This window comes from Flavobacterium defluvii, from assembly GCF_900129555.1.
Taxonomy (GTDB): Bacteria; Bacteroidota; Bacteroidia; order Flavobacteriales; family Flavobacteriaceae; genus Flavobacterium; species Flavobacterium defluvii.
In genome coordinates this window covers 519,044-634,386 of sequence record NZ_FQWC01000002.1, presented here as the reverse complement: position 1 = coordinate 634,386, position 115,343 = coordinate 519,044, and the positions used below count along the sequence as shown (strand labels likewise).

Genomic DNA, 115,343 nt, shown 5'->3' with positions numbered 1-115,343 from the left:
TTAGCCAAAATGCCTTCTTCTAATTTACAAAGATTATTAACTGACCCGAATGTTAGAAAAACAATTGGACTCGATATTAAAAGTGGAAAAATTGTTACATCGTATTCTGCTGACGAAATAAGAAAACCATTAACTAGGATTGTAAGAGATTTAACAAATCCAGAATTTACCGTAAAGCAAATCTATTACAAAGAAGACAGAGATAAATACATTGAAACTTTTGATAATCTGGATATTCCCATTAAAGATAATAGTATTGGAGAATGGGAAATAGACGGTAAAAATTATAAAAAATCTATTAGTTCTAGTAGCACAACAATTGAAGAAGCCCCTGCAACAAAAAAAGTAACAAATGTTCCTTTATCTACTAATAGAAAAACGTTAATACCAACAAGTTGTATAATTAAAATTAAAATACAGAGAGTAAATAAAATATACAGAGAACTTAAATCTATTAATGTAGATGAATACGAAAATGCTGTATCAGTTCTATTTAGAGTTTTTATTGAATTAAGTGTAGATTCTTTTGTAGAAAGCAAAAGTCTAGATTGTACTTCCAATGATAAATTAGCTTTAAAAGTTGGAAAAGTAGTTGAGTATTTAACCAACAATACTAATATAACAAGCCAACAATTATCGCCTGTAAATACATCTCTATCTAATAAAAACTCCTATCTTTCGATGGTAACCTTTAATCAGTATGTCCATAATAAACATGCTATACCAAGTCCTAAAGAATTAAAAATATCTTGGGATGGTCTTGAACCATTTTTAGTTAAATTATGGGAAACAATATAATATGAAATTTTTTTCACCATTACGGTATCCTGGAGGGAAACTTAAAGTTTCGCAATACATAAAATTATTAATTGATACCAATAATCTTAATGATGGGCATTATGTTGAACCTTATGCGGGTGGAGCCTCTGTAGCCCTTGATCTTCTAATTAACGAATACGTTTCTAATATACATATCAACGATATTGATTTAGCAATATATTCGTTTTGGCATTCTACTTTGTACGATACCGAGAATTTTTGTAAATTAATAAATGATACGGTTGTTAGTGTAGAAGAATGGAAAAAACAAAAATTTATTATAAAAAATAAGGATCAGTTTTCTGCTTTAGAAATTGGATTCTCTACTTTCTTCTTAAATCGCACAAATAGGTCGGGAATATTAAATGCTGGAATGATCGGTGGAAATGAACAAACTGGTAATTGGAAAATTGATGCCCGATACAATAAAACAGACTTAATAAAGAGAATCGAGTTAATTAATAGATTTGAAGATAGAATAAGCTTAAATAATATGGACGCTGTTGAATATGTCCAAATGATTGATAATACTTTACCAAATAATACATTAATTTATCTAGACCCTCCATATTACAAAAAAGGAAAAGAACTATATATTAATTATTATAATCACGAAGACCATAAAGAAATTGCTGATGTTGTAAAAAAATTAACTAATAGATATTGGTTGGTTTCCTACGATAATGAAACGGCTATTAAAGAGTTATATTCTGGATTTAGACAAAAAATATATTCTTTAAATTATAGTGTTGGAAAAGCTTCTAAAGGTTCTGAAGTTATAATTTACAATGATAAGTTATTCGTTCCTGAAATTGAAAACCCTACTGATAAGAAAGAAATTTCGAATTTTATAAAATCTGAAATTTATCTTTGATATTCCCCCTATAATTCCCCCTTTACAAAATTAGCTTTTGTAATGCCTTGTAAATATTGGGAAGAAAGACTTAAGTTACGACCCTGTCGAGGTCACTACTAAGGGACAAAAGATTATTTTATCTTTTGTCCCTTTTTTTTTGGAAGTTATATTTTTTTAGCTTTTGAGTACACCTTTCGTTAGTGGTTTCAATGAAGTTCTTTTATCAGGATATTACGATACCAAACATTGTTTCCGTGATCTTGCAGCGCTATTTTTCCTTTTTTGAATGTCCCAAATCCAGACCAGTCGGCAAATTTACTTTCGGCTATTAACTTTTTAAAGTTTTCGTCCCAAAGTGCTGTTTGTACTACGACAACTCCATTTAAAATTAGGGTTAATTTTCCTTTATTACTGATAACTTCGGCTTTATTCCATTCTCCAACTGGTTTTACTGGTTCTGATTTACTTTTAATTAAATCGTATAAATCTCCTGCACGATGTTTCGTGATTTTTCCGTCGGGATGACCGCCGTTATCCAGGACCTGCATTTCGAGGCCTGTACTAAATGTATTGGGATATTTTTGAGGATCTTCATTCACATAAAAAATTATACCGCTGTTGCCGTTTGGTGATATTTTCCATTCTAGTTTTAGGTGGAAATTCTCAAATTCTGCATTGGTTACTAAATCTCCTCCCTGCCCGTCTTTTGCAGCATCGGGATTAAAATGCAATAATCCTTCTTCAACATTCCAAGTAGCGCCGGCTGAATTTTTGCCATAAGTGTGCCAGCCATTGGTTGTTTTCCCATCAAAAAGAGGTTTAAATCCTTTTTGTGCGTGAATTATTTGTGTGAAAGATAAAATCAAAACTGCAGCTATAACTTTTTTCATGTGGTTAATTTTTTATAGATAAACTGATTTTTTTATTTTCAGTCTTTCCGATTAGTAAAATTTATTAATATTTTATTGAAAGCAAGTGTTTTAGATTTGCGTACTTAGTAAAAATAATAAAAAAGGATGAGCAAAATGTTCATCCTTTTTATGTTGGTACATTCTTCTATTTCAAAAAAACATAGATTTAAATAGACGGAAATATACTTGTTTTAGCAATTTTATCTGATGAAAAATCAACAGAAAGCCCTGCTCCATAGCTTTCCTGAAAATATTCTAATCGAATTGGCACAAGTCCTTTTTTTAAGATTATTTCAGATTTTTTTTCATCGAAACCATGCAATCCGTCATTATCAATAAGCAATTGGTTATTGATGTAAAATTTACTTCCGTCATCAGAAGAAACATAAAAAGTATATTTTCCATCTTCCGGAACATTGATATAACCATTGTAAACTAAACCATAATTATTGTCGTCATGATTAATTTTGTTTAAATCAAAATCTGGTGCATATCCTTTTTCAACCGGAGTGAGTTTAGTAAAGTCAGGCATTTTACTCCATTTTCCTTTGTACAAACTATAGTTTAAACCTGTTTTTTTATTGTAAAATATTTTAGAAATAACAGAACTCGCTGAACCTTCAGCCGGAACTGCAATCGCATTTATACGTGCCGGAACTGTTACTTCAAATGCTTTTGTATAAAGCTGTGAATTATGTGTTGGCACAGATCCGTCTGTTGTATAATATATTTTCTCAGTTCCTTTTTGAATAAATTCAACTTTTGCTTTTGTATCAGACTCTAATTCACTTTCTGTGATTTTGAATTCCGGTCTTTCGGCAATTTTTCCGTAAATTTTTAACAATTCGTAATATGGTTTATAGACTTTATTGGTTTCACTAATTGATTGAATGGTCAATAAGGCACTGTTCCAGCGATCTGAAAATCCATCAATTTGTTTTTTAATATCTGTGATATTATATTCGATATTTTGACCAAACTGAGAAAGTGACATAATTTCAAATGGACTGTATAATCCATCATTCCAATTGTTTAACAAACGAAATGCTTCAAAATTTTTCATGTATTTAATCTGTCCTTTTTTTCCTGAAAGTAATTGCTGATCGTAATCCGGAAATTGTACCTCAACAGAAACTGTTTTATTTGTTGGAGATTCAGGCAAATAAACACGTGTTTCAAAATCGTTTCCGGCATATGACCATGTTCCTATTTTAGCTTCTTCGCTGTATGGAATATTTTGTCCGTTTACAATTACCTTTTTTGGAGGAAATGAACATGGAAAACGAAGTTCATAGCCTCTTGAAGTCAGCATTCCCGGAAATGATCCTTCTACCGGTGCAATTACAATATTGGTTTTATTTGCTGTTTGTTCTGAAGTTACAGACGTATATGTAAAAGCATTTTTCTTGAAATTATTGTTATTTCCTTCATCTTCATAAAGCTTCAATGTTCCTTTTTTTCCCGGATAAAAAGCAAGAATTAAAGGATTTAGAGGTTTTTCATCTGTTCTTTCGACTTTTGACTGCATCGGGATAATAGCTCCTTCTTTTACAAAAACCGGAATATCTCCCAAAGTAAAAGGCATTGTAACTTTTTTGCCGCCTTTTATAATGTTTCCTGTACTCAATTCGTACCACTTACCTTCTGGCAGCCATGTTTCATGTGTCAGGAAAACATTTCCTTTTTCTATAGGTTTTGTAATTGGATGCACGATCATATCGCGCCCAAACATATACTGATTAGGGATTGAATATGAATTTTCTTCTTTTGGATAATCATAATACATTGGATGAACGGTAGAAACTCCGGTTTCATATGTATTTCGTGCTTCATTATATAAATATGGAACCAAGGAATATCTCATTTGATAAGCTTCTCTCATGATAAGAAAATTATCTAACGGATAAGCCCAAATGCGTCTTTCGTGCTGTGGAGCTGCAGTTGCATGGGTTCTAAATATCGGACTGAAAACACCCCACTGAATCCATCTCGTATATAGTTCTGCAGTTCCTGCATCACCTTGATGTCCGCCAATATCATGACTCCAATAACCAAATCCAACATTGGCAGCAGTAGCTGTAAAATAGGGCTGATAATTTAAAGACTCCCAGGAAACATGCGTATCGCCTGAAAATCCAATTTGATATCTGTGATTTCCAAGTCCGCCCCAGCGATGAAATATAAGCGGACGCACTTTGTTCTGACGTTCCATGTCGCTGTAATGTACATAGTTTAAGTAAATCGTAGGGTTAACGCCGGGAATATTGGTATTTCCCCATTGCTGCCAGTCGAGCCACCAAAAATCTACACCTGCTTTTTCGATGGGATGCAATACCAGATTCATATAATTGGTTGCAAATTTTTTATCAGTAATATCAAAAGGCACATATTTTTTGGTCGCAGGATCGATTCCCATTGCTTTTGCCATTTCAGGATAAACTTCTTCAAAAGGCTGAATTCCTGAAGCCGGATGCAAATTTAAACATGTTTTAAGATGCTGTTCATTCGTCCATTTTAAGAATTTTTCAGGAGAAGGAAATAAGTTTTTATTCCATGTAAAACCTGTCCAGCCCGAATCTTCTCCGGCCTGATCTCTTTGTCTTTGTCCGTTTTTGAAAAACTCAGGAAGTGATTTTACATGCCAGTCCATATCGATTACAAATACATCAAGCGGAACATCATGCATCTTGAACTCTCCTACTAAATCACGAAATTCAGTATCCGAATATTCTCGGTATCGTGACCACCAGGCACCAAAAGCAAATCGTGGCGGCATGGCTATTTTACCAGCAATATCAGTGAAATCTTTTAAGGCCGCTTTATAATCTGAATCATAAGCAAAAAGGTATAAATCCTGTGGTTTATCTCCCGGACGCGCCATAACCCACGGCCACTCTGAATTGTCAAAAAGCGGGCGTTCGCTGTCGTCTATTAAATACCATCCATCACGAGAAATTATACCTTTTTCCAATTCTTTTGCAGGACCGTCTACTCCATCTAATGTTCGGGTTGTTCCTAACAAGTTTTTAGTATTGGCCAAACCTGGTTTCCATATTACCGATTTTCCATTTACTGTAAAATCTACGCTCAGGTTTTTTTCATTAAAATTACCTGAACCTGTTTTGTATTTAAGTTTTACGACATCGGTTACAATTTGTAGTACACCATTACTTTCTTTTTTAGTAAAAGATGGTACAGGAAGGTTTCGGTTTACAAAGGTCAGCGAAGCATTGTCTGTAAACTTTCCGTCTGAACTCCATTCCATACGAATTACACGCGGAGAAAGTACTGTAAATCTGGCATTGCCTGATACCACAACTGCCTTTGGGTTGGCTTCGGGCTTATATTCCTGAGCTGATAAGGCTGCGGAAGCAAGACAAATAATTGTAACTAAAAATTGTTTTGTTTTCATATTTTATTTTAAAAATTAATCTTAAATAAATACTTCAAATCTTTTCGTTAAAATAATGATTTTAATGATCTTATTTGAAGTATTTACTTTTCATTCTGCGTTTATTTTTTAATAAATCGTTTTGTAATTTTTGTTCCGTCTTTTTCAAAAACAGCAAAGTAAATTCCTGTTGTTAAGCCAGAAACATCGATACTATTTTCTTTTGCCGTTTGCTGCAAAACCTTACTTCCGGTTTCAGAAAAAACCTGAACCTGAATTCCTGTCATTTCAGAAGTAAAAAAGAGTGTATTCTTTACCGGATTTGGATATATATTTAAAATTTCTACAGCAGGTTTTTCATTTGATGAAGTATTCGGAAACTTTGCTGTTCCTAATGTTGGAGTAAATTTTAACAATTCCAGCTTCCAGCGCTGGGCATCGTTGTTGTTGTCCGTCCATTGATGAACATTGGTTCCCGGCTCGGCAAGGTTATTTACTACGTCAAGACATAAATTTGTGTTTTTATGGGTTAATTTAAAATAGCCATCGCTCATTAATTCTATTTTCCAGCGTTGTGCATCGGTACCAAGATCTGACCATTGCTGTACGTTTGCTCCGGGCTGACTGCTATTATTGTCAACATCCAAAACCTGAGTTGTTCCCCGATGCGTTAATTTATAAAAACCATCAGATTCTTTTGTAATAACCCATCTTTGGGCATCGGTTTCATTACTTGTGTATTGCTGTACGTTTGCGCCTTGCTGTGTACTGCCTCCGCTTACATCGAGACTTTGATTAGTTCCTTTATGAACCAGCCTGTAAACACCGCCTGAAATGATGGGAACTTCGATTAAATCTAATTTCCATCTTTGCGCATCATTATTAGCATTCAGGTTATCTGTCCATTGCTGTACATTGGCACCAGACTGACTGCTGTTGTTGTCTACATCCAGACATTGATTTGTTCCTTTGTGAGTTAATTTAGCATAACCATCAGACATTATTTCGATTTTCCAGCGCTGTGCATTATTATTGCTGTCCAGCCATTGCTGTACGTTTGCTCCCTGCGCACTACTGTTATTGTCAACATCAAGACATTGATTTGTTCCTTTATGGGTTAATTTATAAAATCCGTCTGCTTCGAGCGTAACAATCCAACGTTGTGCATCATTACCATTATCTGTGCTTTGCTGCACGTTTGCTCCCGACTGACTGCTGTTATTAATAACGTCTAAACATTGATTTGTCCCTTTGTGCGTTAACTTATAAATTCCTCCCGAAACAATACTTTGCGTTGGACAGGATTGATCTGGTGTTCTTGGAGCAACGCCATAATTGGTCATATTTACAGGTTCAATCAAATCATTAGAATTGAAATACATTCTGTCAATAGCTATTTTTCTATCTCCCGATGTGCCATTTTCGTATCGATGATAAACGATGTAATATTCATCACAATTTCCTATTTTGATTACACCATGATGCCCCGGACCTTTATCTTCTACATTAGAACTCAATACTTTTCCTCTATACGTCCAGGGTCCCATTGGTGAATTTGAAGTGGAATACTGCACATTATAAGTATCATTGTACCACGCTCCATTGGAATACATCATATAATAAATCCCTTTTCTCTTTACCATATAAGGCCCTTCAGTATAATTTTGAGGTGTAATATCTGTTGGACCTGTGGCTAAGGAAACCATATCTGGATTTAATTTACGAACGACCATTCTGCTTTTTCCTGATCCTCCGTAATAAATATAAGCTTGCCCGTCATCATCAATAAAAACATTGGCATCAATAATATCATCGGTGTAAGGATCTGTTGCGATAAGCGGTGCGCCTATATCTGTAAAAGGACCAATGGGTGTATTACCAACTGCAAGACCTATTTTGGTTTCGGCTGTATAATAGAAATAGTATTTATTATTGCGAAAAACTACCGCCGGAGCCCAGCCGTTGTATTGTGCCCATGGGCTATCAGGAAAAAGATCGAAAATAAGACCTTCGTCATGCCAATTGGTTAAATCTGTAGATGAATAGGCATGAAATTGTGTTCCGTAAATGGCTGTGGTATAGATGTAATATTTATTATTAAAATAATGAATTTCGGGATCGGCTCCTGTAAAAAGAGGATTACCACTCGTTTGTGCCTGAGTGGTATTGGCTAAACTTATAAACATTAAAAATAATGTAAAACGCAGTCTTATTGTACCAATAAGACAGAAACTATTTATTTTAAATTGTATCATAATTTGTTTTTTTATAAGAATTACTAATAACTTTTTTAGTTTTCTGAAAGCAGAAATCTATAAAGCATGCCTCATTTAGTTCTTGAAAAAGGTTAAAAAAAGAATTCAAAACTCTTCAGCTTTTTAAACTGAAAAGTTTTGTCTTCTTCTACTTAACTACTTGTTTATTATGAGATCGTATTACAGTTTTTTCAATAGAATCGTCATTTTTGCCGGATTTATAGTAAGTTCATATTGTCCAGCGGTTTCAATTATCCATTTATTATCAGGTTGTCCATTTGGCATTAAAAGTACTGTTGGATTATCAGATGCTTCTCCTTTTATCACAGTTCCATTTGCAGGCGGCATTAAAAATCTTCCGCCCCAGTTGCCTAAATCTAAAGCAAGTTTAAATTCTCCGGCATCGAATTGTCCTTTATAAGTAAATACTTCAGGATTTTGAGGGTCCCAGGTCATTGGTTTTGCTCTTCCAATATCCCAGCCTATACCAGTAATGGCGTTTCCAACCATATAGACATTTTCATAAGGTACATATCCAAATGCATACGTTCCCTGATCGATATCCAGATAGAATGAATGACGTCCTGCTTGTGTTACCTTAAAGACGTTATCATTGTTTCTTGGTTCAGTTACATTATAAAAAATTTTATTTCCTGCTATTGGATCGTAAGATGGTAATTCGCTGCCTGCTTTTTCGATAACTTTAAATGCACCTGCAGAAAAATCTCCTATGAAGTTGTAAATTGTTCTTTCTGTTTTTTCAGGTAAGTTTTTGCCTGCACTATAATCCCAGCCGCCACTTATAGCATCTCCAACCATAAACAATGGTAATGGTCCCGGACTGTAACTTGTTACGGCAAAACTGGATGTTGAAACCTCCGGAAGCTGATATTGTGCAGAATTGTCTACTCTTGCTATTATCTGTACTTCGAGATTGGTAACAACCCCGCCAGGACGTTTAAAGTTTTTGAGTAATAAAGCATTTAACTGTCCTACGGTATAAGATTTAGTAAAAATACCTGCCGGAATTTCTTCTGTAATTGTCGTGCTTGTTCCGGGTGCAGCGCCTTCTCCAAAATTATTTCCCACAATGTCCATACGAAAAAAATATGTAAGGCTTGTTCCCGCTCCTCTGTCGTTTCCTTGTGTCCACGTAAAAGTTATTGCATTTTCGGCTTCATGATCTTTAGTCAGTACAATTTCTTTATTCGAAAGTGTTATAGTTAAAGGATTGGCAAAATTAGGCTGCTTTAACCAATCTTCGTTTTCAAGTCCGCTGTCTGCACAGGAGACAAAAACCAAACTCATTATTATAAATGAGATAATATTTTTTATATTTTTCATTTGCTCTGATTTTTAGTTATTTGTCCCAGAAAGGTGCCTGGATTAAATTAGGATTCTTTTCGATTTCTGCTAAATATATCGGGAACCAATAAAAAGATTTTCTGTATACTCTTGTTTGATAAGCCGTTCTTTTATAGAATTCATCAGCGTTTTTACCGTTGAAATTCATTCCGTAAAATGGACCGTTCAAAACTGTTTCTGCCAGTTTCCATCTTCTTAAATCATCGTAACGGATTCCTTCTGTACAAAGCTCTACTCTGCGCTCCATTCTAATAATTTTTCTAATACTTTCCTGATCGTCATTAACATGTATATTGTCAACGTCGGTTGCGCCTGTTGTGTAGGTTCTTACTCCGGCTCTTGTTCTAATTTTATTAAGGTAAAATAAGATTTCCGGATTTCCGGGATCAGACTCATTAAGTGCTTCTGCATAATTTAAATATGCTTCACCTAATCGATATAAAATTCCGTGACGCGGGGCAAAATAACCAATAGTAGGATTTCTTGTTGGGTCGGTTCTTTTTCTTGCTAAATATCCATTTTGCGGGGCATCGTGGGTATTGTTGTTATCTTTTGCACCGTTAAAAAATTCTAATTTTCTTCCTCTGTCCTTACCTGCATTGTCACCATCTGTATACCATGCTCCATTAAAATTAACTGCCAGATAAAATCTTGGTTCACGATTGCAATACATATTATAAGTGCCTGCAAGCGTTACAAGGCCCGGGCTTTTTACCTCATTAAATTTTGTTACTCCATTTGGCCAGTATCCATCCTGAGAAGAGAAACCTGTTTCAACATATCCGGAATTAGGATCAGTTATTGGTAAACCATTTGCTGTAAAGAAAGCATCGACCAACGATTGTGTTACTCCATAACCTCCGGCTCCTCCGGCTCCACCTGGTGCAGTGTGTCTGTCATACTCTTTAGAATCAACATTTACTCTGGCAAAAAGAACTTCTGTGTTACCTTTACTGGCTTCAATAAGATGCAAATTTTGGCAGGATAAAAACGGATCAATTTTTCCTGCTGTGTTCATTTCTGTATACAGTTTATGCCCTGCTGCTTCTGCACTTAAAATTAAATCTTTACTGGCATCTGCTGCAATTTTCCATTTGTTGGCATCGTAAGTATTGTTGAATAATGGTGTCCCTTCTTTTGTAACATGGTTCGCATAATCTGAATTTCCATTTACAAGCGGACTTGCGGCAAATAAAAGCATTCTGGCTCTAACAGCCTTACACATTATAGAAGTAGCACGGCCAAATTTTCTTCCGTCTGAATAAGAAGCTGGCAAAATAAGTTCTACTTCTTTGAGTTCTTTATTAATCCAGGTTACAATATCATCATAAGGGGTCTGACCTACCTGCAGGTCTGATAAATTATAATTTACAGGTGTAATCTGGTCGGGACTAAAAGGAATAGGTCCGTATGTATTTATAAGTAATGAATAATAATAGGCTTTTAAAAAACGACATTCTGCAATCATTAAGCGAACTTCTTCTTCATTCAAATTTTGTTCCGGCAGCGGCTTAATATTTTGTATAAGCAAATTACACTCTCTAATTCTTTGAGGCAGGTTATTCCAATAACCCGGAGTCCATTGTGAACCTACAGACCAGTCGCCTAAAATAAATGGTATTACCTGCCAGTCATACTGACGCCATCTTTCTGACGGTGTCATATCGTCTCCTAAAATTTCCCATCCCAGGCTGCGCGCATATCCCCATGTAGGGTCTGGAATTCTGGAATAGCAGGAAGCCAGCCAGTTTTCTGTTTTGGTTTTACTTTCAAAAACACCGTCCAAAGTAAGTTCGGTATCACTCTCTTTATCTAAATAATCAGAACAAGATGAAGATAATAATAGCCCTAAAAAAAGGAATATTGCTCTAATGTATATATTTTTCATTTTAATAGTTTTTAAAAATTATAATGCTACTGATAATCCAAAAAGAATTGATTTTGTCGATGGATATTTCAAACCATTTCCTGTATCTAATTCCGGATCCCATAGTTTAAAATTAGAGATGTACCATAAATTATTACCGCTGATGTAAACTCTTAATCCTTGCAGATAAAATTTTTGTGTTAGTTTTTTATCTAGTGTGTATCCTACTTCCATCGTTTTTAAACGGCCAAAACTCATGTCTTTTTTCCACCATGTAGAAGCTACAGAATTGTTGGCATTAGGACCATAACTTAATCTTGGCCAAAACACATCCTGACTTGGGTTTTCTTCGGTCCAGCGGTCATTATAATTTGAATAGATATTTCCTAAAGTTCCGGTACCGCTTCCCGGTATAAAATTGGCTCCGCCAATAATTCTTTCTGATTTGGCTATTCCCTGAAAGAAAAAACTAAAATCAAATTGTTTGTATTTTAAATTGTTACCAAAACCGTATACAATCTGCGGATCTGTTGTACCGCCTATAAAGCCCTCGTCTAAACCACTAATGATTCCATCGCCATTTCGGTCTTCGTATTTAATATCTCCTGGTCTTAACGATGTTCCAAATGTTGGTACTGGCAATCCCGGAGCGAGTACTCCAGGCGAAGAAAAATCTTCTTCTGTATAAAGTCCCTTGGCTACATAACCCCATAAAGTGTTGTTTTGAATACCTGTTCCGGAACGGTAAGTTCCTTTAACTGCTTCGGCTTCATCTCTTTCGGTTACTTTGTTTTCAACAAAAGTGAAATTGGCACGCCAGCTCATAAAGAAATCGGGAGTAATTTGTTTATTAAAATTGAATCCGACCTCGATACCTTTGTTTTCCATTTTCCCAAAATTGGCCCAAGGTGCATTAATAAATCCAGCTTGTGTTGGAACTGTGTTTCTTTCTACAAAAATGTCTTTTCTTTTCTCCTGAAATACATCTACAGTCAAATCCATCATGTTAAGTATTCCAAGTTCGATACCAATATCGGCTTTTGCTACTTTTTCCCATGTCAAATCGGTTACTCCAATCTGTCCTTCTTCAATACCTTCAAATTTTACTCCCTGCCCTGTTCCAAACCAATAATCAGAATTATTATTATCGCTGATGGTTGTTAGATAAGCGAACCTTCTATTAGCCCCTATATTATCATTTCCTACTAAGCCGTATGAACCACGCAGCTTGATTTTGTTGAAAATATCTTTAACAGGTTCCATAAATTTTTCTTCGGATGCTATCCATCCTGCTGCTACAGAAGGAAAAAATCCGTATCGGTTTCCTTTGGCAAAATTTTCTGATCCGTTATATCCAAAATTAAATTCTCCAATATATTTTCGATCAAAAGTATACGAAGCTCTTCCCGCTAATCCCTGATGTTTAAATGCCTGTGGTGCCGTTCCGTCATTATAACTATCCTGATTATATAATAACAGTCCGCTTAAGTCATGTTTTCCAAATGAACGGTTGTACGTTGTATTGGCTTCCAGATAAACACGTCTGTTACCAAACTCTGCAGATCTGTCGTATCCTAAATATTCTTGCCCGTAGGCCTGAACTGTACCGTGAATTAAACTTCCGTCTAAATCTCTTTGAGTAGCTACATTATAATAATCCGGCGATTTTCCGCGTGTAATTCTATTCTCAGAATAAGAATCAAACGAATAGGTAAATTTTGCTTTTAAACCCGGCGTAATAATATCTTTAAAATCTTGTTCTAACGATACTAAACTTTCTATTTTACTGCCGCCCTGACGATAATATCCCTGCTGTGTACTCATAGCCCACGGGTTTTCTCTTGCAAATACACGTGGAATAGTCCCATCAGAATAAATAGCCGGATGCACAAACGGAGTGGTTTCAAAGGCAGTATTAAATAATACATCGGTGCTGCTGTTTCCTTTTTGAAGATTTTGTAAAAAACCTCCAATATTTACTCTTAATAAAGTTGTTTTAGATAAATTAACATCAACATTCGTACGAACATTTGCCCTGTTTAATCTGGTTTCAGAATCGTATGTCTGTTTAGGATCTGCGGCAAGTATTCCGTTTTCACTATAATAAGAAGCTGTCAATGCATATCTTAAAATTTCAGATCCACCGGCAACATTCAAATTAGATCTTGAAGTAAAAGCATAATCCTTTGTTATGGCATCTACCCAGTTTACATCAGGATATAAATCCGGATCATATTGACTAGCGGTTTTTGAAATACGGTCGTCCGAAAATAACTTAGGTCTGCCCTGCTCGACAGCCAATTCATTTAGCAGGGTCATATAAGGTGCTGCTTTAATAAATTCAGGCAGTTTTGTAGGTTCCTGAATAGAATATTCTGTTCTAACCTGAATTGTAGGAGCACCGACAAATCCTCTTTTGGTATTAATTAAAATAACGCCATTTGCTCCTCTTACACCATATACAGCACTGGCAGCGGCATCTTTTAATACAGAGAATGATTCAATTTCTGAAGGATCAAGATCGTTTAAGTTTCTTTCGATTCCATCTACTAATACCAGCGGATTTGTTCCTCCTTTAAAAGTAGAAATTCCTCGAATCTTTATATCCGACTGATCGTATCCCGGTTCACCAGAACGTTGTACGGCCATTATACCCGTAATTTGACCTGCCAGATTGTTTCCTAATGTACGTGCTGTTCCTACTTGCAATAACGAAGGTTTGATAGTACCAATTGCTCCTACAACCGAAGCCTTTTTCTGAGTCCCAAAACCGACAACAACAACGGCCTGAAGATCATTACTTTCTTCTACCATAGTTACTGTTATTTTTTTATCGTTGTTTAAAGGCCTCTCGATTTCTTTCATTCCAATAAACTTAAATACAAGCGTTGCCTGCGAAGATGAAACCGTAATAGTAAAAGTACCATCGAAGTCTGTGGTTACGGCATTTTTTGTGCCCTTCTCCAATACAGTTGCACTGGGTAATGACAATCCTTTTGAATCTACTACTGTTCCTGTTATTTTTACGGAATTCTGCAAATTGCCATTCTGTGCATAAATGTTTGCCGCAAAGAGCGATAGGAACAATAAAAATGTAAATCCGGTACTGCTAAACTTTAATTTACACGAGGTAAAAAGGTTTAAAAGATTGGATAACATTTTCCAAGTCGTTTTAATTTCCATTTGGTTAATTTTTGGTTGGTTAAAAGTTAGTTTTATCAATCAAAATGGATTCTTAAGTTTTTGGGTGAAATACAAAAAATAAGATTTATACTATAAATAAAAACACTAGATAAATTCTTGGTCTTTTTTAATAGATGATAAAATATCATATCATTTTTTATTGATATCTCAATTTATATCTTAAAAATTTCATTTTAATTTTTGACCAAATTAGGATATTGGTAACGTTTTATTAATCCCATTTCGTGTCAAAATTGTGTTCAAATGATTCATCAGGCCTTGAAAACACTGAAAATTAAGTTTTTGAGAAGTTAGAAGTTTTAAATTACGAATGATGAGGTATATATTGTGAATTATAAGTTGAGAATTAGGGTCAAAAATGATAATTTCTTAATTATGAATATGTAATAGTACCAGCAAACAAAATTCATAATCAAAACTTATAGTAAAAAAAATAACGCATGGCTGCGTTATTTACGTTCTACGACTATATGTTGTATTATTTAATCACATTGGCTTGTACGCCTTCTTTGGTTATAACAACGGGTTTAATAAAACCATTTTCATCAAAATACATTTCTTCTATACAGGTTTCCCTCGAATTTCCATCAGTTTCTGTAAGTGGTCTTCGGTGATAAACAATAAAATACTGATCAGAATCGGGCTTTTTAATAATTGAATTATGTCCGGCGCCGTTGGCAATTTTAAAATCCTGCTCTAAGATTTTTCCAATTCTTTTAAAAGGTCCCATTGGCGAATCTGCGATGGCGTAGGCAACACAATAATCAGGACCTGTCCAGCCGCCTTCAGACCACATAAAGTAGTATTTGTTATTTCTGATAAACATAAACGGGCCTTCAACATAGTTCTCGGGTGTAATTTCTTTAAAAACCGTTTTATCTTCAAAAGGAATAAAACCAGTAAAATCAGGTTTTAGTTTAGCAATATTACAATGCCTCCACCCACCGTAAATTAAATAATGCTGTCCGTCTTTATCTCTAAATACAAACTGATCTATCGGCTGTGCACCATTATAAAATTTATCAACCAGGGGTTTTCCCAAATAATCTCTATATGGACCTTCTGGTTTTGAGGCAACGGCAACACCAATTCCGCCAAGTTCATTGTCGCTCTGAATATCATTTGCACCAAAAAACAAAAAATATTTATTTTTATTTTTAATGATAGATGGTGCCCACATTGCTTTTTTTGCCCATTTTACAGCCGAAGTATCTATAATCCTCGAATATTTTGTCCAGTGTGTTAAGTCTTTAGAGGAAAATGCGTCCAGAAAAACCTGATCTTCATAACGGGCAGAAAAAGTGGGATAAACCCAATATGTTTTATCAAAAACAATTCCTTCAGGATCTGCATACCAGCCTTTAAATATGGGATTGTTGTTTTTTGTATTATTCGAAACTTTTTCTTGTGCAATTGTTTTTGAACACAAAATAAAAAGAAGAAAATATAAAACTTGTTTCATACAAAATCATTTAAGTTTGATAATTTGCTTTTTTTAGTAATTACTTTAAAGCAATCTTGATTCCATCTTTAAGAGTACCGGTTCCTGTATACGTTTTTCCCTCAAATATTAAATTTACAACTATTTCTTTTATATCCTGGCTGCTATTTCTTTTACCTATTTGATCTGAAAGTTTAACTACAACCGTATTATCTTTTTTAACGGCTGTAAAAATTAGTAAAGCATAATCTTGTTTTTCGAATCCAAAACCATCTCCTTCATCCAGATACAAATTTCCTTTTGCTTTTCCATCTTTATCAAGACATACCAATAAACTTAACGGGTCGAACGAATTCTCACCTGCATTCTGGATAATTTTTCCGGCTGGAATAATGCTTCCGCCTTTTATGCTCAGTTTTGCCTGATATTTATCCTGTTTATCTCCGTCAACCAGACTTAGTTCTTCCCAAATGCCCGAAGGAAGTATTGGATTTTTGGCAAATGCCGGAACTACCAAAAGATTTTCTCCTAATAAAAAAGCCTGTTCTTCTGCTCTAAGTTGTGAATCTTTGGCATCAGCAAAAAATACGGGAGCCATAACCGGCATTCCAGTATTAGAAGATTCATAAAAAAGCGTGTATAAATACGGTAATAAACGATAGCGTCTTTCGAGAGCTATTCTTGAAGTTTTCTCTATTTCTGCACCATAAGCCCAAGGTTCTTTATCATTTGTTCCTGCGCAGGCATGCCCGCGTGCAAAAGGCATAAACGCACCGAAACCAAGCCAGTTTGCCCACAAATCTCCATCTGTATTTCCTAGAAAGCCTCCTATATCCGGACCGTTAAACGGCTGTCCGGATAGCCCTAATGTCAGCGACATCGGAACAGATAATTTTAAATGATCCCAGCCCGCATAATTATCTCCTGTCCAGGTTGCTGCATAACGCTGTCCTCCAAGTAAATTAGAGCGTGTAAGAAGAAATGGACGTTTATCAGGATTTGTTTTCAAAATTCCGTTATAAGATGCTTCCACCATTAATCGGCCGTAAGCGTTGTGATACAGTAAGTGAGATCCTTGCGGCAAATTCCCTCCGCCTTTATGCGGTGTATCATAAGGCATTGTTCCTAAACGTTTATCTTCCGGAAAATCATTATCGTTTACAGCAGGCTCGTTCATATCATTCCAAACGCCGTCAATACCTGTATTTAAAAAATCCTTATAAAGTCCGCCCCACCAATTTCTTGTTTTCGGACTTGTAAAATCAGGAAAGGCACAATCTCCCGGCCATACTTTACCGTGATATTCTTCTCCGTTATTTTGTTTCACCCAAACATCATTTTGTGTTCCCGAATTGTAAACCGCATAATCTTTATCTACTTTTACTCCCGGATCGATCATGTAAACAGCACGAAAACCTTTTTTATGCAAATTATCATTTAAGATTTTAGGATTACGAAATCGAATACTATCAAAAGTAAAAACTCTGTAACCCCGCATGTAATCAATATCCATCCAGATTACGTCGCAGGGAATTTTCTTTTCTCTAAATTTATCTGCGATTTCCATAACACGTTTTTCGCTGTCATAAGAAAACCTGCATTGGTGATATCCTAACGCCCAACGAGGCGGTAATTTGATCGTTCCTGTTAATTCCGAAAGTCCTTTTATTACTTCCTGAGGCGATTTTCTATCAATGATATAAACTCTGAATAATGCGCCTTCAGAATTATAAATAATCTGGTTTGAGTTTGTGATTAATTCCGCTTTCCAGGTACTGTCAAAGATAATTCCGAAAGCTGAACCGTCTTCACGAACTCCCATAACCCACGGATGCGTTTGATATAATCTTTTTCCATTTTCAACACTATAAGCTCCGGTATCTGTATTCCATAGTTTTATCGATTGCCCGTTGCGCAATAAAGGACCGGTAACTTCACCTCCGCCATACAGGCTTATATTTCCCGACAGCTTTAAAACCGCGCTTGCTTTTTGATTTTTTAATGTAAATTCAGGAACCAGCGGCCAGTCTGACGGAAGTTTGCTTTTGGATTTTGGTTCAGAAGCCAGTATTAACGATGGCGTTTTGTTTTTATCAAAACCTTTAGGAATAAATTCTGCAATTCTGTTTCCTACTAATGAAGATCTTAATATTGAAATTTCCTGAGCGCTGGTGGTTATTCCCAGTGAAATTAAAAATAAAGAAATGATAGTTTTTAAATTCATGTTAGAAAGTTAAATGTTATAAACTGTTATGAATCAGGTTAAGCTAATATACTAAAACGTTTTAGTATATTTGTAAAAATATTGACTTAATTTGTGTGTTTTCATTTTATAAACTATACACTGCCTTTCGTCTTGTCAATATACAACAAGTTAAAAGACAGTGCCATTTGTATTACATTGATTGCTTTTACATAGCAGGAATAGTCAGTACAGCTTCTTCCGACATTGGGTCTCCTATTACAGGATTTCCGCTTTTATCCCATTTTATCTGCTGCATTCTTGGTGATCTTTTTTCGCCGCAGCCTTCTCCCGGATTAGAATTGGCATGGTATAAAATCCAGTCTTCTTTGCCGTTTGGCGATTTAAAAAACGAATTATGCCCCGGTGCATACACTTTATTTTTATTAGATTGTTCCAAAATTGGCTTATCTGATTTAACCCAGGCCGAAGCATCCAGCAAATTATCTTTTCCTGTAAAAGTCAAAAGTCCTAAACTATAATTATCAGTCCAGCAGCCGCTTGCAGAGAAAACAATAAAAACTTTGTCTTTATGAGATAAAAATTGAGGACCTTCATTTACGTTTACCTGCGGAGGATTTACATCATCATGCAATGCTCCATACAGTTCCCAAGGATTTGACGGACTAGAAATTCGCACTCTGTCTCCGTCAATTTGTGTCGGACTTTTCATTTTGGCAATATAAATATTCTGCTGTCCGTTGGTATCTCCTTCCCAGCCTGACCAAATCATGTACAATTGTTTTTTATAGGTAAAAACATTTCCGTCAATCGCCCATTTATCTGTTTCTGCGGCAATTTTTCCTTTAAAAACCCATTCGCCTTCCATCGGATTTTTTGAATCATTTTCTAAAACATACATCCTGTGTGTATTGTTGGAGCCGTTGTCTGCAGCAAAATATACGTACCATTTTCCTTTGATATAATGAAATTCCGGAGCCCATATTTCGGCAGAATAGTCGGTATTTTTAGGCGCAACCCAAATAGTTTTCTTTTCTGCATTTTTTAAATCTGCCAGATTTTTAGATTTTAAAAGTACCAGCCGGTCCTGCATCGTATGGGTGTAGTAATAATAACCATCATGGTAAGTACTGTACGGATCTGGCCCATAATCCAGAATAGGATTCGAAAAGGTTTGCTGCGCCGATGCAAAATTAGATGCGATCCCCAACAGCACTATTAACAGTGTTTGTTTTAGTATGGATTTTTTTCTTTTCATAAATAACTTTTGGTGTTTTTTTGATCCATTTCCGGACGTTTTTGTTTTTGGTTTTTAGGTTAGGGTATTCGATATTTTTTTAAATAACTTTTAAGAATTTCATTTGTTTTATTAAAAATATAAGTAATATTGCAATTGCTCTATCGCGCTTTATTTTGAGTCCTTTCAAAATATTTTACTCATTTTTCAACAATTCCATAATTAATATATTAAAAAAATATCATTTTAATTTTTGACCAAAGTAGCATATTGCTCACTTTATTTTTATCTCATTTTGTTTCACAATTGTGTTCAAATGATTCAAATGTCCTTTTAAAGCAAGGCCAATGAGCGATAAAAATCAAAATGAATGCTTATGACACAAAAGGAGAAATTATTTTTATAAAAATTAAAAAAGACACATACATGCAGCGTTTTTTAAAACTAGGGACATTAGCTTACTTTTTCTTTTTGTCAACTACAATTTTTAGTCAGGAATATTATTTTAAACATTATAAGGTCGAAAACGGAATGTCTAACAATACCGTTTTGGCTTCTATTCAGGATACAGACGGATTTTTGTGGTTTGGTACAAAAGATGGTCTAAACCGTTTTGATGGTTATCATTTTAAAACCTTCCGCAGCGGCGCCGATCCTAAAACTTCTTTAGGAATAAATTATATTCAGTCATTACATGAATTCAAAAATTATATTTGGGTTGGAACCGATAAAGGGTTGTATTCGTATGACAAAAAGCTGGAAAAATTTACTTTTATAAACGAGGCAATTAATAATCGTATTAATGATATCGACAATGATTTAAAAAATAATTTATGGTTTATTTCTATCGGGACATTAATTAAATATAATGTTGATACCAAAGAAACCAGAATGTTTGACGGCAGAAATTCCTTTTATGCCACTTCTATAACCTGCGATAAAAATGGCACAATCTGGGTATCTTCTTACGATGATTTATACCGCTATTCTGAAGCTACGCAGAGTTTTGACAAGATTAAAGTACAGATGCCCAACAGTACTTTTTCAATTTCTGTAATTTATGCTTTGGATGCTAATTCTATTTTAATTGGAACACGTGATCACGGTATTTACAAGTATGATGTCGCAACCGGAAAAACAGCACCATTTATTAACGATGTCGAAAAACCGGTTTTTGTACGCCAGTTTAAAAGAAACAAAAATGAATTGTGGATTACCAGTGAATCTGGTGTTTATATTTATAATTTAAAAGATAAAACGACCAGAAATTTACGCAAAAGTGCGAGTGATCCTTATGCCATTTCAGACAATGCGGCGTATTGTATTACGATTGATAAAGAAAACGGTGTCTGGATTGGGACTTACTTTGGCGGTGTCAATTATCATCAAAAACAATACGATCAGTTTAAGAAATATTTTCCGCGAAAAAGTGAAAATGCCATTGTTGGAAGTGCCGTTAGAGAAATTCACAAAGACGATCAGGGAAATCTTTGGATTGGTACTGAAGATGCCGGAATCAACAAGTTTAATTTACAGACTAAGAAATTTATAAATTATAAACCCGACGGTACAAAATCGGGGCTCTCGTTTTATAATATACACGGCGTTCTGCCAAGAGGAAATAAAATCTGGATTGGAACCTTCGAGCACGGACTCGACGTTATGGATGCTGCAACCGGAAGAGTTGTAAAACATTACGACCATACAACGAGCAGTTTTAAAAGTGATTTTATTGTTACATTTTATGAAACTCCCGATAAGAAATTGTATGTAGTAACATCAGTAGGAATTTATTTGTATGACGAGAAAAATGACAGCTTTAAAATCTGTGATTATTTTTCAGAAAGTACCCATTTTACCTGTATGTTTAAGGACAAAGACGGGAATTTATGGGCTGGTTCTTATCGCGACGGACTGTTTTATTATAACGCTAAAACGAAGGAAAAAGCAGTTTACAGGCATGATTTTAAAGATGATAAAAGTATCAGTAATGATTTTATCACTTCGATTTTTCAGGACAAGCAAAACAACCTTTGGATCGCAACCGAAAATGGCTTGAATTTATTTGATTTAAAAAAGAAGGAATTCAAAAAATTCACCACCAAAGATGGCTTTTCGAGCAATGTAATTTATTCCATTTTGCAGGATGATAATCAGAATTTATGTATTACCACTTCAAAAGGGTTAGTCAAATTTAATTATAAAACAAAAGCAGTTAAAATTTTTACGACAGCAAACGGTTTACTGAGCGATCAGTTTAATTATAGTTCGGCTTTTAAAGATTCTAACGGCGATATGTACTTTGGAAACCTGAACGGGATGATTAGTTTTAATCCTAAAAATTTCAGCACTTACAAATACAATCCACCTATTTTTATTACCGGACTTCAAATTAATAATCAGGATGTAATTGTAAATGATAAAGATTCCCCACTCGATGAATCTGTTTCGTATATCAGGAAAATTACTTTAAAAAGCGACCAGTCTAATTTTAATATCGATTTTGCTTCGCTAAGTTATACCGCTCCGGAACTTACGCAATATTGGTATAAGCTTGACGGTATTAGCGATGACTGGGTTTATTTAAATAAAAACAATAAGGTGTTTTTTACAGAACTTCCTTCGGGTAATTATAAATTTAGGGTAAAATCGTTAAGCGCCGGCGGAATCTGGAGCAAAGAGGCAGTTGTAGAAATCACCATTTTGCCGCCTTTTTGGGCAAGCGGTTATGCTTTTTTCTTGTATTTTTTAATTATTGCGGGATGTCTTTACTGGCTTTTACGTCGTTATCATCACATGAATATCAAGGAAAATAATCAAAAAATTGCAAATCTTAATAACGAAAAAGAGAAAGAAATTTATCATGCCAAGATTGAATTTTTTACTAATGTGGCTCATGAAATACGTACACCTTTAACGCTGATTAAAAGTCCTTTAGAAAGTTTATTAAAACGAACGTATGAGTCTCCTGAAATTATTCCGAATTTATCTATAATGGAGAAGAATACTTCTCGTTTACTGAATTTAGTGAATGAACTACTTGACTTTAGAAAAACTGAAATGGAAGGTTTGGGACTAACATTTGTAGAAACCAATATTTCATTATTAGTCAAACAATTACATTCGCAGTTTACACCTTTAATTGAAGAAAGAAATATTCATTTGGAATTAGAATTGGGAGAAAAAAACATCTACGCTTTTGTTGATGAAGAAGCGATTCGCAAAATCCTGACCAATTTAATTAGTAATGCCATTAAATATGCTAAAAGTGAAGTCATTATTACATTATTCAGGGATGAAGATTCGCTGGAATTTATCGTTAAGAATGATGGAAATTTAATTCCAAAAAGCCTTAAAAGTAAAATTTTCGAGCCTTTCTTTAGAATTTTAGGTTCTGAAACTCAAACCGGAACCGGAATTGGTTTATCGCTCGCCCACTCTTTAACTGAATTACATAACGGAACTTTAAAACTGCAGTTTTTAGATGATTTGATGAATACATTTGTTTTGCGATTACCGCTGCGCCAGCAAAGCGAATTTCATCTTTATAAAGATTCGACTGATACTGTAAAAGATAATGATGAAGAATTTGAAAATGAGATTACTGCTAAAAATGTAAAAACGCAAATCCTGATTGTTGAAGATAATGTGGAACTGCTCAATTTTATGAGCAAAGAACTTAGTAAAGAATATAAAATCTTTAAAGCTTCTAACGGCGAAGAAGCTTTAAAGATCATTCACAATCAAACGATACATATTGTGATAAGTGATATTACGATGCCGATTATGGATGGAATTGAATTGTGCAGCCGCATTAAATCTAATATTGAAACCAGTCATATTCCGGTAATTTTATTGACTGCTTTGAGTGCCATTCAAACTCGTATTAAAGGATTGGAATCAGGAGCTGATGCATATATTCCGAAACCATTTTCGATGGATTTTATATTGGCACAGATTGATAATTTATTAGCCAACAGACGCCACGTTATGGAGTATTATGCGAGTTCTCCATTGTCGCATTTAAAATCAATTGCCCATAATACGATCGACGAAGAATTTATTAAAAAACTGGATGATATTATCGATCAAAATATGGCCGACACTAATTTAAGTGTTGAATCTCTTGCCGATATTCTGCACATGAGCCGTTCGACTTTATACCGAAAAATTAAAGACATTTCGAATCTAAGTCCAAACGAACTTATCAATAATGCCCGCTTGAAAAAAGCTGCCGAATTACTTCTTTCGGGTAAATACAAAGTCTATGAAATTGCAGAAATAGTGGGCTACAATTCACAGTCGAGTTTCAGCAGAAATTTCCAAAAAAGCTTTTCGATGTCGCCATCGGAGTTTATTAACGCAAACGAAAAATAATTGTGAATGGTTAATTGTGAATGGTTAATTGTGAATGGTTAATTGTTGATGGTTAATGGTTAATGGTTTTCCATAATGCATAACTCATAATTAATAATTAACCATTAACAATTAATAATTATTTCATAATTGTTTCCTGAAGTTCTTCTAACGTTTTTCCTTTGGTTTCCGGCATCATAAAAATGACAAAAAACAGCTGCAAAACCATCATAAGAGCAAAGATTAAAAACACGGCTGCTGCGCCAATTGTTGAGAACAAAAACGGAATCATCGATGGAATAATAGCAGCCAAAACCCAATGTGTAGAAGATCCAAATGCCTGACCACTGGCTCTTAAATGGTTTGGGAAAATTTCTGAAATAAAAACCCAAATCACGGCGCCTTGCCCAATTGCGTGAGAAGCTATAAACAGAAACAGAAAAATAGGAACCTGCATGCCCTGCCATTTAAAGAAAAATGCGGCAGCCACTAATGCTAAGGAAATAATATAGCCTATCGATCCTATATACATCAATATTTTTCTTCCTAAAACATCAATTAAAAAAACGCCAAAAAGGGTGAATACCAAATTCGTTATTCCGATACCGACGCTGCTCATTAAAGCAGCACTTTCACCTAAACCAGCTTCGGCAAAGATTCTTGGAGCATAATATAAAAAGGCATTAATTCCTGAAAATTGATTGAATACAGCAATTAGAAAAGCTAGTAAAAGCGGAAATCGGTATTTTTTTAAAAATATAGTCTCACCTTTTTTATCATTGCCGTTGTTTCCCAAATGCATTTCTTGCAGTAAATCTTCAATTTTAGCGTCAGGATTTATTTTTTCTAAAACTGTTTTTGCTTCGTTAATTTTAGATTTTGAAAGCAGCCATCGTGGACTTTCGGGAATTGTAAATACAACGATCGTATAAAAAAAAGCAGGAAAAGCCATTATTCCAATCATCCATCTCCAGGCATTTTCTCCAGCGTCGCGAAGCAAATAATTTGATAGAAAAGCCATTAAAATCCCTAGAACAATATTAAACTGATAGAGCGAAACCAAACGTCCTCTGCCTTTCGCAGGAGCAATTTCAGACACATATGCCGGAGCTGCAATGGTTGAAGCACCAATTCCGAGTCCGCCTAAAAATCTAAAGAAAGCAAAAGTCCACGGATCATTTGCAAAAGAAGAACCAATTGCCGAAACAAGAAATAAAATTCCAATCCAGACAAGTGTTTTTTTACGACCCAATTGATTAGTAGGAATAGCTCCAAATATAGCGCCTATTACAGTTCCCCAAAGTGCCATTGCCATTACTACTGATCCATGAAAAACATCTGATGTATGCCATAATTCCTGCAGTTTAGTATCGGCTCCGGATATTACAACGGTGTCAAAACCAAATAAAAAACCTGCCAGTGCAGCGGTAACAGACCATAATAATATTTTATTCATAATGTGATTGTTTTGTTTTTAAATCTCTTCTAAAACTGCAGTCCAGCCTCCATTTCTAACCATTTTGATTTTCAGAATATCATTTTTACTTACTTCACTATTTTTCTTTCTGTAATCCATTGCCTGATATCCGGCATTAATTCCATCTTCAAATGAGGTTAGTTTGTATTTTTTTGAAGCTAGAAAATCTAGTTTTATTTCAAAAGAACGCTCTTTTTCGGCATTGTTTGTAATACCGCCAATAAACCATTTTGTTCCTTTTCTTTTGGCTACAATGGCGTATTGTCCGGTTTTGGCTTCTAATGCTTTAGTTTCATCCCATGTTGTTGGTACAGAAGTGATAAATTCTGTGCAGTCTTTTTCGCGATAATAATTTGTTGGATTATCTGCCAGCATTTGCAGACCGCTTTCAAAAACAACAAACAGTGCCATTTGATAAGCTCTGGTTCCAATACTTGCTGAATTTGGTCTTTCTGAGCGATAAACTTCCGGCTGCATACTTATCATGGCTCCCGGCGTATAATCCATTGGCCCGACGGCATTTCGCATAAAAGGAAAATACAAACTATTGTCTGGTTTGCAGCCATCCATTTGCTCCATTCCTCTTACGCCTTCGTAGGAGATTAAATTTGGATATTTGTATTCTAATCCTGAAGGTTTAAATGCGCCGTGGAAATCTACAAATATTTGATATTTAGCGGCTTCTTTAATGACTTTTTCATAATAATTAACCATCACCTGATCGCTGCGATCCATAAAGTCAATTTTTACGCCTGCAATTCCCCAATCTTTAAAGGTTTTAAAGAGCTGCATGTTTTTATCAACAGTAAGCCACGTGAGCCATAATACTATGTTTACATTCTTTTGTTTGCCATAACGAATAAGTTCATGAACATCTACATTTGGATTTGGTGTATACGGATCTTCTGTGCTTCTGGCCCAGCCTTCATCCATAATGATATATTTTATACCAAATTTTGATGCAAAATCAATATAATATTTATAAGTTTCCAGATTGTAACCTGAAACAAAATTTACGTCCGGACCGTATGGCGTCGCACCATTCCACCATTCCCAGCTGGCTTGTCCGGGTTTTATCCAGGAAACATCTTTTAGTTCGCTTTTTGGAGCGAGTTTCAGCGTCATTGTGTTTTCAATCAGGCGTTTGTCATTTTTTGTAATAACAAAGTAGCGCCAAGGCAAATTTCTTGTTCCAGAAGTTTTTGCGATATAAGCTGCTTCTTTTAAAATCTTTACGCTTCTATCTCCATCCGAACCAAATTCTAAAGGTGTTTTAGGAAAAGTCGATACAACACCGTTTCCGGTTCCTTTTAAAAACATTCCGGGATAATCTAAAAGATCAGATTCGCTTATCAGTATTTTATATTGTTTTTTGGTATCGATTAAAATAGGAAGTGTAGACATTTTTGCAGATGAAGTCCAATCACTGGAATTTATATGTGTATATTCTTCTTCGCTAGAAGTTTTAAAATTTCCTGTCTGTTGTAAATGAACTAGATAATCTGTTGGAAAATTCACTGAAAAATCTTCGTTTAATACTTCAATTTCTCCTTTTTTAGAAGTTATAAATCGATATGCTATTCCTTCATCAAAAGCTCTGAATTCAACGGAATAATTCCCTTTAAAATTTAAAAGCAAATAGTTATAAGAATTGGAAACGGTTGAAAATTTAACTGGAACCGCAGGTTTTATAACTTCATTTACTTTTCCTTTTTTATTGTTTGACAATTTCGGATTTAAACCTAAGGTTTCATTTTTAAGCACTAATGCCAAATGATTTTTTGGAGTTAAAATTTCATTTCCTGCTGTAATTGAATAATAAATTTTATCCTCTAAATTAATGGATACTTTTAGTTCTCCATCTGGAGAAATAACTTCAAAATTTGTTTGCTGCGAATACGCATTTGAAATACCCAAAAGCAATAATAAATACGCAAATAATTTTATGTTTTTCATACAAAACGAGTTTATACAAATAACGTCCGCTAGAATGGGACGTTATTCTTTATTTATAAAATACAGTTATTTGGTAGTAACTTGTATGTCACCGCCATTTTTAAACAAATCATGAGAGATGAAATAGCTGTTAATTTTAGAACCGTTTACCTGTATCGTTTCCAGATTTCTTTTTCCATTTGGATTTTTGATGTTTACTTTTTTGCCTGCAGGAGTTGTCCACGATACTTCTTTAAAAATAGGAACGGTTACAATATATTCAGGATCGGCAGGAGATAACGGGTAAAGTCCCAATGCTCCAAAAACATACCAAGAGGACATTTCGCCTGCATCATCCATTCCGCTCATGGCTAGTTTTTCAGGACCAATTCCGTACATTGTTTCTAAAATTTCGTCGATTACTTTTTGTGATTTTTCGGGTTTATTTACAAAATAATACGAAAAAGGTGCTTCATGATCCGGCTGATTTCCATGACAATACTGTCCTATAAAACCGGAAATATTCCATGCGATATAACTTGGATTCCATGGTTTTGTAAAAAATTCATCCAGTTTTGCTTCAAAAGGTTTACTGCCTCTGTAAAGTTTTACTAAACCCGGCATATCATGCGGTACAAAAAAAGAAAGCTGCCAGGCATTTGCTTCTCTGTACATGTATTCGTAATACGGAAATTCAGGATTAAAAGGTGTAATCCATTTACCATCTTCAAGCCTTCCTCTCATAAAAGTAGATTCTTTATCAAAAACATTTGCATAATTTTTAGAACGCTTTGCCAAATCATTGTAATGCTCTGTATCGTTTAGTTCTTTGGCTAATAACGAAAGTGCGTGATCGTCATATGCATATTCTAATGTTTTTGTAACGCCTGCATTGGCTTTGGTTTCAATTACAGGATTTTTAATATCTTGTTCCGGCACATATCCTTTTGCTATATATTCTGCAATGTGAGGTCTTGTTCCGCCTTCTTTATAAGCGTTATTTAATAACAATTCGTAGGCTTTTTTGACATCGTAATTTCTAATTCCACGCATGTATGAACCTGCAATAAAGGATGCAGCGTGATCTCCGTGAAAGAATGTTGGAATAAAACCTTTTATTTCTCCTTCATTGATAATTGAACTGATTACATCGCTGGTAACATCTGGCGAAAAGATACTTAACAACACCAATTTGTTTCTGTAATCATCCCATAATGAAGGAAGTGTGTAATAACGGTAATTTTCTTTTCGCACTTTTCCGGCTTCATCTGTAAATTGTCCGTTTACATCGCTTCGCAAAGCCGGCCATAAAAAGGATCTGTACAACATGCTGTAGAACATTACATTTTGCTGCTCTGTACCGCCTTTTACCTGAATTTTAGAAAGCAGGTTTTCCCATTTTGTACTTCCTTCTTCAAAAACTTTTGTTAGGGTTTTATCACCAACTTCGGCTTTTAGATTTTCTTTTGCATTTTCGACACTTACAAACGATAAAGCTATTTTAACCGTTACGGGTTTGCTATCTCCGTCTTTGATACTTACTAATGCGTAACCTTCGCTTTTAGCAATATTTTTAATATCTAATTTGTCAACTGGACTACTTAAAGCGGCATAGTAATATATTTTTTCTCCGCCTGTTCTTTGAAAACCGCTTACAGCATTTGAACCTTCCTGCTTAATCTGCCAGTCGTCTACATGATTGTTGGCTCTTCCTAAATCAAAAAGGACTTTTCTTCCTTTATTGTTTTTAAAAGTATATTCATGTACACCGCAGCGTAACGTAGAAGTTAATTTTACCTGAACATCATAATCTTTTAAATATACTTCATAATAGGCCGGACTTGCTTTTTCCTGATCGTGGCTAAAAGATGATTTGTACGGAAATGACGCTCCTTCTGAAACAGGCAAAAGCGGGATATGACATAAATTCCAATGTCCTTTGTTGGTATGGGTAAACCCTAAAATTTCAGTGTCTTCGTATTCATATCCTGCGCCAGATCTGTATTTTGTCATTGGACTCAACTGTACCATTGCGTTGGGAACTGATGAACCCGGAAATACTAATCCTGCCCATACGCGCATATCTGCCGGAGGAGTATAACCTATTATTTTGGTATCTAATAAAGGGGCAGTTCCGATAAATGGATTTACTAAAGCAGTATATTTTCCTTTTGTAAGTCCTCCTCCTGGTTTTTGAGCTGTCGCATTATAGCCAAAAAAGGACATGAAAAGGACTGCAAGAACGATATTCTTGTTGAATTTTATCATTTTATATAAAATTAAAATGTTTTACAAATAATTTAAAGCTCCAGCAATTTTGGATTGGTTTTATAGGTATCCCACAATAACTCTCCAAATAATGTATTGGTCCATGCAAACCACGATCTTGTGAAATTTTTCGCGTCGTCTTTGTGAAAAGATTCGTGCATAAAACCAGTTTCACCGTGTGATGCTTTTAGCATTCTGATACAATCTTTAATTTCATTAGCGTCCGAAGTTGTGTAAGCTCTCATAACCAGTGACATCGGCCATATCATATTCATTCCTACGTGAGGACCTCCAATTCCTTCGGCTACTTTTCCTTTAAAGAAAAAAGGATTGTCTTCTGAAAGGACAAATTTTCTTGTATTTTGATAAACTGGATCGTTTACATCAATGGCATCTAAATACGGAAGGCTTAATAAACTCGGTACATTTGAATCATCCATAAGTAAATGACCGCCAAATCCGTCTACTTCAAAAGCAAAAATGTCTCCGTATTTTGGATGTTTTACTACTCCGTATTCTCTAATGGCCTGAGCAACTTCTTTGGCTAAATCTCTTAATTCTTTTGCTGCTGCATTGTCTTTTTTGATTGTTTCCAACATTTCTGCGGCCTGATTCATGCTGGCTACAATGAAAAAGTTTGAAGGAATCAAAAAAGAAAAAACCGTTGCATCATCACTCGGTCTAAAAGCAGAACAAACTAAACCTACTGGTTTTACCGGATATCCGTAACCTTTTAAGGGTCTGGTATCTGTGGCAAATTGTGTTGTTCTTTGAAAAGTATATGGATTTGTACCGTCTTTTTGCTGCTGATCTTTAAATACTTTTAACGTTGTTTTAATGGCTTTTACCCAATTCTCATCAAATGGTGATGTGTCTCCGGTATTTTTCCAGTAATTATAAGCCAGTCTTATTGGGTAGCAAAGTGAATCTATTTCATATTTTCTTTCGTGAACTCCCGGTTTCATATCGGTGTGATCGGTTGTCCATTCTCCTTTTTTGTTTGGATCATTATAAAATGCATTTGCATACGGATCTTTCAGTATATATTCAGTTTGTCTGTTTATAACGCCGTCAATCAGGTTTTTTAATTTTACATCTTTTCCTGCAAAAGCCATATAAGGCCATACCTGTGCAGAACTATCTCTTAACCACATTGCATCAATATCTCCGGTAATAACATACGTATCCGGTCTTCCGTTTTTTTGTGAAAAGGTTACAGTGGTGTCCAGCGTATTTGGAAAACAGTTATTAAATAACCATCCCAGCTCTTTGTCTTTTACATTTTTTTGAAACTCAACTATTGTTTTTTCTATGAAATCGCTTTGAAAATTTCTTTTTTCTTTGGAAACCCTAACGATCGGAAAATCTTTTTCGATTTTAGTTCCTGCTATAATCTCCAGTGGGTTGATTAAGGCAAGACTTCCAAATAAAGCGGTGTTTTGTATAAATTTTCTTCTTTGCATTACTGTAATATTTTATATTGAGACCAAAGTGCCTCTTATTATTTAATGGAATTAATTACTTCCTGATTTATCTGCTTAACCTCAGAAAAATTCATTTTGTCGACTTTACGATCGTAGGTCATAAAACCGTTTACTTCGCCTTCTACATCTGTTGTCTGGGTATAAACTGCTGCTGAAAAACCAACTTTGGCAAGTGTTTTTAACTGCTCTGCATATTCTCTGTATTTGGCTGTGGTTTCGTCGTTGTTTTTAAATTGTGTGTAGCCCCAGTTTTTATCAGTCTGCCATAAATGTCCGGTAACCGGAAGTCCAATTCCTCCATATTCTCCTAAAACTGTGATTCTTCTTGCATCATACAATTTTAAATTTGGCTCGGGATAATGGTGAATGTCTAACATATCTCCGGTTTGAAAGTGATTCCCTCCGCTTGATGAATTTACTAATCGGCTTGGATCGTGATTTTTAGTCCATTCTGTAATTTCAACAGTTTTAAATTGTCCCCATGCTTCGTTAAACGGAACCCACACTACAATACTTGGGTATGAATACAAATGATCCATTATTTCTTTCCATTCTTTTTTGTATGTTTCTTCCGATTGTGCAGTTCTTTTTAGTTCAGTACCTTCAAAATATTTGTGCATCTGCCAAATTGGACCGTCATCACCGTTTGGCATATCCTGCCATACTAAAAAGCCCATTTTATCGCAATGTGTATACCATCTTGCCGGTTCTACTTTTACGTGTTTTCTAATCATATTAAAGCCTAACTCTTTTGTTCTGAGAAGGTCATATTTTAAGGCTTCATCGGTTGGTGCAGTATATAATCCGTCTGGCCACCACCCCTGATCAAGCGGACCAAACTGAAAACAATCTTTGTTATTTAACTGAATTCTGACTATGCCTTTATCGTCTCTTTTTGAAGAAATTTTACGCATAGCGAAATAGCTTTTCACTTCGTCGGTTACTTTGTTTCCGCTGATTAATTTTACTTTAATATCATATAAAAATGGTGAATCCGGTGACCATAATTTTGGAGTATTCAAAACAATATCTAAAGACTGGCCTGCTGCTGCTTTTTCCAGCGCAATTGTTTTTGCGCCATCAAATACGGTAATTTCAACAATATCGTTCGCAGCTGTTCCTTCAACTTCTGCATTTATATTAATAGTATTGTGGTCAATATCGGGTGTTGTTCTTAAATTGGTAATGTGTTTTTTGCTTACGGGCTCAAGCCAAACTGTCTGCCAGATCCCTGTTACTGGTGTGTACCAAATACTTTCGGGATTTTTAACTTGTTTTCCTCTTGGCTGTGTTCCGTCGCTAGTTGGGTCCCAAACTTTTACAACCAGTTTTTGGGATTTCCCATTTAGAAAAGGCGTTATATTGAAACTAAAAGGTACATATCCTCCTGTATGTGTACCAATTTTTATATCATTTATCCATACTTCTGCTTTCCAGTCTACTGCTCCAAAATGCAATAAAATATCTTTATTTTTCCAGTTATTATCGACTGTAAAATGGGTTTCGTACCATAATTCGTTTTCTGAACCTACTTTTTTCATTACACCCGAAAGACTCGATTCAACAGCAAAAGGAACAAGTATTTTTCCCTCGTAATCTTTTGGCGCTGTTTGTCCTGCGGGTTGTATGGTGTAGTTCCATAGACCATTAAGGTTTTTCCATTGTTTCCTTTCCATTATTGGTCTTGGATATTCGGGCAGTGTATTATTGGGATCTACCTGTTCTGCCCATTTTGTTTTTATTTTATCTCCCTGCGGTTTCCATTGCGCAAATGACGCAAGTCCTGCAAAAAGAAAAATTATAATTGTGATTTTATTCTTCATTGTATTTTTTCTAATTCTGGAAATTGTTTTTTGATAGCATTGTTTACCTGCAGTTAAAATAATTGCAGATTGTAGATATATAAAACCTGAAGGATTTTGATTTCCTTCAGGCATTACAAAAATTACTAAACAAACTACTTAAACTTATTAATCAAAAAATCCGTCTTTATCCAGCTTTGCCGCTGCTTCTATTAGCATAACTCCGCTTAACTGTGTTGTAAGATCTACATTTGCACCAGCAGAAGGTGCTGTTTTCCAGTTATTGCCAGAAAGCATAGTTGGTCTTAATATTCCTTTTTTATAAAATGTCTCTGCATTAAATTTCAGGAAAGCAGCAAATTTTTCAGCATCAGTAGAATTGATGGTTGGCTGCTCTGTCAATTCTGTAAAATAGCGTACTAAAATACCTTTAAACAAACCGCCGTCACCCTGACCTTCATCTCTAAGAAGTCCTTCTGAAACTAATTTCGGACTGGTTAAAACTGTTCTTCCGGATTTGACAGCATCATCAAGATAAGTTTGGTCGTTTGTAACTTTGTACAATCTTAAACCAGCGCCAATCCATGTTCCCATATTATAGGTAAAAACCCAGTCTTTATTGGTTGTAACTACTCCATTTGTTTCTGAAATGTTATCCCAAACAGCTCCAGAAACCGGATCTACAAGATTATTTTTCTGCCAGGCATAAATTTTCTTTGCCCAGGCTAAATCATCCGGATCGTTGTCTATTGCATAAAGTCTCATCGCAAGAATTACAGCAGGCGCGTTTGATACAGCATTTTTTTGTCTTGGTGTATCTTGTTTCCATGTTATACCGCCGCCAAAAACATTATCACTCCAGCTCAATTTAATTCTTTCCCATAAAAAGTCGGCAACATCTTTATATTCCTGATCTTTTGTTGCATCATAAGCACGAAGGCACGCATTAGCAAGCCAAAGCATATCATCATTAAAAACGTTATTATAAGTATTTCCGTTTTTAACTTTGATTCCCTGAACCAGTGCTTTCATTTTAGTTTTGTAGTTATCATTTCCGGTTCTCAAAAATCCGTCGACTAAAACATCTAAAACGTGAGCATTTGGCCAATAATTAAATGTACTTTTTCCGGTATTGTTCTCTACAAATGTGCCATTTGAACCTAAATAATTATTATATGTTGAAAGCTGTAAAGAGTCGGCAGTCTGCGCCCATGTGTATTTAAATTCTGGTGCGGTTCCTGTATTTGGGTCACGCAGCGGAATGGCTTCGTCATCGCAGGAGATGTTAAACAATCCTAATCCTGCCACGCACAACAATGTGACATAATATCGTGTTGAAAATAATTTTTTCATAATATTTTATTTAATAAACGTCTCTTAAAGAACATCTCCAAGAGACGTTATAGATTATTTATAAAACTGTAAAACTGTGAGTGTAGGCTGGTGAAGCGGCGCTAAAATTGATTTCTGCATTTACATTTTTGTTATCTACTGCAGAAGCAAATTTGAAACAGTTGTTCCAGAAATCACTCGTAACAGGAACCATGTACCAATAAGATGCTGCAACGTTTGCTCCATCTGGCCTGCTGTTGTCTCCGTTGATGCTTCCGTACCATTCTTCGCTTGTACTAGCTCCGTTTACTACTGTAAATTTGAATTTGTAACGCTCATCTCTACCCCATGATTCTTGTTTAAAACTTATCGCTTTGTTAGCCGCTTTCCAGATTCCTCCGCCTGAATAGGTATATTCAAAAAGGTATGAACTTAAAGGCGGGAACCACAATTCTATTTTTTTGATTTCTGTCATTGTTGTTGAACCATCGCTGAAATCAACTTTAATTCTGTACACTTTAGCATCACCTGCAAAAGTTGCTGCCCCATCTTGTTTCAATTTATTATCGGCAATATAGAAAACCTCAGGCGTACCATTTTTTCTGGTGATAAACTTGTAATTACCTGCACTTAGTTTTGTATAAATTTCAAATGTTGTAGCACCAATTTTTTTGAAAGCCTGTGCTGCAGAAACTGTTTCTCCATTTTCTGATCCGGTTCCTGTAATAAATAACTGGTCCGGAGTTGGGAATCCGCCTGGTCTTTGTACTTCAATGATATTTGAAACTGTCGACTTTTGCACATTTATACCTTTTGAAGAATAAACAGTCCACTTTAATTTTCCAATTGTTTCTGCTTCTATTCCTGCTAAAGCGGCAATTTTGTTTAATTCTGTAAAAGAAAGATTTAATGTTTTCTGAAATCCGTTTCCATCAGAAGGAACTACATAAATAGGTTTAGAAAAATCTCCGTTTTCTCGGTCAAAAACCACATCATAAAGCACTGCTCCATTATCTTCTGCTTTTGCACCTTCCCATTCGAAAACTGCAGAACTTTGAGCTCCAAGATCATAAAATTTGTTGTTTGCCGGAGCATAAAGTGCATTTACAGCACTCACATTGGTATGACTCATTTCGTCATTGTCGCAGCTTACAATACATACTGCACATAGTATTAATATTATTGTTGAATATAAACTTTTCATGTTTTTTATTTTTAGGTTAGTTAGTTTTACCAGTTTGGATTTTGAGATAAATTGGTGTTAATCAAACGTTCATCTCTTGGTATTGGCCATAAGTAATGTTTATCCGGATCAAAAGTTCTTAAGTTTACTCTCAGGTAACCATTATCTACAGATGAGATACCAAATTTTGCTCCGTGTGCATAACCATTCAGGACATTTTCGGCTATTTTCCATCTTCTAATATCAAATATTCTTAAGCCTTCCATACCAAATTCTGTACGGCGCTCATTTCGTATTACTTCTTTAAGTCCGGCTTGTCCTAAAGTATTGTCAAAAGCCAGCGCTGAAGCATCTGTAAAACCTGCCCGAACTCTTATTGGTCTTATCGTCTGGTCCCAAACTGCACTGGTCATTTGGTTAAGTTCGTTTTTGGCTTCTGCATACATTAATAATACATCTGCATATCGAATCAGCATTAAATTTAAACCTGACTGTAAAGAGGTTAAATGCTGAGTATCATAATATTTTCTGGTATAGTAACCTGTAGGTGTTGCAGAAGATCCTTGTACATATTCATCTGCCGCACTTCCTGTTGAAGATCCCGGTTTTATTGAAATAATACGTGTGCTTCCGTCTGCTTCTTTCCAGTTGTACTGATCATAAACTACTGTGGCCGTAAGTCTTGGATCTCTGTTAACGTAAGGATTGTTTTCATTGTATCCAGATCCAGATTCGTTAATTCTTTTTCCGTTTAACATTAAATAACTGTCTACTAATTCCTGTGTAGGAGCCAGTGCGTTTAATCTTGCTCCTGCAGAAAGCGGTGCCATGTCAAAAAATTCGCCCCACATTCTAAATTGTGGTACATATTGAAGGCTTAGGATGTCTTCACTGCTATATTCGTTTTGTGTTTGAAAAAGTCCTTCATAAGATGGAAATAAGCTGTATGATCCATAAGCTGAGGCCATCAGCTGCTCTGTAACCTGTACCACTTCTGCCCATCTTCCTTCATATAATAAAACTCTTGCTTTTAATGCAGCAGCTGCGCCCGAGGTTACTTTACCTCTATCTGCAGCAGCGTACTGGGTATTTTTTAGAAGAACCGGAATTACAGCATCCAATTCATTCAATATAAACTGAACTACATCTGCATGAGAAGTTCTGCTGATACTTGTAGCTTCCTGCAAAGAAGGATCTTTTTCTAAAAGCGGAATATCTCCAAACCAGGTTGTTAACTGAAAATGCTGAAATGCTCGTAAAAAGCGGGCTTCTGCTTTCATTCTTGCAATTACTGCAGGATCTGCATTTGGCACACGGTCAATATTTTCTAAAATAAGGTTACAGGTTTTTATTCCTGCATATCGATCGTTCCATTCTTCTTTGATTCGGCCTAAAGAAGGGTCGTAAATTCCTGCTGCAATTGATGCAGCACCGGCATTATCTCCTCTTCCGTTATATGCATTATCAGACAATGCTTCGTTGTAAAAGAAATACTGACTTTTCTGCATTTGCGAATAGGCTGTATTTAGAAAAGTCTGTGCTTTATCTGTGCTTGTCCAGTAGGTAGAATCTGTAAACTGATTCTCCGGAGCCTGATCCAGGTCTTCGCAGCTTGCCAGCAGCAAAAACAAAACTGGTATAAATTTTATATGTTTAAATATATTTTTCATTTTGATTTTTTTTAGAAGCTAATATCAAGTCCCATTCCATAATAAACCTGCGTAGGGTATGCTCTTCCGCTGTTTGCCCCCGATGTTGACATACTGTTGTTAAATTCCGAAAGCTCCGGATCAACAAATTTTACTTTTGATAATGTAAAAAGGTTTTGACCTGAAACATAAATTCGGAAATTGCTCATTCCTAATTTTTCGGCCGTATCATCTGGTAATGTATACCCTAATTGTACATTTTTAAGTCTAGCGTAAGCACCATCATACAAATACATATCTGATCCTCTTCTAAAATTATTTGTATTAGATTGTGTTCCGTTGTTTGCCAGTCTAGGATATCTTGCATCTGGATTTTGCGGAGTCCAGTAATCCAGCTGATGTGTGTACATTGTCATACCATAATTGTAGTGAAATGGTTCTACAAGTTCACCTCTAATCATCATGGTTCTTTTTCCTACGCCTTGCAAAAAGATGCTTAAATCGAAATTTTTATAATCTACATTGTAAGTAAGTCCGAAAGTGTATCTTGGAAATGGATTTCCGAAAATGAATTTATCATTATCATCAATTTTTCCATCTTTGTTAACGTCTACATATCTATTATCACCAGGCTGTACTGTAATTCCCGCAGGAACTGCTGCACCTTGAATTTCTTCTACATTCTGAAAATATCCGTCTCTTTTTAAACCAACATAAGAATTAAACGGAAGTCCTTCTCTAAGAATAACCTGAAGTTCTTCAACACCTGTAAGTCTTTCTTGTCCGTTGAAATCAAGTACTTTATTTTTAGAATCACCAAAATTAACTGTAACACTTTGGTTAAGCGATTTTCCTTTATGTCTGTATGTAGCGCTAATTTCCCATCCTCTGTTTCCAACTTTACCCGCGTTAAAGTCCGGAAGATCTGTTCCGTAAACACCCGGAACCTGTGGCGGCACCAAAATATCTGATGTTACTTTGTCAAAAAAGTCGAATGAAAAAGATAATGCCCCTTTAAAGAAATCGGCATCAAGTCCTGCATTAAAAGTTGCTGCTCTTTCCCACTGAATATCAGGATTTGCAAAATTATAACCTGTACCGCTTACTCCTGAATTATTAAATCCATACGCATTCTGGAAAGTAAAATATGTTGTCTGATACTGGTAATTACCAACATTTTGATTTCCTAAAATTCCGTATGAAGAACGTAGTTTAATGTTTCCGACATTGTTGCTGTAGCTTTCCATAAACTTTTCTTTAGTTAAAGCATAACCAACTGTTGCCGATGGAAAAAATCCCCATCTTACTTCATCTCTAAATTTTGATGAACCATCGTATCTAAAACTGAATTCTGCAAAATATTTATCATTATAATCGTAAGATAAACGTCCGAAAAGTGAATTAAGACTGTTTTTGAAAGAAGCAGGATTTCCATTAGGATCTGTTCCGTTTGAATTATAAGAATCCTCACCAATTACAGTTTCGCTTGTTGGCGTTCCCAAATCGGGATCTGTATATTTTTTATAAATACCCGTGCGGCGTTCTGAATGATTTTCATTTGAAACCCCAACTAAAGCACCAACATTATGATTCCCAAAAGCTTTAGTGTATTCCAGCATAAACTGAGTATTTAAATCAAGGCTTTTTTGGGCTTCATCTCTGGCATCTCGGTCTGCGCCATAAACACCTTGCGGAAAAAAGTTCACCATTTTAACACGGCTGTACAAGTTACCTGCCCATAAACGTCCTCCAAATACACCTTTAACTTTTAAAGCATTGGTTATTTTGTACTCTGCGTTAAAAGACCCGAAAATATCGTCATTATCATATTTTCTAAAGCCTCCCTGCTCTAATATACCTAATGAATTAAATTGCTGTAAAACATCATTTGTCAGGTAATTTCCGTTTTCATCTTTTTGTCTGTAATATAACGGAACCCTGAAAGCATCTACCATTAAAGTACTTGTGCTTGACGAATGATCGTTGATTAGCTGTTTTGAATACGCAATGTTTGATGTTAATTTGAATTTACCATATTCGTTTGTAAGGTTAATTCTGAAATTGTAACGCTCCATTCCCTTTTTAGGTCCAACAAAATTACTTTCGTGATCTAAATATCCAAAAGACACTAAATAAGTTGAATTTTCGCTTCCGCCAGAAATAGAAAGGTTTTGGTTCAGTTGCAACGCTGGTTTTACAATTTCTTTTGCAAACCATTCTGTATCGCCATTCGCTTTTAATTCAGCAATTTTTGCGGCTGTAAATACAGCTGTTGTTTCGCCAGAATTAAATGCTGCCTCATTTCTAAGCATGGCATTTTCATAACCATGCACAGGCTGAGTAAAGAATTTTGGAGTATTAAATCCTGTAAGACTGCTGTACTGAATAGACATAGGCTTACTTTTACTTCCTTTTTTAGTGGTAATAAGAACTACTCCGTTACTGGCTCTCGAACCGTATATTGCGGCACTACCTGCATCTTTTAATACCGTTACACTATCGATATCTGCCGGATTTAATGCATTAATGTCGCCGCCTACTATACCGTCTATCACTATAAGCGGACTATTATTTCCTAAGGTACTAATACCTCTAATATTAAGGTTTACTCCTGCTCCAGGCTCAGAATTGGTCTGCTGAATAGTTAAGCTGGGAGCTTTTCCTTGTAATGCCAGTGTCGTATTAACACTTGGTCTTCCTTTAAAAGCTTCGTTATTAACCTGATCGACGGCACCTACAACTTTTCTTTTCTTTTGAGTTCCGTACCCTACTACAACTACTTCATCCAGTGCCGAAACATCCAGATCCATAGCTACATTAATAATACTTCTATTGTTTACTTTTACTTCGACTGGTTTGTAGCCCATCATAATAAACTTCAAAGAACCAGTACCATTTTTTAATTTGATTGTATAACGTCCGTCAAAATCTGCATTTACCGCATTTCTGGGATCGCTCGTGTCTACTATCGAAGCACCAGGAAGAGATAAATTGTCGGATATTGAAGTGACAACTCCAGTAACCTGGGTCGTTTGGTTTTGGGCGGCGGCATACTCATACCCGCCGCAAACTAGAAGAATTGTGAGAAAGAAATGCAAACCGCGCATTCTTTTCTTCCTGCAGTTTAATAATTTCATGTTGAAAAATTTGGTTAGTTAGTTACACTACATTGATAACAATAACTCAGAAATCAGTTTAAAAAAGTTTTCCGGTGGTTGGCAGTATTTAATTTTTGAATCAAAAGGTCCGGCATCTTTCAATTATGAAAAATCTAAATACTATGTTAAAGTTATCAACTAAACAAACATACTAAAACGTTTTAGTATAAAAAAACTTTTTTTACTAAATATAATTTTATTGTTAATTTTATAAACTTTGAATTTATTTTAGAGGAAAAAATAAATAATCTTCAATAAAAAATAACGAAAACATTATAATAACTGTTAAAGGAAATTATAGAAAAACTAACATTAGATCATAATAACTAAAATTATAACTGCAATTCATTAAGCAAAAGGCACAAAAAAATCTGAGAATCAACGAATCGGTTGAAACTCAGATTATTTATGCTTTAAATTTTATGACTGCTAATGAAGAAAGGGCAGAAATATTATTTCATTATAGAAGACTCACGTATCAATAATTCAGTTTTTAATACCACTTTTTGAGGAATTTCACTTCCCTCCTTTTTCTTTAAAAGCGGCAGCATAAGTTCCATTAATTTAATACTAATTTCAACCAGTGGCTGAGATACAGATGTTATAGCAGGATCGTATATTTTAAACATATCATTGTCATCAAAAGCTATTATTCCTAAATCTCGTATCAATTTTGAATCTTTTTCTTTGAGAACTTCCAATCCGCTTTGTGCCAGATAATTGGTAGCAAAGAATAGGGCATCTAGTTCAGGATGATTGTTTAAAAAATTATGTATATAAGCTTTACCTCTTCCTTTTATAATTTCATTAAACGGAATTTGAAGTGTATGAGGTTTTAACCCATTTGTTTTTACAGCATCTTCATAACCTGACAATCGTCCTCCCATCTGACTCTGATTTACAGCCGTTGTAATAAAACCTATGTTTTTAAATTTATTATCTATTAAATGCTGTGTTGCATCAAAAGAAGCCTGAGCATTATCAATAACTACACTGCAGCAGTCCAGTTCTTCAAAAAATCTATCGAGAAGAACAACAGGAACACCATCTTTTAATAATTCTTCGATTGTATCTTTAATCCCTGGTGATGGTACAATAATAAAGCCGTCTACCTGTCTAAAATTAAATAAGGTAATAAGTTCGTTTGATTTTTCGTCGTTATTTTCATTACTGCAAAAAATTACCTTATATCCTTTATCATATGCAATGTCTTCGAAAATGCGGGCAAGTTTTGAGAAGAAACTATTTGAGATATCTTCGACCATAAAAACCAATAATTTTGATTTGCCGGTACGAAGACTTTGTGCGACTTGGTTGGGTCTGTAATTCATTAATTTTGCATAATCTAAAACTTTTTTAGTAAGCTCTTTAGAAATATGCTTTTCTTTTGCTTTACCGTTTAAAACAAATGATACTGTAGTTACAGAAATATTAAGCTCACTTGCAATATGTTTTATAGAAACAGGTTTTTTTTTCATTTCAAATTATTTTAACCAAATCGTCATTTGAATTCAAATATAGTAAAAGTTATAATTGTCTTTTAATCGGTTTAACATAACAGTTTATATATTAATTCTAAACCCGTTAAATAATTAAAATTGTGGAAGATCATTCTTTATTTTCTCCCAGAATATTTCATTGAAAAGATACGAAGCACCAATAATTCCTGTTTCCTCTGTATTTTCAACTATTTGTATATATAGATTTATTCCTTTTTGCTTAAAATTCTTGTTTAAATCAGACAGGAACAAATGATTACATTTGGCTATATTTCCTCCAATTATCAACATATCAGCTTTAAAATCATGTATATAAGGAGCTAGAAATTCGCTTAAATTAAAAGCAAAATCCTCAAAAACTTTACCAGCTTCGTGACTATTTAGACCAGCCAGCTGCTTTACTCCATCTTTTAATTTCTCTCCTGTTCTTTTTTCATATTGATTGACAAACCATCTTGTCGAAAAATAATTATCAGCAATATCGTTCCTGAATTTCTTGTCCCATAAGCATCCATTTTCGGGAATGTTTTCTCCGTTTGTAACCGGGAGATTATTTTCCAAAAAAGCCGCACCAAAACCTGTTCCTAATGTAATGGCAATAACTTTTGCTGAAACAGATTCATTTGTAAACTTAAGCGCTCCGCCAATACCAAAACAAGACGCATCATTTAAAAACCGAAATTCTACATTCTTAACAATTAAATATTCTGTAAGCTCATCTCCTATTGATACATTATATAAGGATTCGTATTTTTCATTTCCTTCAAACATAGCAACTCCTGTACTGTATATAAATGGACCAGGCATTGAAAATGCTATTTCAACTGTATCGGTTTTACTGGCTTCATTTGTATTATGCGCCGCGAGAATGGATTGATTGATAATATCTGCCCATTTTTTTAAAACAATTTCTTTGGAAGCCTGACTATCAATAGATCCGCTGCAATAGGTGTTTTTAATTATTCTGTATCCATCATTATGAATTGCCGCACTGCTAATATGGCTGCCGCCTATATCGACACCTATCGTTATTGACATCTGTTTTTGTTTTTGGTTATTAAATTCGTTTGAAATTGTTTTTATTTATTTCAAATTACTTTGGTAAAACACATTTAGAATGAGCCAAACCTAAATAAAACGATTCAAAAACTGCGATACTTTATTATCAAAAGAATGTACTATTTACTTCATAAAAGTACAGATCCGGCAGTTTAACTGACAGATTTTAAAAAACCACAGTACTGATTTTAATTCAATATTTTAACTATTTAAAAATGATATTATCTATGTAATAGTCCTTTAATAATTAAAAAATAAATTTGAATCTTAAAACAAATATACTAAAACGTTTTAGCAAACAAAATTTAATTTACCTTTTTTAAAATTTTAACAATATGCATATTTATTTACTGAGCAGTTGAGTATTAATGCCCAGATGACATTAAATTTATAGGTTGAAGTATTTAGTTTTAAAATCACCCTTAAGGCAGGCTCAAGAATTCGGGCATCTTATTTTAATAGTATTCTTTCGGTAATGGTTTTGTTTGAAGTATCAATTCCTGTGACTTCGACATACTTTACGTTGGGCAGCCAAAAAGAGCCTCCTTCAATACGCACAAATATTTTTTCTACTTGTATTCTTTTCTGGTTTATATTTACAAAAACATGATATTTTTGATCTGAATCTATTTTTTTGAGGGTTAATTGTAACTTTTTATAGGATACAAACTGAAATTCAAATTCTTCATTGTTTAAGATTTTACTTTCTATACCATATGCAAATTTGCGTTGTATATAATTAAAATCTTTTTTTTCTCCTTTTTCGGCATATCGAATCCAATATGCTTTTATAGGATCGCTCTTGTTTATTTTTCCATTTTCCTGATAATTTAGGGCATAAATAGCCGTGTTTATATTGGGGTCCCGCTGAACGTAAAACAGCATATTATCTATGTTTTTAGGTGTCGGAAAATTTAAGGGTGATGGATTTTTGGATTGCGCCAATAAATTTTGAGAAATCATATTTACTAAAATCGTTATAACGATTAGTAATTTTCTAAGATATTTAAATGATAATTTGTACATAACCGAAATTATTCTAATTGGATTCAATTATATTCTGCTTTTCATTTATCCTAAAAACCCAATATTTAATTAGTGGATAATTAAAGCCATAAGAAACAAAACTATCCGTGATTAACCTTCCGATTTTATAATCGATTTGAAATACTTTTTGCAAAACAAGTGTACCAAATGATTTTAAAGAAATGCTCCCTAATACAACCAAAGCAAATTTAAAAAGCTGGCTATTAATAGGATTTCTGTAACCAGCCTGGTTTTTAAATACCCAAAACCGATTGATGCTGAAATTGATAATTGCACCAACAGTTCCGGAGATTAGAATAGAAAAAGTAAAATGAAATTTGAATACTTCTGTTAATAAAATCATTAAGCCATAATCCGTAATACCGCCTATAAATGCCGCAACTTGTGCCTGTAGAAAAGTAAAAATAGATTTTTTCCTGAACATATCAGTATTGATTTTTATCTTTTAAATCACCTAATTTTAAAAGCTTTATGCTGTCTATAGTATTAATTATAAATAAAACAACGGTGATTAAGCCAGCCAAATATGTTATTGATCCGTGAAATAAAACTTCTGCAATTAAAATTAACGCAATAATAAATCTTAGTTCTGTTGGGCCAACAAAGCCAGAATCTATAGTGTATTCATTTGTAATTTTGTATTGTAACTGACTTATAATGATAGACCATCCATACAATGCGACAAAAGCAAAAGCTACTATTTGTGTGCCGTTTTGAGCATAAATATAGTAGCCAAAACCTATAAGCACAATACCAATCCAATCGGCAATAATATCGAGTGCAAACCCATACCAGCGGCGCGGAGTATTTCTATAATACGCTAATCTTCCGTCTAAAGAATCACCTAACCAATTTACAGCCAAACCAATAATACCCAAAAGCAAATACCAATTTGTTGCATAAGTCCCTAAAACAAAAGCTAAAAAAACTACTCCCGAGCCAAGTGTACCAATTAAAGTAAGTACGTTTGGCGAAATGAATTTAGGAACTTTTGGAAGTAAAAATACAATCGTTAACTGTTCTGCTCTTTTTAAGATATTGGTTCGCTTACGGTCAGAAAATGTTCTCTGCACAATTGTACTATAAACTTCTTCTTGTGTTTCTGTTCTCATTAATACCCTAATTTTAGCAGGCCTAATAGTATAGCCAATTCTATTTTTTTGATCTTAAAATTTATTTTTCCGTGCGTATTTCTAAAAAAATCGGTCGTTCTTTTTAGTTTACCTGATCTAACCAGATAACTAAATGCAATAATAAACAGCATAATTATTTAACAATACCGGCAAAACGTTGATAGAAAACTGTTGGGCTGTTCTCATTTTTAGGAGCGTATTTTCCTGCTATAATTGGAATATAAATAACTCTCCTTCTGCTTTCTTCGCCACGGATAGATGATTCTGCAACTCTGTGCCACAAACGGCCATCGTGTATGGTTAAATCTCCCGCCTCCGGATTGATGGAAACTTCCTCCGAATCGGCTTTATGATCCAGAAAGTATTTTTTTCTAAAAAGCATTTGGTAAATACTCTGCTTGTGAGTACCCGGAATAATTTTAAGGCCGCCGTTTTCGGGTTTTAATGTACTTAAATGTATACCAACATTTAGCATTGGGTTTAATTTTGTACCATAAAAAATATCCCTCAAACCATCGGTATGCCAGCCCATTTTAGTAAACTTACTTTCAGGCCCATTGATATAATGATTAAAAACCATTCCATCTTTTTCTTCAGTACCTAGCCTTGCGCCATCGCCTGCCAATTGCAATAAACTATTCAGTCTTGGGTCAAGTAAAAGACCACTTAAAGTTTGATGATGTTGGTTGATAAAAGCAAAACGCTGTACAATAGGAGAACCATCCAAATCTTTTCCATATTTAATTGGAACACCATTTATTTTTTTAACGTCATTGTCAATCCATTTTTGCTCGACTTGTTTTGAGGCATCGATTATTGATGAAACAGTTTCCGGATTTATGAATTTTTTGAAATGGATGAAACCATATTCGTTAAAAAAGTTGATTTGCTCATCAGTTAACTGATTAGTAAGTGTAAAGGTTTTATAAGATACCATGATAAATAGATTTAATAAATGAAAAATAGAGTTTAAATTTTACCTAAAAGTTTAGCAGCAGCAACAACAGCAACAACAATACATTCGCATACTTGCGTGTATTCTGTTTTCAGGGAAATCAAACATATTTCTTTTATTAGACATATTCTATCGAATTAGTAGATATTGTAAATGTAATATAATTTCTTATTTACAAGCAACATTTTTCATTTTTTTTTGAAAAGATTTAAATTTTATAAATTCCGGCAGCTGTTTTTTCTATAAATGCCTTTGGCAGTATACGATTAGCATAAACAGAAATGAAGTTTATAAACCCCGGAATAACTTCAGATTTTTTATTGAACATAGCTTTTACGGCCATTTTTGCAACTTCATCTGGCTGCATATTAAACTTTTCTGCCATTTTTCCAAGGGCATCTAAACCAGCTCTAGAAGCAAAACCAGTATCAACCGGGCCAGGACTAAAACAGGTTACCGAAATTGAAGTTTGGGCAAGTTCGTAGCGTAAAGCACGGGTAAACGATAAAACGAAAGCCTTTGTAGCTGAATAAACAGCGAGCGTAGGAACAGCCTGATAGGCTGCTGTACTGGATATATTTAAAATATAAGCTTGTTTTTGTTGTGAAAGTATGGGTACTAATAAATGTGAAAGTTCTACCACTACATTCATGTTAAGCTGCATCATGCCAAGCTGATCGCTTAGAGAAGATTTACTAAAATCACCCCACACACCATAACCGGCATTATTAACTAAAAAACCAACCGGATAGTTATTCATTTTTATCCAATTGGTTACTTTTAAAGATGCCTCTTTTTCCGAAAGATCAATTGATAAAAAAGGAGCATTTATGCTGTAATTTAATTGAAGATCCTGAGATAATGCTTTTAATTCCTCGCCGCTTCTTGCAATTAGCAATAGCGGATAACCCTTTTTGGCAAATTCAAAAGCAATAGATTTTCCAATTCCTTTGCTGGCTCCAGTTATTAAGGCATACGATTTAGCTTGGCTCATTTTATAAATTTAATCCTCAAATATAAAGATTAATTGTAAACCGCCGGAGTAATTAAATTGTTTGATTTTTTAATTTGCTTATTGGTCTGGAAAAATCATAGGTTCTATTTCAATTGAATTCGGGAAATTAAAAAGCTTGCCTTAGATGTTTTATGAAAGATTGATTTTGTACTTTTCTTCTACTGAAGACTTATTTGGTGCAAGCTCCCCTATTTGAAATACTTTTTCTATAAATTCAATACTTTGATCCAGTGAAGTATTTTCATTTTTTAAATGACTTGCAAAATGATTTGTTATTTTTTGAATAATTCTCGAACTGATTAAATCAATCTGAACTTCATCTAAATTGATTGCTTTCTTTTTTTGAACAGCAAATTCAGCTGATACAATATCATTTAATTTCGCTTTTAGAGCATGAATAGTTGGAGCACATTTTCGGCCATTAACCCAGGTATTCAGTTCTAGTTTCATATCATCAATAATAGCTTCTGCAGCAGGAATGTGCTGTTTCCTTCTTTCCAGTGTATCATCTGTAATTTGAGATAAATAATCTAAATGAATTAAAGTTACACCGGATATTTCTTCTACATTAGTATTTACATTCCTTGGAATAGATAAATCCAGAATCAATAATGGCTTCTTTATATTCAGTGAGGTTTTGTCAATAGTTGGATTTTGTGCTCCTGTTGCTACGATTAGCACATCGGCCTGTTGTAATTCTTCTTGCAAATTGGTATAATCTTTTACAATAACATTGAGTTTTCCGGCCAATACTTCGGCTTTGTTTTTTGTTCTGTTAATAAGAGTAATATGGGAGTTTTTAGTATGTTTTACTAAATTTTCACAAGTATTTCGGCCAATTTTTCCTGTTCCGAATAACAAAATATTTTTGTTTCCAATGTCTTCTACATTCCGAATAATATATTGCACTGATGCAAAGGAAACGGATGTTGCTCCAGAAGAAATTTTAGTTTCTGTTTTGACTTTTTTACTCGCCTGAATAACAGTGTTTACTAAACGATCCAGAAAGGTATTTACCAAACCTTCTTGTTTGCTGTGATTAAATGCATTTTTAATTTGACTAATGATTTCAAAATCGCCCAGAATCTGACTGTCTAAGCCTGTTCCTACACGAAACATATGATTAACAGCTTCTTCATTCTTATATATATAAGCAACTTGTTGAAACTCTTCGACAGAACCATTGCTGTTTTCGCAAAGTAATTTGATCAACTCATAAGGGTGACGGGCAAAACCATAAATTTCAGTTCTATTGCAAGTAGAAGTAACAATTAAGGATTCTATACCTTCCGCTTTGGCTTGCATTAATAAATCAGATTGTGCTTTAGTATCCAAACTAAATTTTCCTCTAATAGCTGCATCTGCTTTTTTATAACTTAAACCTAATGCATAAAAAGTTGTGGATCTGGACATGTTAAAATTTTCCATATTATACTTCCCTTAAAAATTCAAAAAATTACTTACTGATGTGGCATTCCAAATAGTTTAAAATTAAAACGCTACCATTTTCAGATAGCGTTTTATGATAATTATTTTTGAACTATAGGAGCTCTTAATGATTCTAAAACAGCAACTATATCAGTATAAAGTTCTGTATTTGAAGCAACACCATTTGCATTGGCAGCAGCACCAACATATCCTTCAAATTTTGTATAATCTGCATTGCTTGATTTTGTCCCCATACGAGGATTTTTTGCAGGATCGTGTGCTGCAGACATACTCAAACCGGAATATATATTTACAGAATTTGTTCCTCCAGTATTATACGAGAAGAAATCAGTTAAATTATCTGATAATTTAGCAATATTGGTAGACTGAGTAGTTCCAGTTTCTGCTAATAAAGGAGCAAAATGGGCTTGCAAATTACCTGAAGCATTCGATTGAATATCAGCAACGATTAAGCCAATAGTTGAATTTACCACTTTACGGAAACTCAAACGTCCCTGTTCGATCATTTGACCAGAGTTATCAGGATCTGAAACCATTTTAGTTCCGCCTAATCTTTCGTAAATTGAAGGTTTTGCAGCTGGTTCCGGTGTTTCATCATCATTATTACTACATGAAATAAGAGATGCGGCAAGTAATACACTAAGTGTAATTTTAGAATAAATTTTCATAAATTAAGGATTTAAAGGGTTAATTAAAAACGGTTTATTATAAAAATTCCTTTTTGGTTTTTTTATCAATTTTTAATATGTTTTTAACACTATCTACGATTACTTTATCTGTACGGTTTTAAAAATAGTTGCAAATACATCAATTTAGAATTATTTTAAATACAGAAATAACCTAATAATTTGATTATAAAGAAAATCCTAGAATACTCTGGATAGATTAAATCCAAAGAATATATCACCTTTTGTCCAGTCACCAGTTGTTCTGCCTAGATATCCGGCTTCATCAATTGCCTGAGAACTGGTAAAATGCATTTGAAAAACGTGTCCGCCGGTTTCTAAATCAAAACCTATAGATAGTGGATTTTTATAAAGAGAATTTGGTGCCCTGTTTAAATGCGCTGCATAGTCCATATTTAAAGACCAGCGCTTAGCAAATTTATATCTGCCTCCAAACCCCACGGCATATTGAGAATTGCTTTGATCAATATCTTCAACAAAATTTTGATGAAAAAATGACGGGACAATTTCTAAAGATAATCTTTCAGAAAATTTTCTTGAAATTAACAGCTGTGCCACATAAGTCAGCCTGTCTTTAAATTGAAGTTTGGGATACAAACTTTCTTTCAACGTGTTGTTAATTGACAAACTATTAAATCCGGCGATAGTGACAGGAAAACCATCTTTTATTTGAGGAAACAACATATATTTTGTTGCAAAGTCATAAGCAAATTCGCTTCTGGCTGCACTTACGTTAAATCCATTTGTTATACCATAAATAAATTTTATTTGCGTATTGGCATTATCCAATCCGTAGAAACCTTCAAAACCATCTTTAATAGAACCAAATCGGTGTGCAACAACAAAATACAAATCGCCTTTTGCAGCCAGTTTTGTAGATTCCAGATTAACAATCTTTAGCGCTTTAAATGCAGATGTCACTTTTTCTTTTGTAGCAGGCGTTTCTACACCAGACAACAAATCGGTCTGCGAAAAGGTTAACAGCGGAAATAATAAAAGTAATAAAATGAAATTTTTCATGAGGTTAGTTTTTAAATTGTTAATGGTATTAGTGTACAACTGAAGATTGGTCTATTTTAAATTCCTGAAGCAATTCGTCATATCCTAAAAAACGTCCCTTAATTTTTAGGCTTTTTCCGGATATAATATTTTGCGGCAAACCATTTTTGAATGTCACAAATATTTTTTCGCTCATAACAATCCCATTACCTGCTTTGTCAATACTTGTTACAGGTGCGGTTAATTCAATTGTTTTGTCCTGATATTTAATGTTAGCCAGACTGTCGTTTGAAGCAAACTCTTTTTCTAGTTCGTTAACGGTTACAACATAATCGGCAGTTTCTGATTCTATATCCCTATGCCCTTTGTAGATGTAAAGGCAAGCTGAAATTCCGATTAATATAAAAAGTGAAATGGCAATTAGTATTTTTTTTCTCATAACTGGTTTTTAGTATTTGGAATTATCTACGTTAAAAAACACCTATTGGATTTCAAGTATTAAATATCCATTCCTGGTAAATCTGTATTACCTTTTTCAACGTATATAATTTCGAAATGCTTTATAATTCTTAAAAGCATCTCATTTTTTATAACTAAAAAACCAATATCATGAATGTAAAAACCCTTTTCGTCATCTCTTCATTAGCTTCAATTTGTGCAAGTTGTGCCAATGATGATCCAAGTACCTTAACTGAAAACACACCGATTAATGGTTTGGCAACATACAATCAAAATGTAAAATCCATTATCGATAATAATTGTATTGTATGCCATGCAGCAGTTCCTAAAAATGGCGCTCCAATGTCTTTAGTTACTTATGATCAGGTTAAAAATGCTGTTTTAAACAGAGGATTGCTTACACGAATTTCTTTAGAAAACGGAAATAGTGCATTAATGCCTCAGGGCGGGCCCAGACTGCCTCAAACTACAATTGATATTATAAATAAATGGAATCAGGATGGATTATTAGAAAAGTAATCTATGATATGAACATGAAAAAAATCATAATAATGCCAATGATATTGGCTTCTTTTATTGTTTTTTCGCAAGAAAAAATAATAACAAAATCGGCAACATTAACTCTTGAAGCTTCTGTACCTTCTTTTCAACCGGTTATGGGAACCAACAGCAACGTAACTTTTGTTTTAAATCCCGCAACAGGAGAATTAGCCAGTCTCGCTTTAATGAAAGGATTTCAATTTGAAATGGCATTAATGGAAGAACATTTTAATGAAAATTATATGGAAACCGATAAGTATCCAAAAGCCATTTTTAGAGGACAAATCGAAGGGTTCGACATGAAAAGTCTAACAGAAGATTATAAAGATTACCCTGTAAAAGGAAAACTAGAAGTTCATGGAAAATCTAAGGATATAAATACTTATGCAAAAATTACAAGATCGGGTTCCCGAATTACTTTTATTTCTGATTTTGAAGTAAATGCGAGTGATTTTAATATTCCAATTCCAACACTTATAAAATATAAACTGGATAATAAAGTCAAAATTCAAATTATTGCGGTTCTAAAATAGAACTAAACAAAACAGAATGATTTTATAAAAATGTAAAAACAAAAAAATGGAAAAAATCATACTCATTGCATTGCTGTTTACTTGCGCAATTGGCATTTCGCAAGTAAAAATGATAGGTAAATCAGGGAAAGTTACTTTTGAAGCCTCTGTTCCATCTTTTGAAGAAGTCAAGGCAGTAAATAACAATGTTACTTTTGTTTTGAATCCTCAAACAGGAGAAATCGCTAGTTTAGCCCTTATGAAAGGTTTTCAATTTAAGGTCGCTTTAATGGAAGAACACTTTAATGAAAATTATATTGAAAGTGACCAATATCCAAAAGCGGTATTTAGAGGAAAAATAGAAGGATTTGATCTTAACAGCCTAACTGCAGATTTTAAATCTTTTGTCATTAAAGGAAAATTGGAACTTCACGGAAAATCAAAAGATATAAAAACCACAGCAAGAATATGCAAGTCTGTAACGGGAATTACTATTTTATCTAGTTTTTCTGTAAATGCAGATGATTTTAATATTAAGATACCAAGTCTCGTTAAAAACAAGGTTTCAAATAAAATAAACATTCAAATTGATGCAGCTGTAAAGTGACAGAACATAAGTAGAAATACTAATTACTTCGACTGTTACTTTATAGATTAATTCCTCCCTGAACTTTATAAAATTACATCTTACAAAAGAAAGATAGAGATAAATTCATACCTGTAATTTTATAATTTCTGTTTCGAAAAATATAAATAAAGCTGTAGGAATATATAGAAATTTATATATAAAAATACAGCTATGAAAACATTTCTTCGTAATAACGGTCTCTCCATCTGTTTTCTGCTTTTATTTGCAGTATCAATGGGGGGACAAATAATTTTTGGCCTTAAGGAATATAACAAAGAACTGGCCGAACAGCATGCGCCTCCAGTCGAAATCGGCTCATACCTCTCATCAGGACATTTTATCCAGTCTACATTTGAAAACTGGGAAAGCGAATTCCTGCAAATGGCGCTGTTTGTACTATTCACCATCTTTTTAATGCAAAAAGGCTCCTCGGAATCCAAAGATCTGGACAAGGAAGAGGGAGTTGATCGTGAACCTTCACCAGACAGAAAAAATGCACCGGCTGCAGTTAAAAAAGGAGGCTGGGTACTTGCTATTTACAAACATTCATTGAGTATTGCTCTCCTGCTGCTTTTTATGGTTTCGTTTGCCCTTCATTTCTACGGAAGCCTTAAGGACGAAAACCTACAGCAGTCACTTAAAGGTCTGCCCGTAGAGTCGGCAGGAGATTATTTGCTTGATTCACGTTTCTGGTTTGAATCCTTTCAGAACTGGCAGAGCGAATTTCTCTCGGTATTTGCTATCATTATGCTTTCTATTTATTTGAGACAGATAGGATCTTCACAATCAAAACCCGTCGATGCTCCTAATATGGAAACAGGTGAATAAATTCAGAAAATAACCTTTAAATGGTTTTGAACATTTAAAGGAATCACTTCTTGAGCAAACAATCGTAATACTTAGATAATAAAAAATATAAAAACAAAACTAAAAAACAATGGATATTGCATTAAAAAAGGGACAAGAAGTTCGCCAGGAATTCGGCGGACCTGTCATGAAAGTCATAGGTTTTGAACCCGACCTAATAGAAAACGTCATTACACAGTGGGAAGACGAACAAGGAACCATTATAACGGCAAAGTTTATGGACTCTTTGCTGGTGCCTGCACAGCAAGAGAATTCCAGAAAAAGATAAAAAAGATTGTTTTCGAAATTTTGAAAACTGATTAAAAACAGCAGTATGGTCTTACTAGCTGCTGTTTCTTTTTTTCGAATATTATACATGCAGATTTTGTAAGGGACTGCCTTTGAAATATAAAAATTCTAATTATTCCATTTTTACTTTAGCAGTAAGAATAATAATGCAATTCAAAAACAGCTTATGAAACTACTACCATATATAATTTTTATTACCTTTCTGTTATCCAGTACAGCTAATGCACAACAGATTCAGACCGATCGTCCTAATGAAACGGAAAGTCCGTTTACTGTACCTGCAAAGCATTTACAGATAGAAAGCGGCTTTCATTATGAAAAACAAAACGGTCACCAGACAATTGAATCACCGCAGGCAGTATTGCGATACGGAATTTTTAAAAATGCCGAACTGCGCTTTGAAACTGCTTTTCAGTTTACAAAAGAAAATGGACAGTCACAGATGGGAATACAGCCTTCAGCAGCTGGATTTAAATATCACGTGTTGGATCATAAAGGCGGAATTCCTGATTTGGCACTACTCGGACGTGTTTTTATCCCGTGGATGGCAGACAAAGCATTTCAGGAAGATAAATACAGTCCAGAACTTCGCCTTCTGGCACAGCACGAAGTATCTTCTAAGGCACATATAGGCTATAATGCCGGTGTGCAATGGCTTCCGAATAACCTCCAGCCCGAATACATCTATACCTTCTCAGCCGATCACGCTATTACCAAAAAAATTAAATTGGTGGTAGAAACTTATGGTACAGTAGTATCACATCATCATGCAGAAAACATGACAGACGCCGCCTTGCTATTTATCTTAAGCTCTGATGTGCAGCTGGACATAACCGCAGGTACCGGCCTGATGCATGCCGATTCGCAGAAATTTGCCGCTGCGGGTCTTTCCATAAAGATTTAACATCATTTTACTTTATTTTATTTTTATATATTTTTTTTGAGGTCATGTCCGAATGCTTATTTCGGACATTACTGTTTTTTCGAAGATCTCTTTAAAGCTTTAGATTCGACATTTTCGTTTATATTAAACTGATTCAGCACTGCTTATTATCTAACCACTAAAAACTGCACTATGATAAATCCCGTAACACCTTGGACAGCTGCAGCACAGTCAGATATCCAGAACAGTAAACTTCTATACAAATTGTCCCTGCAGCAGTACAAGCTTCAGATATTGAATGCCGGAGATTCTCTTTGGCTTACCGTTGAAAACCCTCAGGCCGGAACAACTGCCTTCAGGCTGGCTTTTGGCATAAACGGGATATTCGGGAAAACCTCCGTTACAAGAACTCAGAAAGGCCTGGAGATAAAAGCATCTACAAGGTTAGGCAACTATACCATTACAGTTACTTTTCCCAAAAGCCGTCATACAATTTTTCGATATACAACAGTATTTACAGCCTCCTTCCCTTTTCTGATTCCTTTTTGGCCGAGAGACATTGTACAGCTAACCAAGACCGGAAGGATTGAGAATACAATTGGCACTGTGCATGTGAAACAGACTGGCGCCCGTTCCGGACATCTTTTTTTTAGTATGAACAAACCCAGTAACGGGTCGGTATTTTATTTTCAGAACCTTACAGCGATGTCTGCCTACTGCGATGCCACAAAGACTTCCCTATCGGAAACTGTTGGAGGAGAGTGGCCTGAGATAGGTTTCCAGTTTCCTGTTAATCCCGATATACCGGTGCCGGAAGGCATCCCTTATACAATTTCGGATGCTTTTGTAATTCTGGAAGAAAAGGTCTTAGAAAAAGCCACTGAACTAAGTGCAGCCTTCCTTGATTTTTTATCTGAAATATACCTGCTGCTTCCTAAGCCAGAACCACAATATCAGGACTGGCTTGCTATTGCGCAGCAGGCACTCAATTCCCTTTACCTTAATAAAGGATGCTGGACTGTTATCAATGGTACTCCTTACCTGAACGCTTATGCGGGAGATTATGACACCCCGGCAGAAATAATGGTGCAGCTCGCCGTACTGCTGCCTCTACAGGAATATCTGATTTGGTCGCAGCAGACTCATCCTGTTTATGATGATCTAAGCCGCGGCATAACAGATTTTTATGACGATAGGGTGAAATCCATAGTGAGGTGGCATCCGGCACGCGAAAATCAGCTTGACAAATCCGAAGAACAAAAAAAGGAAATGGTCATGGACTCTTGGTATCTCCATCATCCCCTTCTCAATCTTGCACGTCTGGCTCTGCGTGGGGACAAAACTGCAGAAAGACTTTTTCTGGATTCTATTGATTATGCCATTAAAGTGGCACGTCACTTTGACTACAACTGGCCTGTTTTCTACAAAATGACAACCCTTGAGGTTATTAAAGCCGAGACATCTCCCGGAAATGGAGGCGAGAAAGATGTACCGGGCTCTTATGCTCACATCATGTTTTTAGCCTACAAACTTACAGGAGAAAAGCGCTTCTTTACCGAGGCTGCCAAAGCGGTCAAACATCTGGAAGGCCTGGGCTTTCATATATTCTATCAGGCGAATAATACGGCATTTACAGCCGGTGCTCTTGCCGAGATGTACCGTGAAACTCAGGATGAAAAATATCTTAGCCTTAGCTATAGCTGCTTGGCGGGAATATTCAAGAATGTTCAGCTCTGGGATTGTGGTTACGGATATGGAAAAAATTTTCCGAATTTCTTTTCAGTATTTCCTCTTAACGATGCGCCTTATACAGCAGCTTATGAAGAATTTGAAGTATTCGCTGCATTGCATCATTATATGGAAGTCACCGACGGTCTCCCTATTCTTCCTTCACTTAAAATACTGCTTCCTGAATTTATTAAATATGCCGCATCAAGGCTCGCATATTATTATCCGCCACTGCTGCCAGAAGACATCATAGACAAGGAAATAAAAACAGGAGAAATACAAAAAGAGCTTTGGATACCGCTGGAAGACCTTCACGACGGCTGGGAAAAATCAGGCGGTGTAGGACAAGAAGTATATGGGGCCGGACTGCCGTTTGGGATTATCCCAAGACAGTATTTTAAGATAGAGCCGCTCAAAGGAACAGCTTATATCAATTATCCAATCGCGAAACTTCGCCTGGGAAAAAAAGCCCTCACCTTTCATATAACCGGAGACAATCGCTTCAAAGCTTCGTTGGAATTTATAGGGATATCCAAAACTGACCTAAAAAAAATTAAAGTAGAACAAAAAAACACTGCAAAATATGCAGAACTAAAAACAAATACTTCCGGCAGGTATGAACTGGATGCCGGATCATCTGTAAGAATTAGCTGGACCTAAAAACTGCAGGCGATAGTCCTGCAGTTTTTTTATTTATGCATACTTGTAAAAATACTTTACCTCCGGAAAGTATTTATTTTATTTTGAAAAATGAAAATTTAGAAACTTCCTGCTGAAATTATATAAGATTTTTTAATTCCGTGTATTTTAAATTTATATCAGCAAAACAGAGGAAGGGAAAACGTTCCTGTAAATTTAAATTCTGCATCTATGGAATACGAAAACTACTATTACCTGCATAATTATGCAGCACAATGCAATATTGCTCCTCAAACTTCCACAAATGCCGGAATTTCTGGTACAATTTACAATGACAACGTAGAGATTTCCGAAACTTTTGAACCAGATTTTTTTGAAGAAGGTTTTTCCGAAATGTATTTTGCGAAAAAACAAAATAATCCAGATTGGTGACTTCAGCAGACTTAAAAAATAAATAAAAGTTCCTTTGATTGTATTGTCGTTATATAGATGAGCTTTGGTTATTCTAATTTCGAAAAAGCAATCAGACATAGTAAGGACAAGCGGTTTCATTTAGTAAATTTGACTACTTTTACCTTTACAAAAAACTGGTGCAACTCCAATTCCTTATATAAAATTATAAATTTGAACAACCAGAAAAATAAACAAGAATATTATTTTCTTCAGAATGGCGGCGAATCTGCCCAGATTATTGGACAAATTGATTGGGACAATCATATTTTAGGCAGCCCGGATAAATGGCCGGAAAACCTAAAAAACACACTTTCTACCCTCCTTTCCTCAAAGTTTCCAATGTTTTTATGGTGGGGAAACGATCTGGTTCAATTTTACAATGACTCTTATCGCCCAAGTTTTGGTAATGAGGGTAAGCATCCCCAAGCGATGGGACAGAAAGGAATTGACTGCTGGCCGGAAATATGGGACTTTATTTATCCTCTTATAACAAAAGTTCTAACCACTGGAGAAAGTGTATGGTATGATGACCTGCTGCTGCCGATTTTTCGTAATGGTAAAATGGAAGACGTGTACTGGACTTTCAGCTACAGCCCTGTAAGAGATGACGAGCGTCAGATCAAAGGCGTGCTGGTAATATGTAATGAAACTACAGAAAAAGTAAAATACAGCCTAAACCTGAAGCAAAGCAAAGAAGAACTGGAATTTGCCATCAATGCCGCTGAGTTCGGAACATTTGACCTAAATCCGCAGACAAGGCGTTTTTCTGCCAATGAAAGGCTTAAAAACTGGTTCGGTCTAAAATCTGATGAGGAAATACAACTTACAAAAGCTTTAGAAGCGATTGCAGAAACTGACAGAGAACGGGTTATACAATCCATTGAAAAGACTCTCGATTATAAATCAGGAGGTAAATTTGATATTGAATATACTATCATAAATCCAATTACTAAAATTAAAACTATAGTACATGCACTTGGTAAGGCATGGTTTGATGATAATAAGATACCTTACCGTTTCAACGGTACACTTCAGGATGTAACAGCACATAAAAAAGCCGCCGAGGAACTACTTAAATCGCGCCAGCTCTCTGACCTGACCATTAAAAGTATGGGGCTTGGTCTTTTTAATGTTGATTACGCCGCAAACAGCATTGAATATTCTCCCGAATTCAGCCTGATAATGTCAGGTAATATAAAATCAAATTTTACAAGGAAGGATTTTCTAAAATATGTACATCCCGAAGACCTTCATTTAAGAACGCATGCCATTCAAAACGGTATAGAAACAGGAACTTTCTATTATACGCCCAGAGTGATTTGGGATGATGGAAGCATTCACCGCATTGCCGTATCTGCAGCCAGGATATACAATGCCCACGGAAAAACTGCTGCTTTTTCAGGGACCATTGCTGATATTACAGAACAGGAAAACAGCCGTTTGGCACTACAGCAGGCAGAGAGTCGTCTGGAAAGAACAAAACTTGAAGCCGACCGGCTTTTCCAGAACGTTACAGACAGTTCCCCTACCGGGTTATGGCTTTCTAATACCGAGGGAAAACTTTCTTATTTTAATAAAACACTGATCGATTTTACAGGTATTCCTTATGAAGAACTCTTGGCAGGTAACTGGACAAGTATAATTTACGAAGAGGATTATAAACAAGCAAAACAAGCCTATCTGCAGGCTCTTGAAAACAGGACACATTTTGACGTGCTTTTTAGGGCTGTAAAAAATTCGGGGGATCTTGTCTGGTGCAGGGCTGCAGGTGATCCATTTTATGACACTGACGGCCAGTATGGTGGTTATGCCGGTTTCTGTATGGATATTGATGAAATCATTTCGAACCGAAAAGCCGTAACCGAAAGCGAATACAAAGTTACTGCCATGATTGAGCAATCTCCTGTAGGTATTTGTCTTTTTACAGGACATGATATGAAAATTGAGATTGCCAATGATATTATTGTAAGTTATTGGGGCAAAGACAGATCCGTGATCGGACAGCCGCTAATAGAAGCTGTACCCGAACTTAAAGGCCAGCCGTTTCTGGATATACTTCAGGAAGTTTACCGCACGGGTGAGACTTATTACGGTCATGCCATGCCGGCTGATTTAAGGATTAACGGACAGCTGAGTACATATTACTTTGAATTTACTTATACCCCTATTAAAGATTCTAAAGGAGAGGTATACGGCATTATGGATATTGCTGTAGACGTAACCGATCAGGTCATGGCATCAAAAAAACTGGAAGAAACACGACAAGCACTTTCGGGTGCTATAGAACTCGCAGAACTTTCTACATGGATACTAAATGCATCTGACAACAGTATAACATGTTCGGATCGTTTTAAAAACTGGCTAGGATTAGAAAAAAATACTGCCAATCGTAACGAATTTCTGGAACTGATAAACGAACCCTACCGAGAGAAAGTAACGTTGACATTAGATGAAGCCTTAAGTCATCAGCGTGAACCGTTTTACGATTATGAATTTCCAATCACTAATAAAGTAACCGGGCAGGTACGCATTATCCATGCCAACGCACAGATTATTTATAATAAAGAAGGAAAGACGGAATTTATCTCTGGAACTGCTCAGGACATTACCAAAGAAAGGGAACTGCAGCAGGAACTTACTTTTAAAGTAAAAGAAAGAACAGCCGAACTTCATGCAGTCAATGCCGAATTGGAAGTCAACAACCGCGAACTTTCACAGTTTGCTTATATTGCTTCGCATGACTTGCAGGAACCCGTAAGGAAAATAAGCGTTTTTACGGACATGCTGAAAAACAACCTGGATAAAAATCCCGAAAAAGTTAATCTTTACATCGACAAGATAATGAGTTCTGCCAGAAGAATGGAAAACCTCATCAAAGATGTGCTTCAATTCTCCAGACTTTCAAATATTGCCCAGCAGTTCGAAAAAGTAGATTTAAATGAAGTGCTCAACGATATATTGATGGATTTTGATCTGATTATCGAACAGAAAAATGCTGTAATCCAAATGCAGGAGCTTCCGGTAATTGAAGCTATTGCGCTGCAGATGTCACAGTTATTCGGAAACCTTATTTCCAACGCTTTAAAATACACCAGAGAGGGTATTTCTCCTGAAATTTCTATAAGATGGGAAAAATTATCAGAATCTGAAATCAGCCTCGAGCAGCTTAACACTGAATATGCGTACATACAGATTGAAGTACAGGACAACGGTATCGGTTTTTCACAACAATATGCTGAACAGATTTTTAATATATTTCAGCGTCTTCACGGAAACGATCAGTTTTCGGGCACGGGAATTGGCCTTGCTATGTGCCGAAAAATACTGCAAAACCATAACGGATTAATCACTGCTGCATCTCAGGAAGGCATTGGCACAACATTTACAATCATTATTCCGGAAATACATGAAAAAAACAAGCCATAATAGTAAAGTCGTGGGGAAAAGAGTATATTTACATCCCATTAAATAAACTTATGAAAACCATCTTTTTAATTGATGATGACCCGGACGACCGTGAAATTTTTGCGGAACTCCTGCAGGAAGAACATCCGTCAATTGCGTATCAGGAAGCAGAAAATGGCGCAGCAGCCTTTGAGAAATTAAAATCAGGCTCTTTTAAGAAACCAGAACTGATTTTCCTTGATCTTAATATGCCTGTAATGGACGGGAGAACTTTTCTTCTGGAGATAAAAAAAGAGACGAGTCTGCTCGATATACCTATTATAATCTATAGTACTTCGTCGAGTGAAATCGATAAAAAGTTTGCTCAGGAAAATGGAGCTGCCCTATTTCTAACGAAGCAGTACTCAATGGACTTACAACGAAAAGACATCAATGCTGCAGTTTCAGCTTTTCTTGGCATTTAATAAATCAGTTAGATTTAAAATATACCAAAGAGGAAATCTTCAATTTTTAAGATTTTCTCTTTTTTCTGTTATTTTATGCCTTAAAGATTATTAAGATCGTTTTCTGGATTTTTCTATAAAGAACACGAAACCTCAACACTTTAAATACTCAGAATCATAAAATCATGTAAATAATGTAATTTGTCCTGTAAGAATTTACCAGAATTTATATTTAGATTGCCACTGCATTTTGATAAGTGTCGCTGCTGATTGAATGTTTAATTTAAATTTTGTCAAATGAGCCAATTACTACAGCAATTTGAATCTGAACTGAAAGCTTTTCTCGAATTCAGTTACAATGCTTCTAGTGAGCAGGATTCCGTAAAACGATTTAATGAAACCGAAACAGCGGCCTTTGCATTTATTGACAATTATTTACTGAATTCTACAGAACTTATTGCCGGTGATGTAGAACATTCTACTCAGGAAATACTTAATGAATTTATTCAGTCGAAACTCAAGTAATAGGTATTTTGAATTAATTCAATGTAAAATAAAAAAATATGTACTTTAGCGAAGATACTTAAAAGCTCTGCTGACTTATGAAATGGATCACAAGAGAAAGACCAAAAATAGACCGTATTGCCTGTCCGTGGCTCATTAGAAAATTTGTTGACCAAGAAGCTGAATTCATTTATGTACCTTTTGAACAGGTACTGGAAAAAGCTGCAAAATATAATGCTGTTCCTTTTGACATCCCTGATGTTGAATTTACCCATTATGAGGATCAGTGCACTTTTGACTATATTATTAAAAAATACCAAATTGAAGATCCTGCGGTTTTGATAATTGCAGGAATTGTGCGCGGGGCAGACACTGACCTACATGATATAGCATCAGAATCTGCAGGACTTTGGGCCATATCAGCAGGACTTTCCTATAATATTACCGACGATCATAAACTTCTCGAAATGGGTATGGTGCTATATGATGCACTTTACAGCTGGGCTTCGCATTTATATAAACAGAAACACCTAACTAACAGCCCTTTTGAAAATTTACTGCATGAGGTCTACAATAAATTTCTTAAGGACAAAAAAACAGCTGGAAAAACCCCGTCATGGGTTAAAGATTTAAAAGATCTTATTCAGGACCAGATTGACGCTCAATTCGCTTTTGACTTAAAGAAAATATCTAACGAACTGGATTTGAACCCATCATATTTGTCAAGGGAGTTTTCGAAATATTTTGAAGAATTAAATTTTGGGGATTATGTCAGAAAACAAAGAATCGAAAAAGCAGTAAATTTAATCGAGAATACCTCTTATACCCTTACCGAGATTGCTTACATGACTGGTTTTTCTGATCAGAGCCATTTTACAAGGATTTTCAAAGCTCATACTGGCAAAAACCCGTCTGCTTACCGAAAAAAGATTCAAAAAAAGTAATAAATATACAAAAGGTAAAAAGCATTCTATTAGTAGCTTTTTCTTACTTGTAATTTTGTTTTTATAACTATATAAAAACAAAACCAATGTCTTTGAAATCCATCTTTCTTTTTATTTTACTGCTAAGCGCCCGACTTTCCTTTTCGCAAACCTCCTATCCAAAGATTACAGGATATTTTGGTATAATGCATCCTATTGTTACTATAAATAAAGATGAAACAGCCGTAAATTTCAGAGATTATTATGCTGTTGGATTCCCAACCGGTATTAACATCTGGAAAAATGAAAAAATCGGCTTTTCTTTTGAAGTAGTTCCAAATATAAAAGATGATCAGGGAACTAGTAAAGTAACCAATTTACTGTTTCATCCAGGAATTCTGGTGGCTTTAGGACATGGATATACTTTTGCCGGAAGAGCTGCTTTTGAAAGCTCTGGCAGATATGGATTTACTCCTGTACTAAACAAAACATTAATAAAAAGCAGCAATTGCAGTTATTTTGCCGCAATTCCTTTACCTGTACGTTTTGGCAATGATCATCCGGCTTCTTTTACTGTTGGTTTTCAGTTTGGAATAGCATTTTAATATACAAATCATGGATGAAAATCGAAAATATAGTTTAAGAGAATTAACCCTTTATTTTTTAAAGCTTGGAACTATAGGCTTTGGCGGTCCAGTCGCTTTAGTAGGCTATATGCATAAAGATCTTGTTGAAAACCGAAAATGGATCTCAGAAGATGAATATCGGGAAGGCCTCGCTCTCGCACAGCTTGCACCCGGCCCTCTCGCTGCACAACTTGGCATCTATATAGGTTTTGTGCATTACCGTTTCCTTGGCGCAACATTAATAGGCTTTGCTTTCGTGCTGCCTTCTTTTTTAATGGTGCTGGTGCTGGGTATTATTTACAGACTTTATGGAGGACTATCGTGGATTCAGGCTGTTTTTTATGGTGTTGGTGCAGCTGTAATTGGTATTATTGCATTAAGTTCTTATAAACTCACTTTAAAGTCTATCGGAAAGTTTAACTGGGATTCTTTGAAATCAAAATGGATTTTATGGCTCTTTTTTATATTCGCCGTTATCATAACATATCTCACGGAACAAGAACAAGTCCTTTTATTTGTAGCTGCCGGTCTATTATATATGATTATTAAAGCACCGCCCAAATGGCTGAATATAAAAACCATCAACTCTTATACACTAATATTGCTATTTACGGGATTTTGGGATTTTGAGAATTCTACACTTACTAAAATTGCTGTTTTCTTCATCAAGGCTGGTACCTTTGTTTTTGGAAGCGGCCTGGCAATTGTTCCCTTTTTGCATTCGGGGGTGGTAATAGAAAATCAATGGCTTAGCGAACAGCAGTTTCTGGATTCGGTAGCTGTTGCCATGATTACACCGGGTCCGGTAGTAATAACAGTAGGTTTTATTGGTTATCTGGTTAACGGTTTTTTTGGTGCATTAGTAGCAGCCCTGGCTACTTTCCTGCCCTGCTATATTTTCACAATAATTATGGCACCTTCGTTTAAGAAAATTGCACAAAATAAACCTGTTAAAGCTTTTGTCGAAGGGATTACAGCTGTTGTAGTAGGTGCACTTGTCGGTTCTGTTGCTGTCATTGCTAAAAGAAGTATAATTGACATTCCAACTGCACTAATAGCAATTGCTGCAATTTTTGCATTGCTTTATATAAAGAAAATTCAGGAACCATATATTATTGCTGCGGCGGCCGTTTTAGGTGTCATTATAAAACTCCGTTAACTATAAAAAACATCAAGCTGCTTTATTCTCTTTTTTACTAATTTATTTTTCATAGGCTCAAATCTGGATTTAATTTCGCCATTATCTTTAACGTAAACCACAAAAGGCTGGTTTAATTTATCTGTAAGATGATAAATCGTGACTAATTCTGCAATATCTTCATACCATGAAGCCATTCCGTACAAAGATGCAAATGGTGTTTCCTGAAGTGAATCATAAATACCTTTTGCTGCTGTAATAGGCTGAATCTTTCCACTTCTAAAACGTGTTTTTTCTAATTCAGGTTTTACAAATCTGGCAACGGGAACATTAAATAATTTCCATATATTTTTAGTGTAGGTCGTGTGATTAACCAAAGAATCTATTTCTTCTGCATGCGGCGTTAATTTTAGTACAGCATCTACAACATGAGTAGCCTCGTGCAATAATACGTACACGAAAGCATCTAAATTACCACCATCAATCTGGATTTCTAATGAAGAGCCGGAAGGGATTTCATAAAGGGATTTTTCCTTCCATGTAGCCCATTCTGAAATGGTTTCATTCAGGATCCCGGCCCGAAAAGTAATGTTATATTCTTTATTTACACCTTCTGGTTCTATCGCCGAAGTCAGAGCTGTATTGGGCATGTTATCCATAAAACTTATACTATGCAGGTGTTCCTTAAGAATTTTCAAATGCAATGGAGGTAAAAGAGAAAAAGCTTTTGCTACTTTTTGCTGTTCGGCCTCGGTTAGCACATGATTTGTTGGTGACATGCCGGCTTCAACAAATTTGGAAAAAATATATTCAGGAGCTTCTTTTATTCGACTGTTATAAAAAGAATACTCTTCATTAACATTCGTCTGGGCAGAAAGTTTACTAAAGAGAATGATATTTAAAAAAATAATAATTAATTTTTTATATCTCATAATTTGTATCTAAGCGTTTTAAAATGAGTGCTCGTAAACGTTCTTCATGCTCATCCCCCCAATTGCCAATAACAGAAATAACCGGAATTAGTGTTTTTCCAAAATCCGTCAGGCTGTATTCGACCTTGGGAGGCACAACAGGATAAATAACTTTTGATACCAGTTCATGCTCCTCTAATTCCTTCAGCTGAATATTTAAAACCCTGCGTGAAGCATCCGGTATTTTGCGCTGCAATTCGCTGGGACGTTTATGTCCCTGATCAATAAACCAAAGCAAACGTATCTTCCATTTGCCATAAAGTACTTCACCTATCAGATCAAGTCCACAGTTTAAGTTCGGTGTTGTTTTTCTCTCATACATAATGCAAAATTAAACTATATCCCAATCTGTGCAATAGGGGAAAAATTTATCCCTATATGAATCGTAACTCCGTACTTGTGAGGAACTAACATACTTCGGAGATTTGTACAAAAGAAATTTAAATCAAAAATAAGATGGATTATCAAAATGAATTATCAGGCAAAATCGCTTTAGTAACAGGAGGCACTAAAGGAACCGGAAGAGCAATTGCTGAAAGACTTTTAAAAGCAGGAGCAAAAGTTATTATTACAGCAAGAAACGCACCGGAAAAAGAAAACAGCAATCTGCATTTTATCCCTTCGGATTTAAGCAAGGCAGAAGGAACGCAAAAAGTAATCAGCGAAGTGCTGTCGACTTATGGAAGACTGGACATTCTTGTAAACAACCTTGGTTCTTCGGTAACACCTGCCGGGGGCTTTAATGCTTTAAGTGATGAGGACTGGGTATCAACTCTACAGGCGAATCTGCTTGCTCCTGTTAGGCTGGACAGAGGATTTTTACCACAAATGTTAGATAATAAAAGCGGTGTTATTATTCACATAGCTTCTATTCAGGGCAAACTGCCTCTATATGATTCAACTTTACCATATGCGGCAGCAAAAGCGGGATTGATAAATTACAGTAAAAGTTTATCAAATGAAGTTACGCCAAAAGGTGTTCGCGTACTAACTGTTTCGCCGGGATGGATTAATACAACAGCATCAAAAGCCTGGCTGGGCGAAATTGCAAGAAACGCAAATAGTACAGTCGAAGAAGCTAAACAAAGTGTTATGGATGCGCTTGGCGGAATACCGTATGGCAGACCTGCCGAACCGGAAGAAGTAGCAGAATTAGTTGGTTTTCTTGTTTCTCCAAGAGCCAGTTATTTATCGGGAACTGAATATGTAATTGATGGCGGAACGGTGCCTACAATTTAATAACATTAAAATTACTAAAAATGAATTTACCTAAAGTAATAACAGAATTAATTAATGCACAAAACAACTTTGACAGCATTGCTTACGCCGATTGTTTTTCTGAAACTGCCGTTGTGTTTGACGAAGGGAAAACGCATAAAGGAAGAGTTGAGATAGAGCGCTGGATTGATCACTCAAATAAGAACTATCAGGCAGTAATGAAACCTCTTGAATATACAGAAAATGGTACTTCGAGTGTTTTAACTGCAGAGTGTTCGGGTACTTTTGACGGAAGTCCTATTATTTTACAATTTCATTTTGATATTGTTGACGGACAAATTGAGTCTTTAAAAGTAACTGGTTAAAACCTAAATAAAGAGCGGCTTAATATAGGCCGCTCTTTATTTTTTATTTACTTTTTAACAGAATCAGTTTTAATATTCTGATTTCCTTTTTGTGTAGAACCCGCCGTTCCTGATCCCGTAGAACCTTCTCCCGTTGCTCCGGTTGTTCCATTCTGGCCATGCTGACCCGAATTTAGAGTTGCTGACGAATCTATTGCCGGACCTACAGTATCAACAGACATATCCATACTGTCCGTTTTAGAACCAGAATCTACTTTATTATTTTCATTCTTACAGGCAGAAAAAAATACTGCCAAAAGTATTACCATTAGTATTCTAAACTTAAATAAGGTTTTCATAATTTACTTTTTTACAAATTAAACTTCAGGATAAAACAATCATTTTCAACATATTCTGTATTTCACAATATCAACTGCATTTTTTATTTCCAAGGATCTAAAACTACCTTGACACAGCCATCTTCTTTCTTTTTAAAAATATCATACGCATGTGAAATTTCAGATAAAGGCAGTCGGTGCGTAATAATATCATCCAGTTTCACTCTTCCCTGCACAACATAATCTAATAATTTATCAATATGTTTATGAGCCGGCGCCTGTCCGCCTTTTAAAACAATTCCTTTGTCGAAAAACTGCCCTAACGGAAAATTATCATAATTAACCGGATATACTCCTAATACCGAAACAATTCCACTTCTTCTAACAGCGCTCATACAAGCTTCAAGGACTTTTATAGAACCTTTTTCAAAATTAATAGTGGCTTTAATTCTGTCTGTCAAATTTCTTTCAGGTTCAAAACCAACAGCATCAATACATACATCGGCCCCTCTTCCGTTTGTTAAAGCCCTAATTTGTTCAATCACATCTTTTGGCCCATCTTCCCAAAGAATAGTCGTCGCCCCGGTTGTTGCTTTCGCTTTGTCTAATCGGTATTGCAGCGTATCAACCACAATAACCTGAGCAGCTCCGCGAAGCCATGCACTTTTTGCACTCATAATACCTACAGGTCCAGAACCAAAAATGGCCACTGTTTCACCGCCTTTTACTTCTCCCCAATCAACTCCTGTATAACCTGTCGGAAAAATATCTGTTAAAAACAAAACCTGTTCATCTGATAAATCTTCAGGAACTATTCTCGGCCCGTAATTCGCATAAGGAACCCTCACATACTGCGATTGTCCTCCGTCATAACCACCATACAAATCGGTGTAACCAAAAAGCGCCCCCCCTTTTTCAGTCAAAATGCCACCTTCGGGGCCATAATGTTCAGGATTACTGTGTTCACAATTTCCGGGAACATCATGATTACAGAAAAAACAATTTCCGCATGCTATCGGAAAAGGAACCACAACACGATCTCCTCTTTTTAAATGTGTAACCGCCGAACCGGTTTCTTCAACAATTCCCATAAATTCATGACCTAAAACCATTGGCCTGGGCTGCGGAAGGCCTCCTGAATAAATATGCAAATCTGAACCACAAATTGCCGTAGAGGTTACTTTCAAAATAATATCGTCTTTTTCTTTTAATATAGGATCATCTACTGTATCGTACTTGATAGAGCCGGGACCATGTATAACCGCTGCTTTCATAACATTTTGTTTTATAATTAATTACGGCTAAGTAACTATTAATAAAACACTTAAGATTACAGTATTTATTTTAATCCTTACATAAAACGCTACTGGTAATCCTATAAAATTTAAAATGAAAACTAATAATTTAAAATTATAGGATTCTGTATAAAACATGGGAATTATAAAAAATAAAGAGTACAATTCTGAAAACAAAACATAAAAAGTAAGTTTATATTTATGATTTGGAATAAAAACGATCTTTTAAAAGCATCATCACTTATAGTAATACTGCAATCGCCTGATAAATAGTCCAGAGTGTGAATTTACAGTATCTATAACAGCAATTGTTTAAATCAAAGTATTAATGTAAAGACGATAAAGTCTATATTATAATAAAATAGATTTTATCGACTGAATTAAAATCATAAAAACTATGGTCTTGTTCCGTTAATTGAATCTTTATCCTGTTGAGTCGTGTTTACTTTAGACTTTCCAGTTTTTCTTTCTTGTCAGTACGCTGCTTGTTGATTGTATCCCCTTTTCTTGTAATGGGGCTTGTTTAAGTTTTTATTTTGTGTTTATTCTTATGAATAGTATCAGTACTCTGTTTTTGTTTGCAGGCGATCCCTGCGCTGATGCTAATCCAAAATATAAGAGCATATAAAAGCTTAAAATTAAATTTCTCATAATTTTAATTAATATTTTGATTTTCAAAACAATACTATTTTTGTTTCACTGCAAATTTTAGTGTTTCGCTTACCTTTTTTTCACCAGAAAACATTTAAATTATAAGATTGCCATAAAAGTTTAAAAAATGAATACTAAAACAGCAATAAAAAAAACAATATCAAATTCTAATTTTCCTGTTGTAGCAATAGGAACTGCTCCAGCGCAAATTGATTTATTAAAAAAAATAATTTCAGATTTTCCTGCAGATTCAGGAATGTCCTATGTCGTTTTCGAAAATTTATTTTCCTCACAAACTCCTAATCTTGCCGAATTACTTTCAAGAAATTCAAAAATTTCAGTTGTAGAAATCGTTCATGACATTAATATACAAAGCAATACAGTTTATGTAATTCCCGAAAATAATTTTTTAATTTGTGAAAACGGTTCGTTAAAACTTCAGCCAAAAACGCGAACCAGCAGAGTAAACAACGGTCTCGATCTCTTTTTTGAAGCTATATCACAAACCTATCAAAGTTATGCAGTTGGTTTAATGCTAACCTGGACAACGATTGACGGATCGGCCGGGCTTAAAAAACTAAAAGAAGCTGGCGGATCGACAATGGCAGTTCTTTCTAAAAAAGGATTTATACAAAACGCCGATACATCTGAATATATCGACTATTTTACAAATCCTCATGAGGTTTCAAACAAGTTACTTCAGATATACGAAAGCAACATAGCAACACATTCTTATGTAGAAGAAAAAAGCACACTACAGGAAGAAAAACAGCTGGATGAAATTATTAAAATATTACTTTTAAAAACAGGTACAGATTTTCAGCATTATAAGCACACAACATTACGAAGACGTATTTCTAAAAGAATGGTAGAAACACGAACAGAAACCATTGAAAAATACATTAATTTACTAAAAAACAATCCTATAGAACAAGATTTTTTATTTAATGATATCCTAATTCCGGTAACTTATTTTTTCCGTGACGAGGAGTCTTTTAATAATTTATGCAAAAGTATCTATCCCTTTTTAATAGAAGATCTAACAACCAATACATTAAGAATTTGGTCTGCGGGATGCTCTACAGGTGAAGAAGCATATTCACTGGCAATTTGTGCACACGAATATCTGGAAGAAATCAACCGAAATGATATTAAGGTACAAATCATCGCTTCAGATTTATCAGAAAAATGTATTTCAAAAGCACGGCTTGCAATTTATACAGCTCAGGATGTAAAAAACATTAGCAGCCAGAGACTTGAAAAATATTTTATCAAAAGAGATAACAGTTTTCATGTCAACAAAGTAATTCGGGATATGTGCGTTTTTGCCGTTCACGATTTAACAAAAGATGCTCCTTTTTCAAAAATTGATTTTGTTTCCTGCCGGAATGTTTTAATTTATTTTAATGCCGATTTAAAAAATCAGGTTTTGGCATCATTCCATTATGCGCTTCGTGAAAAAGGTTTTTTGTTTCTTGGAAAATCAGAATGGGCACAGCATGTTCCCCATTTATTTACGGATGTTGACAGATACGATAGAATATATGTACGAAAAAAAGCCGTGCAAAAACTTCCCAAAGAAATATTTGGTCCTTCTAATCGAAATATTTTAAATAAAATAAACCAAATTAACGACATTCATGCTGTCGAAAAAGATTATAGAAAAATCGCTTCGGATATTTTGCTGGAACATTTTTCTCCCCCGGCGGTGATAATCAACGAAGATTTAGAAATTGTGCATTTTCATGGCGATACAAGTCCGTTTTTACAGCCAGCGCCCGGAAAACCAAGTTTTAATCTTTTAAGTATGATACCGGATGAAATGGGTTTTGAACTGAGAAATAATATTTTAAAAGCCAGAAATGAGAAAAAAAATTTTTCAGGAAAGTTAATGACAGTAAAAAAACAGTCTTTTTTAACATCTTTTGAAATTGTTTATCTCCCGTCGCATACAGAATTGCTTCTTATTGTTTTCTGCAAAGTACAGGTTAATTCTGCAGGATCAGGAAACCATTCGTCGGAAATAGAAAAACAATTATTTCAGCTTCGCGATGAATTTAAAAAAGTGACCGAAGAACAGCAGATTTATTTTGAGGAACTCCAGACAACAAATGAAGAACTGGCTGCCAGTAACGAAGAATTACAAGAAGTAAATCATCAGCTTGAAAATTTTACTCAGGAACTACAGTCCAGCAACCAGGAGCTTTTGTGTTTAAATGATGAATTAAAGGACCGTCGTGAAGAATTGGCATCAATGCGAAATTTTTATGAATCGATTGTAAAAACCATTCGCGAGCCTTTATTTATTGTTGACAAAAACTTTATTATTAAAAGTGCGAATCCTTCTTTTTATAATTACTTTAAAACTACAGAAGAAGAAACAGAAGGTTTTTCAATTTTTGAGATAGGAAATTCACATTGGAACATTCCTGCTTTTAAAGAAGCTGTATTAAAAAAAACGGCTCAAAACAATGTTGTAGAAAATTTTAAAATACAATTTCATTTTGATCTCATTGGTAAAAAAACAATGCTGATAAATGCCGCGCCTATAATTGATTCGTTTCCAAACGGAATGACCTTAATTGCGCTTGAAGATATTACAGATTTTGAACAAAGCAGGCAGTCTTTAAAAGTAAAAAATCAGGAGCTGCAAACTTATAATAAACAATTAGAAGCCTTTACATCTGCAGCGAGTGAGAATTTACTTGAGCCTATTCGCAAAATTTCTATGTTTGCCAAAAAAGTTTTGGATACCGAAAAAGCATTAACAGAAACCGGAAAACACAATTTAAACCGCTTGTTAAGCTCTACTATGCATTTAAATCAGCTTATTGAAGATGTAATTGATTATTCTAAAATAAACTTTGGCCAGAGCGAACTAAAAAATACCGATTTGAATGCACTTTTAAAGAAAACAATCATTAGTTTAAGACCCATTATCAATCAGCAAAAAACAGAAATAGAAATAAACAAACTGCCTGCGCTGGATATTATTGCATCTCAAATACAGCAGCTTTTCAGCCATTTGATTACCAACTCTATTAAATATGCAAAACAAGACACCACGGCAAAAATCAGAATTGGTGCAGAGGAAGTTTCTTCTGATGAAATAATTGATTTTGGAGCTGATCCTGAAATTAATTATATCAAAATTTTTGTTGCTGATAACGGAATTGGTTTTCATAAAAACTTTGAATCCCTCATTTTTAACCCTTTTTACAAACTCGAAAACAATGCCGAACAATACAGCAGCGGACTTGGTTTGACATTGGTTCAAAAAATCGTTTATAATCATAAAGGTTTTATAAAAGTCGTCAGCGAACCCAATAAAGGCACTACCGTTTTTATATATCTGCCGTCTTAAAAATCAAATTTGCTAACAAATAAATCTCCTCAAAATGGAGATTTTTTTATTTTATGGCAATTGTAGAATAAACAGAAGTAATTGTATAAAAAAACCATTTTTTCAAAAATTAAATTTGGTTAAATGTATAATTAACGGTCTATAACTACCTAAAAACCTGAAAGGTAAGATCGTGTTTTTATATGAAGTTTTTAACTAATAAGAAACACCATGAAAAACTTTCAAGACGAAAAACAACGAGATTTATCCATCAATAAATCGGATGGAACAAACAAATTTTTAACCACAGATCAGGGCGTGAAGATTAATGATGACAATAATTCACTTAAAGCCGGAAATCGCGGCCCGTCATTATTAGAAGATTTTATTTTAAGAGAAAAAATTACGCACTTTGATCATGAACGAATTCCGGAAAGAATCGTACACGCCCGCGGTTCAGGAGCTCATGGATTTTTTGAAGTAACAAATCCAATTCCAGAATTAACCAAAGCCGGATTTCTTCAGGAAAAAGGACAAAAAACACCTGTTTTTGCCAGATTTTCTACTGTTGCAGGATCAAGAGGTTCTACAGATTTGGCAAGAGATGCAAGAGGATTTGCGGTGAAATTTTATACCCAAGAAGGAATTTATGATTTGGTTGCCAATAATATTCCGGTATTTTTTATTCAGGATGCTTCAAAATTTCCTGATTTAATTCATGCTGTAAAACCTGAACCTCACAATGAAATGCCGCAGGCTGCCTCGGCACACGATACTTTTTGGGACTTTATTTCGCTTATGCCGGAATCTATGCACATGATAATGTGGGTAATGTCTGATCGCGCTATCCCAAGAAGTTACAGAATGATGGAAGGTTTTGGCGTTCATACTTTTAGATTGGTAAATGCTCAGGAAGAATCTGTTTTTGTAAAATTTCACTGGAAACCAAAATTAGGAACACACGCTGTTGCCTGGGACGAAGCGCAGAAAATTTCAGGAAAAAATCCCGATTTTCACCGACAAGATTTATGGGAAGCCATTGAAATGGGTAATTTCCCTGAATGGGAATTGGGTGTTCAGGTGGTTCCAAATGAAGACGAAAATAAATACGATTTTGATCTTCTTGACCCCACAAAAATTATTCCCGAAGAATTGGTTCCTGTTACCATTGTAGGAAGAATGGTTTTAAACAAAAACCCTGATAATTTCTTTGCCGAAACAGAGCAGATTGCTTTTCATCCGGGGCATGTGGTTCCGGGAATTGATTTTACAAACGATCCGCTTTTGCAGGGAAGATTGTTTTCATATACCGATACACAATTATCAAGATTAGGAAGTCCTAATTTTCATGAAATTCCAATTAACAGAAGCATTGCTCCTATTCACAATAATCAGCGTGACGGACACATGCGTCAGGAAATCAATAAAGGACGTGTAAGTTATCATCCAAACTCTTTGGGCGGCGGCTGTCCTTATCAGGCAAAAATAGCCGAAGGAGGATTTGCAAGTTTCAACGAGCGTATTGATGCCCATAAAGTAAGAGAAAGAAGCGAGAGTTTTACAGATCATTTCGGACAGGCAAAACTGTTCTTTAACAGCCAGACACCAGAAGAAAAAAGTCATATTGTAAAAGCGCTTCGCTTTGAACTTGGAAAAGTAGAAACGACTGCCATCCGAGTAAGAATGCTGGGTTTATTATCTCAGGTTGATAAGGAACTTGCCGAAAAAGTTGCATTAGGTCTGGGAGCAGCTGTACCTCCAGTTTTAGAAACTCCTATAAACAAAGGCGTATCGCCGGAAACAGAAGAAAACGGAACTCAGGAACCACAAACGGCTGAATCTTCTGTTGAATCTTCGCAGGCTTTGAGTATGGTTAAAAATCCAACAAATTCGCCTACAATCGAATCCCGAAAAGTAGCAATTCTGGTATCCGACGGCGTTTCTGAAGCTTCTGTAATGAATATGAAAAATGCATTAAAAAAAGAAGGCGCAAAAGGCTGCGTGATAGCTCCTCATTTAGGTTCTGTTTTAACAGATACCGACAACGCAATTGCAGCAGAGTTTAGCTTCTTAACTGCATCGTCTGTATTATTTGATGCTGTATATGTACCTCACGGATTAGGGCTTAATGCACTTGCTGAAAATGATGATGCTCTGGAATACTTAAATGATGCTTACAAACACTGTAAAGTAATTGGTGCCGATGGAGAAGCATCAGAAATAATAAATTCCGCGCCTTTTGCAGGAAAAATTACAAACGATGATGGCGGTATAATTCTAACAAGCGAAATTGCCGGAGAAGGATTTGCCCAAAAATTTATTACTGCCATGACCATGCATCGTTTCTGGCAGCGCGAACCAAACCTGTACAATTAATCTAAAAAAAAATAAAATGAAAAATTCAGAAAAACAAGGTCAGACAAATGCAGCAAAACCAAAAGCAAGTCAGACAAAAGACATAAAAAATAATGCAAAATTTAATATCGTAGAACCTGCGCCTGATGCTGCCGAAGAATTAAAAGATCTATTCATAGACAGCTTAAAAGATATTTACTGGGCAGAAAATGCTTTGGTTGGCGCTTTACCAAAAATGGCCGCCAATGCATCGTCATCGGGACTTTCGGGAACTATTTTAGAGCATCTTTCCGTAACTCAAAACCAGGTTGCAAGACTGGAACAAGTTTTTGATTTATTGGGAGAAAAAGTAGAAGGAAAAAAATGCGAAGCAATGGCCGGTTTATTAAAAGAAGGTGATACTATTCTTGTAGAAACTGCTCCGGGCGCTGTACGAGATGCGGGAATTATTGCTGCTTCGCAAAAAATCGAACATTATGAAATTGCATCTTATGGTACTCTGGTTGCTTTTGCAAAAGCAATTGGCGAAAATGATGCAGCAAAATTATTAACGCAAACTCTTGCAGAGGAGAAAGAAGCCGATTGCTTACTAAACGACGTTGCGCTCAATTTAGTAAACATTGTAGCTGCAGAATAATTTAATACTGTTTCTCGCTGCTTTTATTTAAGCCTGAAAACACCTGTACATTGTGCAGGTGTTTTTTGTTACAACATAATAAACATCTGTAAATTACATAATTAGAGTACTGTTATATATAAAAAAATGATGTTTAGGCACTGTACTTTTGGCTATATAACAATCTAAAAAAATATATTATGGCAACTTCAACCACAAAGAAAAGCACAGAAAGTGCTAAGGCATCAGATAAAAAAACTGATAAAAAAGAAACTGCTTCAAAAAGCACTTCTAAATCTGCTCCGGCTGATAAAAAACAAACAGGATCAGCTAAAAAATAACTTTTAAAAAATAGTAATTATGAGTGTAGACGAAAGAGAAAATTACAATCAGGAAGATCAGGATTTTCGAGACAGAGAACAATATCTGGATACAGATATTGATGCACCGCCGGCAGATCATTCAATATCTAATAATGCCGAACCGGATTATGGAAATGATTTGGACACCCGGGAATTTGGCAGCGAGGAATTTGATAACGAAAACCTTGGCCGCGAAACAGATACCGACGAGTTTGACAACGATGAACTTGACGATGACGAACTGGATGATGAATTTGACAATGAAAACATCGACAGTGACGAGTACGACAATGAAGGTTTAGGAAATTTAGATGACGAAGATGGTACTAATCCTAATAGAAATTTATAAAAATAGAAAGCCGTCTGTTTAAGACGGCTTTTTTATAAATTTTGATTCTTTTTCGGATTTAGGGATTTCGTCATTTTGAACAGATTTTTTGCCGAGCCAGTATTCAACAATAGAATTTAATACAGACTTGAATTTCTCTTCATCAAAAGGAGTTATAAAATAACTTTGAGTAGGAATTGAATAAGTATCAATAATAAAACAATTTGCATGCTGAATTGAATAAAATAAACACGGACAGTTAAACTCAAGGCAAATGCTATTGTAATTCTTATAATTATCCTGCTTATTCTCTTCATGAAACTGAAGTACATTAGAAAACAGCAAAAAAAGCTCTGTTTTATTTGACGCTATATAATCCTGTGTTTCATTAAGAGTATTAAAATATAGTAATTCATTGCTTAGATTAAACTCCCAAAAAATCTGCGCAAAAAGATTGCGATCCTCTACATTTTCCTCGATAATTATGATAGGCCCTGTTTTAGTCATGATAATTATCTTTTTAAGTTTATAACTATTGAATATCTAATCTTACAAATTTCCGTATTACATATCCTTCATTTTATATAATTTCTATTCAAAAATTACATAATACCCATGTCTCATCTAAATGTTACAAAAAAGAGACGGGTGGAAAAAGGGAATTTTTAATAGATGATTTAGAAAAATAATGGCACTAACATGGAAATAATATAAATCGAGATCGAAATTATGTAAATACGATTCGGACTCAGAATTAACTTTGCGAACTAATTCTCACAAAAAATAAACGCATGAAAATCTACTATTCGCTTTCATAATTATAATAATATTAGTATCAACAAGTTTTAGCTGCACACTTATTCCTTGTGATGACGAAGATGATAAACGAGATCAAAAAGAAGCTTTATTACAAAAAACCGATACTACAAAAACATCTCAGATTGACTAAGTCTGTTTAACTCTAAAAATTTATATTATGGAAAATTCAAAAAAAACAGATAAAAGTAATCACGGCATTTGTAATACAAAAATTTACCCCGGAGATAATAATGAAATGGTCTGTGTAAAAATCTATCAGGGCGACTGGGGACATTGGGACGAAAAACCAGAGCAAAGCGATTTAGAAAGCGTTACTATTTCGCAGGAAATTATAGAGAATAAAGATGCTGATACGGAAAGTTGATTTATATCTAATGAATATTTTATTTTGTTAGAGAATCAGTCGGATGTTTTTTATGGATTTTCTCCACTCCCCTTTCTCTTATTATTTCTGCTGCATCGAGCATTTTAATGATATAAATATAAGGCGTTGTGACGTCAGATTCCGGATCTTCGGAATGCGGAGACAACGAATGTTCGACTATTTGCGTTAGAAAAAACGTAAATTCTTCTAGCGTTTTTTTATCAAATGCTTTTTGAAATACTACAAAAGGATTTTCATATTCTTCCTTCGTTAAAGAAGAAAAATGAAAAACTTTTTCGCTGCGCAAAGACGCTTTAACTTTCCATTTTTTGCTTTTCTTTTTTAGAAAATAACATACTTTGATAAAAAAGCTAAAAGCTGTATACAATACAAAAACATCCGATGGATTGTCTTGTTTGTAGACATTTCTATTATAGCAGTACATTACCGTTTCGGTTAAATTTTGTTTATAATAATCAAGATCTGCAAAGTCAAAAAAGGCCTCAATTGCTTTAAATGGATTTCCGCCTTCAAAACCAACCCAAAATCCGGTTTCGAAGGATATTTTATTCTTTTTCATACTACGGGGATTTAAAATTGAAGCGCGAAATTCTAATCTTTCAAAAGGATAATCTATTCAAAAAGTGGATATATTACCTGACAAAATTGATGTATTATGGGATATTTTTTTATCTTTGAAACTCAGGATTTTTAATCCAAATGGCTTTATCTTTGAGCTTTTAGAAAAATTGATATTCATTATGGAACAGAAAATACATCAGGGAAGAAACGTAAAACGTTTCAGAGAAATGCTAAACATTAAGCAGGAAGCTCTAGCTTATGATTTGGGCGAAGACTGGAACCAAAAGAAAATTTCTTTGCTGGAGCAGAAAGATGTTATTGAAGACAATTTGCTGAAACAAATCTCTGCTGTTTTAAAAATTCCTGTTGAAGCTTTTCAGAATTTTGATGAAGAACAGGCGGTGAATTTAATTTCTTGTAATTTCTCGGATAATGCAATGTTCAATAACAAGATTGAAGTTTTTAATAACAATCCGATTGAAGAAATCAAAAAACTTCATGAAGAGAAAATTGCTTTGTTTGAAAGAATGTTGAAGGAGAAAGATGAGATGATGGTTAGGTTGGAGAAATTGATTGGGAAATGATTGTTTACATAAGATATATTAAACCAAAAAAAAGAGACTTAAAAGTGTCTCTTTTTTTTGGTTATTTAATCTTTATGTATTCTACTTATAATTGATTCCAATGTTCCATCATGTTTATTGTCTTTTGTCCAATTTACTTGGTTCTTACTCACTTGTAAACAATATCCTTTCTTATCTTCACTTATTCTGTAATATTTTTTATTTTCTTTATTCGCATAAATTTCCTGATTATCTATCCTCCAATCTTTATTTTGTTTTTTCAAATCAAAAAGGTCTTTAATAAATTCTGAGCACGTAAAATACCTCTTATTCAAATCTTTATTAGTAGCCGTCTTAATTACTGCCTTAACTTTATTATTTATATATGCTGGTAAAGAATCATAATCTAGTAATTTATTTTTTACTATTAAGTTATCTATAGCTGAATCTATAAATTGCCATTTTTCAAATTCAGATCCTGAAATCTTTAAAAATTTAGATTTTTGTCTATCATCTAACCATTCAAAAGGTGCTTCTGGAAATTTTCCTCCTAAGAGCTGAAAAAAAATTATGCCTACTTGATATATATCAGATTGTCTATTATAAACATTTTGAACAACAGATTCATTTGGTCTATAAATTTGCGTAGATTTTGACGCAACTACTGAGTTTTCTGCATTTGAAATAAATTTTACCGAACCAAAATCAGCAATATAAGGTGTTTTAGTTTCTTGATCAATTAAGATATTTTTTGGTTTTAAATCCCTATGAAGTAAATTATTTGGATTTTTGTGCAATTCACTCAAACCGTTCAATATTCCTTGTGTGATATTTATAGCATCATAGAAGCTTACAATATTATTATCTTTAAAATTTTTCAAATCACCTCCACTGATCTCTGGTGTTAAAAAATAAGCATATTGCTGATGAATTATTTTTGCATCATAAATTTTTAGAATATTTGGATGTTCAATACTTTTAAGAATTAATGGTTCATTATGAGTTGAAACATCTTTATTATAATAGTAAAACTTTAGTGCTACTCTATCAGATAATAATTTTCTTTCACCAAAATATAATTCACCATTTGCGCCACCGTTAGAATATCTATCTATTACAATATCATCTTGTAATAAAATAAAATCTTTAATTATTTCGTCTACATTTTCGTCGCCCATTATTTAAGAATTTAAAATGTAGTATGCCAATTTTGAAGCTTCCGATTGATAACTAAATTGTGCAGCTATCCCTAAAGTATTTTTTTTATAAAAGGCACTTAAAGTTTTTGGAGAAACAAATTCGACTGGCTTATTTTTATATGCTTGAATAAAACCTTCTAACTTAAAAGAAATTCCAGAAGATGAAAATTGACCTTTTGAGCTTCTTGATAAAATTACAATTTTATCAATCTCTAGAGAATTAAAATGAGAATGAATAGTTTCTATACAATCAATCACTTGAGAGTGATTGTGGTCGTCATCAAGTACAATAGTTTTTACCTTACCTGTACTTTCAGTAATTTGATTATCTGAATCTTTTTCCAAAACAACGAAGATTATTTTATTAGATTTTATTTCAATTGCGCATACTTTCATAATCAATTTTGTTTAGTTTAATTTTATGTTTTTCGGTTTTTATATAATCAACTTCTTATAAATTATTATAATTTATTACAGTTAGCTATTATAATTATTAATCTTCTAAGATTTTAAAGTGCTTTTCCATACTCTCAATTTTTTCTATTTGAAATTTAGCAATACCCAAGCCAAGAGGGAAATATGGGTGAGCATTATTTAACTTATAATAAAAATCGATCACTTCGATCGAAGATTCTATTATATTGAAAATATTCTGATCAAGCATCTTACTATAAATGGCTGTATCAAGAGCTGTTTCTTTTTGAACAGTTTTCTGATGAACAATTTCATTACGCAGTTTTTCTAGATTTTTAAATGTATGCCAAAAAGGTTCCTGCTTTACATCTGATGAATTTAAAATTTTTGGCAATAGTATTCCAACTTTTTCGCTTGTTGTCATCCAACGTTCAATGTTGCTTTTGCTCCAAATTTCTTTTATTCCCTTTTCATTAAATTTTTCATGCTCAAAATCTTCTGGAATTGCTGCGTTTGAAAATGCTTCGACAGCTATATACGAAAATATGATACTAGTTTGTATTTCCTCAAAAAAATCATAAAGGTCTGATGTAGCATCAATGCCTATTTTTTTATTATTTTTAAACTTCGGAATTATTTTAGCATAAATAGATTTTGCTTTTTTGAGAGATTTTTTCATTAAACTTAAAGAAACAGAAATGCTATTTGGAGCAACATAACTTATCTCCTTAGAGTCGATAATAATTTTCTCAGTTGATGCCAAAAAATAAGTTTTTTTTTCTTTTTCCGAATAAAGTTTAATTGTTCGACTATCTCTAATATCTTTACTTAGCCAATTTTCATCAGTTGGTCCTCCAAATTGAAAATCATGATTAAAGTCATTATAATGTGTACTAGTTTTTAGTACAGATTCATGAAAAGAATCTAATACAAATCCTATTATTTCTAAAAGATGTTCTTTTGAAACCTCATGATCAATTTCAAATTTTAATAGTCGAATATCATTAGAAGTCAAACCTATAAATAATTTTGCTGAAAGAGTTTTTTCCAAAACTTTGTCTTGAAATAAAAATGATTTTACACAAAATGTTTCTAAAACTATCCTAAAAGTATCTTTATCTATATATTCAGAATTATCAATTGTCCAAGGGTTTTGTAAATGTCGTTTTAATGAACCAAAATAACGTTTTAAACTTTTATTACTTTTCGGTGTTATTATGAAGTCAGTATAAATTTTTCTTGTCAATTCTCCCATTGTCTCTATTTTTTTCAACTATAACAGTCAAATTATATATATCCTATTATAGTGTGAGTCTTTACTAGTTATAAATGACTATACATTATATAGTGTAGTCTAATATTTAACAATACTACACAAAAAAAACAGTCAGTAATTACGGTTTACCATAAATTTAGAATTGTTTTGTTTAGCGAATTAATTTGTGACTGTGTAGTAAGCAGGAATTTGGAAAACTCTCCAAAAACATCTCCTTTGGTGAGCAGAATTTTTATTTTCCTCCTCAAACTTAACAATATGAACATTTCTAATAATGAAACATTTTCATAAAAGATAAATCACTCATTATAATGTTTTTTCTCGTTGTAATAAGCTACTTCAGAAATTAATGCTGCAACAGCTTTTTTAAGAGTTACTTTATGTCTCTGACAAACATTTTCAATATCTTTTATTGCTTTAGAAACTTCTTTATTTTGATGGTGTAAAGTCGTATTTGGTAAATCATAAATCCAGCTTGTTGGAATATCTAATGCTACGTCCGAATATTTGTATTCATTAATTAAAGTGCTTTTAACCTCTTCCCATTTATCACTTACATCATAAGATAATTGGACTTTTCCTGTTGTTTCTGCCATAACTTTTATTTTAGTGTTTTTCAAATAAACAACTATTAAATAGACAAAACAATACGTGTTTATACTGTTTTTCAGCTACCGTGACATAAGGTTTTTTTTCTTTGCAAATCAATGACAACCAATATTTCCTTTTATTTTCTATTGAATATCTATGAATACAAGGCAAAATTTGTTGTTTTGGATGATCGATACACAGCCACTAAAAAGAAACATGGGCTAACAACAAATAAAAACAAAAATCTTTTACGATTTAAGCACACCAGATCGAGAACTAGCAATACTAGAAAGCAATTCCAAAGGTTCTACATAATAAGGATTTTTGCTAATTTTTCCATCCTTGATTACGTACGGTGTGTAAGCAATGTATCTGTAAGTGTACTTGGGCTGAAATTATATACAGAATTAGTTTTTAACAAATCAACAACAACCTAAATTCTCCGTCATTTTCTATTGGCGCTCTGTGAATACAAGGCAGCACTTGTTGTTTTGGATGGTCTACAGCCAGACGCCAAAGATGTCCTATACCTAAATTAACAGGTTCTGCATCTGCATGGAGTTGATAATGCAAATCAAAATAATTTTCTTTTAAAAAGTCTTCAAACTCTTCTTCTGCTCCATCGTGCAGTTCTTTTAGCTTTGCCCGAATTTCGGGAATCAGAATTTTTTGTTCTGCCTGAGCGTTAGAAACAATATCGCTTGCAGCTCCGTGATAGGTACATAAAAAAGTATCGGTTGCAATGGGCGAACGATCGACATGAAACGAATACACATCTGTCGAAATGAAATCAAATTCGTCGTCGCGCTCATAACACTTCAATAAATTAAGCGAAGGCGAAGCGCCAAAATCAGTTAATAATTGTAAGTCATTCAAGATTATTTCCCTTGCCATACTCCCCTTTTCTGAGAGCTGGAGCGCAATTAAATCTTCAGGAAAAACTTCGGTTATATTTTCTTTTAAGGATAATTTGGCGGCAATTTCGCTAAAATCGCCACCTAAATTTCTGTACCAGCAAAGTGCATTCATTTCTCCTTTAAAATGGGTATGAACAAGATCTGAGAAATTAGATACTACTCCTATTTGGCTGCTGGCAGAAAAAGTATTACTCATGGTCTTTAACTCCATTCCGGAAACTGAGTGGTATTTAAGTCGAGTTTTGCAATCGCTTTCATATCCGCATCATCTAGTTTAAAATCAAATATGATAAGATTTTCTGCAATATGTGCTTTTTGCGAAGACCTCGGAATAGCAATAATGCCGCGTTGGAAATGCCATCTCAAAGCTACTTGTGCTGTAGTTTTGTTGTATTTTTTGGCAATCTGAGTCAGAACTTCATTTGTAAAAAGTCCGTTACGGCCTTCTGCAAAAGGCGCCCATGCCTCTGTATAAATATTATGCTTTTTTAATAAATTATAATCGTTGGTTTGCTGAAAATAAGCATGTGTCTCAATCTGATTTACCACAGGTTTTACCTCAGCATACGACAAAAGATCTGTAAGCTGTGCCTGATCGAAGTTGCTTATACCAATAGCTTTGATTTTTCCTGCTTTGTAAAGTTCTTCCATTGCTTTCCAGGATCCTTTTACATCGCCTCTCGGACGGTGTATAAGATACAGGTCAAGATAATCAAGCTGCAATTTTCTTAGTGTTTCTTCAAAACCTTTTTTAGCATTTTCATATCCGGCATCATCGACCCATAATTTTGAAGTAACAAAAAGCTTCTTTCTGTCAATTCCGCTCTGTTTGATTCCTCTGCCCACAGCTTCTTCATTTCCATATACTTTTGCGGTATCGATAAGTCGGTATCCCGCTGTAATAGCATCGGCTACAGATTGCTGGCATACTTCGCCGCTAAGTCCGTAAGTTCCAAATCCTAGTATAGGCATTTTTACACCGTTATTAAGCTTAACATCCGGAATTCCGGCAGTATTTTTATCTGTTACAGTATTTGCCAATAAATCAGGCATACCAAACATAGATAAATAAATTCCGGCGGCTGTAGTGTTTTGTAAAAATCGGCGTCGGCTTATTTCATTTTTTGGGTTTTCAGAATTCATGTTTTTTTGGTTTGTTAGTCAATAAAATCAATTTCTAAAAGTATATAATATTCATGATAATTAAAATATTAAAATCCTGAAAGTTGGCAGCAATAACAGAATTACAAAATATCAATAACCTGCCGAAATTATGTATTCAAAATTTCTTTTCTTAATTTTTGTGTCAGGTTATTAATAAACTGCTGTTTATCTTCTTTTACTTTTTTCAAAAATTCGATATGATAATCTGAAAGCGTAAAATATTTTTCTCCCCATAAATAAATCTCTATAAGTACAGGCAGCAGATTAATTCCCTTTTCTGTAAGCTGGTAGAGTACTTTGGCCTTACTTTCAGGATGCTCATTTTTTGAAATAATGCCACTCGATTCTAAGGTTAATAATCTTGCAGCGAGAATATTAGTCGCAATTTTTTCATCTGATTTTAGAAAATCTCCATAAGTACATTGTTTGGCGTACATCAAATCACGCACAATAAGCAATGACCACTTATCTCCCCATATATCTAACGAACTGCTGACCGGACAAACCGATCTTTTTTTGATTTCTTTCATAAAATATTTTAACCACTTGCTTTTTGCAAGTGAATTTATTTATATTTACACTTTCAATTTGCAAGCAAATTTATAAAATTTTAAACTTTTTTAATTTCTAAAACCAAAGTTATGATATTAACAACAGAAAAAATCAGCGAACATTATTTGAAAGTAATTATAAACAATCCGCCTATAAATCTTTTTGGACCGGAATTTTCATTAGAATTGATGAGTCTTATGGACGATCTTGAAGCCAATGAGAACCTAAAAGTGGTGGTTTTTGAAAGTGCAAATCCAGACTATTTTATAGCGCATCTGGATATTTTGGGAGCTTCAAATTTTCCTAAAGGCGAAGGAAAAACAGGACTGTCGAAATCATGGCCGGATATTGCCAAGCGTTTGGAACAGGCACCATTTGCAAGTATTGCTTTAGTAAGAGGACGTGCAAGAGGATTAGGAAGTGAATTTATACAAGCAATGGATATGCGTTTTGCCAGCAGAGAAAAAGCATTTTTCTGCCAGCCAGAAATTGGTATAGGTGCTTTTCCGGGCGGCGGCGGAATGGAAAGACTGCATCTATTAACCGGTAAAGCAAGAGCTTTGGAAATCTTATTAAGCGGCTATGATTATGATGCAGAAACGGCTGCAGCGTACGGGTGGGTTAATCGTGCTGTTGCAGATGCTGAATTAGATACTTTTGTAAATAATCTTGCCAATAGAATTGCTTCATTTGATAAAAAAATTATCACTGCTATTAAATCTATTATTAATGACAGAGCTGTAAATCCAACAAACGCACATATAATGGATACGCAGACTAAGTTTTTTGAAGCATTAGCACAGCCAGAAGCTGCCGTTAGAATAAAATCACTGTTTGAAAAAGGATTACAGCAAAATGGTGATCTGGAATTAAATCTTGGTAGCAGACTTTAAACTATTAAGTTTTAAATAAAAAATACTCTGCCGCAATCCTGATATTGATTGCTGCAGAGTATTTTCTTTTATTTATCAGTGAGCCATTAGAAAAGGAAAGCAAATTCAATAATTTGCTCTCTATAAACTCAATACTAATTTAATTACTATAACTAGTTAACCATTTTGCTTTAATAGCAGCACGTGCTTCTATAAATTCTTTGTCGGTTCCCTGTGCGATAGCATCAAGTGGAAAACGAAGTGGTCTCTCTCCTTTTTTCATGTTTACCAATTCCAGAATTCCATCGGCAATAGTCTGCGGATTCATTTCAAACTGAGCCATTTTTCCAAATAATGCTGTACCTAAGGCATTGAATTTTTCTGCTGCCGCGTTTCCGTATTCATCAACAATTTCCTGTTTATCTGCATTAATTCCGGTTTTAGAACCGTTGGTCATTTCGGTAGGATAAACACCCGGCTGAATGCTTACATTTTCTATTCCGTAATCGGCAAGTTCATCCTGCAAACCTTCTGTAAAACTTTCTACTACAAATTTTGAAGCCATATACGGAATCATAAAAGGAAGTGTGTGCCCGCTTGCTCCGGTAGTAATATTTATAATAAGTCCGTTTTTCTCTTTTCTCATAGAAGGCAGAACAGCCTGATAAGTACGAAGAACACTGTAAACGTTTACTTCAAACATTTTACGAACCTGATCGATTGAATAACCTTCAAGCAGACCAAAACCACTCACGGCTGCATTATTAATAAGTACATCAATTTTTCCGTATTTGATAAGTACTTTTTCAATAGCCTCTTTTACAGAAACATCATCTGTAATATCAATGTCTATTACTTCGATGTTTGAAAGCTTAGATAGCTCATTTGCAGCCGCAGCATTTTTATCTTTTGTATTGCGCATTCCGGCTATTACAGAATGACCTGCATTTGCCAATGTTATAGCGGTAAGTTTACCAAATCCTGAACTTGTACCTGTAATGAAAATTGTTTTTGACATGATTTCTAATTTTAAATGTTATAAAATTTTGTTCCTTTTGAACATTACAAAGTTGCGCCAAGTACAAAACCTGTGCATTGATTAGAAATAAGTAAAAACTTGATATAGATCAAGAGTCTGCATTAAGCATAAAAAAAGGAGTTCAATGCTCCCTGATTATTTTTTTGCTGTTTGTTTTCGTATACGGCTTAAGGTTTCGGGCGTCATGCCAAGATATGAAGCAATCATTGTTTGTGGTATTCTTGAAGCAAATCCCGGATACTTGGCTATAAAGTTTAAATACTTTTCTTCTGCTGTAAAACTCAGCGAAGCCTGAATTCGGTTTTGGGCTGCTATAAAACTCTTTTGCAAAATAGCATTTACCATATTATTAAAGGCTGGAATTTCATTGCAGAGCATTTCAAAATTCTCATGTGTAAACAAAACCAGTTCGCTGTCTTCGATGGCATCTATATTAAAACGGGACGGCTGCTGAAACATCAGACTTTCTCTGTCGCCTGTCCACCAATTCTCGATACTGAAGCTGTTTACATGCTCACTTCCTTTTTCATCAACAGAGTAAGTGCGCAGACAGCCTTTTGTTATAAAAGCATCGTATTTCCAGATATCGCCTTCCTGTAGCAGATATTGTCGTTTACGAAGTTTTTTAATAATGGCAAACGATTGTATATAATCAGATTCTGACTGTGTCAGCGTTGTTTTATCCTCTAGATATTTTTGAAATACTTCATACATGACTGTAAAATTATATAAAAAGTTGATTTAAATTATTTTTCTCATCTCCAGAAATTTAATTTAATCTGATAATGCATTAATAAATCTCCAATATATCGTAAATTTAAAATTCTCTGAAACAACATCTTGTCATTTTATAAGGAGTACACAAAAATTTAGATTGGATTTTTCTTAATGTAGATTAACAGATAAACCTGCATGAGGTGTCTAAATTTGTAAAAGAAATTTAACAACATCAAATTATAACTGAAATAATATGGAAACGATAAAACTGGAATTAGACGAGAAAAAACACGGCGCTTTTAATCTTTATGTTGATGGCAAAAAACAGGGTGAAATGACGGTAAGCATTAAACCTGATTTACTGACTGTTTATCATACGGGAGTTGAACCGGAAGCCGAAGGGAAAGGTTATGCAAAAAAACTTCTGGAAGAAATGGTATCGTATGTTCGTGCCAATAATTTAATGGTTTTACCGCTTTGTCCGTATGTTCATGCCCAATTTAAAAGACATCCGGAAGAATATCAGGATATTTGGAAAAAATAAGTAAAATTCTTTTTAGCCGCAGATTAAAGGTTTAAAAAAGATTTTAAAATCGGCGTGAAAATTTATTTTCTAATTAAAAAAACACAATAATATGAATACAGAAATCTTAACCGACGGCGTGCCTTTAAACGAAGCAAAAAAGGCTTTAATTATGATTCACGGCCGTGGTGCAAGTGCTCACGATATACTTTCAATTGCAAGACATCTTAAAGTAGATGACTTTGCACTAGTTGCGCCTCAGGCAGAAAACAGAACCTGGTACCCCTACTCTTTTTTAGCTCCTTTAAATGAAAATGAACCTTCGTTTTCAAAGTCATTAGAAGCTATTCATCAGGTTGTGGTTGCGATTCAGCAAAACGGAATTGAAAAAGAAAATATTTATTTTCTTGGATTCTCACAAGGAGCATGCCTTGCTTTAGAATTTACAGCAAGAAATGCTGCAAAATACGGAGGTGTTGCTGCTTTTACCGGCGGTCTTATTGGTGATAAAGTTTATGAAAACCATTATAACGGTAACTTCGAAAACACACCAATTTTTATAGGAACAAGTGATCCTGATTTTCATGTTCCTGTAGAAAGGGTTAACGAGTCTGAAGCGGTTCTTCAAAAATTAGGTGCAGATGTTACTAAAAAAATCTATCCGAATATGGGACATACTATTAGTCAGGACGAAGTAAATTGTGCCAATGCATTGATCTTTAATAAAAAATAATGATTACGATAACACGCATTTACAGCGACAGCAAGGGAGAAAGCCATTTTGAAGATTTTGAAGTTCCGTTGAAAAACAATGGTGACATAGGATTTCTTTCTGATGATGAACCTGCAAAATCGATCGTTTTTAGGGAAGTTAAACCTTCTTACGATTATGATTTTCATAACGCACCAGACCGTCAGTACATTGTTCTGCTGGACGGCGGTGTAGAAATCGAAACCTCTTTGGGCGAAAAAAGAAAATTTGAAACCGGATCTATTCTTCTGGTAGAAGATACAACAGGAAAAGGACACAAAACAAAAAATATTGAGCCTAAACTTAGAAAATCAATTTTTATAAAATTATAAACTGCCGGCAGATTGCCGGTTTTTTTATTTATCAATCATTCATTTAATTTTAAGAATGTCTGTACTACTTTTTAAATAAAACAGTCTGCTTCCTAAAAATGGCGATATATCGTAAAAGCAAAAAACCAAATAACAACAAAAACCTCATAAACAACAACTTAACCGAATTGGAATACTATTTGGTTATTGGTTTAAGAATAACAAAATGAGGTTTTTATTTCTTAATCTAGGTTAATCGATCCAGAGCTATAATGGAGGTAAATTTGTATAAGAAATCAAAGAGAAATCAATAACAAATTTAATATTACAAAATACCATGGAAAATAAAATTTTAGGCTTACACCATATTACTGCAATCGCAGGTGACGCTAAGAGAAACTTCAACTTTTATTCAAATATTTTAGGATTACGTTTCATTAAAAAAACAGTCAATTTTGATGATCCCGGAACCTACCACTTTTATTTTGGTGATGAGGTTGGAAGTGCCGGAACAATTTTAACTTTTTTCCCTTGGGGAGAAGGAATCCAACAGGGAAGAAAAGGTTCTGGAATGGCTACAGAAATTGGTTATTCTGTTCCAAAAGGAAGTTTGGATTTCTGGCAGAAACGTTTTGAAAAATACAATGTAATTTACAATAAACCAGCTGAAAAATTCGGAGAAAAATACCTTACTTTCTTAGATCCTGACGGTTTAAAATTAGAATTAATCGAATCTAAAACTGAGGATAACAGAAAAGCCTGGGAAACTGATGAGGTAAAAGCTGATGTGGCTACAAAAGGTTTTCACAATATTACCCTGACTCTAAACGACATTAAACCAACGGCTGCGGTCTTAACAGAAATATTTGGTTATAAATTAATCGATCAGGATGTAAACCGTTACCGTTATGCGACAGATGCTGTAGAAAATGCAGCAATTGTTGACTTAGTAGAACTTGCTGATGAAAAACGTGGTTTAAATGCAAATGGAACTGTTCACCATGTGGCTTTCCGTGTAAAAAATGACGAAATTTTAATGCACTTTCGTGAAAAAATCGAAGCTTACGGATTGTCTATTACACCACAAATCGACAGACAATATTTCCACTCATTGTATTTTAGAGAACCGGGAGGCGTTTTATTTGAAATTGCCACTGATAATCCTGGTTTTACAGTAGATGAAAGCTTAGAAGAATTAGGTAAAAACTTAAAACTTCCTGCTCAGTACGAACCACAAAGAGCGGCTATTGAAGCACATTTGGTTAAAATTAATTAATCAAAAACATTTTGGCAGCAAATAGAAGCATAAAAAAGAGTATTTTTATTACAAGAAATTGATATTCAATATTTTGATTTATTTTTCTATCTGCTGCTTATCATTTCCCTCAAACAAGTAATCAATAAAAAAATTATATATCATGGCAAAAATAGCATTATACGGATTTGGCCGAATTGGAAGACAATTTCTTCGAATCGCCTTAAAAAACAATCTTTTTGTTCCTGAAGTCATTGCTGACATTCAAGATATAGATTTACTCGGAGCACTTTTCAGCGTAGATTCTAATTACGGAAGGTGGCACGAAGAAGTAAAAACAGCCGATGAAAATTTTATTATTGGAGACAGAAAAATTCCGTACAAAAACTCTAAACTTGAAATTCCGGACTGGAAAGCTTTGGGAGTTGATCTTGTTGTAGACTGCACAGGACGTGCGACAAATAGAGAAAATGCACAAAAACATATCAATAACGGAGCAAAATATGTTTTGGTAAGTGCACCGAGTAAATCTTTGGCAGACTGCGATGCGGTGCTTTTAAGAGGAATTAATCTGGAAGAATTTGATGCAGCCAGCCATAAAATTATTAGTATGGGAAGCTGTACCACCAATGCTCTGGCGGCAGTTGTAAAAGTAATAAAAGAGAATTTCGGAATCGAATACGGTTTATTTTCAACGGTTCACTCCTACACTAACACCCAATCGCTGACCGATCAGCCTATGAAAGACAGACGTGATTCCTGGGCTGCGGCAGAAAATATAATCCCATCATCATCCGGAGCGGCAAAAGCACTTCAGTTTATTTGGAGCGATTTAAAAATTACCGGAAAAGCGTACAGAGTTCCTACCAAAACAGGAAGTATAGCCGAATTGAATTTGGTTACAACCAAAGACTGTTCTGTAGAAGAAGTGAATGATGCTTTTAGAAAAGCAGCTAAAGAAGGCGCTTTAAAAGGTGTTTTGGATGTTTTGGAAGAACAATGGAGTTCTGCCAGAATTGTGGGCGATCCTCACTCTTCCATTATCGATTTACCGCTTACCGCAAAACAAGGTAACTTACTTTCTGTAGCAGCATGGTACGATAACGAATGGGGTTTTGCTAACCGACTTGCAGAAGCTGCACAATACATTGCAGCAAAAATCTAAATAAAAAAGCCGGCTAATTCTTTTTAGCCGGCTTTTTACTTTTACCCATTCTCAAAACGATAGAAGAAATGAGTCGTTAAAATTCTATTATTTTAGTTATTATTTTTCCACACTCCAGAGAGCGCTTTAATTTCTATATCTTTGGCAAATAAAGGTGTTTCTTCCTGATTGTGAGCTGTAACATTTTGTGTCATGGATGTTTTTACAGGAGTTAAATCCAGAATACCTGCTGTTTTAAGCAGAGAAGAGAATTCATCTGTCATTAAAACCTTTACAATATTGGTAAACTGAGAATTTTTATCTGTATGTTTTTCTACTTTTATTTCCCAGATTATGCCAAGTTTAGTTCTTCCGAAAGGAGAAAATGAATCAGAATTTGAAATGACTTTACAATAATCTTTCTCTCCAGTTTCTTCTATATAATGCTGTACCAAAAGTGTATCGGCAACTTGTTCAACGTTAATAGACATTCTTTTACCATCGGTAGAAATAGAATTCCCAGCCGCGATGTGCCCTTTTGAACAAGCTTGATATTCATGGCTTTTTAAATTAAACAGCCATTCACTTAAGTTAATGCTGTCAATAGGAGCATTAATAATGGCTGTTGCAGCACTTTCTGAAATTATTTCCATACTTCATTATTATTTAGGAGTATTAATAAATTCTTCCGTAGTAAGCATTGCATGTCCATAATTGGGAAAGGTAATTTCTACCGTAACTCTTATTTCTTCCCAGTTAAATGCACCAATTCCATCTTTTATGAGCGTTACATGATATCCCAGTTCTACTCCGTACCTTGCAGTTGAATCTATACAGGTATTTGCTCTCATTCCTGCAATCATAATATGGTCAATATTGTGTATGCGAAGTAAAAAATCCAAATCAGTATTAGCAAAACCGCTTGCAGTCCAATGATTTTGAGCGATCAGATCGCCAGACTGAGGCTGAAGTTCGGGATGAAACTCAGCGCCCCAGCTGTTCTCTTCAAATAATACAACATTTTTACTTCCCTTATGCGAAGGCGAGAGAAATTTCCAGTTTAGATAATCTCCTTTTGCTGTATGGTGATGCGGTGCATATATAATTTGTATTTTTCGCTCTCGTGCGCCTTCGATAAGTTTTTTGAGATTTTGTACCAAAGAAATTCCTTCTACCGTTTCTTTTGCAGCGTGATAAAGTTTTCCTCCTTCTGATAAAAAATCATTAAATGGGTCAACTAATATCAAGGCTGTTTTTGAATAATTATTTGTGTCCATTTTCAATTTTAAATAATTAAACGGATACTATTATGATTTGATAAAATTGAGAATATCAGCATTAACTTTATCAGCATCTGTTGTTGGTATTCCGTGACAAAGTCCCGGATAAGTTACTATTTTTCCGTTTTTTACAATTTCGATTGCTCGTAAAGCTGTAATTTGATATGGTACAATCTGGTCGTCTTCGCCGTGAAGTATAAGCACAGGTACATCAACAGTTTTTAAATCTTCGGTGAAATCTGTTTCAGAAAAAGCTTTAATACAGTCAAAATGAGCCTTTATACCGCCCATCATTCCCTGACGCCACCAATTGTCCTGAATACCTTTTTTAATGTTTGCTCCTTCTCTGTTATATCCGTAAAACGGAAAAGTAATATCCTGATAAAACTGTTGTCTGTTGTTGGCCGTGTTAAAACGAATATCGTCAAATACTTCAATTGGTACTCCGTTTGGATTTCCTTCATTTTTAATCATATACGGTGTTACAGCACTAATTAGTATAACTTTTGAAACTCTGTTTTTACCATATTTTGCCGCATAACGAATGGCTTCGCCGCCGCCTGTAGAATGCCCAATATGAATAGCATCTTTCAAATCTAAAAATTCGGTAAGTTCTGCTACATCAGCTGCATACGTATCCATTTCATTGCCCGAATACGTTTGTGTAGATCTTCCGTGTCCTCTTCGGTCATGTGCAATTACCCTAAATCCCTGATCTAAGAAAAATAACATTTGTGCGTCCCAGTCATCTGCCGATAAAGGCCAGCCATGGTGGAAAAAAATTGGCGTTCCGGTTCCCCAGTCTTTATAATAAATCTCTGTTCCGTCTTTTACTGTAATCTTGCTCATTTTATTTTGTTTTAAATGTTAGTATTAATTTCTGAAGTTTATAATTTTTCGTACCATTCTAAAATGAAATCTGCTACTGCTTCCCAGCCTGATTCACCACAGATAAAATGACTTTTGCCCTGAAAAATCTTAAGGTCAACGCTGCTGTTTCTATCTTTATATTTTCTGGCCAGTGTTGTTGTTAGAGACGAAGGAAAAATAGCATCACTGCCGCCTCCAATAAATAAAATAGGTTTGTGCGGCTTACTAAAATCAATATTAGAAAAAGAATTTAGTACCAATTCACGGCTTACTTTATAACTTTCCGGAACTGCAATACTTTCAAAAGCATTTGCTCTGTCTCGTTCCGGCAGTGTATTGAAAAAACATTTGTCATACCATTCACGACTGCCCATAAAATATTTTTTGGAAGAAAAGAAACCAAATGCAGGTATAACCGATTTTAATGTTGCAAATGGAGGAAATACATTTTTAGGCGGTGCTCCGTCTATACTTACTGCTGCCGCTGCTTTATCTAATTCTAATAATTTCATGGCTGCCATTCCTGCCATAGAATGCCCAATGATTAAAGGCTTTTCCGGCAATGTGTCGATGAGTTTTATTATATTGTTTACCACATCTATAAAGCCAGTTTTCGTAAGATCAGGATGAACTTGTTTTCTTAAATCAGAAGGAATTCCATCATGTCCCGGATTAGCAGGTGTATAAACAGTATAACCTTTTTGTTCATATCGTTCTTTCCACTTTTCCCAGCTGTGCTGGTTTACAAAGTTTCCATGTATCAGGATAATAGATTTTGATTTTGTCATAAGATTAATATTTTAATTGGATATAGGTTTATGAATATGGATGCATCTCTTAATAAAAATCTAATTGGCAGATACTGTTTTCAAACATTATGATTCAAATGCTGATATGAAATACCATAAGCAAGTTGTATGCTAAAACATTAACAAACTGATTATCAGTATTATAAATTTATAAAAATTAATCTAATTACTATATTTCGCTAATATTTTTTTGATTGTCGTGAAATATAAATAATATGATTTGTGACAGTTGTAAAAAAATTTCTTTATATATTTTTAATAAAAAGAAAAAAACAGGATTGCAATAAATTTCTTTATTAATATTATATAATGTTCTGTGTATTAATTTTTTATTAACTTTAACATCCCCATCTCAAATTGCATCGACTATATAATCTGACCATCTAAATTTATAAATATGAAATGGTTCGTTACTTTAAAAACAAGATTTAAGAGCAGGTTTTCAAAATCCGGTCTTAAGGAAAGTTCGGTTAATTTAGAGAAAGGGAAACAGCTTTATTTAACAAGCCGTTTTCAGGAAGCTATCGTGCATTTAAACAATGCTGTTAATTCTGAATTTGATTCAACTCTTTACGAATTAAGGGCAAGCTGTTTTCAAAAACTGGATTATCATTATAAAGCAATTGAAGATTTTGATAAAGTAATCGAATTTAATCCTCTTGAGTTTTCATATTACTACAGCCGGGCTGTTTCTAAAAAAGCTATTTACGATTTTACCGGCCAGATCGAAGATCTTCATAATTGTATTCATTATTATAAAAAAAATAAAAATATCGAAATGGGTCTTTTAAAAACTGTTGAAAATGATTTAATTACAGCTTCAAATCATATAGAAAGACTAAAACAAAATATTCATTCGTTTCATAATACATCTTACCTCGAAATAAAATCTTTAATAAGAGACTGTCTTCAGCAAATCAAAAAAATTAAGCCTCGAAATGCTAAACTAAGAACGACGATAAAGTAAAACAGCTAGTTTTTATATCATTTTTTTCAACACCTGTTTAATCTTTCGCGAGTTTAATGAATAATGCTGTGAGTGGATTTTTTTTAAGTTGTACTAATAAATTTAAAAAATAATGAGGGCTGCTGACAAACTGTTGTCATTATGCCAAATTATTTTTGCCGTATAACTTAAAAAAAAGAAACATGAATTTAGTATCTATTCGAATTATTACGGCGCGTTTAAATGAATTAGTAAAATTTTACGAGCAAATTACCAACGTTACTGCCGTGCAATACACGCCAGATTTTGCCGAAATCAAAACGCCTGCCACAACTCTGGCTATTGGAAGTACCAAAACATTAGCATTCTTTGGCGGTGATGAAATTGCAAAACCAGCGCAAAACAGCAGTGTTATTATAGAGTTTAAAGTTGATAATGTAGAAAAAGATTATGACAGATTAGCCGATTATCTTCAAAATAATATTGTGCAAAAACCTACGACTATGCCATGGGGCAATAAATCGTTTTTATTTCGCGATCCAGATGGCAATCTTGTTAACTTTTTTACTCCTGTATCGGCAGAAGCAGCAGCAAAATTTAATAATCAAAATTAATTGTATCTAGAAATTCAAGCTGTATTTCAAACCAAGAGCTGGTACAAGGCATTATTAAAAATAAAAAAAAGAGCTTTAAAAGCTCTTTTTTAATTATTTACGTACTACAGCTATGCAGTTTGATTTTGTTTGAATTCTTAATTAATAATAAACAGAAAGCATGATTTTAGAATCTGAACTGTCAATTATTTTTTCAAGTCTTTTGAAAAATAATTCGCTTACCATTGGGCAGCCATGGCTGTTTATGATATAATATTCTTTTTCATCATCCGGAACTTCTTTGTAGCAGTGTAATACGATCGCTCTTTTTAAAGCATTGTTGTTCGTTTGATCCATACCGGCAAGTCTGAAAGCTTTTCCAAAAACACCTTTATATGATTTCTCAACAGAATAACGGCCTAAAGAAGTACAGTTAGAATTTGGAGCATTGCTAAACTGAAGAATATCGCCTTTAATTCCTGTTTCTGAACCAGAACCGTGTGCAACTAGTCCCTGATCAATGATTCTCTCATTTTCCAGATCATATACAAAGAAACGGTTTTTTCCAGATTTGATTTTCATGTCTACCAAGAAAGCTATTTTCTTGTTGTAGCCTCTGTTTGCAGCAGTAAAAGATTTGATTTCGCTGACATGTTCGTTAAGCCTTACTAATTCAAGCTCGGATAAAATGTCTTTCTTGTCCGTTACGTTGTAGGTTGTAAAGGAACTTAAAGAAAGAAGAAGTGCCATAAAAAATATTCTCATAAAAAAGCAGTAAAAATTTAGATTAGCAGCAGATTTGGGATCTCATTATCAAAGATTTACAATCCTTATTATCGATCTTTGACTTTGCAAAATTATGTACAAATTTTATATAATTCCCATGTTTCTAATGTTAAATATATTATAAATATTTGATTTAATGACACTTATCATAAAAATTCTAATGAAAAAAGTTTTCAAAAACGAAAATATTATGTCAAAATTTTTATCAAAAAAACTCAATAAACCTTTATAAACAAAGGCTTTACGTAATTTAATTTTATAAAAAAAAACGTCTGAACCTTTTTTTAACTGAATTAAATTTTAACACTTAAATATTTAAGATTGAAAAATGGATGTTTTTATTGTTAAAAAAAGTATTATTTTTAATAGACATTCATTCTTTACTTATGACAGATAAATCACAACTTCGCAGTTCCATTTTTAGACACCTTGACGGCTTAGCTGCTGCTCCGGTGGCAATTGCCTTAAAAAACCATGATGTTTTAGAATTTATCCTAAACAAAAAGAAAGTACAGCTTACAGAACTTGTAACTGTTTTTAAAGCAAACGAAGGTTACCTGAATGTGGGTTTGAGGGTTTTGGCTTCGCAGGGATTTTTAGATTATGAAGTTGATAATGTTTTGCAGGAAATTACAATTTCAGTAAATCAAAATACAGAAACCGCATTTTCGATGTTTCATCTTTATGAGGACGTTGTCGATTTACTCCAGTTTTCAATGCAGTTTCATGCGCGTCTTTTTGAAGATGCACCTTTTGAAAAACTAAATAGTATTATTGAAAAATATAAGAACAGATACGGAATTGTACCGTCTAATGATAATCTGACTAATGCTATTGAGGAGCAGATTTTAAAACATATCGAAGGCTATTTGATTGGTCCTACTATTGTGCGTCTGGCCATGAACGGCATGTTTCATAAATATTTTATGGAAACTTCTTTCAGACCCGAAGAGTTTCATAAATCTCCTGAAAATTTCAAAAAAATACTTGATTTCTTTGTACATCTTGGATGGTTTCTGGAAAAAAATGGTAATTACCAATTTACCGAAACGGGCTTATTTTTTGCAAAAAGAGCTACGGCTTACGGCGTTACAGTTTCATATCTTCCCACATTTGCTAAAATTGAAGAATTAATTTTTGGCAATCCTAATATTTTAAGGATGATTGGCGATGGTGAAAACGAAATTCATGTCGATCGCGAAATGAATGTTTGGGGAAGCGGCGGCGCACATGATACTTATTTTAAAGTTGTTGACGAAATTATTATCAAACTTTTTAATCTGCCAATTGAAGAACAGCCAAAAGGAATTTTGGATATGGGCTGCGGAAACGGTGCTTTCCTGCAGCATATTTTTGAAGTAATCGACAGGCAGACTTTGCGCGGAAAAATGCTTGATGAATATCCGCTGTTTTTGGTTGGAGCCGATTATAACCAGACCGCGCTGAAGGTAACCAGAGCTAATTTAATAAAGGCCGATATTTGGGCAAAAGTAATTTGGGGCGACATTGGACGTCCGGATTTGCTTTCTAAAGATTTAAAAGAAAATTATAATATCGATCTAAAAGATCTTCTTAACGTAAGAACCTTTTTAGATCACAACAGGATTTGGGAAGACCCAAAACACATTGATAAAAACCGAATTAGTAAATCTACAGGTGCATTTGCGTATAGAGGAAAAAGAATCAGCAATAATCTGGTAGAAGACAGCTTACTGGAACATTTACAAAAATGGTCGCCTTATGTTCGCAAGTTTGGTTTGCTTTTGATAGAACTGCATACCATAAATCCTAAACTTGCCGCTGGAAATTTAGGAAAAACACCCGCAGCGGCTTATGATGCCACTCATGGTTTTTCTGACCAGTATATTGTCGAAATAGATGTTTTTAATAGTGTTGCTGCAGAAGCTGGATTATTTTCGGATAAATCTATTTTTAAAAGATTCCCTGATGCTGATATTGCTACTGTCAGCATTAATTTGCTGAAGGGAAACTAAATCAGATTATTTTATAAAAAAACCTCCAAGATCAAATGATTTTGGAGGTTTTTACTTTGATAACTCTTGTAAAGAATCTTATTTATTTTGCATCAAACCAAAGTTTTGTAGTCAGCAGATCTTTTCCCTGAGCAGCAATTGCAGCCTTGTAACTAACTCCGTTTAATGATTGTTCTGTTCCCGGATAAAAGAAACGAGAAGGAATCTGTCCGTCTAAAACTGTTGCAGGACCAGCTGTTAATACCGGATAATCAAGTCTTCTCCACTCTGTAAAAGCATCAAGACCTTGTCCGTAAAATGCAATCCATTTTTGTGTACCAATTGATTTTGCATAATTTGACGCATCGTATTTCACGCTTGCCTGATTTAGGTAAGTAGAAATTGTTGCAGCATTTGTAATTCCAAATTGATTAAATGAAGCCGTAATTGCATCATTATAAAGTTGTTCTGCATTTCCTGAAATATAACCGCGGGCAACAGCTTCTGCAAGATTAAATAATGTTTCAGAATAAGAAGCAATTACTGCAGGCGAAGATGAAGTTAAGAAATAAGTTCCCGGTTTTGATGTTTTGGCAAATCCCTGGCTGTTGGCATCACTGTTTGATAATCCGTTTGCTCCTCCAACATATTTTCCTACCGTTGCATCTGATGGCAATTGTGCGTATATAGGCAGACGCGGATCTGCTAAATCTGTTAATTTGTCAACCAGAGTTTTAGATATACGGAAATCATCACGAGTTTCAAACCAGGCAGAAGCCGGGTTTTGCTGAGGCGAACTTGTATAAGTAAATTTAAAAGTATCATTATTACTGCTCAATACACCTGCTGCATCGCTTGTTGCATCGATGGCAGCTTGTTTAGCCAAAGCCGGTTCTTTATCAGAAATTCTCAATGCGATACGAAGACGAAGTGAATTTACGAGTTTCTTCCATTTTGTAATATCTCCTTTGTAAACTAAATCTCCTGTTACCGATCCGTTTGTTGTTCCCAATAAAGACTGAGCTTGTTTCAAATCTTCTAATAATCCTGTATATACTTCTTTTTGAGTATTGTAAGCAGGAGTTACTTTTTGACCTGCTTCTTTATAAGGAATACTTCCGTAAGCATCTGTCAGCAATAAAAAGGTCCACGAACGCAGTGTAAGCGCAATTCCTTTGTAATTTGTATTGGCCTGATCTGCAGGGAAATTTATAATAGTATTCAAATCCGTAATTAAAGTTGCATATCCGGTATTCCACAAAGATGTGAAAGATGTGTTTGATACATCATATCTGTCCGGTTCCGTATACTGAATTTTAGCCCAATGCTGAACAAACAGCAAAGATGAGTTAAAATTATTATCTGAACCCCAGTATAAATCGGCACCTTGTTTTAATGATCCTGTTAAAAGATAAGGAGCCAAAGGTGTTTCGGTTGCATTTGGATTTTTATTAATTTCATCCAGCGTGTCACTGCATGAAGTCATCGTCAATGCAAACAGTGTTATATAGGTTAATTTTTTTAGCATGATTCCGTTTTTTTAAAATTTAAGATTTAAATTAAGGCTGAAATTTCTCGTTGTTGGCAGAGCTAAACTCTCCAATCCTTGCGCATTTCCGGTATTAAAAGCTGTTTCAGGGTCAATATTTGGGACATCTTTGTAAATAAAGAATAAGTTACGGCCTGCAGCGGTAATACTTGCTCCGTCAAACCCAATTTTTCTGGCAAATTTCTTGTCAAAATTATAAGTAAGTTTTACTTCTCTTAATTTTACAAAAGTTGAGCTGTAAATATAAGCTTCACTGATATTGTATGATGCTTTATAATATTCCTGTGCACTGATTACCTGAGTATTTGGAGTTCCGTCAGCATACACTCCTTTAAAAATCATTCCATCATCATATACTGTTGCTCCGTTTGGAGCAGTTCCGCTTGGTAATAACGTTTTTGTAGAACCATTTATGTAATAGTTTAAACCACCGTTTGCAGCATCACGTCCCGGTAGAGTCTGAGCTAAAACTCCTGTATAGTTGCCAGTTCTGTTCGTTCCTGAGAAAAGTTCCCCTCCTACGCTTGCGTCAACAAGAACAGATAGTTCCAGATTTTTATAAGTTAATGTATTAGTAACACCAGCCAAATAATCAGGTGTATAATGTCCTAATACTTTCTTCTGCGGATCTGCTTTTGGAAGTCCGTTTGCACCAACTACAATATTTCCGTTTGCATCACGCAGATAAGCTGTACCATAAAGTGCACCATAAGCCTGCCCTACAGATGCCAAAACATCTACACCTCCAGAAGAACCAATTGTATAGTTTTGAATTTGTTTGTCGTAATCCAAAATCTTCACTTCACTTATATTTCTAGAATAATTTACACCAACATTCCATTTGAAATTTTCAGTTTGGATAGGATTTCCATCCAATTGAACCTCTATACCATGGTTATTGATTTTACCAGCATTGATTAATTGCGAATTATAACCGCTTGAAGCTGTTGTTTTAATTTCCAAAATTTGGTCAAAACTGTTTGTGTTATAATACGCTACGTCAAAATGCAGTCTGTTTTTCCAGAAAGAAGCTTCTAAACCTACCTCTGTAGAACGTGTTGTTTCCGGTTTAAGGTTCTCATTAAGTTTCTTTTGAGAAGAAGTCTGAATCGGGTTTCCGTCAAATGCAGTCTGGAAATTATAAACTGTAGACAATTGATACGGATCTGCATCATTACCAACTTCAGACCATCCGCCACGAACTTTTAAGAAATCAAGCGTATTGCTTTTTAAGTTCAAAGCTTCAGATAATATCAAACTTCCATTAACAGAAGGATAAAAATAAGAACGGTTACTGCTTGGTAATGTTGATGACCAGTCGTTACGAGCCGTTAAGTTTAAGTATGCATAATTTTTATATCCCAATTGTGCCGAAGCATATGCACTATATACTCTCAATCTTGAATAAATATTTGATGAAGTCAGCGGATCACGAGAATTCGTTAACGTATACAAATCCGGTACTGCTAAACGCGGTGCTTTTTGATAGTTATTTGCATCGCTGTGGTTACGAATATTGAAACCTCCAAGAGCATCTAAACTAAAGTCATCGTTTAATTTTTTAGTATAAGTAAAAATACCTTCTGTGTTTTGTTCGCTCACCGTATAAGCATCTTCAGCATACGATCCGTAAGGCGTTCCGTTTGTACCATACTTAATTTTGTATTTTCTGCGATCATTGTAATAATCAATTCCTGTGCGGAATCTAAAATTAAGATCTTCGGTAATTTTTGCATCTAAGTGAATATCTCCAATGATACGGTTACGCTGCTGGCTTGTTGTATTGTAATAAGCGTTCCAATACGGGTTGCTGTAGTAGCTGTTGTTCCAGTTAACGTTTCTATTGTCTTTCAGCTGATTGATATCAACCTGACGTCCAAACCAAAGAAACTGAAGCATTACACCCGCAGCACGGTTACCAGACGGACCACCAGGAAGAGCCGGAGCATTCGTAGTGATGTAGTTTCCGGTTACACCAACTTTTATACTTTTATTAATTTGATAATTAGAGTTAATGCTGAAGTTTGTTTTGTTTACTTCACTGTTAGGCACTGTTCCTAATTGTTTTTGGTTATTTACCCCTAAACGAAAATCTGATTTATCATCTGATTTTGCTACAGACACACTATTATCATAGGTTAGTCCTGTATTAAAAAAGTCTTTTACGTTATCTGGATGCGCTACAAAAGGTACAGCTTCTCCATTTGAATAAAATTGAGGAATAAGGCGCCCGTCCATTTTAGGTCCCCAGCTTTCATCAACACCATCGTTAATTCCGCCTCCTTTTCCATCCACAAAACTGAATTTTCCGTTAGAACCCTGTCCAAATGTATTTTGAAAACGTGGTAAAGTAGTCACCTGAGAAAGGGTTATACCTGTGCTAAAGCTAATTCCAAGACCTTTCTGGCTTTTTCCGGATTTTGTCGTAATAAGTACAACACCATGCGCAGCACGCGATCCGTAAAGTGCTGCCGCGTTTGGACCTTTTAGTACCGTTAATGATTCAATATCCTGTGGATTTAAATCGGCAATTGCATTTTTGAAATCTCGTGTAGCACCGCCAACGCTTCCTAATTGTGAGTTATCTACCGGAACTCCGTCAACCACAAATAAGGGCTGGTTGTTTCCTGCAATAGAAGTTTCTCCACGAATAATAATACGGGATGATCCCATATCTCCTTGCGAATTGGTAATACGAACACCCGCTAATTTACCAGTTAAGTTATTTAAAAAGTTAGTTTCTTTTGTATCAACTAATTCTTTATTTTTAAGTGACTGCGTTGTATATCCAAGTGATTTTTTTTCTTTTGAAATACCAAGTGCCGTTACTACAACCTCTGATAATTGATTTTGTTCCTGAGTAAGACTTATTACAACTGCGTTTTCATTAACTACTGTTTCTGCTTTTTTATATCCAAGAAAACTTACTACCAGTGTATAAGGAAATTTTTGTCCTGTCTGGAAAAAAAACTTCCCGTCAAAGTCTGTTAAAACTCCGTGCGTAGTGCCTTTAATATTTACAGAAGCACCAATAATCGGCTCCTTTGTAACAGCATCTATTACGGTTCCTTCAAGTTTTGATTGGATTAACGGCTTCGTTTCTTGTGCCTTAATCCCTATGGAAATCAACAAAATACATAAGCATGTATATATATTTAACTTTTTTTTCATTACTTTGTTTTAGTTTAATAAATAAGGGATGCCGAAAACGGATTTACTCCATTCTCGCTTCCTTATAGAGATGTACAATTTCTTTAAGCTTCGCCATTTCTGCTGCAACAGAAATGGTTTTTTTATCTGCAACACATTCGTTTTTTCATTTTTTTCTTTTTTTGGATTACTATTGTTTTAATTGGCCTGTATAATATTTTAACTCAAAGTTTTACGTTTTTTAATTCTGAAAATTGTTGCGAATTTGAGGGAGAAATATTTGCGAACGCAGTAATTACCTTATATTCTACTAATTTGATAGAACAAAGGTAAATTAAAATTATTAACTCAAAAATTTTAATTAAACTTTTTGCAAAAAAAATGTTAAGCAAATTAATTCTAAAAATTTAAAACATTATAAATAAGATAGTTAACCTAAAACAATATTTTTTGTTTGGTGTAAGATTTTTTCTAAAAGAATAAACGTTATTAAGTCATGTTACACAGGATTATGATTTTATACCATAAAAAAAACAACCCGAAGGTTGTTTCATTTATAAAATATTTAAATTCTCTTTAACCGATTATTTCACAATCAATTTTTTAGAAACATTAAAAGCATTAGAATTAATTGTAACTACATAAATTCCGGCTGATAAATGATGATTGATTTTTGAAGAAGCATTGATTTTGTTTACCAAAACTTTTCTTCCGTTAATATCTGTAACTGTTACTGTTGCAGCATCGCCGGCTTCTAATTCTGGTAAAACAATATTAAATTCATTGTTAATTGAAGGATTCGGATAAATATTAACAACAGAATTCTCAACCGTAACTTCAGCAGTATTCACTTTTTTTGATGCCGAAGTAGACTGAAACTGCCATTGTGCGCTTTCCCAATTGTTTTGACCTCCATTGTATTGAGCAGAACCATTTAAATTCTCGATATGAATCATCGCTCCTGTCTGCCATCTGTTTTTAATTCTTACATACGTTCCGTCAACATTTTCGCTTGACCATTGTGCGCTCCACCAGCTGGACTGACCTGCTGTACATTGCACTGCACCAGTTAAGTTTTCAATATGCATTACATCTCCTGTCCCTACATTTTTTAACATATAGTAAGTACCATCAATCGCAACTTTTTCCCATTTGTAATTATTATTTGCTACAGTTGGGCCATATCCTACATTATTACCGGCATCATATAAATAATTTCCAGTCCATTTGTTTTTAATTGTAAAGTAATTTCCAGTTGCGGCATTAACGGTAATCACTGCCGTACTAGTTTTATTTCCGTCTACGGTAGTTACTGTAATGGTTACTGTACCGGCAGAAACTGCTGTAACCAAACCAGATGCATTAACTGTTGCTACTCCAGTGTTGTTTGAAGAATAATTAACCGATTTATTGGTAGCGTTTGATGGTAAAACTGTCGCTGTTAACTGTTGCGTTCCACCTACGGATAATGTTGCTGTTGAAGGGCTAAGACTTACACTTGTTACCGCAACGTTTGATGTATTGACTGTTATTGCAGATGAGGCCGTTTTGTTACCATCCTGAGTCGTTACCGTAATTGTTGCCGATCCTGAAGCAACTGCTGTTACTAAACCTGAGCCGTTTACCGTTGCTACTCCCGTATTATTTGAACTATACGTTACATTTTTGTTTGTAGCATTAGCCGGAGAAACGGTTGGTGTTAACTGCTGAGTAGAACCAACGCTCAAAGTTACCGCAGCTGGCGAAACTGAAACGCCCGTAACCGGAACATTTGTAGTAGAGCAGTTCGAACTTTGTGTCCATGAAAATGTGCCAATCGCACTGGTTTCTTCATTAGTTGCTGCATTTCCGCCTCGGTTAGAATAATTCATATTACAATAGGTTCCATTTCCTGCAGGTGAACCAGCAATAAGAACAAAATAACCTCTTCCCCAGTTTCTGTTTAATACATTATTGTTTGGATATTCTTTACCTGTACCGTTAACGGTTATATCTTTAAAGGAAAGATTGTAAATACCGTCTCCGGATCTTTTGCTTATAGAAATCGCATCATTTCTTGAATCTATAATATCGATGCTGTAAAGCTGAACATTTTTTACCTGACTTACGGCATTTGTAGCACTAAAAATATCAATTGCCGCTACCGGATTATTATATGTATCATTAAAAGTTCCGCAGGCTGTTATTGTAATATCATGAATTTCGTGCATTCCGTCATTGTTAAATGGTGCACCCGGGAAATTATTACTAACTCTGATTCCAGCTTCCAGATTGTCTTTAATAATTAGATTATAACCTTTGTTATTTTTTCCGCCGTAAATAGCAAGACCGCAGGCACGCCAGCAGTTTTCTGATGTATTGTATCTAAAAGTATTATTGATACATTCCAGCCCGTCTGCAGACCAAATTGCCTGATCGTCGTCTCCGTTATTTCTAAAATTACAATGTTCTACAATCGAATTTGCGGTTCCTTTACAAAGGTTAATTCCATCGGCATAATTGTTTCTGAAACGACAATGCGATAGTGTAAATCCGTCTGCAATTGCAGGTCCTCCTACGTTGTATTGAGCAATCCAGGCACCGCACTCAAAATGTTCTGCCCAAATATTTTTTACCGTAGAGCCGCTTGTAAAAACTCCATTTATCGCTTTATACGAATTACTTCTCGAAGCCGAATTTGTGGTTAAATAAAGATCGCTGAATGAAATATTACTGGCATTGGCACGCAATCCTCCGTTTAAACTGCTGGTGTTGGTAAAATTAATCTGTGTGTACCACATTCCTGCACCAATTAATGAAGTATTTGCCGACCCAAAATACAATTCACGGTTAACGTTATAAACGCCGCTTGGAACAAATATTTTTTTACCGCCGTTTGCATCAATAAAAGTCTGAAGATCACTTCCGTTTCCGGAATAAGTTACAGATCCTGACGGAGCCGTAACCGCAGTTGGAACAGGTTCCATTTCAGCAAAATCCACATGAATATTACCCGATTCTCTTACCAGTTTTAAGGTACCGTTTACACCAATTTTTGAAGGAAGTTTGTAGCGAACTTCATCAAATCGCATTCTTGGATTTTGATTTGTAATTCCGTTATTGTTCGGATTTCCGTTACTCCACAAATATTCCCAAGACCATGTAGAAGTCAAAGTAAGCGTTGTAAGCTTCGTATTTCCGTTGTAAACCCCAATAGTTCCTGACTGTCCATCCGGAACACTGTAGCGAATTACAAGTCCGTCTGCAGCTTCTGTAAGCGTCCATTGAACAGTCGCATTTGTGGCAGACATATTCACACACTGCTGATCTGAAGCTTCAGACTGAAGATCAGCCTGACTATATGATTTTGGAGTAACTGAAGCCCCGTTCGACAATTGCCCTAAATTGGCTTCGTATCTTTTGTACGGCGCGTCATAATAACCACGCTGAGCATAAGAATTTGAAGTTACGAGAACGAAAAAAAACCATAGTATAATATGGCAGTATTTGTCTCTTTTAAAAAAAATAGCATGTAATTTGTTTCTCATAAGTTTTGGTTTTTTAAATAGTTAGTGCCTCAAAATAAGGTCATAACGAAACTATACTTTTAAAAGAAATTAAGGAAAAAGTGGACAAAAAATCAAGATTCATACAACGATTTCGTTATGATAAAAATCTAATAATCAAAAACTTACAATTTTAAAGAAAATAAAAAATCAAGAATGAGTATAGATGAAAATTTGATAATTTAAGACTCTGTAAATGAGAATATAAAAAAAATAAAGGCTTTTTTTAATCATATTCACTTTCTGTAATTTAAATAATGAATTATTTTATATACAGAAAATGGGAAAATATATTTAAAAACTTATTCTTCTCAATTTTGTAAATTCGATCAATTGACATACTTTCATTTCTTCTAAAAAGAAAATTAAATCATGAAACCTTTACATATAAAAACTCCGAAACTTATTATCCGACATCTTGTATTATCAGACTTATCAGATTTTATTATTTATCGTTCGAATCCTGAAGTCACAAAATATCAAGGCTTTGACGTTATGACAATCGATCAGGCAGAAGATTTTATAAAAGAGAATTCCGGCAAATATTTTGGAAATCCCGGCGAATGGGTTCAATATGCAATTGAAAATATCGAAACTGGAAAACTTATCGGCGATTGCGCTATTAAACTTGACCAATATGATTCCAGAATTGCAGAAGCCGGCATCACAATTTCGCATCTCGAACAAAAAAAGGGTTATGCCAAAGAAGTGCTATTGGGTATTTTAAATTTTTTATTTGATGAAATAAAAGTTCACCGCGTGGTAGAAATTGTTGATGCAGAAAATACTGCTTCAATTAATTTATTAAAAAGCATTGGTTTTAGAGAAGAAGGGCATTTTATCGAAAACATTTTTTTTAAAGGAAAATGGGGAAGCGAATTTCAATTTGCAATGCTCAAAAGAGAATGGGACGATAAAAACTCTTAAAAACATAACTCTTTAATGATTTGAATTGCAAATTATTACTAAGCGATTTTTTCGTAATTTTGTAAAAATTCAAAATCCCATGAAACGTTCCGGTACAGCTGACCTCCCATTACATTATGGACAAGTTCCACTATGGCTTTCTGAACGCATGGCCAAACTTGGTTTTGCAATTGTAGAAACAATTGCCATGGAATTTTCTACTTCAGAAGTAATCAGTAAACTTAGTAATCCGTTTTGGTTTCAGAGTTTTGGAGCCGTTATGGGAATGGACTGGCATTCATCCGGTATTACAACTTCTGTACTTGGTGCTTTAAAAAAATCGGTAAATCCACATTCAAAAGAACTCGGAATTTATATTTGCGGCGGTAAAGGAAAACATTCACTTTCAACTCCGCAGGAACTTTTATTTGTGGGAGAAAAAACAGGACTTGACGGCAGTAACCTTGCCAATTGCAGTAAACTTACAGCGAAGGTAGACAATACGGCTATTCAGGACGGATTTCAGTTGTATCAGCATAATTTTATTGTTGATAATAAAGGACAGTGGGCTGTTATTCAACAAGGAATGAATCCTGATTCTAAAACGGCAAGAAGATATCATTGGCATTCGCAGGATTTAAAATCTTTTATAAACGAACCGCATACTTTTATTTATGGTGAAAATCAGGGAAATATTTTAAATCTTACAGCTCAGGCTGCTTCAAGATCAAGAGAAGGTATTTTAGAATTAACCAAAGAATCTCCTGCAAAAATCATGAAAGAAATGCAGTATCTCTCTATGCCTTCACATCATGATGTGAGAATGGAAGATGTCAATATGAAAAGACTTGGTGCAATGCTTTGGACAACTCACGAAAATAAACCTGAGGATTTTGAAGAATTACTCCTTTTAAAAGGAATGGGACCAAGAGCTTTGCAATCATTAGCATTGGTTAGCGAAGTTATTTACGGCACTCCTACCCGATTTGAAGATCCTGCCCGTTTTTCTTTTGCCCATGGCGGAAAAGACGGACATCCGTTTCCGGTTCCTGTAAAAATCTTTGATGAAACTATTACCACACTGCAAAGAGCTATTGATCGTGCAAAAATTGGAAATAGTGATAAAATAGATGCTATTAAAAAACTTTCTGAAATCTCCAGAAAAGCCGAAGAAAATTTTACTCCTAATTCTAATTTTGATGCACTTATTCAGAGAGAGCGGGATAACTCTTATAAATACGGAGGAAAAACTGTTTTTGGCGATGCCAAACCTCCAAAAAATAAACCTTCAAATCCAAGTAACCAACTGGAGTTGTTTTAAAATCCAGAATTCACATTTTATCTTACATTTCTGAAACATAATAGCTTAATTCTATAAAAAGAAGGTTTGAGGCTTTTCTATATTTGGCTGATTATCAATATTGATATATCTCAAAAATTTTTAGAACTCAAAATCTATTATTATGGAAGTTAAAAACACAATATCGCGCCGCTCTGCCTTAACGGGTATGGGAGCCGTACTTGCAGCCGCAGCATTTAACCCCATTCTTGCAAACGGCTTTGAAAATGCTGAAACACAATCAGCAAACGGATCAGAAGATCCTACAACAAAATACCCGCGTCCGCCATTTAAAGAACAATCACAGCCCTGGCCGGGACTTGTAAGTAAAATGGATCCCCGCCCGGATCATGGTGAAAAAAGTTATAAAGGCAGCGGACGGTTAAAAGGACGCAGAGCTTTAATAACCGGAGGCGATTCCGGAATGGGAAGAGCCGCAGCAATTGCCTATGCCAGAGAAGGCGCCGATGTAGCAATAAATTATTACCCTACTGAAGAAGAAGATGCCAGAGAAGTAATTCAGCTTATAAAAGCCGAAGGACGCAAAGCTGTGGCTATTCCGGGAGATTTACGTAATGAATCGTTTTGTGTTTCGTTGGTAGAACAAGCCGCAAAAGCTCTTGGCGGTTTAGATATTATTGTGAATAATGCGGCAAGACAACAGACTCATGCCTCTATATTAGATATTTCTACAGAGGAATTTGACTGGACGATGAAAACTAATATTTATGCACCTTTCTGGATTATTAAAGCCGCACTTCCCTATCTTAAATCTGGTTCTTCTATAATAGGAACGAGTTCTGTTCAGGCGTATGCTCCTACAGAAGATTTGTATGATTATGCACAAACAAAAGCGGCTACAACAAACTATATTAAATCGCTTGCAAAACAGCTTGGCCCAAAAGGAATTAGAGTAAATGGTGTTGCGCCGGGACCAATCTGGACCCCGCTTCAGGTAAGCGGTGGAGCAACAATGGAAAAGTTAAAAGAGTTTGGTTCGCAGACTCCTATGGGAAGACCGGGACAGCCTGTCGAACTTGCTTCTATTTATGTTCAGCTTGCTGCCAATGATGCAAGTTATGCCACAGGTCAAATCTATGGAGCCAGCGGCGGCGAAGGCAATCCGTAATCTACAGTAAATCATTGCAATAATATAATAATCATCACACATCGTATAACATGATTTTTTATTATGATCGTAATTTTGAAATAGAACCGTGGGATAATATCTCACTAAAAACAAATAGTTATGCCTTGGTACAACGGAGATTATCCTCCATCTTATAAAAATCAGCCGTTAGAGTTACGGGAAAAAGCAGTCGAAATTGCAAATGCCCTGCTTCAGGACGGTGCTGAAGAAGGAATTGCAATAGCCACTGGGCTTAAGCAGGCACGTGAACTTTTAAAAAATCATAAAAGTGAAAAGAATGTAGAAGAAGAAATGATAGAAAATATGAAAGGTAAAAGTATTGAAGAAGCTACAGATCCTTCAAAACTCTCTGATCTTTAGATTATTTACTCTCGAAATTTCTACAAATTTAAAATCAAACAATAATTAAAAACTAATAATTATGGCAAGAGATAATTATGATAACTATGATCAGGAAGATCATGCTTATTACGCAGCAGACGATTCCATACATTCTGAAACTATGGAACAAAAAGATCCGGCTATTAACCAGCATCAGGACAATTCAAACAGACACAGCTACTCATCAGATCATTTTGAAAGAAGCAGCGATAACGATTCGGATGAGAATGATACATCTGATCCTTACTTTCAAAAAAATGCACCAATTGCGCAGGATCTTGACGATGAACTGAAAGGCAAAGAGAGTGACAGCGATGATGAGTTTGATAACGATGCCAACAGAAGAACTCTCGATGAGACAAAACCGGATGAAGATGAGGATGATGATTATTAAATCTTGTCTTCTAAAACATTAAAAAAAAGCTTCAAAAAGAATCATGATTCTTTTTGAAGCTTTTTAATTCTAATTCAATTGAAAAAACCGGAATTAATCCGCCGCATATTTATTATTCCAATACAGCATTAATAAAAGTGTTACAATGATACACGATGCTGTTCCTTCAAAAAACAGAGAAAGACAATAAGAAGTTACAGATGGCTCACCGCCAAACATAAAAGCTGTTGATAATGATTTTACATAGTGGTTTCCGCCTCTGGCATAACTATAAATAAGCAATGCAATTATACTGATTACAACAGCGGTAAATGATGTCAGCATTGACGAAATTGCATTGGTAACAAAACCATTTTTTCCTTCTGCAAGATTCATTTGCAAACTTCTGTTAACACCATAAAAAATGAATAGTACGTTTAAAAGTCTAAGATAAAAGAGTTTCGAAAGGCCTAAAAGTTCCATTAAAAGGAAGAATAAAGCAATCCCCACAAATATTAAAAAGCCGTTAATTATTTCTTTTGGTAATTTCATAACTATCATTTTAATTATACAAAATATTAATAAAGAACATGTTACAACAAAGTAACTAAAGAAAAAATCATAACTATTTTAGAATTAGCCCTTATAGTTATAAGATATCCATTAAAACAAAAAAAGCGGAATAATAATCCGCTTTTTTAATTTCCGCTATTTGTAGATTCGCTTCCGGTACTGCCGGCACCTCCGCTATTATCATTTCCGGGATTTTTGTATGATCCATCATCTTCAAAATCCCTTTCATCTCCCCAATCTCCTGTATTTGGCTTTTGAGCCGGGTCATTATTATGAGTAATTCCGTATTCTTTATCTTCTTCGGGGATTTCTATCCTGCGAAAAAAGTCTTGGATCTACTGTGGGAGTCCAGATTTTATGTTCATTGTGGTTGTTTTCATCCTGAAAACGATCACTGTGTTTCTCTCTTATATCCATCGTAAATTGTTTTATGTGAATTATTTTTTTTCTAACGCTAAAGTTGATAAAAACACGCCACTTAAAATTATAAGATTTACATAGTTTTTTACAGTTTTACTAGTTTACAAATAGTACTAAAAAATTGAAAACTAAATAGATATTGTATAAAATCGCAAAAAGATTCTATAAAAAAATATAGGATGCGATAATTAAATTTATGCAAAATTTGAACATTTCTAAATATAAAATTATAACCTCATGGAGAACAACAAAAAAATGATCAACGAGCAAATGTCAAATGAACGAACATTTTTATCCTGGATTCGCACCGGAATAGGAATTATGGTTTTCGGATTTGTAATCGTTAAATTTTCATTGTTCGTAAATCAGCTTCCGGCTGCTTTTTTTAAGGATTCAAATATTCCTAAAAATGGTTTTACAATAATTATTGGTATTGCACTGGTTTTAACAGGAGCGCTTACTATTGTTTTGTCTTATTTAAAATACAAACAAACTCATAAACTGCTTCAAAAAGGTGAATATCTCTATTCAACTTTATTATTGACTGTCCTTACAGTTGTAATTTTTTTAATGAGTATCATTATAATTACCTACTTAGCGATTGCCGCGTATCCATTTAACTTTTCTATATAAATAGCACATAACAATCTGTGAATTATATAATTACCTAAACAAATTACTATAATATTTTGATTTTCAATAGCTGTAATTTTATTATTAAATTTAAATAACAGCAATTCGATTCTTAAAATTCAGAAAACATATTCTAAAGATTATTTAATAACATTTAAAAACATTTATTATGAATACAGCAACTGCCAGCATATCTCCAAAATCAAAATCATTTTTGAAAAAGAATGTATCTGCATTAGAAAGAATTTTAATGATTACCAGCGGAGCATATTTAGTATATGATGCATTATCGCATGAAAACAAAAATATAACAAAAGCCAGTGCGGGAAGTGCAATGCTTTTAAGGGGAATTTCAGGCTATTGTCCGGTATACGACGCAGCAGAACATTTGATGAATGACAAAGCTTCTAATGTAAATATTAGAATTAACAGCGTAATTAATAAACCTGTAAGTGAAGTGTATGCTTTTTGGAGAAACCTCGAAAACCTGCCTAAATTTATGAACCATCTTGATTCTGTAAAAACGATTACGCCAAGTATTTCTGAATGGACGGCTAAAGGTCCTGCCGGGATTGGAAAATTAAGCTGGAAAGCCGAAATTATAAAAGATGAAAAGGATAAATTATTGAGCTGGAATTCTCTAAACGATGCCTCGATTAAAAATGCAGGAAAAATTATTTTTAAACCAAAAGGCAATGCAACAGAATTAGACGTTACGATTTCGTACCACGCTCCATTGGGAGTCGCAGGCGAAAGTGCCGCAAAACTCTTAAATCCTTATTTTGAAAAATTAGTTAAAGATGATATCTCAAATTTGAAATATTACCTCGAATCTATTGATAAGGCATAATTTTTTTTTGTTTAAAATAAAAAAACTCCAAAGTCATTTTGATTTTGGAGTTTTTTTATCATTTATTTTTAAATATTACATTTCGTTCAATTCGTTGAATTCGTGTAATGATTTTAATGTATTTTCATAGAATAAAATCGCAGCGATAAGATTACCTTTATCAGAGTAAGGCATCATTTTTCTTTGAAATTCTACTGTAGTGTCTAAGAAAGTAGATGTACCAATTGCCTGGTTGTCTAATATTTTTTTGTGGTCTCCATCGTCTGGAATACCTAAATCTGCCATTGTAACTCCCGGTTTAGTAACCAAGGCGATGTAAGGAAGAGTTTTCACTAAAACTTTAATACGCTCAATATATAATTCCAAAAGTTCACCTTTTTGCATACCACTTAATTCTTTTTGATCATGGTATTTACGGATTAGAGCTGTAGTACTGATAATACTTCTTGGAGCATTCTTAGCCTGAGCTGAAGCAGCTGCAGTTACCAGGAAGAAAAGGATACTTAGTAGGGTAATTTTGCTTTTCATTTCTTAGAATATAATTAGTTGTTGGTTAAGGCAAAAATATGTAAATTAACTTGATTTGCAACTTTATTGTTTTCTTTTTTTTAGAAAAATTTAACAATTCACATTATTAATATAATTCGTGTAAGTAAAAATTTACAATCGGAATTTAAAAAATATAAAAGTTGATTTTTTTAAGATTTAATTATTCTAAAACGTCCGGGATATTTTATCCAGATACTTTTTCTGTTTCCGTAATAATCCATAAAATCTTCGCATACAAAAACAGCATGCGCCGTAGACCAGGCCACAACACCACAAAATTCGCTTCCGGATTCGCGTTTTAGTTTTTGAACTTGCTTTCCTTCTTTGAAACCTAAATATTTGTAAATAGTTGGTGTGTACACTTCACCGTCTTCTAAATCTTCAAGTGCTTTATCAAAACTGGCGTCCTTATCAATAATCTGTTTGTATTTTGCCATTACGGCGTAAGTTAGAATAGCATAATCTGTAATTCTTTCGCTATCTGGATTATCTTTTATATAAACAAAATCTGCAGATATTTTTGCTTTGTTTATTTCTTCATTTTTAATATTGAATGAAGCATTATTTTTAAGTGTTATTTTACTTTCGTTATCGTTTACTTTTTCAATTTCAAAAAGATTATCTAATCCGTAAACATTTAAAGAAGCTTTAATAAAGGCAATCGATGAGCAATTGGTGCGTTCTCCCTGCTTAAAACTTTCGAATATTTTATCTGAACTTAATTGTGAGTAAGAATTTGAACAGACAAACATTAATAATAAAAAGATTGAAGTAACAGATTTCATTGTCATTAATTTTTGGAAACTTAAGATTTTACAAATCTATAAAAATCAACTCATAATTTTTCACTTTTTAAATTTTATCCTAAGAATTTAGTCTATTAAGGCTGAATGATTTTTAAAAAAAATTGATTTTGTAATGAAAAATCATCATAAAAAAACGCCTCAATATTATTTTGAGGCGTTTCGGTGTTTTATTTCTTTTCTTCGTTATTCAACTTATCGTCAAATTCAGGTTCTTCACCTTTAAATTTATGAGTGTCAACATCATAATTTTCATCATTTGTTAAAACATCATCGTGATCTTTATATTGATGTTTTCTCGTATCGGTTCTGTTATCTGAGCCACTATTGTGAGTGACATTCGGATTTTGATTATTAGCAGCCATAACTTTGAATTTTAAATTTTAATAAAATTACTTAATTACAGGTCGTTAGGCTTATATAATCCTTTTTAAAAGTTATAAAATAAAAATCTACACTTTTAACTTTTTCGATTTCGATTTTTTTCCTTTTTTCCACCAGATAATAAATCCTGTTACAGGAAGCGATGCCCCAATCAAACTTACCAGACTCCAGATTATTTTTCCAGCCAGACCAAAGAAAACTCCGGTATGCAGATCGTGATTACTGGCTTCATAAATATCTGCGGCGTTATTGTCTTTGTAAAGTTTGGTTCGCAGCATTTGTCCTGTTTTTCCGTCAAAGAAAATAGTATTTTGATTTCTGGCCCATTTATTTGGATATGTCATTCGTAATCGCAATTCTCCGGTTTTTCGAATAGAAAATGAAACCGAAGTCGCGCCCGGATATTTCGAATTGGCATTTTCATAAATGGTATTGTATCGAACAGGAATTGTCGTAGAATCTATTTTTTCTTTAAGCAAAACTTCATCGCCTTTTCTCAATTTTGTTCCCGTTACTAAACCAACCGATTTTTTTAC

100 protein-coding genes (2 of these 100 running past the window's edge) are annotated in these 115,343 nt (G+C 34.5%); 42 read left to right on the top strand and 58 right to left on the bottom strand.

From position 1 onward, the window contains the following. On the top strand, positions 1–798 hold the 3' portion of the coding sequence (locus tag BUC29_RS06935) for a hypothetical protein (protein ID WP_073414674.1). The gene continues 573 nt to the left of window position 1, outside the view; the window shows 798 of its 1,371 coding nt (coding positions 574–1,371); its start codon lies beyond the left edge, outside the window; its stop codon occupies positions 796–798. 1 nt (position 799) lies between these two features. Beyond that, positions 800–1,693: a DNA adenine methylase gene (locus tag BUC29_RS06930; protein WP_073414672.1), complete on the top strand. Its 894-nt coding sequence runs from the start codon at positions 800–802 to the stop codon at positions 1,691–1,693. A gap of 188 nt (positions 1,694–1,881) precedes the next feature. On the opposite strand, the gene BUC29_RS06925 is transcribed toward BUC29_RS06930, so the two are convergent. The 9 genes from BUC29_RS06925 to BUC29_RS06885 all read right to left on the bottom strand — a co-directional run bounded on the left by BUC29_RS06925 (position 1,882) and on the right by BUC29_RS06885 (position 19,570). Further along, positions 1,882–2,565, bottom strand: a complete 684-nt coding sequence (locus tag BUC29_RS06925) for a 3-keto-disaccharide hydrolase (protein ID WP_073414671.1) — start codon at positions 2,563–2,565, stop codon at positions 1,882–1,884. Between the two features lie 187 nt (positions 2,566–2,752). Continuing rightward, entirely contained in the window at positions 2,753–5,998 is a 3,246-nt protein-coding gene (locus tag BUC29_RS06920) for a TIM-barrel domain-containing protein (RefSeq protein WP_073414668.1), read from the bottom strand. Between the two features lie 101 nt (positions 5,999–6,099). Then, on the bottom strand, positions 6,100–8,232 hold the full coding sequence (locus BUC29_RS06915) for an RICIN domain-containing protein (RefSeq protein ID WP_084538597.1): 2,133 nt from the start codon (positions 8,230–8,232) through the stop codon (positions 6,100–6,102). 180 nt (positions 8,233–8,412) lie between these two features. Continuing rightward, on the bottom strand, positions 8,413–9,576 hold the full coding sequence (locus BUC29_RS06910) for a SusE domain-containing protein (RefSeq protein ID WP_084538596.1): 1,164 nt from the start codon (positions 9,574–9,576) through the stop codon (positions 8,413–8,415). A gap of 16 nt (positions 9,577–9,592) precedes the next feature. After that, on the bottom strand, positions 9,593–11,485 hold the full coding sequence (locus BUC29_RS06905) for a RagB/SusD family nutrient uptake outer membrane protein (RefSeq protein ID WP_073414662.1): 1,893 nt from the start codon (positions 11,483–11,485) through the stop codon (positions 9,593–9,595). Between the two features lie 18 nt (positions 11,486–11,503). Further along, positions 11,504–14,647 (bottom strand): SusC/RagA family TonB-linked outer membrane protein, encoded by a 3,144-nt coding sequence (locus tag BUC29_RS06900; protein ID WP_244160786.1) that lies wholly within the window; start codon positions 14,645–14,647, stop codon positions 11,504–11,506. Between the two features lie 499 nt (positions 14,648–15,146). Beyond that, the gene (locus BUC29_RS06895; protein WP_073414660.1) at positions 15,147–16,130 is read right to left on the bottom strand and encodes a glycoside hydrolase family 43 protein; all 984 of its coding nucleotides are present in this window, start codon (positions 16,128–16,130) and stop codon (positions 15,147–15,149) included. 40 nt (positions 16,131–16,170) lie between these two features. Beyond that, positions 16,171–18,333 (bottom strand): TIM-barrel domain-containing protein, encoded by a 2,163-nt coding sequence (locus BUC29_RS06890; RefSeq protein WP_073414658.1) that lies wholly within the window; start codon positions 18,331–18,333, stop codon positions 16,171–16,173. Positions 18,334–18,520: 187 nt separating this feature from the next. Then, complete coding sequence (locus BUC29_RS06885) at positions 18,521–19,570, bottom strand: glycoside hydrolase family 43 protein (protein ID WP_073414656.1); 1,050 nt, start codon at positions 19,568–19,570, stop codon at positions 18,521–18,523. A gap of 345 nt (positions 19,571–19,915) precedes the next feature. Here BUC29_RS06885 and BUC29_RS06880 point away from each other — a divergent pair, with 345 nt between their 5' ends. Continuing rightward, positions 19,916–23,926, top strand: a complete 4,011-nt coding sequence (locus BUC29_RS06880; RefSeq protein WP_244160784.1) for a hybrid sensor histidine kinase/response regulator transcription factor — start codon at positions 19,916–19,918, stop codon at positions 23,924–23,926. Positions 23,927–24,044: 118 nt separating this feature from the next. On the opposite strand, the gene BUC29_RS06875 is transcribed toward BUC29_RS06880, so the two are convergent. The 20 genes from BUC29_RS06875 to BUC29_RS06780 all read right to left on the bottom strand — a co-directional run bounded on the left by BUC29_RS06875 (position 24,045) and on the right by BUC29_RS06780 (position 50,474). Further along, a complete protein-coding gene (locus BUC29_RS06875) occupies positions 24,045–25,361 on the bottom strand; it encodes a sugar porter family MFS transporter (RefSeq protein ID WP_073414654.1) in 1,317 nt (438 codons plus the stop codon). 18 nt (positions 25,362–25,379) lie between these two features. Beyond that, positions 25,380–27,338: a glycoside hydrolase family 97 protein gene (locus tag BUC29_RS06870; RefSeq protein ID WP_073414652.1), complete on the bottom strand. Its 1,959-nt coding sequence runs from the start codon at positions 27,336–27,338 to the stop codon at positions 25,380–25,382. A gap of 66 nt (positions 27,339–27,404) precedes the next feature. Continuing rightward, on the bottom strand, positions 27,405–29,585 hold the full coding sequence (locus BUC29_RS06865) for a GH92 family glycosyl hydrolase (RefSeq protein WP_073414650.1): 2,181 nt from the start codon (positions 29,583–29,585) through the stop codon (positions 27,405–27,407). Between the two features lie 32 nt (positions 29,586–29,617). Beyond that, positions 29,618–31,048: a glycoside hydrolase family 125 protein gene (locus BUC29_RS06860; protein WP_073414648.1), complete on the bottom strand. Its 1,431-nt coding sequence runs from the start codon at positions 31,046–31,048 to the stop codon at positions 29,618–29,620. A gap of 38 nt (positions 31,049–31,086) precedes the next feature. Further along, a complete protein-coding gene (locus tag BUC29_RS06855) occupies positions 31,087–32,892 on the bottom strand; it encodes a glycoside hydrolase family 2 protein (RefSeq protein WP_073414943.1) in 1,806 nt (601 codons plus the stop codon). Positions 32,893–33,039: 147 nt separating this feature from the next. Continuing rightward, positions 33,040–34,224 carry a glycoside hydrolase family 76 protein gene (locus tag BUC29_RS06850; protein WP_084538595.1) on the bottom strand — a complete coding sequence of 395 codons (1,185 nt, stop codon included), beginning with the start codon at positions 34,222–34,224 and terminating at the stop codon, positions 33,040–33,042. Positions 34,225–34,282: 58 nt separating this feature from the next. Continuing rightward, positions 34,283–35,407 carry a SusE domain-containing protein gene (locus BUC29_RS06845; protein WP_073414644.1) on the bottom strand — a complete coding sequence of 375 codons (1,125 nt, stop codon included), beginning with the start codon at positions 35,405–35,407 and terminating at the stop codon, positions 34,283–34,285. A gap of 26 nt (positions 35,408–35,433) precedes the next feature. Further along, on the bottom strand, positions 35,434–37,056 hold the full coding sequence (locus BUC29_RS06840; protein ID WP_139260423.1) for a RagB/SusD family nutrient uptake outer membrane protein: 1,623 nt from the start codon (positions 37,054–37,056) through the stop codon (positions 35,434–35,436). Between the two features lie 11 nt (positions 37,057–37,067). Further along, positions 37,068–40,172: a SusC/RagA family TonB-linked outer membrane protein gene (locus BUC29_RS06835; RefSeq protein ID WP_084538594.1), complete on the bottom strand. Its 3,105-nt coding sequence runs from the start codon at positions 40,170–40,172 to the stop codon at positions 37,068–37,070. A gap of 473 nt (positions 40,173–40,645) precedes the next feature. After that, positions 40,646–41,671, bottom strand: a complete 1,026-nt coding sequence (locus BUC29_RS06830; RefSeq protein WP_073414638.1) for a LacI family DNA-binding transcriptional regulator — start codon at positions 41,669–41,671, stop codon at positions 40,646–40,648. A 114-nt stretch (positions 41,672–41,785) separates the two neighbouring features. Continuing rightward, on the bottom strand, positions 41,786–42,730 hold the full coding sequence (locus BUC29_RS06825) for an ROK family protein (protein WP_073414636.1): 945 nt from the start codon (positions 42,728–42,730) through the stop codon (positions 41,786–41,788). 471 nt (positions 42,731–43,201) lie between these two features. After that, positions 43,202–43,777: a DUF4833 domain-containing protein gene (locus tag BUC29_RS06820; RefSeq protein WP_073414940.1), complete on the bottom strand. Its 576-nt coding sequence runs from the start codon at positions 43,775–43,777 to the stop codon at positions 43,202–43,204. 13 nt (positions 43,778–43,790) lie between these two features. Then, positions 43,791–44,222: a GtrA family protein gene (locus tag BUC29_RS06815; RefSeq protein WP_073414634.1), complete on the bottom strand. Its 432-nt coding sequence runs from the start codon at positions 44,220–44,222 to the stop codon at positions 43,791–43,793. Position 44,223: 1 nt separating this feature from the next. After that, a complete protein-coding gene (locus BUC29_RS06810; RefSeq protein ID WP_073414632.1) occupies positions 44,224–44,910 on the bottom strand; it encodes a CDP-alcohol phosphatidyltransferase family protein in 687 nt (228 codons plus the stop codon). A 154-nt stretch (positions 44,911–45,064) separates the two neighbouring features. Continuing rightward, complete coding sequence (locus BUC29_RS06805; protein WP_244160783.1) at positions 45,065–45,868, bottom strand: phytanoyl-CoA dioxygenase family protein; 804 nt, start codon at positions 45,866–45,868, stop codon at positions 45,065–45,067. A 226-nt stretch (positions 45,869–46,094) separates the two neighbouring features. Continuing rightward, positions 46,095–46,880: an SDR family NAD(P)-dependent oxidoreductase gene (locus BUC29_RS06800; protein ID WP_073414628.1), complete on the bottom strand. Its 786-nt coding sequence runs from the start codon at positions 46,878–46,880 to the stop codon at positions 46,095–46,097. A gap of 150 nt (positions 46,881–47,030) precedes the next feature. Next, the gene (gene hemA / locus BUC29_RS06795; protein ID WP_073414626.1) at positions 47,031–48,329 is read right to left on the bottom strand and encodes a glutamyl-tRNA reductase; all 1,299 of its coding nucleotides are present in this window, start codon (positions 48,327–48,329) and stop codon (positions 47,031–47,033) included. A gap of 101 nt (positions 48,330–48,430) precedes the next feature. Beyond that, positions 48,431–49,018 (bottom strand): globin family protein, encoded by a 588-nt coding sequence (locus tag BUC29_RS06790; RefSeq protein WP_073414624.1) that lies wholly within the window; start codon positions 49,016–49,018, stop codon positions 48,431–48,433. A gap of 198 nt (positions 49,019–49,216) precedes the next feature. Then, entirely contained in the window at positions 49,217–50,056 is an 840-nt protein-coding gene (locus tag BUC29_RS06785; RefSeq protein WP_073414622.1) for a DUF5777 family beta-barrel protein, read from the bottom strand. Between the two features lie 28 nt (positions 50,057–50,084). Beyond that, positions 50,085–50,474, bottom strand: a complete 390-nt coding sequence (locus BUC29_RS06780; RefSeq protein WP_073414620.1) for an OB-fold protein — start codon at positions 50,472–50,474, stop codon at positions 50,085–50,087. 170 nt (positions 50,475–50,644) lie between these two features. Between BUC29_RS06780 and BUC29_RS06775 the strand changes: the two genes are divergently transcribed. The 14 genes from BUC29_RS06775 to BUC29_RS06710 all read left to right on the top strand — a co-directional run bounded on the left by BUC29_RS06775 (position 50,645) and on the right by BUC29_RS06710 (position 64,092). Beyond that, positions 50,645–51,013, top strand: a complete 369-nt coding sequence (locus BUC29_RS06775; protein ID WP_073414618.1) for a hypothetical protein — start codon at positions 50,645–50,647, stop codon at positions 51,011–51,013. Between the two features lie 14 nt (positions 51,014–51,027). Continuing rightward, on the top strand, positions 51,028–51,567 hold the full coding sequence (locus BUC29_RS06770; RefSeq protein WP_073414938.1) for a YceI family protein: 540 nt from the start codon (positions 51,028–51,030) through the stop codon (positions 51,565–51,567). A 46-nt stretch (positions 51,568–51,613) separates the two neighbouring features. Next, positions 51,614–52,153, top strand: a complete 540-nt coding sequence (locus BUC29_RS06765; protein WP_073414616.1) for a YceI family protein — start codon at positions 51,614–51,616, stop codon at positions 52,151–52,153. 192 nt (positions 52,154–52,345) lie between these two features. After that, positions 52,346–53,002, top strand: coding sequence for a DUF6766 family protein (locus tag BUC29_RS06760; RefSeq protein WP_073414614.1), 657 nt, complete (start codon positions 52,346–52,348; stop codon positions 53,000–53,002). Between the two features lie 109 nt (positions 53,003–53,111). Continuing rightward, on the top strand, positions 53,112–53,309 hold the full coding sequence (locus tag BUC29_RS06755) for a hypothetical protein (protein WP_073414612.1): 198 nt from the start codon (positions 53,112–53,114) through the stop codon (positions 53,307–53,309). Positions 53,310–53,495: 186 nt separating this feature from the next. Then, the gene (locus BUC29_RS06750; protein ID WP_073414610.1) at positions 53,496–54,233 is read left to right on the top strand and encodes a transporter; all 738 of its coding nucleotides are present in this window, start codon (positions 53,496–53,498) and stop codon (positions 54,231–54,233) included. Positions 54,234–54,404: 171 nt separating this feature from the next. Beyond that, positions 54,405–56,600 carry a hypothetical protein gene (locus BUC29_RS06745; RefSeq protein WP_073414608.1) on the top strand — a complete coding sequence of 732 codons (2,196 nt, stop codon included), beginning with the start codon at positions 54,405–54,407 and terminating at the stop codon, positions 56,598–56,600. A gap of 210 nt (positions 56,601–56,810) precedes the next feature. Next, complete coding sequence (locus BUC29_RS06740; protein WP_073414606.1) at positions 56,811–57,011, top strand: hypothetical protein; 201 nt, start codon at positions 56,811–56,813, stop codon at positions 57,009–57,011. A 192-nt stretch (positions 57,012–57,203) separates the two neighbouring features. Next, positions 57,204–60,458, top strand: coding sequence for a PAS domain-containing sensor histidine kinase (locus BUC29_RS06735; protein WP_167369522.1), 3,255 nt, complete (start codon positions 57,204–57,206; stop codon positions 60,456–60,458). A gap of 50 nt (positions 60,459–60,508) precedes the next feature. Further along, entirely contained in the window at positions 60,509–60,901 is a 393-nt protein-coding gene (locus BUC29_RS06730; protein WP_073414602.1) for a response regulator, read from the top strand. A 276-nt stretch (positions 60,902–61,177) separates the two neighbouring features. Further along, the gene (locus BUC29_RS06725; protein WP_073414600.1) at positions 61,178–61,405 is read left to right on the top strand and encodes a hypothetical protein; all 228 of its coding nucleotides are present in this window, start codon (positions 61,178–61,180) and stop codon (positions 61,403–61,405) included. 77 nt (positions 61,406–61,482) lie between these two features. Next, on the top strand, positions 61,483–62,328 hold the full coding sequence (locus BUC29_RS06720; protein WP_073414598.1) for a chromate resistance protein ChrB domain-containing protein: 846 nt from the start codon (positions 61,483–61,485) through the stop codon (positions 62,326–62,328). Positions 62,329–62,414: 86 nt separating this feature from the next. Beyond that, on the top strand, positions 62,415–62,912 hold the full coding sequence (locus tag BUC29_RS06715; RefSeq protein ID WP_073414596.1) for a hypothetical protein: 498 nt from the start codon (positions 62,415–62,417) through the stop codon (positions 62,910–62,912). Between the two features lie 10 nt (positions 62,913–62,922). Continuing rightward, positions 62,923–64,092: a chromate transporter gene (locus BUC29_RS06710; protein ID WP_073414594.1), complete on the top strand. Its 1,170-nt coding sequence runs from the start codon at positions 62,923–62,925 to the stop codon at positions 64,090–64,092. On the opposite strand, the gene BUC29_RS06705 is transcribed toward BUC29_RS06710, so the two are convergent. Then, positions 64,089–65,003 carry a hypothetical protein gene (locus tag BUC29_RS06705; RefSeq protein WP_208610042.1) on the bottom strand — a complete coding sequence of 305 codons (915 nt, stop codon included), beginning with the start codon at positions 65,001–65,003 and terminating at the stop codon, positions 64,089–64,091. The two genes, BUC29_RS06710 and BUC29_RS06705, sit on opposite strands and share 4 nt — an antisense overlap. Next, the gene (locus tag BUC29_RS06700) at positions 64,993–65,364 is read right to left on the bottom strand and encodes a winged helix-turn-helix transcriptional regulator (RefSeq protein WP_073414592.1); all 372 of its coding nucleotides are present in this window, start codon (positions 65,362–65,364) and stop codon (positions 64,993–64,995) included. Before BUC29_RS06700 ends, BUC29_RS06705 begins: the two co-directional genes overlap by 11 nt. A gap of 134 nt (positions 65,365–65,498) precedes the next feature. Between BUC29_RS06700 and BUC29_RS06695 the strand changes: the two genes are divergently transcribed. Continuing rightward, positions 65,499–66,281 carry an SDR family oxidoreductase gene (locus tag BUC29_RS06695; RefSeq protein ID WP_073414590.1) on the top strand — a complete coding sequence of 261 codons (783 nt, stop codon included), beginning with the start codon at positions 65,499–65,501 and terminating at the stop codon, positions 66,279–66,281. Between the two features lie 20 nt (positions 66,282–66,301). Beyond that, complete coding sequence (locus tag BUC29_RS06690) at positions 66,302–66,625, top strand: nuclear transport factor 2 family protein (protein ID WP_073414588.1); 324 nt, start codon at positions 66,302–66,304, stop codon at positions 66,623–66,625. A 47-nt stretch (positions 66,626–66,672) separates the two neighbouring features. Here the strand turns inward: BUC29_RS06690 and BUC29_RS06685 are convergent, their stop codons facing one another. Continuing rightward, positions 66,673–66,963: a hypothetical protein gene (locus BUC29_RS06685; protein ID WP_139260421.1), complete on the bottom strand. Its 291-nt coding sequence runs from the start codon at positions 66,961–66,963 to the stop codon at positions 66,673–66,675. Between the two features lie 83 nt (positions 66,964–67,046). Further along, positions 67,047–68,216, bottom strand: coding sequence for a zinc-dependent alcohol dehydrogenase (locus BUC29_RS06680; protein WP_073414583.1), 1,170 nt, complete (start codon positions 68,214–68,216; stop codon positions 67,047–67,049). Between the two features lie 799 nt (positions 68,217–69,015). Here BUC29_RS06680 and BUC29_RS06675 point away from each other — a divergent pair. From BUC29_RS06675 to BUC29_RS21480, 5 genes are all read left to right on the top strand, one after another. After that, the gene (locus BUC29_RS06675) at positions 69,016–72,252 is read left to right on the top strand and encodes a CheR family methyltransferase (protein ID WP_073414580.1); all 3,237 of its coding nucleotides are present in this window, start codon (positions 69,016–69,018) and stop codon (positions 72,250–72,252) included. A gap of 210 nt (positions 72,253–72,462) precedes the next feature. Beyond that, complete coding sequence (locus BUC29_RS06670) at positions 72,463–74,607, top strand: catalase (RefSeq protein ID WP_073414577.1); 2,145 nt, start codon at positions 72,463–72,465, stop codon at positions 74,605–74,607. Positions 74,608–74,623: 16 nt separating this feature from the next. Next, complete coding sequence (locus BUC29_RS06665) at positions 74,624–75,223, top strand: YciE/YciF ferroxidase family protein (RefSeq protein ID WP_073414575.1); 600 nt, start codon at positions 74,624–74,626, stop codon at positions 75,221–75,223. Between the two features lie 179 nt (positions 75,224–75,402). Then, complete coding sequence (locus BUC29_RS21485) at positions 75,403–75,543, top strand: hypothetical protein (RefSeq protein WP_167369521.1); 141 nt, start codon at positions 75,403–75,405, stop codon at positions 75,541–75,543. A 19-nt stretch (positions 75,544–75,562) separates the two neighbouring features. After that, complete coding sequence (locus tag BUC29_RS21480) at positions 75,563–75,913, top strand: hypothetical protein (RefSeq protein WP_073414572.1); 351 nt, start codon at positions 75,563–75,565, stop codon at positions 75,911–75,913. 18 nt (positions 75,914–75,931) lie between these two features. On the opposite strand, the gene BUC29_RS06655 is transcribed toward BUC29_RS21480, so the two are convergent. Continuing rightward, on the bottom strand, positions 75,932–76,399 hold the full coding sequence (locus BUC29_RS06655; RefSeq protein ID WP_073414569.1) for a hypothetical protein: 468 nt from the start codon (positions 76,397–76,399) through the stop codon (positions 75,932–75,934). A gap of 469 nt (positions 76,400–76,868) precedes the next feature. Between BUC29_RS06655 and BUC29_RS06650 the strand changes: the two genes are divergently transcribed. Continuing rightward, positions 76,869–77,075, top strand: coding sequence for a hypothetical protein (locus BUC29_RS06650; protein ID WP_073414566.1), 207 nt, complete (start codon positions 76,869–76,871; stop codon positions 77,073–77,075). Positions 77,076–77,094: 19 nt separating this feature from the next. Here BUC29_RS06650 and BUC29_RS06645 read toward each other — a convergent pair whose 3' ends face one another. Then, positions 77,095–77,655 (bottom strand): hypothetical protein, encoded by a 561-nt coding sequence (locus tag BUC29_RS06645; protein WP_073414564.1) that lies wholly within the window; start codon positions 77,653–77,655, stop codon positions 77,095–77,097. Positions 77,656–77,836: 181 nt separating this feature from the next. On the opposite strand from BUC29_RS06645, the gene BUC29_RS06640 reads away from it, so the two are divergent. Continuing rightward, a complete protein-coding gene (locus tag BUC29_RS06640; protein WP_073414562.1) occupies positions 77,837–78,241 on the top strand; it encodes a helix-turn-helix domain-containing protein in 405 nt (134 codons plus the stop codon). 65 nt (positions 78,242–78,306) lie between these two features. On the opposite strand, the gene BUC29_RS06635 is transcribed toward BUC29_RS06640, so the two are convergent. The 7 genes from BUC29_RS06635 to BUC29_RS06605 all read right to left on the bottom strand — a co-directional run bounded on the left by BUC29_RS06635 (position 78,307) and on the right by BUC29_RS06605 (position 84,311). After that, the gene (locus tag BUC29_RS06635) at positions 78,307–79,398 is read right to left on the bottom strand and encodes a protein kinase family protein (protein WP_073414560.1); all 1,092 of its coding nucleotides are present in this window, start codon (positions 79,396–79,398) and stop codon (positions 78,307–78,309) included. Positions 79,399–79,401: 3 nt separating this feature from the next. Further along, positions 79,402–79,815, bottom strand: a complete 414-nt coding sequence (locus tag BUC29_RS06630) for a DUF3010 family protein (RefSeq protein ID WP_073414558.1) — start codon at positions 79,813–79,815, stop codon at positions 79,402–79,404. A gap of 97 nt (positions 79,816–79,912) precedes the next feature. Continuing rightward, a complete protein-coding gene (locus BUC29_RS06625) occupies positions 79,913–81,088 on the bottom strand; it encodes a hypothetical protein (RefSeq protein WP_073414556.1) in 1,176 nt (391 codons plus the stop codon). A 320-nt stretch (positions 81,089–81,408) separates the two neighbouring features. Further along, positions 81,409–81,705 carry a hypothetical protein gene (locus BUC29_RS06620; protein WP_073414554.1) on the bottom strand — a complete coding sequence of 99 codons (297 nt, stop codon included), beginning with the start codon at positions 81,703–81,705 and terminating at the stop codon, positions 81,409–81,411. Positions 81,706–82,114: 409 nt separating this feature from the next. After that, a complete protein-coding gene (locus tag BUC29_RS06615) occupies positions 82,115–82,813 on the bottom strand; it encodes a DUF1826 domain-containing protein (RefSeq protein ID WP_073414933.1) in 699 nt (232 codons plus the stop codon). 5 nt (positions 82,814–82,818) lie between these two features. Then, the gene (locus tag BUC29_RS06610; protein ID WP_167369526.1) at positions 82,819–83,622 is read right to left on the bottom strand and encodes an aldo/keto reductase; all 804 of its coding nucleotides are present in this window, start codon (positions 83,620–83,622) and stop codon (positions 82,819–82,821) included. Positions 83,623–83,888: 266 nt separating this feature from the next. Beyond that, positions 83,889–84,311, bottom strand: coding sequence for a winged helix-turn-helix transcriptional regulator (locus BUC29_RS06605; protein ID WP_073414549.1), 423 nt, complete (start codon positions 84,309–84,311; stop codon positions 83,889–83,891). A gap of 111 nt (positions 84,312–84,422) precedes the next feature. Here BUC29_RS06605 and BUC29_RS06600 point away from each other — a divergent pair, with 111 nt between their 5' ends. After that, positions 84,423–85,226: an enoyl-CoA hydratase/isomerase family protein gene (locus tag BUC29_RS06600; RefSeq protein ID WP_073414547.1), complete on the top strand. Its 804-nt coding sequence runs from the start codon at positions 84,423–84,425 to the stop codon at positions 85,224–85,226. Between the two features lie 139 nt (positions 85,227–85,365). On the opposite strand, the gene BUC29_RS06595 is transcribed toward BUC29_RS06600, so the two are convergent. Beyond that, positions 85,366–86,223, bottom strand: a complete 858-nt coding sequence (locus BUC29_RS06595; RefSeq protein ID WP_073414545.1) for an SDR family oxidoreductase — start codon at positions 86,221–86,223, stop codon at positions 85,366–85,368. 156 nt (positions 86,224–86,379) lie between these two features. Beyond that, positions 86,380–86,958, bottom strand: coding sequence for a Crp/Fnr family transcriptional regulator (locus tag BUC29_RS06590; RefSeq protein WP_073414543.1), 579 nt, complete (start codon positions 86,956–86,958; stop codon positions 86,380–86,382). A 256-nt stretch (positions 86,959–87,214) separates the two neighbouring features. On the opposite strand from BUC29_RS06590, the gene BUC29_RS06585 reads away from it, so the two are divergent. The 5 genes from BUC29_RS06585 to BUC29_RS06565 all read left to right on the top strand — a co-directional run bounded on the left by BUC29_RS06585 (position 87,215) and on the right by BUC29_RS06565 (position 90,966). Continuing rightward, positions 87,215–87,505, top strand: coding sequence for a GNAT family N-acetyltransferase (locus tag BUC29_RS06585; protein ID WP_073414541.1), 291 nt, complete (start codon positions 87,215–87,217; stop codon positions 87,503–87,505). A 91-nt stretch (positions 87,506–87,596) separates the two neighbouring features. Next, on the top strand, positions 87,597–88,217 hold the full coding sequence (locus BUC29_RS06580) for an alpha/beta hydrolase (RefSeq protein ID WP_073414539.1): 621 nt from the start codon (positions 87,597–87,599) through the stop codon (positions 88,215–88,217). After that, complete coding sequence (locus tag BUC29_RS06575) at positions 88,217–88,567, top strand: cupin domain-containing protein (RefSeq protein WP_073414536.1); 351 nt, start codon at positions 88,217–88,219, stop codon at positions 88,565–88,567. The genes BUC29_RS06580 and BUC29_RS06575 overlap by 1 nt, the downstream gene beginning before the upstream one ends. A gap of 316 nt (positions 88,568–88,883) precedes the next feature. Continuing rightward, positions 88,884–89,822 (top strand): ring-cleaving dioxygenase, encoded by a 939-nt coding sequence (locus tag BUC29_RS06570; RefSeq protein WP_073414534.1) that lies wholly within the window; start codon positions 88,884–88,886, stop codon positions 89,820–89,822. A gap of 142 nt (positions 89,823–89,964) precedes the next feature. After that, a complete protein-coding gene (locus BUC29_RS06565; protein WP_073414531.1) occupies positions 89,965–90,966 on the top strand; it encodes a type I glyceraldehyde-3-phosphate dehydrogenase in 1,002 nt (333 codons plus the stop codon). 92 nt (positions 90,967–91,058) lie between these two features. On the opposite strand, the gene BUC29_RS06560 is transcribed toward BUC29_RS06565, so the two are convergent. Genes BUC29_RS06560 through BUC29_RS06545 form a run of 4 tightly spaced genes read right to left on the bottom strand, consistent with a single transcriptional unit; the run spans position 91,059 to position 93,883 of the window. Further along, positions 91,059–91,598: a hypothetical protein gene (locus BUC29_RS06560; protein WP_073414529.1), complete on the bottom strand. Its 540-nt coding sequence runs from the start codon at positions 91,596–91,598 to the stop codon at positions 91,059–91,061. Between the two features lie 9 nt (positions 91,599–91,607). Then, positions 91,608–92,222 carry a cysteine hydrolase family protein gene (locus BUC29_RS06555; protein ID WP_073414527.1) on the bottom strand — a complete coding sequence of 205 codons (615 nt, stop codon included), beginning with the start codon at positions 92,220–92,222 and terminating at the stop codon, positions 91,608–91,610. Between the two features lie 30 nt (positions 92,223–92,252). Continuing rightward, a complete protein-coding gene (locus BUC29_RS06550; protein ID WP_073414525.1) occupies positions 92,253–93,074 on the bottom strand; it encodes an alpha/beta fold hydrolase in 822 nt (273 codons plus the stop codon). A gap of 38 nt (positions 93,075–93,112) precedes the next feature. Then, positions 93,113–93,883 (bottom strand): alpha/beta hydrolase, encoded by a 771-nt coding sequence (locus tag BUC29_RS06545; protein ID WP_073414522.1) that lies wholly within the window; start codon positions 93,881–93,883, stop codon positions 93,113–93,115. Positions 93,884–94,301: 418 nt separating this feature from the next. On the opposite strand from BUC29_RS06545, the gene BUC29_RS06540 reads away from it, so the two are divergent. Continuing rightward, entirely contained in the window at positions 94,302–94,871 is a 570-nt protein-coding gene (locus BUC29_RS06540) for a hypothetical protein (RefSeq protein WP_073414520.1), read from the top strand. 182 nt (positions 94,872–95,053) lie between these two features. Further along, positions 95,054–95,464, top strand: coding sequence for a VOC family protein (locus BUC29_RS06535; RefSeq protein ID WP_073414518.1), 411 nt, complete (start codon positions 95,054–95,056; stop codon positions 95,462–95,464). 141 nt (positions 95,465–95,605) lie between these two features. Here BUC29_RS06535 and BUC29_RS06530 read toward each other — a convergent pair whose 3' ends face one another. Continuing rightward, a complete protein-coding gene (locus tag BUC29_RS06530; protein WP_073414516.1) occupies positions 95,606–96,208 on the bottom strand; it encodes a murein L,D-transpeptidase catalytic domain-containing protein in 603 nt (200 codons plus the stop codon). 407 nt (positions 96,209–96,615) lie between these two features. Between BUC29_RS06530 and BUC29_RS06525 the strand changes: the two genes are divergently transcribed. Next, on the top strand, positions 96,616–98,223 hold the full coding sequence (locus BUC29_RS06525) for a class I SAM-dependent methyltransferase (RefSeq protein ID WP_073414931.1): 1,608 nt from the start codon (positions 96,616–96,618) through the stop codon (positions 98,221–98,223). Between the two features lie 82 nt (positions 98,224–98,305). Here the strand turns inward: BUC29_RS06525 and BUC29_RS06520 are convergent, their stop codons facing one another. The 3 genes from BUC29_RS06520 to BUC29_RS06510 form a co-directional block, all read right to left on the bottom strand. Continuing rightward, positions 98,306–99,730: a SusD/RagB family nutrient-binding outer membrane lipoprotein gene (locus BUC29_RS06520; RefSeq protein ID WP_073414514.1), complete on the bottom strand. Its 1,425-nt coding sequence runs from the start codon at positions 99,728–99,730 to the stop codon at positions 98,306–98,308. A 12-nt stretch (positions 99,731–99,742) separates the two neighbouring features. Further along, positions 99,743–102,922 (bottom strand): SusC/RagA family TonB-linked outer membrane protein, encoded by a 3,180-nt coding sequence (locus BUC29_RS06515; protein WP_073414512.1) that lies wholly within the window; start codon positions 102,920–102,922, stop codon positions 99,743–99,745. A 563-nt stretch (positions 102,923–103,485) separates the two neighbouring features. Then, positions 103,486–106,428, bottom strand: a complete 2,943-nt coding sequence (locus BUC29_RS06510; RefSeq protein ID WP_073414510.1) for an Ig-like domain-containing protein — start codon at positions 106,426–106,428, stop codon at positions 103,486–103,488. A 390-nt stretch (positions 106,429–106,818) separates the two neighbouring features. Between BUC29_RS06510 and BUC29_RS06505 the strand changes: the two genes are divergently transcribed. The 5 genes from BUC29_RS06505 (at position 106,819) to BUC29_RS06485 (ending at position 110,616) form a co-directional block, all read left to right on the top strand. Then, a complete protein-coding gene (locus tag BUC29_RS06505; RefSeq protein ID WP_073414508.1) occupies positions 106,819–107,373 on the top strand; it encodes a GNAT family N-acetyltransferase in 555 nt (184 codons plus the stop codon). 79 nt (positions 107,374–107,452) lie between these two features. Further along, positions 107,453–108,673, top strand: coding sequence for a DUF763 domain-containing protein (locus tag BUC29_RS06500; RefSeq protein ID WP_073414506.1), 1,221 nt, complete (start codon positions 107,453–107,455; stop codon positions 108,671–108,673). Between the two features lie 142 nt (positions 108,674–108,815). Continuing rightward, positions 108,816–109,820: an SDR family oxidoreductase gene (locus tag BUC29_RS06495; RefSeq protein WP_073414503.1), complete on the top strand. Its 1,005-nt coding sequence runs from the start codon at positions 108,816–108,818 to the stop codon at positions 109,818–109,820. 120 nt (positions 109,821–109,940) lie between these two features. Beyond that, on the top strand, positions 109,941–110,201 hold the full coding sequence (locus BUC29_RS06490; protein ID WP_073414501.1) for a DUF2188 domain-containing protein: 261 nt from the start codon (positions 109,941–109,943) through the stop codon (positions 110,199–110,201). 61 nt (positions 110,202–110,262) lie between these two features. Further along, a complete protein-coding gene (locus BUC29_RS06485; RefSeq protein WP_073414499.1) occupies positions 110,263–110,616 on the top strand; it encodes a hypothetical protein in 354 nt (117 codons plus the stop codon). Between the two features lie 93 nt (positions 110,617–110,709). Here the strand turns inward: BUC29_RS06485 and BUC29_RS06480 are convergent, their stop codons facing one another. Both BUC29_RS06480 and BUC29_RS21770 read right to left on the bottom strand, forming a co-directional pair. Continuing rightward, on the bottom strand, positions 110,710–111,147 hold the full coding sequence (locus BUC29_RS06480) for a hypothetical protein (protein WP_073414497.1): 438 nt from the start codon (positions 111,145–111,147) through the stop codon (positions 110,710–110,712). A gap of 312 nt (positions 111,148–111,459) precedes the next feature. Then, a complete protein-coding gene (locus tag BUC29_RS21770; RefSeq protein WP_262489292.1) occupies positions 111,460–111,585 on the bottom strand; it encodes a hypothetical protein in 126 nt (41 codons plus the stop codon). Between the two features lie 240 nt (positions 111,586–111,825). On the opposite strand from BUC29_RS21770, the gene BUC29_RS06475 reads away from it, so the two are divergent. Then, a complete protein-coding gene (locus BUC29_RS06475) occupies positions 111,826–112,221 on the top strand; it encodes a YidH family protein (protein WP_073414495.1) in 396 nt (131 codons plus the stop codon). A 169-nt stretch (positions 112,222–112,390) separates the two neighbouring features. Next, the gene (locus BUC29_RS06470; RefSeq protein ID WP_073414493.1) at positions 112,391–113,071 is read left to right on the top strand and encodes an SRPBCC family protein; all 681 of its coding nucleotides are present in this window, start codon (positions 112,391–112,393) and stop codon (positions 113,069–113,071) included. A 75-nt stretch (positions 113,072–113,146) separates the two neighbouring features. On the opposite strand, the gene BUC29_RS06465 is transcribed toward BUC29_RS06470, so the two are convergent. From BUC29_RS06465 to BUC29_RS06450, 4 genes are all read right to left on the bottom strand, one after another. Beyond that, entirely contained in the window at positions 113,147–113,599 is a 453-nt protein-coding gene (locus BUC29_RS06465; protein WP_073414491.1) for a hypothetical protein, read from the bottom strand. 170 nt (positions 113,600–113,769) lie between these two features. Then, positions 113,770–114,405 carry a hypothetical protein gene (locus tag BUC29_RS06460; protein WP_073414928.1) on the bottom strand — a complete coding sequence of 212 codons (636 nt, stop codon included), beginning with the start codon at positions 114,403–114,405 and terminating at the stop codon, positions 113,770–113,772. Positions 114,406–114,593: 188 nt separating this feature from the next. Continuing rightward, entirely contained in the window at positions 114,594–114,788 is a 195-nt protein-coding gene (locus tag BUC29_RS06455) for a hypothetical protein (RefSeq protein WP_073414489.1), read from the bottom strand. A gap of 87 nt (positions 114,789–114,875) precedes the next feature. Then, positions 114,876–115,343 carry the end of a PepSY-associated TM helix domain-containing protein gene (locus BUC29_RS06450; RefSeq protein WP_073414487.1) on the bottom strand. Its footprint extends 630 nt past the window's final position, so only the last 468 of its 1,098 coding nucleotides appear in the window; the start codon falls outside the window, past its right edge; the stop codon is at positions 114,876–114,878.

Coding starts and splice junctions, on each gene's coding strand:
- BUC29_RS06855 (WP_073414943.1), bottom strand. CDS start 32,892: ATGAAGAATAAAATCACAATTATAATTTTTCTTTTTGCAGGACTTGCG.
- BUC29_RS06880 (WP_244160784.1), top strand. CDS start 19,916: ATGAATGCTTATGACACAAAAGGAGAAATTATTTTTATAAAAATTAAA.
- BUC29_RS06715 (WP_073414596.1), top strand. CDS start 62,415: ATGTCTTTGAAATCCATCTTTCTTTTTATTTTACTGCTAAGCGCCCGA.
- BUC29_RS06710 (WP_073414594.1), top strand. CDS start 62,923: ATGGATGAAAATCGAAAATATAGTTTAAGAGAATTAACCCTTTATTTT.
- BUC29_RS06910 (WP_084538596.1), bottom strand. CDS start 9,576: ATGAAAAATATAAAAAATATTATCTCATTTATAATAATGAGTTTGGTT.
- BUC29_RS06510 (WP_073414510.1), bottom strand. CDS start 106,428: ATGAGAAACAAATTACATGCTATTTTTTTTAAAAGAGACAAATACTGC.
- BUC29_RS06645 (WP_073414564.1), bottom strand. CDS start 77,655: ATGAAAAAGAATAAAATATCCTTCGAAACCGGATTTTGGGTTGGTTTT.
- BUC29_RS21480 (WP_073414572.1), top strand. CDS start 75,563: ATGAGTGTAGACGAAAGAGAAAATTACAATCAGGAAGATCAGGATTTT.
- BUC29_RS06530 (WP_073414516.1), bottom strand. CDS start 96,208: ATGAGAATATTTTTTATGGCACTTCTTCTTTCTTTAAGTTCCTTTACA.
- BUC29_RS06690 (WP_073414588.1), top strand. CDS start 66,302: ATGAATTTACCTAAAGTAATAACAGAATTAATTAATGCACAAAACAAC.
- BUC29_RS06745 (WP_073414608.1), top strand. CDS start 54,405: ATGATAAATCCCGTAACACCTTGGACAGCTGCAGCACAGTCAGATATC.
- BUC29_RS06865 (WP_073414650.1), bottom strand. CDS start 29,585: ATGATAAAATTCAACAAGAATATCGTTCTTGCAGTCCTTTTCATGTCC.
- BUC29_RS06850 (WP_084538595.1), bottom strand. CDS start 34,224: ATGAAAAAATTATTTTCAACACGATATTATGTCACATTGTTGTGCGTG.
- BUC29_RS06835 (WP_084538594.1), bottom strand. CDS start 40,172: ATGAAATTATTAAACTGCAGGAAGAAAAGAATGCGCGGTTTGCATTTC.
- BUC29_RS06845 (WP_073414644.1), bottom strand. CDS start 35,407: ATGAAAAGTTTATATTCAACAATAATATTAATACTATGTGCAGTATGT.
- BUC29_RS06720 (WP_073414598.1), top strand. CDS start 61,483: ATGAAATGGATCACAAGAGAAAGACCAAAAATAGACCGTATTGCCTGT.
- BUC29_RS06500 (WP_073414506.1), top strand. CDS start 107,453: ATGAAACGTTCCGGTACAGCTGACCTCCCATTACATTATGGACAAGTT.
- BUC29_RS06665 (WP_073414575.1), top strand. CDS start 74,624: ATGAAAAATTCAGAAAAACAAGGTCAGACAAATGCAGCAAAACCAAAA.
- BUC29_RS06895 (WP_073414660.1), bottom strand. CDS start 16,130: ATGAAACAAGTTTTATATTTTCTTCTTTTTATTTTGTGTTCAAAAACA.
- BUC29_RS06730 (WP_073414602.1), top strand. CDS start 60,509: ATGAAAACCATCTTTTTAATTGATGATGACCCGGACGACCGTGAAATT.
- BUC29_RS06515 (WP_073414512.1), bottom strand. CDS start 102,922: ATGAAAAAAAAGTTAAATATATATACATGCTTATGTATTTTGTTGATT.
- BUC29_RS06820 (WP_073414940.1), bottom strand. CDS start 43,777: ATGTACAAATTATCATTTAAATATCTTAGAAAATTACTAATCGTTATA.
- BUC29_RS06630 (WP_073414558.1), bottom strand. CDS start 79,815: ATGAAAGTATGCGCAATTGAAATAAAATCTAATAAAATAATCTTCGTT.
- BUC29_RS06805 (WP_244160783.1), bottom strand. CDS start 45,868: ATGGTATCTTATAAAACCTTTACACTTACTAATCAGTTAACTGATGAG.
- BUC29_RS06540 (WP_073414520.1), top strand. CDS start 94,302: ATGAAATGGTTCGTTACTTTAAAAACAAGATTTAAGAGCAGGTTTTCA.
- BUC29_RS06580 (WP_073414539.1), top strand. CDS start 87,597: ATGAATACAGAAATCTTAACCGACGGCGTGCCTTTAAACGAAGCAAAA.
- BUC29_RS06475 (WP_073414495.1), top strand. CDS start 111,826: ATGGAGAACAACAAAAAAATGATCAACGAGCAAATGTCAAATGAACGA.
- BUC29_RS06520 (WP_073414514.1), bottom strand. CDS start 99,730: ATGCTAAAAAAATTAACCTATATAACACTGTTTGCATTGACGATGACT.
- BUC29_RS06830 (WP_073414638.1), bottom strand. CDS start 41,671: ATGAAAAAAAAACCTGTTTCTATAAAACATATTGCAAGTGAGCTTAAT.
- BUC29_RS06890 (WP_073414658.1), bottom strand. CDS start 18,333: ATGAATTTAAAAACTATCATTTCTTTATTTTTAATTTCACTGGGAATA.
- BUC29_RS06455 (WP_073414489.1), bottom strand. CDS start 114,788: ATGGCTGCTAATAATCAAAATCCGAATGTCACTCACAATAGTGGCTCA.
- BUC29_RS06815 (WP_073414634.1), bottom strand. CDS start 44,222: ATGTTCAGGAAAAAATCTATTTTTACTTTTCTACAGGCACAAGTTGCG.
- BUC29_RS06760 (WP_073414614.1), top strand. CDS start 52,346: ATGAAAACATTTCTTCGTAATAACGGTCTCTCCATCTGTTTTCTGCTT.
- BUC29_RS06555 (WP_073414527.1), bottom strand. CDS start 92,222: ATGGACACAAATAATTATTCAAAAACAGCCTTGATATTAGTTGACCCA.
- BUC29_RS06885 (WP_073414656.1), bottom strand. CDS start 19,570: ATGAAAAGAAAAAAATCCATACTAAAACAAACACTGTTAATAGTGCTG.
- BUC29_RS06550 (WP_073414525.1), bottom strand. CDS start 93,074: ATGAGCAAGATTACAGTAAAAGACGGAACAGAGATTTATTATAAAGAC.
- BUC29_RS06490 (WP_073414501.1), top strand. CDS start 109,941: ATGCCTTGGTACAACGGAGATTATCCTCCATCTTATAAAAATCAGCCG.
- BUC29_RS06470 (WP_073414493.1), top strand. CDS start 112,391: ATGAATACAGCAACTGCCAGCATATCTCCAAAATCAAAATCATTTTTG.
- BUC29_RS06560 (WP_073414529.1), bottom strand. CDS start 91,598: ATGGAAATAATTTCAGAAAGTGCTGCAACAGCCATTATTAATGCTCCT.
- BUC29_RS06685 (WP_139260421.1), bottom strand. CDS start 66,963: ATGAAAACCTTATTTAAGTTTAGAATACTAATGGTAATACTTTTGGCA.
- BUC29_RS06755 (WP_073414612.1), top strand. CDS start 53,112: ATGGATATTGCATTAAAAAAGGGACAAGAAGTTCGCCAGGAATTCGGC.
- BUC29_RS21485 (WP_167369521.1), top strand. CDS start 75,403: ATGGCAACTTCAACCACAAAGAAAAGCACAGAAAGTGCTAAGGCATCA.
- BUC29_RS06680 (WP_073414583.1), bottom strand. CDS start 68,216: ATGAAAGCAGCGGTTATACATGGTCCCGGCTCTATCAAGTACGATACA.
- BUC29_RS06900 (WP_244160786.1), bottom strand. CDS start 14,647: ATGGAAATTAAAACGACTTGGAAAATGTTATCCAATCTTTTAAACCTT.
- BUC29_RS06590 (WP_073414543.1), bottom strand. CDS start 86,958: ATGTATGAAGTATTTCAAAAATATCTAGAGGATAAAACAACGCTGACA.
- BUC29_RS06825 (WP_073414636.1), bottom strand. CDS start 42,730: ATGTCAATAACGATAGGTGTCGATATAGGCGGCAGCCATATTAGCAGT.
- BUC29_RS06905 (WP_073414662.1), bottom strand. CDS start 11,485: ATGAAAAATATATACATTAGAGCAATATTCCTTTTTTTAGGGCTATTA.
- BUC29_RS06775 (WP_073414618.1), top strand. CDS start 50,645: ATGAATGTAAAAACCCTTTTCGTCATCTCTTCATTAGCTTCAATTTGT.
- BUC29_RS06485 (WP_073414499.1), top strand. CDS start 110,263: ATGGCAAGAGATAATTATGATAACTATGATCAGGAAGATCATGCTTAT.
- BUC29_RS06770 (WP_073414938.1), top strand. CDS start 51,028: ATGAAAAAAATCATAATAATGCCAATGATATTGGCTTCTTTTATTGTT.
- BUC29_RS06670 (WP_073414577.1), top strand. CDS start 72,463: ATGAAAAACTTTCAAGACGAAAAACAACGAGATTTATCCATCAATAAA.
- BUC29_RS06635 (WP_073414560.1), bottom strand. CDS start 79,398: ATGGGCGACGAAAATGTAGACGAAATAATTAAAGATTTTATTTTATTA.
- BUC29_RS06765 (WP_073414616.1), top strand. CDS start 51,614: ATGGAAAAAATCATACTCATTGCATTGCTGTTTACTTGCGCAATTGGC.
- BUC29_RS06620 (WP_073414554.1), bottom strand. CDS start 81,705: ATGGCAGAAACAACAGGAAAAGTCCAATTATCTTATGATGTAAGTGAT.
- BUC29_RS06785 (WP_073414622.1), bottom strand. CDS start 50,056: ATGAAAAATTTCATTTTATTACTTTTATTATTTCCGCTGTTAACCTTT.
- BUC29_RS06700 (WP_073414592.1), bottom strand. CDS start 65,364: ATGTATGAGAGAAAAACAACACCGAACTTAAACTGTGGACTTGATCTG.
- BUC29_RS06725 (WP_073414600.1), top strand. CDS start 61,178: ATGAGCCAATTACTACAGCAATTTGAATCTGAACTGAAAGCTTTTCTC.
- BUC29_RS06925 (WP_073414671.1), bottom strand. CDS start 2,565: ATGAAAAAAGTTATAGCTGCAGTTTTGATTTTATCTTTCACACAAATA.
- BUC29_RS06860 (WP_073414648.1), bottom strand. CDS start 31,048: ATGCAAAGAAGAAAATTTATACAAAACACCGCTTTATTTGGAAGTCTT.
- BUC29_RS06675 (WP_073414580.1), top strand. CDS start 69,016: ATGAATACTAAAACAGCAATAAAAAAAACAATATCAAATTCTAATTTT.
- BUC29_RS06875 (WP_073414654.1), bottom strand. CDS start 25,361: ATGAATAAAATATTATTATGGTCTGTTACCGCTGCACTGGCAGGTTTT.
- BUC29_RS06780 (WP_073414620.1), bottom strand. CDS start 50,474: ATGAGAAAAAAAATACTAATTGCCATTTCACTTTTTATATTAATCGGA.
- BUC29_RS06615 (WP_073414933.1), bottom strand. CDS start 82,813: ATGAGTAATACTTTTTCTGCCAGCAGCCAAATAGGAGTAGTATCTAAT.
- BUC29_RS06565 (WP_073414531.1), top strand. CDS start 89,965: ATGGCAAAAATAGCATTATACGGATTTGGCCGAATTGGAAGACAATTT.
- BUC29_RS06640 (WP_073414562.1), top strand. CDS start 77,837: ATGGAACAGAAAATACATCAGGGAAGAAACGTAAAACGTTTCAGAGAA.
- hemA (WP_073414626.1), bottom strand. CDS start 48,329: ATGGAAAATTTTAACATGTCCAGATCCACAACTTTTTATGCATTAGGT.
- BUC29_RS06480 (WP_073414497.1), bottom strand. CDS start 111,147: ATGAAATTACCAAAAGAAATAATTAACGGCTTTTTAATATTTGTGGGG.
- BUC29_RS06535 (WP_073414518.1), top strand. CDS start 95,054: ATGAATTTAGTATCTATTCGAATTATTACGGCGCGTTTAAATGAATTA.
- BUC29_RS06840 (WP_139260423.1), bottom strand. CDS start 37,056: ATGAAAAATATATTTAAACATATAAAATTTATACCAGTTTTGTTTTTG.
- BUC29_RS06575 (WP_073414536.1), top strand. CDS start 88,217: ATGATTACGATAACACGCATTTACAGCGACAGCAAGGGAGAAAGCCAT.
- BUC29_RS06750 (WP_073414610.1), top strand. CDS start 53,496: ATGAAACTACTACCATATATAATTTTTATTACCTTTCTGTTATCCAGT.
- BUC29_RS06600 (WP_073414547.1), top strand. CDS start 84,423: ATGATATTAACAACAGAAAAAATCAGCGAACATTATTTGAAAGTAATT.
- BUC29_RS06870 (WP_073414652.1), bottom strand. CDS start 27,338: ATGAAAAACATAAAATTATTTGCGTATTTATTATTGCTTTTGGGTATT.
- BUC29_RS06605 (WP_073414549.1), bottom strand. CDS start 84,311: ATGAAAGAAATCAAAAAAAGATCGGTTTGTCCGGTCAGCAGTTCGTTA.
- BUC29_RS06460 (WP_073414928.1), bottom strand. CDS start 114,405: ATGAAATCTGTTACTTCAATCTTTTTATTATTAATGTTTGTCTGTTCA.
- BUC29_RS06930 (WP_073414672.1), top strand. CDS start 800: ATGAAATTTTTTTCACCATTACGGTATCCTGGAGGGAAACTTAAAGTT.
- BUC29_RS06595 (WP_073414545.1), bottom strand. CDS start 86,223: ATGTCAAAAACAATTTTCATTACAGGTACAAGTTCAGGATTTGGTAAA.
- BUC29_RS06505 (WP_073414508.1), top strand. CDS start 106,819: ATGAAACCTTTACATATAAAAACTCCGAAACTTATTATCCGACATCTT.
- BUC29_RS06705 (WP_208610042.1), bottom strand. CDS start 65,003: ATGAGATATAAAAAATTAATTATTATTTTTTTAAATATCATTCTCTTT.
- BUC29_RS21770 (WP_262489292.1), bottom strand. CDS start 111,585: ATGGATATAAGAGAGAAACACAGTGATCGTTTTCAGGATGAAAACAAC.
- BUC29_RS06915 (WP_084538597.1), bottom strand. CDS start 8,232: ATGATACAATTTAAAATAAATAGTTTCTGTCTTATTGGTACAATAAGA.
- BUC29_RS06625 (WP_073414556.1), bottom strand. CDS start 81,088: ATGGGAGAATTGACAAGAAAAATTTATACTGACTTCATAATAACACCG.
- BUC29_RS06650 (WP_073414566.1), top strand. CDS start 76,869: ATGGAAAATTCAAAAAAAACAGATAAAAGTAATCACGGCATTTGTAAT.
- BUC29_RS06920 (WP_073414668.1), bottom strand. CDS start 5,998: ATGAAAACAAAACAATTTTTAGTTACAATTATTTGTCTTGCTTCCGCA.
- BUC29_RS06585 (WP_073414541.1), top strand. CDS start 87,215: ATGGAAACGATAAAACTGGAATTAGACGAGAAAAAACACGGCGCTTTT.
- BUC29_RS06525 (WP_073414931.1), top strand. CDS start 96,616: ATGACAGATAAATCACAACTTCGCAGTTCCATTTTTAGACACCTTGAC.
- BUC29_RS06810 (WP_073414632.1), bottom strand. CDS start 44,910: ATGAGAACAGAAACACAAGAAGAAGTTTATAGTACAATTGTGCAGAGA.
- BUC29_RS06800 (WP_073414628.1), bottom strand. CDS start 46,880: ATGAGCCAAGCTAAATCGTATGCCTTAATAACTGGAGCCAGCAAAGGA.
- BUC29_RS06545 (WP_073414522.1), bottom strand. CDS start 93,883: ATGACAAAATCAAAATCTATTATCCTGATACATGGAAACTTTGTAAAC.
- BUC29_RS06465 (WP_073414491.1), bottom strand. CDS start 113,599: ATGAAAAGCAAAATTACCCTACTAAGTATCCTTTTCTTCCTGGTAACT.
- BUC29_RS06655 (WP_073414569.1), bottom strand. CDS start 76,399: ATGACTAAAACAGGGCCTATCATAATTATCGAGGAAAATGTAGAGGAT.
- BUC29_RS06740 (WP_073414606.1), top strand. CDS start 56,811: ATGGAATACGAAAACTACTATTACCTGCATAATTATGCAGCACAATGC.
- BUC29_RS06495 (WP_073414503.1), top strand. CDS start 108,816: ATGGAAGTTAAAAACACAATATCGCGCCGCTCTGCCTTAACGGGTATG.
- BUC29_RS06570 (WP_073414534.1), top strand. CDS start 88,884: ATGGAAAATAAAATTTTAGGCTTACACCATATTACTGCAATCGCAGGT.
- BUC29_RS06790 (WP_073414624.1), bottom strand. CDS start 49,018: ATGAAAATTTATTCTAAAATTACACTTAGTGTATTACTTGCCGCATCT.
- BUC29_RS06695 (WP_073414590.1), top strand. CDS start 65,499: ATGGATTATCAAAATGAATTATCAGGCAAAATCGCTTTAGTAACAGGA.